Origin of the sequence: Neobacillus rhizophilus (assembly GCF_018343535.1) — a bacterium.
GTDB classification, from domain to species: domain Bacteria; phylum Bacillota; class Bacilli; order Bacillales; family Cytobacillaceae; genus Neobacillus; species Neobacillus rhizophilus.
On record NZ_JAGYPF010000005.1, the window covers coordinates 747,960 to 863,302 of the forward strand.

Here is a 115,343-nt window from a genome sequence, read left to right on the forward strand (position 1 = left end):
AAAAAATTAACCGAATTATATCAATATGCCACAAACTTAGGTCTAGAGGTTTTGGTGGAGGTTCACAATCAGGCGGAATTGGAAACGGCCCTAAAGACCGGGGCAAAGCTGATTGGCGTGAATAACCGTGACTTAAAAACCTTTCAAGTTTCACTTGAAGTTACTGAAAAATTAGCAGCGGCGGTGAAACAATCAGGTGCTTTCTTAATAAGTGAAAGTGGGCTTCATAGCCAGGAAGATGTTAACCGGGTTAGAAATGCTGGAGCAAATGGCATCCTTGTCGGGGAAGCCTTTATGAAAAGTGCAAACCTAAAGAAAACCTTTTCGGATTTCCAATTGCCGCTAATAGAAGGTGCACGGCCATGAAAGTAAAAATCTGCGGGATTATGGATGTGAACACTGGACTTGCGGCAGTGGAGTATGGTGCTGATGCACTTGGTTTCGTGTTTGCAAAAAGCAAGCGGAGAATAACCGCTGAGAAGGCACAAGAAATCATTTCCGTTTTACCTAAGGAAGTATTTAAGGTAGGTGTTTTTGTCAATGAATCACAAGCTGAAATTGAACGGATTGCAGCAATTGCGGGCCTGACTCATATTCAACTGCACGGAGAGGAATCGGAAAACTTTAGTGAGTCCCTTTCGCTCCCGGTGATCAAGGCTGCCAGTTTTGAAGGAAATGAGAAATTAGCGGAACTTAGGGATTTTCCTGCGGAGTATATTCTTCTTGATGGCCCCAAAGGGAAATACCACGGGGGAAACGGGACAGCATTCACATGGAGTGAGGTGAATGCCGGACTCCTTGAGGGGAAAAAGGTCATCCTGGCCGGAGGGCTGCACCAAGAAAATGTAGAAGCAGCCATAAACACCATTCAACCATATATGGTCGATGTGAGTTCCGGGGTAGAAACCGATGGGGTAAAAGATCTGACGAAAATAAAAGCATTTTTAGAAAAAGCAAAAAGCGAACGCTAGGAGGATATTAGATGAGTACTTATACATTACCGAATGAAAAAGGACATTTTGGCATATATGGCGGGAAATTTGTTCCTGAAACACTAATGAAGGCTGTAACAGAACTGAATGAAGCCTACAACGAGGCAAAAAATGACCCGGAATTTCAAGCTGAGATTGATAGATTACTAAAGGAATATGTTGGCAGGGAAACCCCGCTTTATTTTGCGGAAAACCTGACAAAGCATGCCGGGGGGGCCAATATTTATTTAAAAAGAGAAGATTTAAACCATACTGGTGCCCATAAAATCAATAACGCGATCGGTCAGGCGCTGCTAGCTGTCCGTATGGGAAAAAGAAAAATTGTAGCGGAAACTGGCGCCGGCCAGCATGGAGTTGCCACAGCTACCGTTTGTGCACTGTTAAACCTTGATTGCATCATTTTTATGGGGGAGGAAGACATCAGGCGGCAGGCCTTGAACGTGTATCGGATGGAGCTTTTAGGGGCGAAGGTTGTCAGTGTAACATCAGGCAGCGCGACCTTAAAGGATGCCGTAAATGAGGCCCTCAGGTATTGGGTCGCCAATGTCGATGATACCCACTATTTATTGGGGTCCGTGTCCGGTCCACACCCATTTCCGGTCATTGTCAGGGATTTTCAAAGTGTCATCGGCATGGAAACAAAACAACAATTCTTAGCTAGGAACGGGAGCCTTCCTCATGCGGTCGTAGCCTGTATTGGGGGCGGAAGTAATGCGATGGGAATGTTCTATCCTTTTATCGATGATGAAGAGGTAAAACTCTTTGGTGTGGAAGCCGCCGGTCATGGCGTTGATACACCATTTCATGCTGCGTCGCTGACAAAAGGGAGACCGGGAGTCTTGCATGGAGCCTTAATGTACGTTTTGCAAAACGAAGATGGCCAAATTCAAGAAGCACATTCCATTTCTGCCGGGCTCGATTATCCGGGCGTGGGGCCGGAGCACAGCTATCTAAAGGACAGCGGGCGGGCTAGCTATCACTCGATAACTGATAAAGAAGCCCTTGATGCCTTTCAGCTATTATCGAAGCTTGAAGGAATTATACCGGCACTTGAAAGCTCCCATGCGGTTGCGTTCGCTGTAAAATTGGCTGGTCAGCTTGGAGCCGGCCAAAATATTGTAGTCTGCTTATCAGGGCGTGGAGATAAAGATGTGGATGCAGTCAAATCAAGACTTAAAGGGGGCAGCGGAAAATGAATCGAATTGAACAAGCTTTTCAACAATTGAATAAGGAAAACAAAAAAGCTTTTGTGCCTTATATAATGGCCGGAGATGGCGGCTTGGAGAACCTGCCTGAAAGGCTGGCACTGTTAGAAAAATTCGGGGCAACGGCGATTGAAGTGGGTGTTCCTTTCTCTGACCCGGTTGCTGATGGTCCTACTATTCAGCGCGCTGGTATAAGAGCATTACAAAATGGAACATCATTAAAAGGGATAATCAAGGAAATCACAAAAGCACGTGAATCGGTCACTATTCCTATTATTCTCATGACCTATTTAAATCCTGTTTATTCATACGGAATTGAGACATTTGTCCGTGATGTTCAAACGGCAGGTGTCGCAGGCTGCATTATTCCGGACCTGCCTGTGGATGAAGAGGCAATCATTGCCCCGCTGCTAGAACAAGCGGAAGTGGAATTGATTCGACTCGTAACACTGACTACACCAATCGAACGAATCAGAGAGATTTCTAATAAAGGTAAGGGATTCTTATATACCGTTACTGTCAAAGGGATTACAGGAACAAGAAACGAATTTGGTAATGAACTGCATTCATTTTTACAAGCTGTTAAGGAAGTTAGTCCAATTCCTGTATTAGCGGGCTTTGGCATCTCAAGTCAAGAGCAGATAAAGGAAATAACGAAGTATTGCGATGGAGTAGTAGTTGGCAGTAAAATTGTCGAGTACTTTGCCAATAACCAGCTAGAAGAAATGGAAGAATTCATGACAATTTATAAACAAACATTCGCATAAATTGAAGGAGGCGTCTAGTGATGATGCCTCCTTTTTTTTCGCTAATAGGAAAGGCATAATTTCAACTACGCCTCTGTCTTCGTCCTACCGGACTCGCCAATCGGCGAGTTTTCATTTAAGTAAAAATGTGTCAATTGTTACATCCGTTTTTTTTTATATTGATTATAATTTGCTCAAATGGGTATAAGAAATTAATATTCTTGAGGATGAGAAAAGTATGAGAGTGTCTGAAACAACCAAACAATTATATTCTTTAAGCGTTTCTTTGGAATGTTTTGAAGGGATTTCTCATCATGTCAGCATAAACTTTCTTAAAGAAAGGTTTGTTTATACCGAATGGAGAAATCAACCAGAGCAGCATCCGTTTTCACCCCTTCCCGTGTTTAAGCCAGGGAGCCTAGAGCAATTTAAAAGAAAAATTTACTCAATGAGAATTTGGGAATGGGAACCAACCTATCTAAAGGAAAATGGAATTGTACTTGACGGTAACTTTTGGACAGTAACCCTGAAAACACAGGAAAAAACCTACGAATTTGGCGGAATGGAGAGCTTCCCGGCTAATTGGGGAAGGTTTCTAAAGGCATTGGAGATGTTGGTTGGAGTACCGTTTGGTAAATTAGTATAATGTAAAATGTTGGATGGAAATCTTAATTTCTTGATAGGCTTGCTTAACTCCTATATAATTTGTATATAATTACTTTAATGAACTTGACTTCAAAAAACTTCCCGGATTGAGGAAGTTTTGTTTGTTTTTCATCAAAATATAGCAAAACAGTAGCTAGGAGTTTAATGTAAACATGAAGGAAATTACAGTAGAAGATTTATTGAATTTATCTAATCCAATCATTATTGACGTACGTTCACCAATTGAATTTAACGATGGCGCTATTGCAGGAGCCATTAATGTGCCTTTGTTTTCGAATGAGGAGCGGCAGGAAATAGGAACGATCTATAAGCACGAGGGCCAGGCAGCCGCAAAATGGCGAGCAATGGAATTGGTTTCGCCAAAGCTCCCCAGGATGTTGAGTGAAATTAAATCCTATTCCGAAAAAGGAGAACTTGTTGTTTACTGTTGGCGCGGCGGTATGCGCAGTAAAGCCGTCGCAACCTTTTTGGAATTTGCCGGAATATATGCATGGAGATTAATTGGCGGTTATAAAGCCCATCGTCATTATATCCTTGAGAAAATTCCAGCAATGGTTCCGAATCAGGCTGTTGTCATTCACGGAATGACCGGGGTTGGTAAAACAGAGGTTTTAAAGCAATTGAAAAAACAAGGTTATCCTATTTTGGATTTGGAAGAAATGGCTGCCCATCGGGGTTCTATATTTGGAACAATTGGTCTTGGAGAAGGCAATAATCAAAAAACATTCGATTCCCTATTATTTGCTGGGCTTCGGGAAATTCAGGGCGCGGATTATTTCCTGGTTGAAGCCGAAAGTAAGCGAATTGGTAAGGCCGTACAGCCTGAAGAATTGATGGATATTAAATTTAAAGGACTAAACATTTATATCCATTCCCCTCTTGAGCAGCGGGTAAAGCACTTGGTATCTGAATATGTTTTACCATACAAGCAAGAGTCCTGGTTTCATGAAAAAATCTCTTTAGGAATTGAAAAAGTCATCAGGCGTGTTAAAGATCAGGAAATTAAAAACATGCTTTGCAAATTCTTAAAAGACCGGAATTATCACGATATGATTACCATTTTGCTCGAGCATTATTATGATCCCCGCTACACTCATGCCAGACAGGACTATATAGGGGATTTTTATGATATTTTTGCAGAAGATCCTTCGGATGCTGCTGAAAAAATTGCCATAAAGCTGGAAGAGCTTTCTTTTTTTCCTGTTATTTCAGTTAATTCATAAGTATTTTGCCTTAACTTAGCACACGTTTTCGAACGTGTGCTTTTTTCTTTAATTACGAAATTTTTTGTTCGTGAATGACACACACTAAAATGTAAACATTACATAAAGATATAGTGATTTTGGTTCATGCTGTATATTGTGAAAGTGAAATTTACATATGTTTTAAGGGGGATTGATGGATGAAGGGGCCAAATGAAAATAGAAAGGCTATTTTGGATGAATTCCTTGGTCCAAATTTAGGTTATGTCATTGACCAATTTGAAAGGTATAAAGAGGACCCAACTGCAATTGAACCGGAAATGAGAATGTTTTTTGAAGAAATGAATGATGAGGAATTTTCCTCCTTCGTATCTATTAAGCCTAATATTCAAGAGGGTGAACCGTTACAAACCGAAAAAATATTTGCTTCCATAAAACTTGCTGAAAATATTCGAACATTTGGCCATTTAGCTGCCAATATTTATCCATTGGGAAATTATACACCTGATATTTCTCATCTCGACCTCAATAGCTATGGCCTGACAGAAGATGATTTAAGGAGTCTTCCCGGGCAGATTATTTCTGAAAATGGACCGGTATCGGGCCAAACTGCATTTCATGCATATATGAAACTAAAAGAAGTGTATACAAAATCGATTGCATATGAATTTGATCATGTCCATGATGTCGCGGAAAGAAACTGGCTAATTGAAAGGATTGAAAATGGAAGGCTCCAGTCCCCGCTTCCAAAAGAGAAACGAATAGAAATATTAAAAAGGCTTACAGAAGTAGAAGAATTTGAAAAATTCCTTCATAAAACATTTGTAGGGCAGAAGCGATTTTCCATTGAAGGGCTGGACGTTATGGTTCCCATAATTGATGAAATAATTGCCGAGACCGTTCGGGATGGAGCGGAATTTATCAATATTGGAATGGCTCACCGCGGCAGATTAAATGTACTTGCCCATGTTCTAGGCAAACCATATGAGATGATTTTCGCCGAATTTCAGCATGCGCCAAATAAGGAGCTTGTTCCTTCTGAAGGGTCCGTTGGGATTAACTTCGGCTGGACCGGTGACGTTAAATACCACCTCGGGTTAAATCGGCAGCTTGCAGGTGAAAATGCAGTAAGGGCAAAAATTACATTGGCTAATAATCCTAGTCACTTGGAATATGTTGGTGCAGTGGTAGAAGGGTTCACGAGAGCAGCACAGGATGATAGAAGCGCATCGGGATATCCAACTGAAGATTATAAGACTGCCTTGGCCATTCTTATTCATGGCGATGCTGCTTTTCCTGGTGAAGGGATTGTGGCTGAAACCTTAAACTTAAGCAGTTTAAGAGGTTATCGTACCGGCGGAACGATTCATATTATCTCCAACAATATGATTGGATTCACAACTGAATCCCATGATTCACGTTCAACTAGGTATGCAAGTGATTTGGCAAAGGGATTTGAAATTCCAATCATCCATGTTAACGCCGATGACCCGGATGCCTGCATCGCCGCCGCTGTTTTAGCTGCCGAATACAGATCGGTGTTTAAAAAGGATTTCTTGATTGATTTAATTGGTTATCGTCGTTTTGGTCATAACGAGATGGATGAGCCGATGACAACCAGCCCGCAAATGTATACCATTGTTCAAAAGCATCCTACTGTGAAGGAACTTTACGGGAAGAAACTTGGCAATGAAGGGCTTGTAACGGATGAGGTTATCGCAAAAATTCAAAAGGATGTTCAAGAACGGCTTGTTAAAGCAAATGATAAGGTGTCTAGAATTAAGCATGATGAAGAAATAACGATACCGGAACCGCCATTATTCAATATACAGAGAGCAACATATGAAACAAAAGTGCCGCTTGAAACTTTGAAAAAAATGAACGAAGAGCTGCTGCAGTGGCCGCAGGAATTTAAAGTGTTTAATAAACTTGAAAAGATATTAAAAAGAAGAATAGAAGCATTTGATGAAACAGGGAAAGTCGATTGGGCTTTAGCAGAGTCACTTGCTTTTGCCTCTATTTTGGCAGATGGGGTCCCTATCCGCATATCAGGACAAGACACTGAACGCGGAACTTTTGCTCAAAGAAATCTAGTCCTGCACGATTATCAATCAGGTAAGATGTTTCTTCCTCTTCATCAATTATCAATGGCAAAAGCTTCCTTCGCCGTATATAACAGTCCCTTAACTGAAGCAGCGGTGGTTGGCTTTGAGTACGGCTATAACGTCTTTTCACCGGAGACTTTAGTGATCTGGGAGGCCCAATATGGGGATTTTGCAAATGCGGCCCAGGTTATGTTTGATCAGTTTATCGCGGCAGGGAGGGCAAAATGGGGACAGAAATCTGGATTGGTTCTCCTTCTTCCACATGGATATGAAGGACAAGGACCGGAGCATTCTAGTGCGAGGCTGGAGCGATATTTACAGTCTGCTTCCGAAAAAAACTGGGCAGTTGTCAATCTTACCACAGCAGCACAGTATTTCCATCTTTTACGCCGTCAGGCTGCTATGCTCGGTAAGGAGGAAGTAAGGCCCCTTGTGGTCATGTCTCCAAAAAGCTTATTAAGGAATCCGGTTGTATCGTCGTCCGGCTATGAATTAAGTGAAGGGGAATTTAGACCGGTCATCGAGCACTTTACACACTCCAGAGATCATCAAAAGGTCGAGCGGATTGTTATGTGTTCGGGAAAAATAGCCATTGACATCGCCGAGCAAACCAAGGATCCAAGCGGATTTGACTGGCTTCAGGTGATTAGGCTGGAGGAAATCTATCCGTTTCCGACAAAAGACTTGAAAAATATTTTTGCAAAATATCCGAATATAAATGAAGTGCTTTGGGTTCAGGAAGAGCCTAAAAATATGGGTGCCTGGACGTTCGTAGAACCACGGATTAATGAACTAATACCTGCTGGAATCAGGGTTGAATTTATTGGCCGCAGGCGCCGGTCAAGCCCTGCTGAAGGCGAACCAAACGTTCATAAATTAATCCAATCGAAAATTCTTACTGCTGCACTTTCAAGGGCTGAAGAAGGAGGATCTAGCCATGGCTGAAATTAAAGTCCCAGAGTTAGCCGAATCAATCACAGAAGGAACAATTGCTAAGTGGCTAAAAAACACAGGGGAACATGTTGAGAAGGGTGAATATTTAGTTGAATTGGAAACGGATAAGGTCAATATCGAAATCATATCCGATTTTTCCGGTACCCTGACAGATCAGAAATTTTCTGAAGGAGACACCGTACGTGTCGGAGAAACAATCGCTGTGGTTGAGGAGGGCGTGGGGCAAGCCGCTCCTGCTGCTGTCTCAGAACCGGCTCCACAGCTTCAAACTGTAGTCCCAACAGAGGTTCCACCTGCACCGCCGAATAATACAGGTCCGGTTGAGAGGTCTGGTATACAGCAGGATAGAAAAGAGGAATCAGGAAAGCGCCCAATCGCTTCGCCTGCTGCCCGCAAACTAGCTAGGGAGAAAGGTATCAATTTACAAGAAATCCCGTCATCTGACCCATTAGGAAGATTAAGAAAACAAGATGTCTCATTATTTCAGTCTGGGATGAACCCTGCTGGACCGTCAGCTCCTAAAAGGGAAACATCAGTGGAACCAATGAAAGTTGAAAATCCGGCAAAACCAGTTATCAATGAGAGAATGTCCAGACGTCGCCAGACCATTGCTAAGCGGTTGCTCGAGGTAAAGCAGTCAACCGCCATGTTAACAACTTTTAATGAAATTGACATGACAGCGGTAATGGACCTGCGAAAACGCCGAAAGGATAAATTTTTCGAAGAGCATGATGTTCGGCTGGGCTTTATGTCCTTCTTCACAAAAGCTGTAGTTGCTGCATTGAAAAAATACCCTTATTTAAATGCAGAAATTCAAGGCGATCAAATTTTAGTTAAAAAGTTTTATGATATTGGCATTGCTGTAGCTGCAGAAGAAGGTCTAGTAGTACCGGTTGTTAGAGATGCCGACCGAAAATCATTCGCTGAAATTGAAAGTGATATTATGCAGCTTGCTGAAAAAGCAAGAGCAAATAAATTATCATTAAAGGATTTACAAGGAGGCACCTTTACGATCACGAACGGTGGGGTTTTCGGGTCATTACTTTCAACGCCAATTTTAAACGGGCCGCAGGTAGGGATTCTTGGCATGCACACAATCCAGCTTCGCCCTGTGGCGGTTGACAAGGACAAAATGGAGAATCGCCCGATGATGTATGTTGCCCTTTCTTATGATCACCGAATTGTCGATGGCAAAGAGGCTGTAAGCTTTTTAAGTACAATTAAGAAACTCCTTGAGGACCCGGAAACGTTACTGCTTGAAGGGTAATATGTAAAATTAATTAGAAAAACCGCTGATAATCGGATCAGCGGTTTTTAATGTCTAGCGATTTTTAAATGGTCTTAATCCACGTCGTTCAATTTCATCTTTAAGAATTTTTATCCATTCCTTTTCCTTACCAGACTTCAATGCATCCCGATACGAAAGAATTAGCTGTTCATTACTCATAATCTTCAATTAAGAATGCCCTCCTTGGAAAATGGATTTGAATATTCAGTTTTTACTATTGTAATGGTTTACAATTGATTTGAGAACCCTAACTGATAAAAATTTCACAAATTTGTCATTCTTAATTACGGGCTATGTTTACTATAATTGGAAATACTATATTTGAAAAATATTGAATATTCACAAAAATATGTTAACATACATTTTGTAAGCGTTTTATTTTATTGAATAGTTAAGTGTTTTTAGGGGGTTGTAAGGATGTCGGAATTATTAACTGTAACAGTTGGAGAACTGTTAGAAGAAAAAGCAAAATTACACCCAGAGCATGAAGCAGTCGTGTATTCAGACCGGAATCTGAGATGGACCTACAGCAGGTTCAACCAAGTTTGCCGGACCGCTGCAAAAGGCTTAATGAAGCTTGGAATCGAAAAGGGAGAGCATCTTGCAGCATGGTCGACAAACACTCCTGAGTGGCTGATTACCCAATTTGCTACCGGAAAGATGGGGGCAGTACTGGTTACGGTAAACACAAACTATCGAACAGCAGAATTGGAATATCTTTTAAAACAATCAGACTCTACTACGATTATTTTAATGGATAAAATGAAGGATTCTTCTTATGTCGATATGCTTTACGAAATTGCACCTGAATTAAAAACTTCAGAACCGGGCAGGTTGAAAAGCAGCAAGCTGCCATTTCTTAAGAATGTCATCATATTGGGGGAGAAGAGATACCCGGGTACCTTTTCATGGGAAGATATTATTCGCTTAGGTGAATTGGTTTCAGATCAAGAACTGGATGACAGGATGAACTCACTTGAACCGGATGATGTGATTAACATGCAATATACTTCAGGAACCACAGGTTTCCCCAAGGGGGTTATGCTGACCCATAATAATATTGTTAATAACGCCTTAAATATTGCAAATTGCATGAAGCTGACCGTTCAAGACCGCCTTTGTATACCAGTTCCATTTTTTCACTGCTTCGGATGTGTTCTTGGCACGATGGCTTGCATGACTATAGGAGCTACCATGGTTCCGGTACAGGAATTCAGCACGAAAAAGGTACTTCAGACGGTTCAAGATGAAAAATGCACGGGTCTTCACGGTGTTCCGACCATGTTTATCGCGGAACTGAATGATCCTGAGTTTGAAAAGTATAACCTGTCGTCCTTAAGAACCGGGATCATGGCTGGATCGAATTGTCCGATTGAAGTCATGAAAGCCGTTATCGAAAGGATGGGGGCCACGGAAATTACGATTGCCTATGGACAAACAGAGTCCTCACCGGTGATTACCCAGACGCGGACAGATGACCCCATTGAATTACGGGTAGAAACAGTCGGAAAAGCTCTGCCAAATGTTGAGGTGAAAATCGTTGAACCGGGAACGAGTAGGGAAGTGCCGCGTGGAGTTCAGGGTGAGCTTTGCACCAGAGGCTACCATGTCATGAAAGGCTACTACAAAAATATCGAGGCAACGACACAAGCGATTGATCAAGAGGGCTGGCTGCATACAGGAGACTTGGCGGTCATGGATGAAAACGGCTACTGCAAAATCACTGGACGTTTGAAGGATATGATTATAAGAGGCGGAGAAAATATTTATCCGCGTGAAATTGAAGAATTTTTATATACAAATCCCAAAATTTTAGATGTCCAGGTGGTAGGAATCCCTGATGAAGTGTATGGGGAAGAGGTAATGGCCTGGATCATTTTAAAAGAAGGGGAAGCGGCAAATGCTGAGGAGGTCAGGGAATTCTGCAAAGGGAAAATCTCGAAACATAAAATCCCGCGGTATATAGAATTTACTGACTCCTATCCAATGACAGCGTCGGGGAAAATACAAAAATACCGGTTAAGGGAGAAGGCCAAAGAAGTAGTGAAAAGATAATATTTTCAATGTTGTTGCACGATACCGGCCCTTTTGATTATACTTAAACTTGGACAATCGAGAAAAAAGGACGGTGAAAGCATGATTCATCTGAAATGGCGTGAACGCGAAACGATTAAAAAAGTTAAATGTGTGCATACAAACGCTGAAAAATATATGGTAAAAAACATGTTGACTGTTGGAAAAGTGTACGATGTAAAAAATGAAACGGAAGAATTCTATTACATTATTGACAACTCCGGCAAAATTGGCGGATTTTATAAGGATTATTTTCAAGATGCATAGAAAATGCCTGGCACTTTAAGCCAGGCATTTTTCTATTTTGCATCCGGGAATACTCGTCGGATGGTATCTGTAAATTCGTCAAAAAAACCGGAAACTGGCCGGCCTTTCCGGACGTCTCTTTCAAAACGATTCATTCGTTCATAAAAATCTGGATTAACGGAAACATAGACGTTATCAATATCTGGATCCACTAATTTAACTGTTCTAGAAATCGTATCTTTGATATTGGCTGTAAGTCCATTTCGTGCCGTACGTTTCAGTTTTGCGGCAACATAGGCATTATGATTCGCGACGATAATATTGGCGTGATTTACCTCAGGCAGGTCCGATACCTTGCGGGCTGCTTCCTCGGCAACACGCATCTTGGAACCCGTAGTACTTCGCACATTTGTCCCACGGATATCTTGTTTGTTTATATTTCTATCCAATTCTTGATTGCTGACATCAACACCTGAAATGGCCGGCCCGCCGTGATTTGGAATATTATATTTTTCATTACCAGGGTTTACCTCATTACGAACAGCCGTATCGTCATTCACATCATTTCGCGCACAGCCAATTAAGCACAGAGTAAACATGATGGAAGCAGTAAAGAAAAGTCTTAATTTCATTTTTTGCACTCCTTTATTTAAGGTTACAGAATTAGGTTTCCAAACATAAAAATAAACTATCCAGTGAAAAAGAAAAGAAGCATCACTGACGATGCTTCTCTTGCTGTCGAAAAACTATCGATAGCCTTTTATTTTATTCGCCTTCATTAATGATTTATCGAGTTAATTTATTTTAATGTAATTAATAAAAAGGCTTTTCAACAAGTCTGTTGATTGGCGCTCCAGGCACTTCGCTTTCCGCGGGCGTGACGGGGAGCCTCCTCGTCGCTTCGCTCCTGCGGGGTCTCCTGCCCCGTACTCCCGCAGGAGTCTTCGTGCCTTCCGCGCCAAACAACAGGTGTATTCAATAAAGTCCTTCAACTCCAATAAAATAAGTGGTCAATTTAATGTTTAAGTCAAAAGAGTATAGCTAAAGTGAATATGAATTTGTTTCTATTGATGAATTGGTTCCAGATGACCACCTTCTTCGCGTATTAACAAATACTGTGATTTATCGTTTCTTCCTGAAAAAGTTCGTCCATTTTATAGTCAGAAAAAATGCTTTATTAATTTAGAAAGGAAAAAATTGACGAAGCTTAGCAGACTCAAAAGAGCTACATGGGATTTGTAACTGTCGGTTACGGGGATTGAATAATGGAAGAGAACAGGCTCTCCTTACTAAAGTCTGTCAAAATATAGAAAGTACTGCAACTCACTTATCAAGGCTGGAAAATGTGTGTTGCAATACTTTCTGTTGATTTGCCTCCCTGTTGATTGGAGCGGAGGGCATTCGACTCCTGCGGGATATTGAGGACACTGGAGACCCCGCAGGCGCCCTAAGCGCCGAGGAGGCTCCAGGTCCTCCCCGCGGAAAGCGAATGCCTGGAGCGGAAATCAACAGGCCCAATAGCATGGACAATCAATAAAAAAAACGGTAATTTAGGTTTAGACAAAATAAAAAATTGCCGAGAAAAATACCATTTCTCGACAATCTGAGAAGCATCGGTGACGATGCTTCTTTTAATGACTAGGTTATTTTGCCTGTGCTTCTGCAGGTTTTTTTGCATACAGCTTTTGACTAATTAAAGTTTGAACAGTCAGGAACGTTCCCCCCACAACCCAGTAAAGCGGCAGAGCGGCCGGTGCACTGAAAGAAAACATGACGATCATAAGTGGGGACATTAACCCCATAAATTTCATTTGTTGACGCTGCTGTTCTGGCATGGTTGACTGAGAAACTCTAAATTGGAAATAATAAATAATCCCTGCAATGATAGTGATTACGATATCAGGATGCCCCAAACTAAACCATAAAAATTTATGGGAAGCAATTTCTTGGGAGCCGCGAATTGCATAGTAAAAGCCTGTTAAAATCGGCATCTGAATAAGAATTGGAAGGCAGCCCATATTTAATGGGTTAACACCATGCTTTTGATATAGTCCCATCATTTCAGCTTGCAGTTCTTGTTTTTTCTTTGGGTCCTTTTCGGCCTTCATCTTCTTTTGAATTGCATCCATCTCAGGCTTTAAGGCATCCATTTTTTCTTTCATATGCATTTGATTTTTATATTGTCTAAGCATTAACGGCATTAACACAAGCCTGATGATTAAAGTTACGAAAATAATCGCCAGTCCATAGTTTCCGCTAAAAACTTCTGCGAAGAAGTGAATAATTTTTGCAAATGGTTCAACAAAGTAGGTATGGAAGAAACCATCATTTTTCCCGCTTGGCTGGGAAGAGCATGCAGATAATAGTAATACAGAAAAAGATAGAATAATTAATAGTAACGATGATTTAAGTTTTTTCATATTTCCTCCTAAAGGTATGATTTAGTAAAGATTAGCGAATAAGAAGGAAATTGGCTTTTCAGAATCATCGTCCCGGAAACACGCTTTTCTTCGCATAAATTTAACGATTCTTATTAAAATAAAACTAATCGTTAAACTACTTTTTTTCTTATAAAAAAACAGCGGGTGAATAATTTTGGAGCCGTATGGGTTCGAAAGCGAACCAACTGATGAGGATTCTACACCCCAAGCCCACAAATTTTTAAAAACCAGTCCTAGATAAATACTCATATAAAGGGCTGTTAAAGTATTAATATCTGAATGATCGATTAATAATTGAAACAAACATTTCACCTCGCATCAGGTAACCAATGATATGAGTATATAAGAGAATAGCCAAATAATCAATTATTGTTGTGATGTTAATGTTTGGGTCTAAATGTTCATGAAAAGTAAAGAACACTTACTCCCGGAAGGAATTAGTGTTCTTTAGGTTTTTGCCAATGTGCAGTTAACATTGAATGGGCAAAATTAACTTTCTCTTCGCTTGGCGGTTCCACATCCTTTAAAGGGTATTCATGGCCAAGTGCTTCCCATTTATAAACGCCCAGTTTATGGTAAGGGAGAATTTCAATTTTTCGAACGTTTTCAAGTGTACCAATGAATTCACCAAGATTCTTCAAGTCTTCCTGTGCATCAGTTACAGATGGAACTAAAACGTGACGAACCCAAATCGGGACATTTCGGTCTGATAAAAACTTGGCAAACTCGAGAATATGGTCATTTGCCATACCGGTCAACTGGATATGCTTTTTCCTGTTTATATGTTTCAAATCAAGCAATATTAAATCGGTGTAAAGTAACAGTTCTTCAAGCTGTTCGATGAACAGCTTGGAATGGGAAAAGCAGCCCCCGGAGGAATCGATGGTTGTATGGATTCCTTTCTTTTTACACTCCTTAAATAATTCAATGAGAAAGGGAACCTGCAGGAGGGGTTCACCGCCGCTAACGGTAATGCCGCCTCCTGAGGCTTGGATAAATGGTAGATACGATTCCAAGTCATCCATGATTTCGGAAACTGTAATATCCTTTCCAGTGCCGATTTCCCAAGTATCGGCATTATGACAAAATTGGCAGCGCAGCAGACAGCCTTGTGTAAAAATTACATAGCGGATTCCTGGCCCATCTACGGTTCCTAATGTTTCAATAGAATGAATGTTTCCGTTCATGGTGATTCTCCTCTCATTAAAAGCGCAACTAAGCCTCATGAACCGCCCTTAGGGGCTCCCCAATCGGCTAGTTTTCTTTATTTCTTACAACGATTCATGGAAGGTGCGATTGATTACATCAAGCTGCTGTTCTTTTGTTAGCTTAATAAAGTTAACAGCATATCCGGATACGCGGATTGTTAATTGCGGATAAAGCTCCGGATGTTCCATGGCATCTAAAAGTGTTTCCCTGTTAAAAACGTTTATATTTAAATGATGTCCTGCTTTAATGGCATAACCATCTAAAATGGACACTAGGTTGCAAATTTGACTTTCTTCCTCCTTACCTAATGCTTTTGGAACGATAGAGAAAGTATTGGAAATACCATCCATTGCATAGCTGTATGGAAGCTTGGCAACAGAGGAAAGTGATGCTAATGTCCCTTTTGTATCCCGTCCGTGCATTGGGTTTGCTCCTGGTGCAAACGGTTCGCCAGCACGGCGGCCATCTGGTGTATTCCCTGTTTTCTTACCGTAAACCACGTTAGAAGTGATGGTTAATATTGATAAAGTATGAACAGAGTTGCGATAGGTTTGATGCTTACGCAGCTTTTTCATAAAGCTTTCTACAATTCCAACGGCAATGCTATCTACACGGTCATCATTGTTTCCGTATTTAGGGAAATCGCCGCTTATTTCAAAATCAACAGCAAGGCCGTTTTCATCGCGAATCACTTTCACCTGGCCGTATTTTATCGCGCTGAGCGAGTCGGTAACTACACTTAAACCAGCGATACCAGTTGCCATCGTCCGAATAATCTGCGTATCATGCAAAGCCATCTCAATTCTCTCATAGCTATATTTGTCATGCATGTAGTGAATGACATTCAAAGTATTAATGTATAGGCCGGCGAGCCATTCCATCATTTGATCGAACTTTTGCATGACCTCATCGAAATCCAAAATATCAGAAGAGATTGGCCGATACACTGGTCCTACCTGTTTTTTTAATTTTTCATCGACGCCGCCGTTGATCGCATATAGCAGTGCTTTTGCCAAGTTGGCACGGGCACCGAAGAACTGCATTTGCTTGCCGATTTCCATGGCGGATACACAGCAGGCAATCCCGTAATCATCACCATATTCAAGGCGCATGATATCATCATTTTCATATTGAATAGAGCTAGTTTTTATGGACATTTTTGCACAATACTTCTTGAAATTTTCAGGAAGCAGTACGGACCATAGTACAGTTAAGTTTGGCTCTGGAGCAGGACCAAGATTATCAAGGGTGTGCAGGAACCGGAAAGAGTTTTTTGTAACAAGCGGGCGGCCGTCGATAGCCATACCGCCAATAGACTCTGTTACCCAGGTAGGGTCACCGCTGAATAATTCATTGTAATCCGGTGTACGCGCAAATTTGACGAGACGGAGCTTCATCACGAAATGGTCAACTAGTTCTTGAGCTTCTTCTTCTGATAAGGTACCGTTTTGTAAGTCTCTTTCGATATAAATATCAAGGAAGGTGGAGACGCGGCCAAGGCTCATCGCTGCGCCGTTTTGTTCTTTAATGGCTGCTAAATAGGCAAAGTATAACCATTGGAAGGCCTCGGCGGCATTTTTTGCTGGTCCGGAAATATCGAACCCATAGCTTGCTGCCAGTTCTTTAAGTTCCTTCAAGGCCCGGTATTGCTCAGAAAGCTCTTCGCGCAGCCGGATATTATCTTCAGTCATTACTTTGCTAGTGTTATTGAAATCTTTTTGTTTTTCTTTCAATAACAAATCTACACCATATAAAGCAACACGGCGGTAATCCCCGATAATTCGGCCTCGCCCGTACGCATCTGGCAGACCGGTAATAATCCCTGCTTTTCTGGCTAAAATCATTTCACTCGTATAAGCATCGAAAACACCTTGGTTATGTGTCTTTCGGAATTCGGTAAATATTCTTTCAATCTCTGGATTTAATTTGTAGCCATATGCTTCACAAGCCTGTTTAGCCATACGAATTCCGCCGAAAGGCTGAAGAGAACGGTTAAATGGCTTATCTGTCTGCACGCCGACTACTTTTTCAAGATCTTCATCCAAGTAGCCTGGGCCATGGGAAGTGATGGTTGATACGGTTTCGGTATCCATTTCTAGGACTCCGCCATTTTCTCTTTCCTGTTTCGTCAATTCCATTACTTGCTGCCATAAGATATTTGTCGAATCTGTAGCACTGGCTAAAAAGCGGTCATCACCTTCATATGGAGTGTAGTTCTTTAGTATAAAGTCACGTACGTTAACTTCTTTTGTCCAAGTCCCTTTTGTAAAAGCCTTCCATGTTTCCATGTTTTTTCACCTCTAAATGAAATAAAAGTTTATATAACAGATTGGTTGTGATTTCTACACTTAAAGTATAACAGGTTAACAATCTGTAATAAGGGATAATTGTTAAGATATTGTGAAATGAAGAATTTGGTGGAGTTTTTCAAGTGGAATTTGAACGAATTATGAACAAGTTAACAAACTGTTTCATTTTTCTTATATAACAAACAACGTCTGTTATATAAGAAGGGATCAACAATAACAGCATCTATATAGTGATTACTAGTGAAACAGCATAAAAAAACAGGAGAAAAACGCTCCTGTTTTAATCGACGACAATATCAGCAATCATCGGACCATTATGGGCACGATTGGAATGAACTTCACAGATTAATCGGTATGTGCCTTCTTTCTTGAATTGCAGCGGCACGACAGTTTCTTCACCTTTCTTTACCGTACCCTTGATATCTGTTCCTTCGATATAGAATGGATGCTCTTCCCCGTTAATGCCGGTAATAAATAATTTCACCTTTTCGTCTTTTTCTATAATGATTTGACTAGGATCCCAACGATAGGCCTCAATATCTTTCCCGTTTTTCATTTTGGATTTGTATTCAACAGTGACCATATGGATTTCTCGTATTTTTCCATCTGTTTGCTGGTTAAAGACCGCGGCATCACCAGCTTTTAATAGAAACCAGGATGATATTGCAGCAAGCATAATACCTATAGCTAAAACGAAAAGCAGTGTATCCTTTTTCAATACTAAAAATTTCACAAGCATACCCCCCTCTAATATTTGCCCTAGTCTATTCATATGCCGGATAGGTAGGAAAACTTGTCTACTTTTTTTCATTTGATTTTCGAATTGCCTCCGGCCGATGGTTGAACGTTCGATAAAATGTCTACACTTGTAATAAGTCACCTCAAGAAAGTAAGAAATTGCTTTGTATTTCTTTCATAAACGTTTATAGTAAAGTCAGGGATGATACGAATACTAGGTGATTATTTTGAAGGGTTATCAGAAGGATAAAATTTTTAAGATTGTAAAATTTTTATTCCCATTGCTTTTATTAATTTTTGCGATTTTTGAAATAAAAAAGTTTGTGGGAAATTTAGATGTTCATATGCTAGAAAACGAATTAAATCAACTCAATTTTTTGACGCTGCTCCTTATCATTGGCGTTACCTTTTCGGCTGTTTTACCGATGCTTTTGTATGATGTGATTTTAGTTCGGATTTTAGGGGCAAAGGTCCCTAAAAAAGAATTGTTAGAGCAATCGTTTATTGCCAATTCCTTTTCTAATTTAATCGGATTCGGCGGGTTAATCGGGGCAGCGTTAAGAACGTACTTTTTTCACAAACTTGAACAGGATAAGCGGCGATTACTCAGTGTGATTGCAACGGTTTCCCTATTTTATTTGGCAGGCATCTCATTGTTATCGTGGGCAGCGGCACTATGGTTCCGGAAGTTCCCTTTATTTGTCGATACCAAATGGCTTTATTTTGCAGTGTTGGGTGTCGCCCTTTATCTTCCAGTCTTTTTAATCATACATAGAATGAATGCTAAAAAAGGCAAGCAATCTTTGATTAAGGTAAAAGAGGGAACCAAGCTCATTGGGGTTTCCTTTGTTGAATGGATAGCTGTCTTTTTTGCTATTTATCTATTGACCAGAATTCTGGGTATCCCAATCCGAATCGAAGATCTCTTTCCTGTCTATATTGCTGCTGTTTGCGCCGGAATCATCAGTATGATACCGGGCGGTCTTGGCTCATTCGATTTAGTTTTTATTTGGGGGATGCAGGAATTTCATATGGCCGAGGAAAAAGTCCTCGTTCTGCTTCTGTTGTATCGGGTAGGCTATTACTTGCTGCCGTTTATCGTAAGTCTCATTTTTTTTGTGAAGCTTTATTGGGAAAGATGGAACCAGTCATGGAATAATTTGCCTAACGCGATATTAGAGGTATTTAGCCACGTCATTTTGACTATGCTAGTGTTTTTATCAGGGCTTATCCTGCTTTTATCTGCAAGTGTGCCGGGGATTATGTCAAGGCTTAAAATTGCCCAGGAACTGTTATCGTTTCCGATTATTAATGTTTCCCATCAACTCTCTGTTGCTGCCGGATTTTTGCTGTTAGGATTATCGAGAGGCATTGAATATAGAGTGAAACGGACATATGAATTAACAATGGCAGCCTTAATTCTTGCAGCACTGTTTTCCATTTTTAAAGGGATTGATTATGAAGAAGCCATCTTCTTAATTATTGTCGCCATCCTACTTAGAGTTTCTAAAGGGCAGTTCTATCGGGAAAGCTATGTATTAACCTGGGGAAGAACAATCTTTGATATTGCTTTAATTGTAATAATTACATCGATGTATATCATCATTGGCTATTTAAATTTACCGGATGCCAAATTGGCGCTGCCTGCAAAATTATTGCCATATGTGATTATCGATTATCACGATTTATTTATGAGTGCGGGAATTGGTTTGTTTATTGCTGTTTCAATCCTTGCCATTGGCTATCTCAACAGCTTATCGAAAAAATGGAAATTTGAATCATCGTTGACACAGGAACAGGAAATCCTTCAGCATTTACATAAATATCAGGGGAAAGTCTTGTCCCATCTCATTTTCTTGCACGATAAATATATTTTCTGGAACAAAAAAAGAAATGTTATGATTTCATTTCAAAAATATGCGGATAAACTGGTGATCCTCGGTGATCCAATTGGAGAACTAAATGATCTATCCTCCGCCATTGAAGAATTTCAGGAAATTGCCGACCTGCATGGATTTTCGCTTGTATTCTATCAGGTTAGTGAAGAAATGCTTCCATACCTTTATAATCATGGATTTGCCTTTTTTAAATTGGGGGAAGAGGCCTTTGTGAAATTGCGGGAATTTTCATTGGCTGGAAGTAAAATGAAAGGATTACGGGCCATTAAAAACAAATTTACCAGTGAAAATTTTCGTTATGAATTGGTAAATCCGCCTCATTCTAGTGAGCTTTTAAAGGAAATGCGGGAAGTTTCAAATGATTGGCTCCAGGGAAGCAAGGAAAAGGGATATTCGCTGGGATTCTTTGATGAAGCTTACCTTAATAAGGCCCCTATTGCACTTGTAAAGGATAGTAATAGTAGAATTATTGGCTTCATGAGCATGATGTATGTTTATGATGATAACCAGACTATTTCGGTGGATTTAATGAGATTCCGTCCGGATGTAGAATCAGGTAGCGTGGATTTTCTGTTTCTCTCCTTAATGGATTGGGCGAAGGAACAGGGGTACCGGCGTTTTAATATGGGTATGGCCCCATTGGCAAATGTTGGTCTTTCCAAGTTTTCTTTTTTAAGTGAGAAAATTGCGGCGCAAATTTTCCTGCACGGTCATTTTTTCTATCATTTTCAAGGCTTAAGAAAATTCAAAGAAAAATATACAAATATTTGGGAACCAAAATATTTAGCCTATCGGAAAAAATCTTCTCTACCGTTTATTATGGCACAAATTACCCTGTTGATTTCGAAAAGAAGGGCATAGATAATGAAAGGTGGCTGGCACATATGGGTCAGCCGCTTTTTTTTATATAAATTTCCAAAAAGGACTCTTCATATCTATAAATATTTGGTAAAATCAATTAGGTAATTAGTCATGGATAGGGTGTTGTCATTGAGTAAATGGATTTTAATTTTCATAACAGTCTTGTTCTTATTTTCAAACCAAATTCCCGCCTTTGCAGAAGGGACTGGGGACCTGCTATTAAAAAGTGAATCAGCGGTGCTTTTGGATACTGAAACGAATGCGGTTCTCTACGGGAAAAATGCGGACGAAAAAATGTATCCTGCCAGCGTTACGAAAATCGCTACAGCAATTTATGCTATTGAAAAAGGGAATTTAGATAGTATTGCGACAGTCAGTGCCAATGCTGTTAGACAAGATGGTACAAGGGTCTATTTAGTGGAAGGTGAACAAGTGCCGCTAAAAAAACTAATCCAAGGGATGCTGATCAATTCAGGGAATGACGCCGCAGTGGCGACTGCGGAACATATTGACGGCAGTGTTGACCTTTTTGCGGAACATATAAATGAATATTTAAAAACAGTTATTGGGGTTAAAAATACTCACTTTACAAACCCAAGCGGCCTTCACGATGACAATCATTATACAACCGCAATGGATTTGGCATTGATTACGAACTATGCCATGAAGAGTCCCCAATTTGCCGAGATTTTTGGAACAAAAAGATTACATTGGGAGGGCCAGTCCTGGAATACTGACCTTATCACTCATCATCTTATGTTAAAAGGCGAACTGCCATACTCGGGAATAACCGGGGGGAAAACAGGATATACCACGGTATCGAAACAAACTTTGGCCACCACTGCTGATAATGGAAATTTAAAATTAACGGCGATTGTCCTAAAATCAGACCAAAAAAGAGACAAATATGATGATACAGCCATACTGTTTGATTATGGATTTAATGAATATGTTCATTCTACCTTAAAACATGGGGAAGTTTATAAGAGCGGCGAAAAGGAATTTCTTTTGGATAATGATCTCCTTGTAACGGAGGATAAAAACGGAATTGTAAAAAAGGTCAACAGTACCGGCCAGTTATCTATTGAAAATCCAAATGGGCAGGTTCTTCAGGTGGCTCAGTTAAAACAAAAGGAAGAACCAAAACCTGTGGAAACTTCTTTAAAATCAAGTAAATCCACTAATAAGCAGGAATATGCAGCACCATACTTTTGGATTATCATAGCTGCGGCTGCTGCAGTTTTGATAGGTGCAGGGAAAAAAATAACAGGTAAAATGTAGACGAATATAGAAAGCCATGAAATGCTAAAGTTTCATGGCTTTCTTTGTGTTAAATTGGTTGTCAATAGCATTAAAAAGGAGATGAAGATCATTGAAATGACTAACAGCCAAGCTAATTTCATATTGCCTGTTTCCATTGCAACATATACAGCAGTGGGTGCCGTCTGGGTTTTCCCAGGGATATTGCCGGCAAACATGAGCGTGGCACCAAATTCGCCTAATGCTCTAGCAAAGCTAAGTATGAATCCGGAAACAATCGATCTTACTGATAGTGGAAGAGTTACTTGTAAAAAAACATTAAAATCACTTGCCCCGTCCATTTTCGCAGCCTCTTCGATATCCTTGTCCACGGCTTGAAATCCAGTTTTTACAGATTGGTACATTAACGGAAATGCAACAATAGTGGAGGCAATAATTGCTGCAAGCGGTGTAAAGATGATCGAGCGGTCGAAAAGGGTTTCGATAAAAGCCCCTGCCGGACTATTTTTTCCGAAAAAGAAAATTAATAAAAAGCCAATAACGGTAGGTGGCAAAACAATAGGCAACAGCATCAGGGTCTCTACGATCATTTTTCCTTTAAACTGTTTATCAGCAAATAACCTGCCAAATAAAATACCAAAGATTAGTGCCAATAGTGCAGAAATTATGGCCACTTTCAGTGACAATAAAATCGGGGGCCAAAATTCATTAAGCATAGTAGATAAAATACTTCCTCTCGAACGGCTGATTATTCCCTCATTATAGCGAAAGCTACCAAGTCATAAAAGATATAAAACAAAAAAACTGCCAAATTGCAGTTTTTATAGATCATCTTTGTCTTTGGCCAATAGCTGCTGGGCGCCCTGAATCAAAGGAGCTCGGAGAATCAATTTGGTCTCGGTCATCGACAAAGCTCCTATTTCCAAAGAAATCACTCTTATCACCAAAATTTTGGCCGTAGCCTTGATTTTTTTGTCGGAATTATGCCACTCAGCCAGCAGGTTTTGGCCAATATTTACGGGGAAGCATTTTCAAAGGAATTAATTTTAATCATAAATATATTTATATTAATATATGGAACGGGAGTGGACATGTCATCTCCTCCTTATAATTGCTTTTAAATATATGCAATTCCTTAATGTTTATGAGGAAATTAAGGATTAAAATAACTTTCAGTTAAGTATGATGAAGTAAGGCTTTGTTTTTTGCTTCCCTAATCAGGGGAGAGGGGGTGCGGATTGATGGATATGGAAAAATTGAAACAATGGCTGGAGATGGCAAAAAATATGCAGGGCGGGGATTTCTGGAACAATATCTTTGACCAAGAGTTTGCCCAACAATTTATGAATGATACGCCTTTTAAGTCACCACCTTATGCCCATTCAAACCGGCAGCAGCCCGGCACCGATATGAAAAGCGAGAGAACGTTCCCTGCAATAGATTTAATGGAAGGGGAAGAGGAGGTAATGGTAGTGATTGAGCTCCCCGGTGTTTTAAAAGAAAACATAGAATTAGGTCTTAATGGCAATATACTCACCGTCAAAGGAAGAGCGCTGCCCATTCATCCACATTTGAAATATACTTATTCGGAAAGGTTTAACGGTGAATTCAATCGGCAGATTACCTTACCTGATACCGTAAATCCGCAGGATATCAGTGCTAAATTCTGGAATGGCTTATTAATAGTCAGTTATCAACGATTCGTACAAAAGGGCGAAATTATCCCAATTGAATAACAGGTTTTTATGAAAATAGGACTTGATATGCAGTGTTTTCCATATAAATGAAGTAAGGTTAAAAATAAGGGAGCGTTTTAGGCCAATGTCAATAAAAAATTTATTCCTTATTTTCCGCAAAAATGATTATGATAAAGAACTCCGAATAAAAATAACTTCCTTAGAGAGAAATATAGAAGAATTGGAACAAACGCTGCGGGATTTAAAGGCACAAAACAAGCCTGATGAAACCGTGAAAACAAAGGATCCCCCTATAATAATTGAAAAAATAAATATTGAAAAAATTATTTTGGATAAATATGAATTGAATAATAACTTTGGACAGCTAGGCATTAAAGAATTGAAAGGAAAATTAAATATAGGTGCCACATACGGCAGTGAATTTACACCAAATCTCAACGAAGGTGAAGACGAAAAAGGAACCGAAGCTAAAGAGGAAAGAATCAAGAAGCAAGAAAAACCGAATGGGCCCAAAGTAAATATTAAACCAAAAGATCACTAAAAAAAAGACTAAAGAGGAGACCTTTAGTCTTTGTGTTAACATTATTGAAGTCTGCTTTCTACCGCTTGGCATACTTCATCAGCAGACATACCGTTTGCATCAATAACCGGTGCTTTCGTAACGGTATCAGCCATTCCCATAACGTTCGAATCAAGGCCGGTAACGACACAGCAATCACAATTTTGGGCGTCAGACTCCTGTTTGAGTTCGATAACATCATATCCTTTTGCACGTAGAGCATCTTGAACATTTGTAAGAGATTGTTCTACTCCAACCCTTGCCATACAAACACCTCCTCCTGTCATTTATGTTGCCTAAGTTTGACAGAAATATTCCGAATAGCAGGGGATAAACTTTCAAAAGCTAAAATGGGAGGTGTACTATGGGCAAACGCAGTAAAAAGAAAGCCGACCCTTCAACCATAGGGTTGGCTTCACCAGAAGTAGAAGGACAGGGAACGACCACAACAGAAACTGGCTCCAGAATGCAGCCATCTTCAAGGAAAAAGCAGAAGCAAATGTAATAATGAAAATAAGAGGCTGCCATTTGGCAGCCTCTTATTTGTCCTTTTCCAATTATTTATACATCTCTGCTACTTGTTTTTGTATATCAGTATTCTCTAGGTATTCATCATAAGTCATTTGCTTATCGACCAACCCAGCAGGTGTTAGTTCAAGAATGCGGTTCGCAATCGTTTGGATAAACTGATGGTCATGGGAAGCAAACAGCATAGATCCCTTAAAATTAATTAATCCATTGTTTAGAGCGGTAATGGACTCCAAATCCAAGTGGTTGGTTGGCTCATCCAAGAGCAGGACATTTGCGCCGCTAAGCATCATTTTGGACAGCATACAGCGGACTTTTTCTCCTCCTGAAAGGACGCTTGATTTCTTTAAAACTTCTTCGCCGGAAAACAGCATTCTTCCTAAAAATCCACGTAGGAAGCTTTCGCTGTCGTCTTTTGGTGAAAACTGACGGAGCCAATCAACAAGATTTAAGTCGCTATTCTCAAAGTATTCCGAGTTATCCTTCGGGAAGTAAGCTTGAGATGTAGTGATTCCCCATTTAAAGGTACCGCTGTCAGCTTCCATTTCACCCATTAATATTTTAAAAAGTGTTGTTTTGGCTGTTTCATTTGTCCCGACGAGGGCAATTTTGTCTCCCTTGTTCATGATAAAGCTAATGTTATCAAGTACCTTCACGCCATCGATTGTTTTCGTCAGCCCTTCTACTCTTAACAAATCATTACCAATCTCCCTGTCTGGGGTAAAGCCGACATATGGGTATCGTCTTGAAGATGGTCTAATATCATCAAGGGTAATTTTGTCCAATAGCTTTTTCCGTGATGTTGCCTGCTTGGATTTTGAAGCATTCGCACTAAAACGGGCAATAAAGCTTTGTAACTCTTTAATTTTTTCCTCTTTCTTTTTATTGGCGTCCTGCGCCATTTTTGAAGCTAATTGACTGGATTCATACCAAAAGTCGTAGTTGCCGACATAGATTTGGATTTTGCCAAAGTCTAAATCCGCAATATGGGTACAAACCTTATTTAAGAAGTGACGGTCATGGGATACAACAATCACTGTATTTTCAAAATTGATCAGGAATTCTTCAAGCCATTGGATGGCCTTAATATCCAGATGGTTGGTTGGTTCGTCTAAAAGTAATACATCAGGCTGGCCGAAAAGAGCTTGTGCTAGAAGGACTTTTACCTTTTCAGCACCTGTTAATTCTGCCAGCTTTTTATAATGAAGCTCTTCGCCAATTCCCAGACCTTTTAACAGGATGGCCGCTTCGGATTCCGCTTCCCAGCCGTTTAATTCGGCAAATTCACCCTCGAGTTCAGCAGCTTTCATGCCGTCCTCATCAGTGAAGTTTTCCTTCATATAAATGGCGTCTTTTTCCTGCATTACCTGATAAAGTCTGGTGTGACCCATGATAACCGTTTTTAAAACTTCATGTTCCTCATATTCAAAGTGGTTCTGCTTTAAAACAGCCATCCGCTCGTTCGGTCCTAGTTGGACTGTACCCGTCTGCGCTTCAATTTCTCCTGCGAGTATTTTTATAAAGGTAGATTTTCCGGCACCGTTCGCTCCGATGAGACCGTAGCAATTGCCGGGAGTAAACTTAATATTCACATCTTCAAAAAGCTTTCGATCTCCGTATCTTAAACTTACATTACTTACAGTAATCATTCTTGCATCCTCCAAAAAAACATATTGCTTTGTATTATACCATTAATAAGGGAAAAGGGCGAATTTTACACAAATCTTTGGCGGGAAATGCATCATTTTTTGGAGTATTGCGGGGCAGTAAAGTGATAAAAAGAAAAATTTTCTAAAAAACTTTTTTTGTTTTCACACTTTATTCATATTTTTGTTGTAAAATTAATGTAAGAAGTAGTTAAAAGAAGGTGAATTGTGTGGCCAAAAAACAACTCGCAGAACTCGTAAACAAGCTTAAAAAAGCTGGTATCAAAGTGAGTTTAACAAAACCAAAGTCCAATTATCATTTATCTTTGCAGCAATTAAAAAAATATCCTTCATCTGTTGTTAAATAATATAATGTAGTGAAAAGCGATTAATCCTAGGGACTAACCGCTTTTTTTATACTAATTAATTTTGTCCATTATTTTATTTTTAACTTCTTCGCGATTAAACCCATCACCCATCGGAAATTTGGCAACAAATTTATTGTTTTCGTCAATTAAGTAAGTGAATGTGGTGTGAACAAATTGTCCGTTTCCAGGGTCTTTATATTGGAATTGCAAGGCTTCACCAATCTCCCTAATCTTTTTCTGCTCATTTTTAATATTTTGTTTATCTCCTGTTAGGAATACCCAGTCTTTGCTATTTTCAATTCCAAACCCCTTCATATAATTGGACAATACTTCTGGAGTATCACGATAGGGGTCAATCGTAATCGTAATGAATTCGATATCTTCGCCGAATACCCCGCTTTTTTCTAAATCCTTTTTCAAAGCGGCCATCTTTTGTGTCGTGGTCGGGCAGACGTCAGGACAGTGTGTGTAAATGAATTCAATGAGCTTTAATTTTGTTGGATCCTTGCCAAATATATATTGATCACCATTTTGATTGATTAATGTAACATTGCCTGGAATTTTAGTGTTTGCATCCCTAATAAGAAAATATGAAATGCCGGCAGCAATACCGATAAATATGGCTAAACTGCAAATAAGGTAGATTTTTTTCATTACGATTCCCTCCTAACAATAAGATAAAGAAGTTTTAACAAAAATGATATGGATATTTTGTGAACAAAAAATGGGCAGTGATAATATTGACAATTCATTCCAAATGTAATAATCTGAAGATAAATTTAAGTTTTCTTATTAAAAGGAGTATGTTTTATGTTAGGTGTCGTTCTTAACTAATCCAACTAATTGGATATTTTCATTCCGGCCGCCTTTTTGTTTTTTTGATAACAAAAAAGGTTTATTTGAGTATGAGCAAGGAATGAGGTTAAGAACAATGGGCAGTCATAAGCATACATTTTATAACCAATGTAGCTGTGTACACTCGTGTAGACAGTTTTTATTTTGGTTTATTTTGTTGTATTTTTCATTTGCCGCAATGACATTGTTCATTGCGGCTATTTTTATTTTGGGAGGAATCTAAGTTGAATCAGCATACCTTTAATGTATTGGAATTTAAACAAATAAAAGAAACTATTGCAGGCTTTGCCATGACAAAGGAAGGAAAAGCAAAAATTGAGGGCCTGACACCATCTTCTAATAAAAAGCAAATTGAAGCTTGGCTTGATGAGGTTACGGAAGCCGTCAAGATTTTGGAAAAAAGTGCCAGTGTTCCTGTCCATGGACTTGATGGGATGGAACAGATGCTTTCCAACTTAAATAAAGGAGTGGTCTTCCGTCCGGATCAGTTAATGAAGCTGTACGATTTCTTGGTTAGCTGCGGGAAGATGAGAAGATATATGAAGGATAAGGAATATTTTGCGCCAAGAGTTGCGTCCTATGTCGATGTAATTGAAGAACTGCCGGAGCTTGCCAATGAAATTAATCGCTGTATCCGTAATAGCAGAGTGGACGATTATGCCAGCAAGGAGTTATTAAAAATTAGGAAGCAAATGGCCATTCAGGAGGAGCGCCTGAAGGAAAAAACCATGCAGCTGGTAAGGTCAAATAAATATAAGCTATATTTACAAGAACAGGTTGTCAGTCAGCGAAATGGAAGATTTGTAATACCGATAAAAAAGGAGTATCGGACCAAAATTAAAGGGACAGTCTTGGATACATCGGCATCAGGAGCAACATTGTTTATTGAACCTGAGGATATTGCTATATTTCAAGATCAACTTACCTGGCTTATGGCCGATGAAGAGACCGAGGTACAAAAAGTTCTCAGCTGTCTAACTGGAATGGTGGAGCTATATGAAACGCAAATTCGTCTGGCAGTAGAAACAATGGTTCACTATGATTTTTTGTTTGCAAAAGCAAAGTATTCCCGTTCCATCAATGGCTCCAAGGTGAGAATGAATGACACTGGTAATATTGAGCTAATTGAGGCAAAGCATCCGTTGTTAGGTGAAAAAGCTGTACCATTGACTTTTAGTATGGGTGATAATAAACGAGCCTTAATTATTACTGGGCCGAATACGGGCGGGAAAACGGTTACCATCAAAACGGTTGGGCTGCTCACACTAATGGCTCAATGCGGACTTCATATACCTGCAGATGAAAAGAGTAATATTAGTATTTTCCAAGCTATTTTAGTTGATATTGGGGACGGTCAGAGTATTGCCGAAAATTTAAGTACGTTCAGTTCCAGAATCGTTAATATCATTGCAATTTTAAAGAATGCAAACAATCGCACATTAACTTTAATAGATGAACTTGGTTCCGGCACTGATCCGGGTGAGGGAATGGGTCTGGCAACAGCCATTCTTGAAACTCTTTACGAAAAGGGGGCCGTGATTTTGGCCACAACCCATTATAGTGAAATAAAAGATCTTGCCGAACAGCATCCGGGATTTATGAATGGGTCAATGGAGTTTGATCTTAAGAGCTTAAGTCCAACCTATCGTTTAATGATAGGGAAAGGGGGCGAAAGCCAGGCCTTTGAGATTGCTTTGCAGTTGGGAATCCACCCGAAAATTATTGAAAAAGCGCATAGCGTAACGTATAAAGAAGAAAAAACCTATGTTTCTCCTGTTTCGGACTATTGGAAACTTAAGGATATGGAAAAGCAGGTTATCATCAACAAATACCAAGACAAAAAGCCGGCTGTAAAACCTGTCCAACAAGTGCCTTTATATCAGCAGGGGGACAATGTAAAAATCACACCGGGAAATGAATTTGGGATTGTTTATAAAGGACCAGATCAGCAAGGAAATTATATTGTCCAGATAAAAGGTGAAAAAGTATCGGTTAACCATAAGAGGATGAAGCTATATATTGCCGCAAATGAATTGTATCCTGATGATTATGATTTCGATATTATCTTTCAGACGAAAGAAAATCGCAAAAAAAGCAAGATTTTATCAAAAAGACATGATGACCAGATTACAATTGACCATGTAGAATAAACGTTTATTTTTTCAGAATTACCGTATCTCAATTTAATATCTATGCTAAGGGGCCTGTTGATTTCCGCTCCGGGCACTCGCTTTCCGCGGGGAGGTCCTGAAGCCTCCTCGGCGCTTTAGCGCCTGTGGGGTCTCCAGTGACCTCTATATCCCACAGGAGTCGAGTGCCCTCCGCTCCAATCAACAGTCCTGTTTAATTGCCTTTACCAATCACACTTTTTAATAATCCAATACAAAGAATCGTTAATAAAATAATTATAAAAGGCTATCGAAATTGGATAGCCTTTTATAATTATTTTTTATTCTGTAAATATTGTTTAGCCAGTAGCTGCTTTACTTCGTTATAGCTTAGACCTGACTGCTTGTTTAGACGTTTTACTTCTTCAATATCTGTTCCAACAATAGAATAACGCTTCTGATTTGAGTTCATCTTAATTCCTCCAATTGAAAAAGAAAAATGAAGAAATGAAAAGGCTAATTTTGGACATACTAAAGGAAAAGGAGGCGGTTCCGATTTTTTTTGGTAAACGTGCAAAAGAAGAAGAAATGGAAACAATTCTTATTGATACTGAAATTTATTCATGCATGGATAATTCATGTATAGGCTGGATGAGAAAGGATTTTGTATCTGACGATTTACTGTGCCCAATGTGTGGTAATGAAATGATACAGGAAATTCGTGAGCTTCCGAAAATATAATAAGTTTCGTGACAAAGACTGTCTTGCTGATGACAGTCTTTATCTATACTCAAATCTTCTACAAATTTTCGTTTTGCTGGCCGATTTCACCGGCGGCAATAATTGAATTGGCTTCTTTAAGAAATTCATGCTCATCGACCGAATCACCGGGAACATTTTTTAAATTTGGATAGATGGCCCCATTATTAATGGTAATGGATTTTTCTTTTGGAGCGGTTGTCAAATAATCTTCCTTCTTTGCCATTTCATCATCTCCTTACGTACAGGTTTTGCATTCCAATGGGCTTCTATGCTTCCCTATTTTTGACCAAAACGGAAAAAACTCTCCGGTCCGTCCGGAGAGTTTTTGTTATTCTGCTTTCTTTGATAGGCAGCGGTCACATTCCATTAGGTAAGATTCAGCTTGCTCTTCCATATGCTGACCGCATTCAGGACATTCTTTTTTTGGAAGGTTACGGAAAAATTCAACTGGGCTCATTAACATTATTAAACATCTCCTTTATAGTACAGTTGTTTATTATTGTGTTTGTTGTAGTACAGGGCAGTCAAAAATAAAAGCTTACCCTCTTTTTATTCTGCTTTTTTAGATAAACAGCGATCACATTCCATTAGGTAAGATTCAGCTTGCTCCTCCATATGCTGACCACACTCAGGGCATTTCTTTTTAGGCAGATTACGAAAAAATTCAACCGGACTCATTAACATTTAAAACTCCCCCCTTTATTAATACAGTTTATTTTAATCCCTCTTGTTATAGTACAGTATAAACAAAAAATTTAAAAATGTGTAGCCTTTTTTCTAAAAAAGTTAAATTTTTTTAAAAATAAGTCTTTTATCCCGGACAAGTAGGTTTATTAATGTTTATTTATGAAGGATTTAATTTGGGGAAAATTAAACAAAAATTTATCTTTCCTAACATTTTGCTTTCCATTACAATCATAGTAGAAATAGGTTAAATGGGGGAATGCACGTTAATGAATGCATTTTTAGGAGATTTTCATCCTTATCTTTTTATAATTGCTGTTGGACTAACCTTTATGGCTTCTTATACGGCCTTAGACATGTTTTCCTTAATTAGGACCTCAGATCAAAATAAAAGGCTGCTTTTTATAGGCGGCACACTTTCAATGGGAATTGGCGTATGGGTAACTAATTTTATTGGATTATTAACGACAAATAGTACCCTGTTTGCAAATTACCATATCCCATTAACGATTCTTTCCATATTTATAGGAGTAGCATTCACTGGAATGGCGTTTTTTCCGCTGTTTGGAAAAGAAATTAAGATGTCACATCTGTTTGCTGGCAGTTCATTACTAACAATAGCCGTTTTTTCCATCCATATTATAGGCATTTATTCTATGAGTGTGACAATTAAATACCATTTCCTTTTATTTGTTTTTTCTGGACTGTTAATGTTCGCAGCATTCTTCTTTTCTTTTTGGATTTTGTTTTCTGTAAGGAATTTTCCGACTGAAAATCAAGTATGGCTGAAGCCAGTAAGTTCGATTATCTTAACTGCAGCGATAGCTGAGGGACATATTTTATTAAAGAAATCGACATTATTAATCACAGATAACAATACGGTTAATAGTTCTGCTCCAGATAGTCTGTTTTTTACTTATTTGGTGCTGTTTGTTTCTGTCCTTATAATGGCGGGACTGATTGTTTCAAGTACCTTAATTAGCAAACAGCTAGCCGCATCCGATTACAACTTAAAGGAATCAATTAAAGAAGTAAAAGATATTACCTTTGCTTTAGATCAATCATCCATTGTAGCGATAACCAATTCTAAAGGTATTATTACATTTGTTAATGATAAATTCAGTGAAATATCGAAATACTGCCGGGATGAATTAATTGGACAGGATCACCGCATTTTAAATTCCGGATACCATTCAAAAGACTTTTTTAAAGATTTATGGAAAACAATTGGCCAAGGTAATGTTTGGCACGGAGAGATTTGCAACCGTGCCAAGAATGGAGGCCTATATTGGGTGGATACAACAATTGTTCCCTTTTTAAATAGTAAAGGGAAGCCGTATCAATATGTGGCGATTCGGACGGATATTTCAGACCGAAAACGTGCTGTTGAACATTTAAAAGAAACGATGAAGGAAAATACTGATATTAAATTTGCTTTGGACCAGTCTTCGATTGTTGCCTTTACGGATTCAAGGGGGAAAATTACCAGCGTAAACGACAAGTTTTGTGAGATATCCAAATATAGCCGGGAAGAGATCATTGGAAAGGACCATAATATATTGAATTCCGGTTACCATTCCAGGGACTTTTTCAAAAACCTATGGAAAACGATTGGGGAAGGAAAGGTTTGGAAAGGGGAAATCCGTAATAAAGCGAAGGATGGAACTTTTTATTGGGTCGATACCACGATCGTTCCATTTCTCAATGAACATGGAAAGCCATATCAGTATTTGGCGATCCGCAATGATATAACAGAACGGAAGAAGACAGAAGAAGTTCTCCACCGGCAAGATAAGCTTGCCGCGGTTGGGCAATTAGCTGCCGGCGTTGCCCATGAAATCCGCAACCCGCTGACATCTATGAAGGGTTACACGGAATTTTTGCAGTTAGATGAGCAAGATCCTGAACGCCTTGAATTTTTAAATATTATTTTAGATGAAATTGAGCGCGTCAATACCATTGTCGAGGACTTCATGGTCTTGGCTAAACCAAAGGCAGTGGAATTAGAAGAAAAGAATGTTGTACCTGTTATCCAGAATGTGGTTTCACTGCTTGAGTTTGAGGCACGTAAGAAAAACGTCCGTCTGATGTTTAACTGCAATCAGGAAATAATCCAGATAGAATGTGATGAAAACCGTTTGAAGCAGGTCTTTTTAAACTTTATAAAAAACGGTATAGAGGCCATGCCGAATGGTGGGGATCTGCATGTTAACACGATGATTCATGAGAATAATGTGCAAATATCCATTCAAGATACCGGTGTTGGCATACCAAAAGAAAAGCTGAAAAAGCTCGGAGAACCTTTTTTCACTACCAAGAAAAATGGTAATGGACTAGGGTTAATGGTCAGCTTTAAAATTATCGAAAGCCATAACGGGAAAGTATTTGTAGAAAGTGAACCAAACAAGGGAACAACCTTCAATATTCTATTGCCGGCAAAAACAGCCTAAATCGGAAGAGCCAATCTTCCGTTTTTCTTTTTTGAAAAATAGACAAAATTTTTCGCGAAAAAGGAAACCATAAATGTAATAAATAGATTAATATGATTATATAGATAGTTTAGTTATCACAGGGAGGGAGCATTTTGGGTGAAGCAAATTTAGTGAAGACAATTTGCGGCTATTGCGGTACAGGCTGCGGATTAGTCCTAGAGGTTCAGGATAATAAAATCGTCAAAATCCGCGGTGACAAGGAAGCACCTGTAAACAAAGGACAAACCTGTGTCAAAGGTGCATTTGCCTATGAGTATGTTCATGCCAAAAAACGGCTGACAGCACCTTTAATAAGAAGGGCCGGGGAACTGGTGGAAACCACTTGGGAAGAAGCTTATCAATTTATTGCAAGCAAACTTTTTGACGTAAAAAGCAAGTGGGGGTCAAATGCAATCAGCATGTTCGCTTGTGCGAGAAGCACAAACGAATCAAATTATATAACGCAAAAATTTATGAGGACGGTCATCGGCAGTAACAATATTGACGGCTGCAACCGAACGTGACATGCCCCAAGCGTTGCCGGTCTGGCAACTATTTTTGGAAGCGGTTTCCCAACGAATACTTTGGAGGATTTTGACAAAGCGGAAGTATTACTGCTAATGGGCTCTAACACGACAGAGGCACACCCAATTATCGCTAATCGCATGAAAAAAGCAGCAAAAGCCGGCCTCAAAATCATTGTTGTCGACCCAAGAAAAATAGAAATGACAAAAGTGGCCCACCGCCACCTGCAAATCAATGTAGGCACTGATATTGCCCTAATAAATGCCATAATTCGGGTAATTCTAAAGGAAGGTCTTTATAATCAAAAATTTATTGAGCAATTTACAATAGATTTTGATAAGTTGACAAATCAGGTTGAGCTATATACACCGGAATATGCGGCCAAGATCACAGGTCTTGCCCCGGAAGAGATCGTGGCCACTGCCAGGGAGTATGCAAATGCGAGCGCTTCGATGATTGCTTATACATTGGGAATTACCGAACATCACTGTGGTGTGAACAATGTTTTCGACATTGCTAATCTTGCCCTTTTAACCGGAAACATTGGAAAGCCGGGCTCCGGAATTATGCCGCTAAGGGGACAAAATAATGTTCAAGGTGCCGGTGATATGGGCTGTCTTCCAAATCAATTGGCAGGAGCAATGAGCTTAACTAATGATGAATACAGAGCACGTTATGAAAAGGAATGGAATATTACCCTAAATCCCCAGGCGGGCGATACCCAAACCAGGACCTTTGATCGGCTTGAGATGGGAGAGCTAAAAGGACTTTATGTGATTGGGGAAAATCCACTTCTCGCCGATGTTGATATGAACCATACAAAAACATTGTTCAAAAAGCTGGATTTATTAATCGTTCAGGACATTTTTCTGACTGAAACCGCGAAAATGGCTGATGTTGTGCTTCCTGCCCGTTCCTGGGGTGAAGTAGAAGGGACTTACACAAACACGGACCGGCGGATCCAACGAGTACGTAAGGCTGTCGAGCCAGGTCCGAATACAAAGGAAGATTGGGTCATTCTTTGCGAGCTGGCGACATTGATGGGTTATCCAATGCATTATAACAACAGCGAAGAAATTTGGGATGAAGTTAGAAAAATCGCATGGGAAATGTACGGGGGCATTTCGTATGAGCGGCTGGAGAAGGAATACAGCATTCATTACCCTTGTCCAGATGAAAACCACCCAGGCACATTTATTATGCATGAAAGGTTCCATCAAAACGAAGCGGCTTCTAAAAAAGCTCCTTTTGTGCCTGTTGATTATACACCGCCTATGGAGCCACCGGATGAAGAGTATCCTTTTACGTTGACCACAGGCAGACGTTATGAGTCGTACAACACGCATACACAGACTCGGCATTATGCTGCGGGTGTGAAGATTAGACAAACAGAGGAGACTGTTGACATCCATCCCGAAGATGCCAAAGCACTTGGAATAGTGGATGGGGAAATAGTCCAAGTCCGCTCTCGTAGAGGAGAGCTGCAGGTAAAAGTAAAAATCACGGAACAGGTTGTTCCTGGTCTTGTCTTTATGAGCTTTCACTGGAGCGAAACACCGACCAATGTATTGACTTTAAATGAATATGACCCAATTTCAGGGACGGCTGAATATAAAGCATGTGCAGTAGCAATTGAACGAATAAACTAATATACAATAAGGAATAGTGGAAATGGGCAATCCACTATTCTTTTTAATTCCTGTTTCTCCAAATCGTGGACGGGTTGGAATTTTTTAATGTATCAGAAATGCTATTGTAATATAATTGCCATTCTTGTCAATGAATTAACATCTCCCTGTTCTTTTTCTGTTGAAAAACCATGTTAAGATTACCTTAGACATGCTTCGATGGGAACATAGGAGGTAGTTAAATGATTTTTAAAATAAAAACATTCATTGCAGCTATTGGATTATCAGCGGGTTTTGGGGTGCACGCACATGCTGCAGCGCTAGCAGTGCCTCAAGTGGACTCTTTAAATGAACAGCCGGTAATGAATATTACAAATGTGCAAACTTTTGATGATTGGATGAAAATATCAACTCTAAATGATATTCCAATGTTACAAAGTGAAAAACAGCTGATTATTAACAAAAAAGATACTTTCTGGGACAGTGCTAATCACATTCAGGAATCAGTCGTTAAAGCAAATGAAACCATCATTAGTCCGGAAACACAGATTGTTGCTCCTAAAGTTGTGGAGAAAAATGAGCAGAAACCAGAAACTGCTGCACCAATTCAAGACAAGACAGAAATAGCCGTTAGCGAGCAGGATAACAGCAAACCACAGGAACAGCCTGTTGCCCTAAATAAGCCGTCTGCTGAAACTCCTGACAATAACAATCAAAATAATAATACTATCGAAGCTACTACAAATGATAATAATAACAACAATACCATCGATGCAAAGCCGGTTGAAAATCAAAATCAACTAAAGGAGATCACTGTAGATGCTACTGCTTATACAGCTTCATGTGAAGGCTGCTCCGGCATTACCAAAACGGGTATAGATATAAAGGCTAACCCAAATGCAAAAGTGATCGCAGTAGATCCAGCAGTCATACCACTTGGAAGCAAGGTATATGTTGAGGGATACGGTGAAGCAATTGCAGGTGATATTGGCGGGGGAATTAATGGACATGAAATTGATGTGTTTATCCCTTCAGAACAAGATGCACTTAAATGGGGACGTAAAACAATTACAGTCAAAATATTAAACTAAAACAAGCCGGATTATTATCCGGCCTTCAAATTGCCGAGAAAGGGTATTCTTCTCGGCAATTTTTTTTTAGTAAATTTATTGTCTCTGCTAATGGGCCTGTTGATTTCCGCTCCGGGCACTCGCTTTCCTCGGGGAGGTCCAGGAGCGCCAATCAACAGACTTGTTAAAAAGCCTTATATTAATAATATTACAACAAATAATGCAGTGAATCGTTAAATAAAATGAGTAAAATAAAAGGCAGTCGAAAGTTTCTCGACAGCCTGAGAAGCCGGATGATTATCCGGCTTGTTTTGCTAGTTCTTGGGTTTTTGCAACAGTAGCTTTTCTTTGATAGAAGTACCAGTTTAAAACGAATGAAATAGCATAAAATCCAATAAAGAAATAAAACGCTGTTACTGGTGTTCCAGTGGCTTTAACAGACCAGCCGAACAGTTTTGGAATTAAGAATGATCCGTAAGCGGCAAATGCTGCTGAAAAGCCTATAACTGGTGCAGCTTCCTTTGGTATGAAAATATTTGGAATCATTTGGAAGGTAGAGCCAGAACCAATCCCTGATGCAAGGAACAAAATTAAGAAAGAAATTAAAAATCCTGCAAATTGTTTAGCATTAAGGAAATAGATTACTCCAATGGCACCAATTGTCATAACAACAAATACATAGGCTGTAACCATTGCTCCACCCAGCTTATCTGCAATCCAACCGCCTACAGGTCTAGCCGCAGCTGCCACTAGCGCGCCAAGGAAGGCAAGTGAAATGTATTCTGGGAACTGAGACTTTAATAAAAGCGGGAATGCTGCTGAATACCCAATAAAAGAGCCAAATGTACCGATGTAAAGAATGGTCATAATCCAGGTATGTTTACGTTTTACAATAACAAATTGGTCTGCAACTGATTGCTTTGCACCTGGTACGTTATCCATTTTAAATGCTGCAAGTAATGTAACGAGCACAATTGGAATGACCCATATAAAAGCTGCATTTTGTAACCAAACTTCTTGACCGTTAGATAAAACTTGTTTATCACCAATTAAGGCAAATGTTCCAGAAGTAATGACTAATGGTGTGATAAATTGAACAACTGAAACTCCCATGTTTCCTAAACCACCGTTAATTCCCAGGGCAGTTCCTTTTTCACTCTTTGGAAAGAAAAAGCTGATATTCGCACTTGAAGATGAGAAGTTACCGCCGCCTAATCCGCACAGTGCAGCAAGAATCAGCATGATAGAGTATGGTGTATCCGGGTTTTGTACTGCAAAGCCGATTCCAATAGCTGGTATCGCTAATATCGCAGTTGAAATGACGGTCCAGTTTTTGCCCCCTATCGTTCCGACTGCAAATGTATAAACAAAGCGAAGTGTTGCTCCGACAAGACCCGGGATGGCGGCTAAAGTAAAGAGCTGTTCCTCCGTAAAGTTAAATCCAATATCATTTAAGCGAATGGCAACCACTGACCAGATTTGCCAAACGATGAAGGCAAGCATTAATGATGGGACGGAGATCCATAGATTTCTTTTTGCGTGTTTTTTCCCTTCCGCTTTCCAGAACTTTTCGTCTTCAGGGTTCCAATACGTTATTTGAGCCATTTTGATTTCCTCCAATTTGGATTTCTATTTTTAGTTTGTTAGTTTTGTTGTTTACGTTGTTAATATAAACCATAGGATAGCATGAATTTTGTGACGAACGTCACAAAAGTAGTGAAGGAACTGTGAACACACATTAGTTGACAAAAAGTTGTAATAAATTGATCCTGTTAGCAAAAAAAAGAGACCTTCTTAACGAAGATCCCTGTAGCTTTTTAACTTTACGCACTTTCCTCTTTAAACATCCCTAGGTAATTTTTGGTTTCACCTAAATCATCTTTAATCGCTGTTATAGTCAGCCATTCCTTATAAATCTCATTATTTTTACGCTTATTCCAAACGTACCCTTCCCAGTATCCTGTCGATGAAAGGCTCGCCCACATTAGTTTATAAAATTCGTTGTTATGCTCCCCGGATTGCAAGACGCTTGGGGTCTTTCCAACTACTTCCTCCTGTTTGAAGCCGGTAATTTTCGTGAAAGCCGGATTCACTCTTTGAATGATTCCATTTGGATCAGTGACACAAATTCCATCGACGGCATGGTTCACAATTTGTGCGGAAATCTCAAGTTTTTCATGGTAGTAAAGCCATACGACGATGACCAAACTGGCCAATGAAAATTCAGAAAGGGCCATGAATCCAATGGCATAATGACCTGTAAGATTAAAGAGAATGGTTAGAATAATTGGAGGGAAAAAGCCTCCAAGTCCTCCCATCGCTGAAACAATGCCATTAACGATTCCTGCCTGCTTTGAAAAATAGAGAGGAACCAGTTTGAAAATAGCCCCATTTCCGATTCCAGCAAAGAAAGCAACCAATAAACAGCCAAAAGAATAAATGGGCAGGGAGGGTGTAAAAGACAGTAAAAAGCCGGCAAATGTAAGGCTGAAGAAAACTGTTGCGAGAATCATAAAAGGATTTACTTTATCCCCTAACCATCCGCCGACCGGACGGAATAGAGTAGCCAAAGCAATAAATCCTGCAGTACGCAGACCTGCGTCCACCTTCGATAGCTCAAAGTGATTCACTAAAAAGGACGGCAGATAAATCGTAAAGGCTACAAAAGCCCCAAAGGTTATAAAATAAAACAAGCTTAAAAACCAAAGCTTCGGATTTCGATAAACTTTATTAATTTGTTCAGATAATGGAAGGTTAACCTTTTGTTCCTCACGGTCACCAAAAAGAAAATTTAATAAGGCAAAAATGATCACAATGATCAGATATATTTGTATCGTTGTTCTCCAGCCAAACTCAGTGGCCAGTGCTGGTGCGAGGAAGGATGTAACAGCTGTGCCGATATTACCTGCACCGTATATACCATTAATAAAACCATGCTTTGTTTTGGCATAATATTTTGGGAGAGAAGTTACCCCTACGGAAAATATCGCCCCGCCAATCCCAAGCAAAAATCCGCCTGCAATTAACATAAACATTGAGTTGGCATAACTGATGATGGCAATCGGTACCATGAGAAGTACAAAACTGATTGAAAATAATTTTCTTGCTCCAAAGCGATTAGTCCAATAGCCGATTGGAACTCTAAGGAGTGACCCAAGTATAACAGGAACCGCTGTGGCCCAGGCAATTTGCGTTGAAGAAAGTGTAATATCTACCTTAATAAAAGGCATTAATGAAGAAATGAGCACCCATACCATAAACCCACCGATTAGGCTTCCTGTTTGCAAAAATAGCTGCTTTGTTCCTTGATTCATTCATATTCCTCCTCTGCCTTACAATAAATTAAAAATAAATCTTCCTAATTTATTTCATGCACCACCAACGAATTATTTCCTCCGAAGCATTATAATACATAAAACTGTCACATTCTGTGAGGAATGACACATAAAAGTAGGAAAATTGTTTAATAAAGTTCAAAATTCAGCAGTAACAGCCAAGTGTTATAGGGTGAGAGGAAGGATAGGATGTCAATAGAATTCATATTTCATGGACGGAATGGAAAATATATGACAAGAGTTTCGACTTTTTAGGCATTTTAAAGTTAAAAGGTGAGGAAGGAATGTATGAAGCGAAAAAAAAGATTTTATCTTGACCCGCCACAAATACTTGTGCTTGGATTTGCTCTCATTATTTTAATTGGCGCAATCCTGTTGACCCTCCCGGTTTCTACAGTGGACGGAAAAGGTCTGCATTTTTTAAATGCCTTGTTTACGGCAACTTCAGCCACATGCGTGACAGGCCTGGTGGTGGTAGATACGGGAACCACGTTTACTTTGTTCGGCCAATTGGTTATTTTATCTTTAATTCAAGTAGGCGGCCTTGGCTTTATGACATTCGCAACCCTGTTTGCCCTCCTCCTCGGTAAAAGAATATCATTAAAAGAGCGAATCCTCCTTCAGGAATCCTTAAATAATATTTCCATGGAGGGGATTGTCCGCCTCGCAAAACGGATTTTAATTTTTACATTCGTCATTGAATTAACCGGTGCGGTACTATTAACCATTCGTTTTTCATTTGATTTTCCCATTGGAAAAGCCATTTACTATGGAGTATTTCATTCTATTTCAAATTTTAATAATGCCGGTTTTGATTTGATGGGTGAATTTCATAGCTTAACAAGTTATGTAGACGACCCAATTGTCACATTAACAGTTTGTGCATTAATAGTATTAGGCGGAATTGGCTTCATCGTTATGAATGAGCTTTACGAATATCGATTCTCTAAGAAGTTGTCCCTGCATACAAAAATTGTTCTTGTTACCACGATTTTTTTTGTCGCACTTGGAACAGTCGGAATTTTCTTCCTTGAACTTACAAATGATAAAACGATTAAGCCATTGACACTGTCTGGAAAAATCCTTGGTTCCCTGTTTCAATCGGTAACAGCAAGAACGGCCGGGGCCAATACCTTAAGCATCGGCGACCTAAGACATGCATCGTTATTTTTGATAATTGTGCTTATGTTTATTGGTGCATCCCCAGGTTCTACTGGTGGTGGGATTAAAACAACCACTTTTACCACTTTGATGGGAGCGGTTTGGTCACAAATCCGCGGGAAAGAGGATGTGATTTTCTACCGGCAGCGGATTGGTTATGAAACGATTTATAAGGCCCTTACGGTAACACTTAGTGGACTGTTTCTCGTCATGGTGGTTACACTTGTCCTCACTATAACCGAAACTGGGAAGGACTTTTTAATGATAATGTTTGAAGCGACTTCCGCTTTTGCAACAGTCGGCCTCTCAATGGGACTGACACCGGAACTATCTTCTATTGGCAAAGGAATCATTATATTTACGATGTTTGCTGGCCGGGTTGGGCCGTTAACAATCGCTTATGCAGTCACTATACGCAGAAACCCGGATGCTTTCCGATATCCTAAAGGCAAAATCATGATTGGCTAAACTGACAGCGAGGAGGATACTTCGAAAAATGGCAGATCAATTTGCAGTTATTGGATTAGGCAGATTTGGACTAAGCATCGCCAAAAAGTTATATGAATCTGGAAGGGATGTGCTCGGTGTTGATGTAAACGAGGAAAGGGCAGATGAGGCACAGAACTATGTAACCCATTCCGTTATCGCTGATTCGACCGATCCGGAGGCGTTAAAATCAATTGGAATTCGCAATTTTGATACCGTTATAGTCGCAATCGGCAATGATATTCAGGCCAGCATCTTAAGTGTCTTGCTTTTAAAGGAATTAGGAGTAAATAAAGTCATTGCCAAAGCCTTAAATAAACTCCATGGGGAAGTTTTAAAAAAGGTAGGGGCCGATTGGGTTGTCTTTCCGGAGCGGGATATGGGAATAAGAGTGGCCCATCAACTGATATCCCCAAAGGTGCTGAACTTTATTGAATTGTCCAAGGATTATAGTGTTGAAGAAGTAAAAATACCTGAAAAAATGACGGATAAAACCTTAAGAGAACTCGATTTGCGCGCCAAGTACAATCTTAGTGTCATCGCAATTCGCCACCATGACGATATTTTTATTTCCCCTTCACCTGATAAAATCATCGACCATGGTGATGTTCTAGTCGTCATCGGAGAAAACCGAGACCTTGAGCGATTTGCAAATCTCGAATAACCTAAGTCCCTCCATTTGAATGGGGGGATTTTATTTGCGAAAATATAATTATGTTGAGAGGAGAGGTCGAGATGAAATTTACTGAATTAGAAACCACCAAAGAACGGCTGGAATTAATGAAAACATTAGCAAATCGTTTCCAATCGAGAGCCCATAAGGTAGATGTGGAGGGTGGGTTTCCGTTTGATAATATTCAGGACCTGAAAGACACGGGCTATACCACATTAACAGTACCTAAAAAGTACGGCGGCAAGGGAATCTCTCTTTCCGAAATGATTAAACTTCAAGAACTGATTGCTGAAGGGGATGGTTCAACTGCCCTAGCGATTGGCTGGCATATGGGCATTATTTATAATTTGAGCGAAAAAAATTCATGGAAAGAACCTATTTTCAAATTTTTATGTGAACAGGTAATGGCAGGATCGTTAATTAACAGTGCAGCCACTGAACCAAAAACAGGCAGCCCGACGCGCGGCGGCAGGCCGGAAACAACGGCTGAACAAAAGAGCGGCAGGTGGCTTCTCAATGGCAGGAAAACCTTTACTACCATGTCTCCGGTTCTTGATTATTTTATCGTCAGTGCAAGTCTAAAGGGTACTGAGGAAATTGCAAATTTTCTTATTCCTCGATCTGCTGAAGGACTAAAAATCGAAGAAACCTGGGACGTAATAGCCATGAGGGGTACGGGAAGCCATGATTTGGTATTGGAGGATGTCATTATACCTGGCGAGTATATAGTCGAGCCAATTAAACCGGGTAAAAAGAGGGCGATGGGTTGGCTGCTTCATATTCCTGCCTGCTATTTAGGAATTGCAAAAGCGGCAAAAAGATATGCCATAAATTTTGCCGAGGAATATTCGCCAAATAGCATCCAAGGTACAATCATTGATTTGCCAAATGTTCAGCAAAAAATTGGGGAAATAGAATTGAAAATCATGCAGGCCGAATTTTTCTTGTATGGTGCCGCCAAACAATGGGATGAATCAACTGAGGAAGAAAGAGAAAAGCTCGCTCCTGTATTGGGGGCCGCCAAATTAACGGTGACAAATTCCGCTATTTCCATCGTGGACCTTGCAATGAGAATAGTAGGGGCAAAAAGTCTTTCATCCCAAAACCCCCTGCAGCGTTATTACCGTGACGTGAGGGCAGGGCTCCATAATCCGCCAATGGATGACATGACTATCCAGCTGCTGGCAAAGCATAGTATTACCAATAACTAACCTGCAGTAACCAACCGACCAATTAAAGTACAATCAAAAAAAGTGTAAGGCAGGAACTAGGGTTCCTGCCTCACACCATGTCCTCATTTTCCTTTTCGAGATCAGCCGGCTGCGGCTGTGCTTGTTGAGTAATTGTTCCTAGCACTTCCCTATCATATTTACCTAAGTCTTTTCCCGCACCCGGCGCAATATTAGACATAGGCAGCTGTTCCAATTCTTTCCCTCGAGGCATTTATATTCATTCCTTTATTTATAAAGTAAGAAAATTTTACTCTTCGATAAGCTCGCTGATTTCCACCGTCGATCTTTCTTCAAGCGGCCCGCGCAAATGGACAGTCGCGGTTTCCCCATCCTCATTTAACTGGTCAATCCATACAGATGCACCATTGTATTTAACCACAATATCAGCTGATGAAGATAGGATTTGTTTTACCCTATTGACATTCATTACGTTCACTCCTCTATTAATAATCATTTTAGTCTGTGATGAAAGAAGTGAATTTATGCAATGATGTAAATGTAACCGCTTTCTTCTATTATATATAGAAAAAACTCCTATAAAAGATAAGACTAATATCCGATTGCACATGAAGAACCGAATGTATATGCTAGGTAGAAACACAAATCTACAGGAAAACCGGAAAAAAAATAAGGCAGTCACAAAAAATAAATTAATAAGAAAATGCTGAAACTAAATTTAATTTCATTCGTCTTATATTATTGAGTTTGAAAATAGTCATGTCCAACTCTCTAATGGCATAAGAATAAAGGGACATTCAGCATCCCGTTAATGTTTTTCTTTTTATAGAAAATATGATATAGTAATTGAGGTTCGTTTACCGAAGTTAAATTTGGTAAGTGAGAGGAGAAGTTTTAAAAATGATTAAGGAAAGACTTTTAAAAAAAGTAAACAAAAGTCATATTACATTTTACGTCATTGCCGTTGTTTTATTTTGGCTAAAAACCTATGCGGCATATCAAATTGAATTTAATTTAGGAATTGATAACAGCCTACAAGAATTTTTATTATTTATCAATCCATTGAGTTCGGCGTTATTCTTTTTTGGTATTGCCTTGCTCTTTAAAAAGCGTACTAAGCTTGTTATGATTATCACAAATTTTATATTGTCCTTTTTACTTTATGCAAACATTGCTTATTATCGCTTTTTTAATGATTTTATAACCGTACCTGTTTTAATGCAGACAAAGACAAATGCCGGACAATTGGGCGACAGCGCTCTATCACTCATGTCCCCGCTTGATGTTTTTTATTTTACAGACTTCTTTATTTTAATTGCCCTTGCTTTAACCGTGTTCAAACAAGTGACGGTTACAAACAGGAAGTCATTTAAAATCGTTCTTTTGTTTTCGATTACGACATTTTTGTTTAACTTGGGACTTGCGGAAAAGGATCGTCCACAGCTATTGACCCGATCTTTTGACCGAAATTATTTAGTGAAATATCTTGGTGCATATAACTTCACGATTTATGATGTCATTCAAAATATTAAATCATCGAGCCAAAGAGCACTGGCAAATTCAACTGATGTTACTGCGGTAGAAAACTATGTTAAAGCGAATCATGCAGCACCTAATCCTGATTTCTTTGGCAAGGCCAAAGGAATGAATGTGATTACTATTTCAATGGAATCATTTCAAACCTTTATGATTGATTACAAGATGCCGGATGGCCAGGAAGTCACACCGTTTCTAAATTCATTGACACATGATCAGAATACATTTTATTTTGAAAACTTTTTCCATCAAACTGGGCAGGGAAAAACCTCGGATGCCGAGTTTTTAATGGAAAACTCATTATACCCGATGGCTCAAGGTGCTGTGTTTGTCAACAAAGCCCAAAACACTTATCAGGCTATGCCAGCCATTTTAAAAGGGAACGGCTATAATTCCGCCGTCTTCCATGGCAACTATAAAACATTCTGGAATCGGAATGTGATGTATAAGGCCTTAGGGTATGATCAGTTTTTTGATGCGGAATATTACAACATGACTGATGAAAACACGAAGAACTATGGCTTAAAGGATAAACCGTTCTTTGCTGAGTCCATGCCAATGCTCAAGAGCTTAAAGCAGCCATTCTATACAAAATTTATTACCTTATCTAATCACTTTCCTTTTGAAATGGATCCAGAGGACACAGATTTCCCTGCTGGAAATACCGAGGATACTGTGGTTAATCAATATTTCCAATCCGCACATTATATGGACCAGGCATTGGAACAGTTCTTTAATGATTTAAAGGCTTCAGGTTTATATGATAATACAATGGTTGTTATGTACGGTGACCATTATGGCATTTCCGAAAACCACAACGATGCCATGGCACAAGTGCTAGGAGTGGATGAAATTACTCCTGCTATTAATGCTAAATTACAGCGGGTACCTTTATTTATTCATGTACCAGGAGTACAAGGCGGGATTCAAAAGCAATTTGGCGGCGAAGTAGATGTTCGTCCGACCGTTCTTCACTTACTTGGTATTGATACGAAGGACTACCTGGAGTTTGGCTCAGATTTACTGTCGCCAAATCATCGTAATTGGGCTTTATTCAGGAATGGGGATTTTGTATCCTCAGATGTTATTCAAGTAAAAGACAAATGCTATTCAACTGAAACAGGTGAGCTTTTAGAGAATTCAGAGGCCTGCAAGGATATTGCAGACAAGGTAAGCTCAGAACTGCAAATGTCTGATGAGGTTGTCTACAAAGACCTGCTTCGTTTTTATCAGCCGGAAGGATATACGTCAATCAATCCTAACGACTATGAATACTTGGGACCTAAGACAGGCAAGACGTCCAAAACAACTGAAAGCAACTAACAAAGAGGGAAGATGAAAATCTTCCCTCTTTTAGATTGTCGTGTTTCTCGACAATTTTTTGTTTTACCTAATATATATAATTTTTATTGATTGTTTCCCTCTACCAGGCCTGTTGATTTCCGCTCCGGGCACTCGCTTTCCGCGGGGAGGTCCTGAAGCCTCCTCGGCGCCAAGGCGCCTGTGGGGTCTCCAGTGACCTCTATATCCCGCAGGAGTCGAGTGCCCTCCGCTCCAATCAACAGGGAGGCAATTCAAACTAAAGTATTGCAACACACATTTTCCAACCTAGATAAGTGTATTGCAATCTTTTTTTCGTATTTTGAAAATCTGCAATATGGAGAGCATGCGCTCTTACATTAATTCATATTCACCTTGGTTTTACTCTTTAGCTTAAAAATTGATTTCATCACTTTTTTTATTATTTATTGTAATATTTAGATTTCTTTGAATACACCTGTTGATTGGCGCGGAAGGCACGAAGACTCCTGCGGGAGTACGGGGCAGGGGAGACCCCGCAGGAGCGATAGCTCCGAGGAGACTCCCCTGCACGCCCGCGGAAAGCGAAGTGCCGGGAGTGCCAATCAACAGACCTGTTGAAGTTTTCGACAGCCTGACAGAGGGAAGATGCCGGATCTTCCCTCTTTTTTTTATTTGAAATAAAAATGTTGAAAAATCCTAATAATAGTGTAAAATTTCACTAAAGGGATATAATTGTATTTAATGGGAAAATGTTCATTGTGGAGAAGGTGATGAAATGGAACCTAGCAAAAGAGAAGAGAGGCGAAAAATTTTTCGCCAGGAGCTTTTCACCCTTAAAGAAGAAGGATACCTTTCTGAGGCAATCGTCGAAACGGTTGCAAAAGCACACCATCAATACCATTTGGATTTATTAAAACATGAGAGAATACCTATTCAAACGAAAAACACGGAGCCTGTCAAAAAAATTGCACCAAAACCCCAAAAGACTAAAAAGGTACTAACAGCGGAAGAGATTCGTGAAAGGAATATCACTTGGTCATTAAACATTGGAGTTATCTTTTTGTTGATTGGCGGATTATTCGTGGCCACAAGCAATTGGGAATCCATGACAAGTGTGATGAAAAGCGGTTCCATTGCAGTGGTTGCATTAATGTTTTTTGGAATCGCCATGCTTGCGAAGAAAGTACTGAAAATTGAAAAAACAGCGTTTGCCTTTATTGTTCTTGGGAGTTTATTTCTGCCTATTTTTATCTTATCGTTAGGCTGGTTTGGACTATTAGGCGGGTATTTATCCATCAATGGGGAAGGCAGATATTTGCTTGGTATGCTGGGGAATATTGTTCCGGTCATTGTTTATCTCCATTTTGCCAAAAACTTGGAATCTAGGCTGTTCGTCTGGTTTTCCTATGTATCGGTTTCTGCGGGTGCTGCTTTTTTGCTGGCTGGCCTAAAACTAAATGTCGACTTCTTTTATTTTGGGATGATGCTGTTTAATGTGGTTCTTATTTTTATTTATCACCAGCTTAAGGGCAAAGAAACTTATAAATTGTTTACCATAGAATTTGTGCCCTATATACAGGTCAATCTCGTCCTTTGCACCTTATTCATGCTGTTTTTATATGACAATGAAGTTCTTTATAGTTTTAACCTTCTTTTGACCGCTGTGGTTTATTTATCGATGATGTATGTAAGTGGAAGAAAGGAATATCACTTCATATTTAGTGTGATGATTGTTTATGGAGCTTATCAGTTGATTGAAAACAGCTTCCTGGATTACTTTGGAGAGATTGTCTATGCCTTAATCGGTTTTGCCTTTGTGTTTATTCCGAAAGCGCTAGATAATAAGTTTTCACTTGATCGGGTATTTCAATATACAAGTGCCATTATCTCTGGTTTAGCTTTTATTTATATTAGCTTGGAGGGCATTTTACTCCGCTCCGGAAGCCCCTCCCTAGTACTCATGCTTGCCTATTTTATCATAGCAGCAAACTTTATCTATTTAGCTTATAGCAGTGGAAAAAAACTGTTTCCATATTTAAGTTCTGCTTTCATGGCATCAGGACTTTATGAGGCAATCCCTTTAGTCTTATGGAAAATAGAAGGTATTGATATTTCACTCTCGATATTTTGCAGTGGATTCCTCTTGTTCACTTTAATAGGAGTAGTAAGAGTTAAATGGCTATCTATTATTCATACAAGTTCCAAGGATGTTGGCTTAGCAGTAATGGCAGCAGCTATTATGAGTGCTATCCTGTTTAACCAATGGTGGGAGCTTGGAGTTATGCTGCTTCTAACGGTTATGGTCACTTATTTGATTTTGAAGAAGGAAGCAGGCGTTAATTTTAAGGAAATGGCTCATTGGACTCTGCCAGTTTCACTTGGTTTTTCAGTGGTTAGCTTTGGACAGGAATTAAATATACGAAATGAATACTATTCCGTTGAGTTTGGAAATGCAGTCAATTTTGCGGCAGGGGCCATTCTGGTGGTACTATCAGCAGTACTTTGGAAAAAGTGGAGTGAGAAAAAGTTAAGCAAAACTTCCCTTTATTCATCGGCCAGCCTTTATGCGATTGCCATTGCCCATGCTTTATTTGGGCCAGTTAACCAGTTATGGGTACAGCCAATAATTATTGCAATAGGCGTTGCGCTTTACTTTTACCTATATAAAAAGATTGGAACGGAGTGGGCACCGTTTCTTGTAAGCATCAACACAATGCTAGTTTATTTTTCGGTCATTCATTCCGTTTCTCTGAAGGTTGAATTTGGCCAACTCACGAGTTCCTTAATGGCTACAACAAGTGCAGTTTTCTTGCTGGGGATCGCTTACTTAACCAGAAAAATAGATTCCGTCTTGTCAGCTGCCTTTGTTTGGACGGGGCATATCTTGTATCCAATTGCGCTGGCGGCTACGTTGGTTCTTTATCACACGGAGGCGCTTTATAGCTTTGCCATATCATTGATTGTATACGGTCTGAGTGCAAATTTGGCCAAAATAGAATGGAATATCAAAATATTCCTTTACGGTGCTTTTACTTCGTTATTTTTACTAATTTCAACTGGTATGGATAAATGGCTGGATTCTGTTGTGGGATTGTATGAATTCCCAATTACAGCGGCTTTCATTCTATTATTCTCCATGCTGGTGAAGGATGAATATAAAAAGAGAACGGCCTACTACTTGATTCCATTCGCTTTTTTCGGAATTGGCTGTCTCCTTTGGACGTATCCGTTTAACTGGCAGCCTTATATCGTGATAGTTGCTTACACTTTGGTCACATTACTTTATTTGCATAAAACAAAATGGGATGTACTTGGTATCATTCCGTTGTTTTTCTTGTTTGCGGCAACGGCACAATTTTCTTATTTAGGTGACCTAACCCCTGTACAAAATTTGCTCCTATCAGGCGGGTTGGGGATCTTGATGTCGGCAATCGGCCATAAGGTATACGAACAGCTGATCATCAAGGGAACAAATCTTATTACTATCAGAATAGACGGGTATACCATTATTTCCTTTTTGTATTTTTGGCTGATGTACTTCTTTATGGATGAATCACTATGGAGTCACGCTCTCCCAGGCATATTGATTGCCGGTAACTTTTTCTTGCAAAGAAAAAGAGTACCAGCAAATTTCTCAGTTTTAATCGGGATAATCGGCCTCGCTTATTTATTGCAGCCATACTATGCCATTATTGGGCTCCTCGATATTCCTCTTTTATGGGAGAGGGAAGTCCAGGTGCTGCCTATCATTGTCTTGGTGATATTCATTCGCCGTCTATTAAAAGGAAGGTACTCACAAATAACTAAATCGATTGAATGGGCCGTCCTTATCATTGTTTCACTATTATTAATACAGGATGGGCTGGCAAGCAATACTATTTATGATGCTATCATTCTTGGTTCACTTTCCTTACTGTCCATGCTTGCGGGAATGTATTTGCAAATAAAAGCGTACTTTTTTACAGGTGCAGGTGTTTTACTTCTGAATGTATTTTTGCAAACAAAACCTTATTGGGGGAATATGCCATGGTGGGCTTATTTGTTAATCGCTGGACTTATTCTGATTATGGTAGCCAGCTTTAACGAATGGCATAAACAAAAACTCCTGAAAGGGGAAACGACCTTTATTACTGTTATAAAGGAAAAGACAATTGATCGAATTAAGAGATGGGATTAACCATCTGAAATTTTGTCTATTTTACTTGAAAAATACCATAAATTCTGTTACTATAGTGTTAACTTAATATTTGTCAATTAGGAGGAGTCTGTCACTTAGGGATGCGTATGCCCTTTGTTGACAGGCTTTTTTTGTCTCCATTTGTAAAGAGTCTGTTTGTAAAATTCAGACTCTTTTTTTATTTTTTAGAAGGAAAGGTGATTTTGATGGAGTTATTATTTCAATTGGCGGTTATTTTAATTGCCTCCAAAATAGCGGGGGATATCAGTGCCAGACTGGGACAGCCTTCTGTGTTGGGAAAACTGGTTATCGGTATTATTCTAGGGCCGGCTGTTTTGGGACTAGTCGAAGAAACAACGACATTGGAACAGCTCAGCCAAATAGGAGTCATTTTGTTAATGTTCATTGCCGGCATGGAAACTGATTTGGATGAATTTAAGCGTTCAGGAAAAGCTGCCACATTTGTGGGGTTAAGCGGAATAATTGTTCCTTTGGCGGTCGGTTTTTTGGCCGGAATTCTCATGAATATGACCACGATTGAAGCCTTATTTTTAGGGCTGCTTCTTTCCGCTACAAGTGTCAGTATTTCTGTACAAGCGCTTAAAGAGTTAAATAAAATGCAGTCAAAAGAGGGAGCAGCAATTCTTGGGGCAGCCGTCATCGATGATGTCGTGGTTATTATTGCCCTGGCGTTTTTAATGAGCATGGCTGGCGGCGATGTGAATTTAAGCATGGTCATTATTAAAAAGGTGCTCTTTTTCGGTGGCGCCATTTTAGCGGCTTGGAAGCTTGTTCCGTGGATTTTAAAAAAGTTTGCCCCATTAAAGGTTACCGAGTCAGTCATTTCAGCGGCATTAATCATTTGTTTTCTTTATGCCTATTTAGCTGAGGTAACTGGTGTGGCCGCCATTATTGGAGCGTATATTGCGGGTGTGGCGATCAGTTTAACAGACTTCAAAAAGGAAGTCTTTGAGAAAGTGGAAACGATCGGCTATTCTTTTTTTGTTCCAGTGTTCTTTACATCGATAGGTGTAAAGGCTAGCTTCGAAGGCCTTGCGCAAAATATTGGGCTAATTATTGTCCTTAGCATAATTGCCATTTTAACAAAACTTATTGGTGCAGCCGCGGGTGCTAAAATGGCCCGTTTCTCATGGAACAGTTCACTTGGAATTGGTGCAGCCATGGTTTCTCGTGGTGAAGTTGCTTTGATTCTTGCCACAATCGGTATTGAGGCTAAATTAATCAACCAACAGCTGTTTTCCATCCTAGTTATCGTTGTTCTTGTGACTACAATTGTAACCCCTCCAATGATGAAGTTTTTCTTTCAGCGGGGCGTCAAGCAAAATGCAATGAAGAGTACGGCATAAAGTAAGAGGCTGCCCTCCTGGGGCAGCCTCTTACCGTATCAGCTGACAGATTTTAATGGACTTGACAGTGTATTGTCAGGTGTCTTTTTGCCAACATTCCGCAATCCCATTATAAATCTTGTTGTAAATATTAAGGCTGCACCAATTATGAAAACACCACATAATGCCCCAACCCGGTCGGAACCGGTCCATTCTGGTAAATGTTCGGCCCATCTTCTTGGCGCGCTGATTTTTCCGGCATAAAGGAATGAACCAACCAATCCGGTAAAGAAAATAAAATAAGTGGAAATAGCTAATTTATCAAAACCTGTTTGTTTCTGAGTACCTTCTGATTTATTGAAGTAATGCATGAAACCGAAAATCATCGCGATTACGCCCATTCCCATATAGGTATGGAAATGGCCGGGAACCCATTTCGTATTGTGCATGACATGGTTAACGACAATGGTCGCATCAATAATAGCCGGTACAGCGCCTGCCACCCAGCCGAACATCGCTAGGAACATCATGCTTGAGGCAAAATCCCATTTCACGCTAGAGCGGAAAATAATCATTAAGGCGCCATAGGCTGTTACAACCATGACAGGAAGGCCGTTTGCATAGGAAAATACTTGTCCGATAATCAGCATCCATCGAGGTACGGCAAAGTCCATTAACAGATGGTGAGTATAAATCATAAGTGTGAATAAGGTAGAGAAGTTCCAAGCAATCAAAAAGGCTTTATTTGATTTCCATGGACGTCCTGTATATTCCTGCAGGATTTCATAAACCGCAATAACAGTCATATAAATTGTACAGTTGGCGAAAATATGCCCAAACGCATAGGTCAAATGCTTCGCAAGCATAGGATCAAAGGTGAAATCTGGATTGATAATGTTTATGATTGATTCCATTAGTGCAGTAGCACCAGCAAGAATTCCAACAGAATTAGCGATAATTACCATTGTCGTTGCCACAACTGCCGCAGGCGGTCCATATCCCTGTTTCCCTCTAAAAATATAATCCCAGCCCAGCGATTTTCCTAAGCCGCCGTATTCCTTGATAAGTCTTGCTGCCAAATAGAAATACATAACAAGGTAGCCGACACCAAGGATTAAAAGACCGAATAAGAATAGTAACGCTCCTGTCATCCCTTTAAATTTGGCTGAGAAGGAAGGAAGCGGATACAGGAATGTCCAGCCATCTGAAAAATTGAAGCCAAATATGGCTGTAAGGATTAAGACTACGTTGTTTCCTCGACTCCCCATAAACGAAAGAAAAAGCAAGTGCAATGAGGAAAACAAAGAACAGTGTAGCGTACCATGCAATAGATTGGTACATGAAATCCCCTCCCAATATTGTTTCAAAAAACAAGTCGTCCCCCAACAACTTGTTATTCCTTTTACATTTTAATGTCCTTCTTGTGACAAAAAAGTGAAAAAAATCATACATTCCAGTAAAACTGAAAATTTTCCTATTTAAATAACTTTTTAAAAAAAATAGGAAAGTACCCCCAACATTTACATAATGTCTTCGAATATTTTAGTAAGTTACTATACTCGGGAGGTTAGATGATGGGAACCTTATTGATTGACATTGACAAATTACTAGAAGCTACTTCAGATCTAACATCTGAGAAAAATATTGGAAAACTGAAACCGGTAGAAATTGACAAGCTGCTTGACCGTACAAAAGATTGGTAAAAAATAGACCCTATTTCCTCCGAATACTTTTTATAGATATTGCCTTCCATTATTGGAAGGCTTTTTTTTATTTGAAAAATGTAATAAAAACAGTGGAACTCTTTTGATTTGCCGCTTTAAAGCAAAAAATAAATTTTGAATTTTCTATTGCTTTTGTACTAAAAAAATACTAGAATAATTTTTAATATAATTAATTTTTAGAAAAATAAATTAGGGGGATTACTCAATGAAGAAAAAAGTAAAAGGCCTTTCCATTGCCCTAGCCGGAATGCTGCTTCTTGCCGGCTGTGGAAGCAAGGAAACTTCCAGTGGCTCAGAAAAAGGCGGGGCGGATAAAGAATTTAAAGTTGGAATCAGCCAGTTTGCACCGCACCCTTCATTGGATGCAGCAACTGAAGGCTTTAAGAAGGCATTAGCTGACAAAGGTATCAAAGTGAAGTTTGACGAACAAAATGCTCAAGCAGATATGAATAATACCCAAACAATTGCTAAGAATTTTGTAGGTGACAAGGTTGATTTAATCTTTGCAAATGCTACTCCAAGTGCTACAGCAGCCTTGAATGCAACAAAAGATATTCCAATTATTTTTACATCTGTAACTGATCCAGTTGGCGCAGGTCTAGTAAAGGCTTTTGACCAGCCTGGAAAAAATATTACAGGAACAACTGATAATCATCCAGAAGCAACCAAGAAAACAATAAATTTCATTACGGATGAAGTGAAAGCCAAAAATGTTGGCGTCATTTATAACTCCGGTGAGCAAAATTCCGAAGTCCAAGTGAAAGAGGTTAAGAAATTAGTAGAAGAGAAGGGTGCTAAGCTTGTAGAGGTTTCTGTTGCTAATACTTCAGAGGTTAAGCAGGCTGCTGAATCCTTGGTAGGCCGAGTGGATGCCATTTACGTACCGACCGACAATACGGTTGTTACGGCTCTTGATTCAGTTATCAGCGTAGCTAACAGCAAAAAGATTCCTCTGTTTGTCGGTGAACTTGATTCTATGAAAAAAGGTGCCGTTGCAGCAACCGGCTTCAATTATTATGACATTGGCTATCAATCTGGTGTAATGGCTGCTGACATTTTATCCGGAAAGAAAAAAACTTCCGAAATTCCCGTTGAGTTGCCGAAGACCTTAAAATTGGTCATTAATAAAAAAGCTGCCGAAGCTCAAGGACTCGATGTGAAAGAAGAATGGAGCAAGCTTGGCGAGTTTTATGACGGGAAATAAGAGCGACGAATAGTTATCAGGAGTCAATCTTTCTTTAGGATTGACTCCTTATGTGCTTGAAACAAATTAATGTAGGCCAAATTGTTTTTGGCTAGATGTCAAAAAAGGAAAGGATGAACACAATGTTTACAGCCATATTTGGATCATTCGAGGCAGGTATCATCTATGCGATTATGGCGCTGGGCGTCTATCTATCCTTTCGTATTCTAGATTTCCCAGATTTAACGGTAGATGGAAGTTTTGTTACAGGAGGCGCTATTGCTGCGGTCATGATTGCAGGGGGAGCAAATCCCTTTTTAGCAACAATAATGGCTTTATTTGCCGGTTTTCTTGCTGGATGTATGACCGGGATCCTGCATACTTTTGGAAAAATTAACAATCTGCTTGCCGGTATTTTAATGATGATTGCCCTCTACTCCATTAACTTAAGAATCATGGGGCGTTCCAACATTCCATTATTAAATACGGATACAGCCTTCACGAAAATTGGCGATATTTTCGAAAAATCAGGAATTGATTCTTTCCTTAACGGACTGCTAACTGCGGCAGGCTTAGGTGACAGTCTTCCTGAAACATGGGGCATTCTTATTTTCATGCTTGTCGTTACCTTTATGATTAAATTCCTGACTGATTGGTTTTTACAAACGGAACTTGGGCTTGCTGTCAGAGCGACCGGAAATAATCAGCGCATGATCCGCAGTTTTTCAGCCAATACAAATCTTTTGACTGTTCTTGGTTTGGGACTCTCCAATGCTTTAGTAGCTTTTTCCGGAGCACTGATTGCCCAGCAAGGCGGTTTTGCAGATGTCGGAATGGGTATCGGGATGATTATTATCGGGCTTGCATCTGTTATTATTGGTGAAGCATTGTTCGGTACTAAAACAATTGCCAGAACCACTCTTGCTGTTATTGGAGGCTCCATTATCTACCGGATTGTAGTTTCAATGGCACTAAGAATTGAATTTCTCGATCCAGGAGATATGAAGCTGATAACCGCCATAATTGTCATTCTTGCTTTGACAACACCTAAGATTATTGAGCGTTCAAAAGAGAAAAAGCGGAAAGCTCGCAGAAAAGCAGAAAAACTGGGCGTAATGCAAGCATCTGTAGAGCGGAAGGGTGAAAATCATGCTGCAGTTAAATCAGATTCATAAAATTTTCAACGAAGGTTCGCCAGATGAAAAGATTGCCATTGATCATATTAATTTAACGATGAAAAAGGGAGATTTCGTAACAGTAATCGGAAGTAACGGAGCGGGTAAGTCAACGCTAATGAATATCATTTCCGGCGGTATACTGCCGGATATTGGGGAAGTTTTTATCGACGATAAAAATGTGACCACAATGTCCGAGTATAAACGAGCCAAAATGATTGGCCGAGTCTTCCAGGATCCGATGGCCGGTACCGCACCGAGCATGACAATTGAAGAGAATCTGGCAATGGCATATTCCCGGAATAAAACAAGAACCCTTAGGAGGGGTGTTACAAAAAAACGCCGCGATTATTTCAGGGAGGTTTTAGAGTCGCTTCATCTTGGACTGGAAAATCGTCTCAGTGCAAAGGTCGGGCTCCTGTCAGGTGGAGAACGTCAAGCCTTATCATTATTAATGGCAACGTTCACGGAGCCATCCATTCTCCTTTTGGATGAACATACCGCTGCTCTTGATCCATCTCGTGCAGAGTTAATTACGAATTTGACAAAGGAAATCGTCGATAAGTATAAGCTTACTACCTTAATGGTTACCCATAATATGCAGCAGGCTATTGACCTTGGGAACCGCTTGATTATGATGGATAAAGGTCAAATAATTTTAGAAGTAAACGAGGAACAGAAGAAAGGTCTAACTATCGAAGGATTACTCGAGGAATTCAAACGAATCCGCGGCGTCCAAATGGCCAGCGACCGGGCCGTCCTCTCGTAAAAAAATTTTTGGCTGGAAAGACGGACAATATTTTATTGAAATACATTTCCAACACTTTAATAATCGAAACATACCGCTGTCTGGTATGTTTCTTTTTTATTTTAAAAAAATTAGTGTTTAATGCCTCAAAGCGTTATTGCTTTGCACTCTATTCTTGAGGGAATAGGCTGCCTCTTTTTACAATGTATTTATATTATAAATAAAGATAAGGGGGGTAAAACATGAAAGAAAGGATATCGAGAGCAGAGCAGTTGGTCGAGGATTTTTTCCCCGTAAGGGACGTGGATTATATAGAAATTTATACCGGGAATGCCAAGCAGGCATGCCATTATTTTTGTACTGCCTTTGGGTTTAGGCCAATTGCCTATTCGGGGCTTGAAACCGGGAATCGTGAAAACGTTTCCTATGTATTGAAACAGGGGAATATCCGCCTTGTTCTTACCGGATCCTACACAGAAAATACGCGGACAGCCCAATTTGTTAAAAAACATGGTGACGGCGTAAAGGATGTGGCCCTGCTGGTTGACGATGTTACAAAGGCCTTTGAGGAGGCAGTAAACAGAGGAGCTATTGCAATTGCAGCTCCATTTGAAATGAAAGATGAAAATGGTGTCGTGAAAAAAGCCGTTCTCGGTACTTACGGCGATACCATTCATACGCTTATAGAACGGAAAAATTATCAAGGTGCCTTTTTGCCGGGGTATAAGCCTTATTCTATCAATCAGTCGGTAGAGGAAACAGGCTTAATTGGGTTTGACCATGTTGTTGGCAATGTTGAAAGTATGGAGGAATGGGTAGAGTACTATTCCAAGGTGATGGGCTTTAAGGAAATGAAGCATTTTAGTGATAAGGATATCACAACCGAATATTCGGCACTCATGTCAAAGGTGATGCATAACGGCGGCAGAATCAAATTCCCGATTAATGAACCTGCAGAGGGTAAGCGCAAGTCGCAAATTCAGGAATACCTAGAATTCTATAATGGCCCGGGGGTTCAGCATCTGGCCATTTTAACTGAGGATATCGTTTCAACGGTAACTGCGTTAAGGAAAAATGGTGTTGAATTCCTATCTACACCAGGAGCCTATTATGATTCATTAGCAGAGCGGATTGGAAAGATTGATGAAGAGATTGGAAAACTGCGTGAATTGAATATTTTAGTAGACCGTGATGATGAGGGATATTTGCTGCAAATCTTCACAAAGCCGATTGTCGACCGACCGACCCTGTTTATTGAAATCATCCAGCGAAAAGGGGCAAGGGGCTTTGGAGAAGGAAACTTTAAGGCCCTATTTGAGTCCATTGAACGTGAGCAGGAGAAAAGAGGAAATCTATAAAAATAGAAAATTAGCTGTTTTTAAAGGGCGTGATGAACGGATGTACTACCGTCAAATGGGAAAGCTGCCCCGCAAGCGGCATACAATGTTTAAAAAAGAGGATGGGAGCCTTTATAGAGAGCAAGTTATGGGTACCAGGGGGTTTTCCGGCACACAATCAATTCTTTACCATCATTACATGCCGACAGAAGTTGTAAAAGCAAAATTAAAGGGTTGTTATCTGCCTGAATATGAAGAACAGCAAATGCTTAAACATCGGCATTTTTTTACAAATAAAATTAACAAGCGTGGGGATTTCTTAAAGGCAAGAGAGTACCTTTTGGGTAATCAAGATCTGTTAATCGGGACGGCGACTGTCACAGAAGGGATAAACAGCTTTTATCGAAATAGTGACGGAGATGAGATGCTGTTTATTCATACCGGCACAGGAAAGCTTGAGACGATGTTTGGGACGCTATCGTACGGACCAGGTGATTACCTACTCATTCCGATTGGAACAATACACAGATTAATTCCTAAAGGTGCTGAACCGACAAAGATGCTGTTTGTTGAGGCATTCAGTCAAATCACGACACCTCGGCGTTATCGGAACGAATACGGGCAGCTGCTGGAGCATAGTCCGTTTTGCGAACGGGACATTCGCGGGCCGGAAAGGTTAGAAACCTATAATCAATCTGGGGAATTCGAGGTGTTAACGAAGTCACGCGGGGCTATCCATTCGCACATTATTGGCCATCATCCGCTTGATGTGGCGGGCTGGGACGGTTATTTGTACCCGTGGGCCTTTAATATAGGAAACTTTGAACCAATTACAGGAAGGATTCATCAGCCGCCGCCGGTTCATCAAACATTTGAAGGAAACAATTTTGTTGTTTGTTCATTTGTTCCACGTCTTTACGATTATCATCCTGAGGCCATCCCGGCACCATATTACCATAGCAATGTAAACAGTGACGAGCTTCTCTATTATGTAAAGGGCAATTTTATGAGCCGTAAGGGTATCCAGGAAGGATCTATTACCCTGCACCCGAGCGGAATTCCGCATGGACCTCACCCGGGGAAAACGGAGGCGAGCATTGGGAAGAAAGAGACACTTGAATTGGCTGTTATGATTGATACCTTTCACCCATTGAAGGCTGTAAAAAATGCTCATGAATATGAGGACCCTGCCTATATGTATTCTTGGTACGAAAGGAAAGAATAGAATGGCTGAAGCAATCCAACATTAAGGTTGGGTTGTTTTTTCTTTTAAGGAGGATTATTTTAATAAAAATGGTATGCTTTAGATAGAGGTTTTTGTGAGAGGTGAAATGAATGAAATTGGAAGCTATATTAGCAAAATTAAAGGAGCATACTCCAGAAATACTAGGGAGCAAGAAATTTTCAAAATATGCGGTTATGGTGCCGCTTGTATTAAAAGGTGATGAAGTTCATGTCTTATTTGAGGTTCGGTCTCTTCAGTTAAAAAGACAGCCGGGTGAAATCTGTTTTCCTGGCGGCAAGATTGATTCCCATGACGAGGACGCTGAAGCTGCTGCTATCCGTGAAACAAATGAGGAACTCCGGATTGACAGAGAAGAGATATCAAAAGTCTATCCGCTTGATTACATGGTTTCGCCCTTTGGCATGATTATATATCCTTATGCAGGATTTATAAAGAATTTGGAAAAGGTAAACCCAAATCCATCTGAAGTTGGAGAAGTTTTTACCGTGCCATTGTCATTCTTTTTCGAAAAAGAGCCGGAAATTTATCATATTGAATTTAAAATGGAGCCGGAGAAGAATTTTCCGTTTGATTTGATTGTGGGCGGTGAGAATTATAATTGGCGGGCACGAGGGATGGAAGAATATTTCTATCTTTATGAAGATAAAGTCATTTGGGGATTAACAGCCAGAATTCTTGCCCATTTTATTGAGCTAATCCGCGGAGAATAAGCTTTCGTTCAGGCAGTGTGTTTATCTTAAAATACACTGTTTTTTTCCGTTTTCTCTAAATGTCCACCTGGAATGAACATTTGTACACGTATAACGGAAAAAACACTTGAATAATTTCAAAATTGTACTAAAATTAAGTTTATATTTTTAAAAATTAGGAGATGTCAGAATGAAGGTCGTTAAGTTTGGGGGCTCCTCTTTAGCTTCAGGAAAACAACTTGAAAAGGTATTCCAAATTGTCATGTCAGATCCTGAACGCAAAGTGGTTGTTGTATCAGCACCGGGTAAGCGGAACCCGGAAGATATAAAAGTAACTGATTTATTAATAACATGTGCCGAAAAATCGCTGGCAAACAGTAATCCTGTAGAAGAAATTAACACCGTTCTAGCAAGATATCGGGATATTGCAGAGGAGCTTTCGCTTCCGGGAGAAATCATTGCAGATATCGAGGATGATTTATTTGCAAGATTGAACGGTGACAAGGATAAGCCTGATCGTTACATAGACCGGTTAAAAGCCGCTGGTGAAGATAATAATGCCAAATTGGTGGCAGCATTTTTCCGCAAGCGGGAAGTGGAAGCCTATTATGTCGATCCGAAAGAGGCTGGGCTGGTTGTAAGCCCAGAACCGGGAAATGCACAGGCACTGCCTGAAGCATATAAACGCTTATTTGCACTCCGTAATCAGCCAGGCATTTTAATTTTTCCAGGATTCTTTGGCTACAGCGAAGAAGGTGAAGTCTTTACGTTTTCACGAAGCGGCTCCGATATTACTGGCTCCATTCTCGCAAATGCTTTAAAGGCTGATTTGTATGAGAACTTTACGGATGTGGATGCCGTTTATTCCGTTAATCCTTATATTGTTGAAAAACCAAAGGAAATAAAGGAATTAACGTACCGAGAAATGCGGGAGCTTTCCTATGCAGGTTTTAGTGTATTACATGATGAGGCGCTTGTACCGGCCTTCCGTGCGGGAATTCCAGTTCATGTCAAGAACACTAATAATCCAAGTGCCCCGGGTACGAGGATTGTGTCTGAGCGGGAAAACACCAACGGGCCTGCCATCGGGATTGCCAGTGATAAAGGCTTTTGCAGCATTTATGTGAGCAAATACTTAATGAACCGTGAAGTGGGCTTCGGACGTAAACTTCTCGGGATTTTAGAAGACTTCGGATTATCATATGAGCATACCCCGTCGGGAATTGATGATATTTCCGTGATTTTACGAGAAAATCAGTTTGACGGGGAAATGGAAAAGGAAATTCTGAAGCGTATTAAAACAGAACTACACGCTGATGAAGTAAAGCTTGTCCATGGACTTTCTCTGATCATGGTAGTTGGAGAGGGAATGCGCCGAAATGTAGGCACTATGGCCAGAGCCTCGAAGGCCTTGGCCGAAGCGAAGGTTAATATCGAAATGATTAACCAGGGTTCCTCCGAGGTTAGCATGATGTTTGGTGTGAAATCAGTTGACGAAAAAAGAGCGGTAAAGGCGATTTATGAGGAGTTTTTTACAGCGGTGACTGTTTAAGATAAAAGCAGCCTTAGTGATTAGGGCTGCTTTTATCTTCTCTTGTTCAGTTTTATTTTTGTCCTTATCCCGGACCATATCGCAATCACTAAACCGCCAAGGGTGTCAGCAATCAGGTCGGTCATCGTATCTTTATTCCCGCCGCCTTGTAAAGTCATCCCAAAAAACTGGTCACAGCTAAATTCATAAACCTCCCATAGCACACCGCCGAGAACGGCAAATGATAACGTAAATAAAAACACAAACCAGGGAGATATGTCTCCTCCGGCAGACCGGTGAATTAGCCGTTCATACAAGGCGATGGCGGCAAAAGCTAAAATTGCCCCGCTGACGACATGCATAAAGGTGTCCCACCACCCGAGCCCATACCAGCCGCGGATAGAACCCAAATATTGTGAGCCCACTAAAAAAATTAAATAGGAAATGACGATGGGCAGATTAAATTGGAGTTTTGTAAATAACGCCAAGAGAAGCGGGATTGCACCGCAGACGATGCCGCCTATGGCTACGGTTGATTTAAAGGATTGCCCCTGATTATGATAATAGACAGCTAAAATTGCCATGAAAATTACGTATAACCCGCTTAATAAAAGGACAAGTTTTCGATTCATATATGCCACCCTAACCTACACAGTCTGTTTTCTAATTTTTGCATAAACAGCCACGAGAATACCCCCTGCAAGACCAAATAGCAAATCAAGCATCGTATCTTTATTCCCGCCTCTTTGCATGGTGTGCGTAAAGGTGATATCCCCTAAAAACTCGTAAATCTCCCATAGTGCACTGGCCAAAACGGATAATGAGAGGACGAAAAGGAAAAGAATCCAAGAGGAGACTTCATTTCGTGCCTTCGTTGTAATCATATTCTTAAATAAGGCAATTCCCACAATCCCTACGTACACCCCTTTATAAAAATGAAGAGTGGAATCCCACCATTTGTAATGTAAATAAAAACTGGAGATTGACCCTAAAAATAACGTGCAAAATAAAAAGAAATAATACCCTATGATAATGGGAAGGTTGAAGGGATTCTTTTTAAAACGCAATAAAAAAAGTGGAAGGGCGCTGACTAATATTCCACCGAGAGCTACCTGCCATCTGGTTGAGTCCCCCTTCATGATGTATATAATAAATAGGATAGTCATAAATAAAATAAAAATCACACTTAAAACAACAAGAACCTTTCGCCACATAATTGCACCTCATTACAAGAGTCCTGCCTGATATTATGCCCATTATGTTCCGATTTTACCCGAGCATGTATCCGGCACTCGCCAACTGCTAATTAAAAATGTATAGTAATACTGGAATAGATATTGAATAACTTTGTGGAGGCTTCTTATGCAAAGGGCACAAATACCGACATATGAACGAATCGCCATCGATTTGGCCAATCGAATTTACGATGGGGAATTTAAAGTTGGGGATAAGATTCATGGAAGATCGACATTGGCTAGTGATTACAAGGTATCTCCGGAAACAGTCAGGAGGGCCATCAAGATTTTGGAGGATGTGGAAATTGTCCAGTCCACAAAGGGAAGCGGCATTGTCATCTCATCCCGTGAAAATGCTTTTAAATATATTTCACGTTTTTCTAATCTGGCTAGCATTAAGGAATTAGAAAAACAAATGAATACACTTATGTTGGAACGAAATAAGCTGGATGACCAGTTGTTTGATACGCTCCGAAAAATATTGGATTATTCAGGGAAGCTTCGTCACACGAATCCGCTTGCCCCGATTGAAGTCGAAATTCTTCCAAACTGCAGCCATATTGGCAAGACTATTTCGGATTTGAAATTTTGGCAAAACACGGGCGGCACGGTAATTGGGATTAAAAGACAGGGAGGCCTCGTGATCTCTCCAGGACCGTACGCGCTCATTCTAGAAGGGGATGTATTGCTCGTGATTGGCAGCGAGGAAACCTATGACAGGGTGGTTCATTTTATACAGGAATAAGAACAGGAGGCGACGTGTTGTCAGCCTCCTGTTGTTTTATTTATCTAATAAACCCTCTTTTTCCAAAAATTCCTTTGCTACTTTTGCTGGGGATTGTTTCAAACTATCTACCTTATAGTTTAGTTCCCTCATTTTCTCCTCAGTCAGCTTTCCGGCTAAGCTGTTAAGGACATTTTTCAATTCCGGGTGTTCTTTTAATGTTTCCTCCTTAATGATTGGAACAGCATAATAAGGAGGGAAAAAGTTCTTATCATCCTTTAACACTTTTAGCTTGAATGCTTCAATTAAGCCATCGGTTGAAAAAGCGTCAATGACGTCGCTCTTATGATTATCAAGCGCTGTATAACGCAAGCCCCCGTCAACGGCTTTAACGTCCTTAAATTGCATATTATACGTTTTGGAGAGACCGATTAATCCGTCTTCACGATTAGGGAATTCAATGGTCGGACCCATGATTAACTCGTTGCTGACCTTGGCCAAATCAGATATGGTTTTTAGTCCGTATTGATTAGCGGTATCCTGTCGGATGGCCAATGCATAGGTGTTATTAAAACCAAGCGGCTTTAACAATCTAATTCCATACTTTTTGTTAAATTCTGTTTGAACATAATCATAAACCTGCTCAGGATTATTCTGTGGCGGCTGTTTTAAAATATTGACAAGTCCTGTTCCGGTGTATTCTACATAAACATCAATATCACCGCTATTAAGGGCGCTGAAGGTAACCTGAGAACCGCCAAGATTTAGCTTTCTTTCAACTTCTAAATCGGTTTTATTTTCGATTAAATCTGCAAGCATATTACCAAGAATTAGCTGTTCACTGAAATTCTTTGAACCAATGACAATTTTATCGCCAGCCTGGGCCTTTGAATAAACTGTAAAAACACCAGCAATAACCAAAAGCAAACTCGCAAAGGCAAGAATAATTTTTTTTGTTGTTTTTCCTGTTTTTGATGCAGAAGATTGTTTTGTCTTATAAGAAAGAGATGTCTCTAATTTACCGACAATAAAATCGATCAATAGTGCCAGAATACAGGCCGGAATCGCACCTGTCAAAATCATGGCATTGTCGACAGTTTGCACACCAGAGAAGACAAGATAACCAAGTCCGCCGGCTCCGACGAATGCGGCAATCGTCATTAACCCAACAGCCGTAACGGCTGAAATTCTGATACCCGCCATAATCATCGGGAAGGCGAGCGGCAGCTGCACTTTTCTCATTGTTTGACCCTTGGTCAGACCGATGCCTTTGGCGGCTTCCAGAATGTCTCGATCAATATTGGTTAATCCCGTATAGGTGTTTTTGACAATTGGCAGCAACGAGTAAAGTACCACCATTACTATGGCAGGAGTACTGCCGATGCCAATGAACGGGATTAGAAATCCTAGCAAGGCCAGACTCGGCACGGCTTGAATGACGTTTGTTGTGCCAATGACCGATTTTGATAGCTTAGGCTCTCGTGAAATCAATATTCCGAGCGGAATTCCAATTAAGGTTGCAATCAAAACAGAAATGATACTTAGATATATATGCTGTCCTAATAGTTCAAGGATTTGGTTATAGTTGTTACTTGCATAGTTCCATAATTCACTCATTAAAAGGCCACCTCCATATCGATTAATTGGCTGCTTAGTGCAGATAAAATACTGCTTCTCGTAATAAGACCTGTTAACTGTCCAGTACTGTTAATAACAGGAACGTAACCAATCTTATGTTCATTCATGGTTGCGAGAACGGAAATCAAATTGGCATCCTGTGATACTGACAGGACATTCTTCTCCATTACCCATTCAATTTCGGAGTTGCGGTTTAGCAATTGAATTCCTTTCAAGGTCACCAATCCGATAAGACGATTATTCTTTTCAGTAACCAATAAACTGTCTACTTTGTTTTCCTTCATGATTTCAATTGCCTGCAGGACGTTCCGTTTGGCGGTAATTTTAACCGGATTTGGAATCATGATATCCTCGGCCATTAACAATTCAGGATTATTCCATACCCTGCGCTTGCCGATAAAATCGGAAACAAAATCATTAGCAGGATTTTTTAAGATGTTTTCTGGCGTGTCATACTGAAGAATATCGCCATCTTTTAAAATACAAATCTTGTCAGCTATTTTAATAGCCTCATCCATATCATGAGTGACAAAGATGATTGTTTTGTTTAATTCCTTTTGCATTTGGAACAGTTCATCCTGAAGCGATGATCGTGTGACGGGGTCGAGTGCACTGAATGGTTCATCCATTAAGATAATGTCGGAGTTTGTGGAGAAGGCTCTTGCTACGCCAATTCGCTGCTGCTGGCCGCCACTTAATTCCTTTGGATAACGGTGCAGATATTCTTTGGGATTTAACCCTACTATGTCAAGTAACTCGTTCGTTTTCTTCTCAATAGCTGCAGGATCTTCGCCCTTAAGTTTAGGAATCAACTCCAAGTTTTCCTTAATCGTCATATGTGGGAACAAACCTGTGTTTTGAATGACATAGCCAATATTTCGGCGAAGCTCAATCGGATTCACGGTAGAAATATCAGATCCATTTACCAAAATCTTCCCTGAGGTTGGCTGTATCAGCTTATTAATCATTTTTAGCAAGGTTGTCTTCCCGCAGCCACTTGGACCGATAAAAACAACAAGCTGTCCCGCCTCAACTTTTAATGAAAAAGAATTTATAACTGTTTTGGATCGATATTTTTTAATAATATTCTTAAACTCTATCAATCTCATTCCCTCCTTTTTGGGATGCAACAACTTAATGGTAACACATAAGTTGTTGGTTGTCGAATCCTTTCGAAAATTGCTCAAAAAATATGCAACTTCAAAATGGCGTGGTTATTGTTATTCTTTTTTAACTAATAGTGATAAAATAAAGAAAATAATGAAAATTTCTAAAACAGAGGAGAATGTCAATTGAGCTTTGTTCGTGAAAAATTCAGTGCGAAGTTTTTTCTTTTCCTCGTGATTAGCGTTCTGTTAATTCATATTCCGTTTATGGGGAATTATTTTCGGGTGATAAATACATTAATTCATGAGTCCGGACATGCATTCGTGGCTTTACTTGGCGGTAATGTGGAAAGAATTTCGTTATTTATGAATTCTGAAGGTGCCACGTATAGTAACCAGTCAACTTGGATTGGCAGTTTTTTTACCGGTTTGGCGGGTTATACATTTGCATCATTTTCAGCCTTCCTTTTCTTTTTATTACTTGGAAGGAAAAAGCAGATACTATTGATCGATATCATATTGGGGTTCATTTTTATTAATCTCTTTTTCTGGGTACGTAACCCATATGGAATCTTTTGGCTCAGTTCATTTGCAGCGGGGTTCCTGTTCCTGCTCATTAAAGGGAGCCAAGGATTTAGAGATCATTTATTGATGCTAATCGCCTCCATTTTACTGGTGGATTCGGTTCAAAGTGCATATGAAATATTTTATATAAGTTTACAAAGCCCGCAATCTGCGGGAGATGCGGCGAATTTGGCGAATTTGACCATTATTTTTCCCGCCCCATTTTGGGGAGCACTCTTTTTCTTTCAGGCACTCTGGTTTTGTTATTACGGCTTAAAAAGAGGATATTACAAAACTTAAGCTTATACTGGGGAATGGAGCTGGCTCTAATCGGGTCAGCTTTTCTAATGAATAAGAAGATAAAATCAAAACCAAAATATACGTTATGGAAAAAATATGGGATGGTGTATGGAATGGTCAAACTTTTTACTGATGTTGATTTAGATGGCCTTGGCAGCGGGGTGTTGGCAAAGCTCGCTTTTGGAGAACAGGCGAAAGTATCTTATTGCTCTTATCGTAATTTAAATCAGCGGGTCGAAGCTTTTATAACTAACCAAGAAAATAATAATGAAGAAACGTTCATTACCGATTTAGCTGTAAATGAAGAAACTGAGAAAAAATTAGCCGAAAGATTTCAGGCTGGAAAACATATTCAGGTGATTGATCATCATGTGACGGCGTTGCATTTTAATAACTATAAATGGGGGAGTGTCAAAACAGAATATGAATCCGGAAAAAAAACCTGTGCCACATCGCTGTTTTACGACTTTCTAATTGAGAAGGGAAAACTGGATAAAAGCAAAGCGCTCAATGAATTTGTAGACTTGATCAGGCAGTACGATACATGGGAATGGGATGAAAATAATAATATCAAGGCGAAACGCTTAAATGATTTGTTCCATATTATGAACCGGGAACAGTTTGAAGAGGAAATGATAAAAAGGTTAACGGAGAACAGGGAAGCATTTGATTTTACCGAAACAGAAAACATAATTTTGGATATCGAGGAACAAAAAATTAACCGATATATCCATTCCAAAAGCAGGCAAATGGTCCAAACCTTTGTGGAAGATTATTGTGTAGGTATTGTCCCTGCGGAACAAAACATGTCAGAGCTAGGGAATGCATTAAATACGCAAAATCCTCATTTGGATATGATCGTCCTTCTTAATTTGGGTGGAAAAAAGATGGGCTTTAGGACCATTCATGATGAAGTGAATGTCGCAGAGTTTGCAAAAAGGTATGGGGGAGGGGGACATCCAAAAGCTTCAGGGGCAGATTTGACCAGAGAGGCCTTTGAAACATTTGTTATAAATGTATTTGATAACTTACCGCTTAAACCCGATGCTGACCGCAATGAATTTAATCTGAAGGAGTCGGAAACAGGAAGCAGCTACCAGAATCATAAAGGGGAGATTTCTTATATATTCCCTTCTGGAGACGGGGAGTTTTATATCTTTCATAACGGTGAAAAGGTCCCGCCGATGTTCTCGACCTTTATGGAAGCTGAGCGGTTTGTTAAAAGAAGCTATTCCTCATGGCTGCGGTATGACCGGGAGTACCTTGTAGAACTTTCCGAATATTTACAGATATCAGAGAATGAATTAAAGGAAAACTATGCAGAAATTATCAGTAATCGATTGGTGGATATAGTTGGAGGAAAATGAGAGCTGGATGTCTAGCTCTTTTTTTGCGAGGAGTAAATTATAGGAAAATCTGCGCAGGAATATTTTATCATTATTTTGAAATTGTAATTTTGCTGAAAATGAAAAGTAAATTTATAAACATGTTCCTGTAATAAAAAAATGGTAAAGTTTATAAAAGGTATTTTTTAATACACCAAATGGATATTTTATTTTTTAAGCAAAAGTTAATTTTACAATATTAATATACCTTTTGATTGAATCCATATGATGAGGTGATATTATGGCTAAATCAAAAAGGAGTAAATATTTTGATAATGCAAAGTTTATCTTAATGTTCTTGGTCGTTTTTGGGCATTTAATCAGCCCGTTAAAGGATCAAGATGGGTTTCTCTTCACGTTGTATACAGTTATTTACTTATTTCATATGCCAGCGTTCATTTTAATCTCAGGTTATTTTTCTAAGGGATTCCAAAAGCCAGGCTACTTTAAAAAACTGGCCATAAAGCTATTAATCCCATATCTCCTTTTTCAGACCATCTATTCTGTGTACTATTATATGAATGGCAAAGAAACTGCATTTCATGTTGATTTTTTCCACCCTCACTGGTCGCTTTGGTTTTTATTAAGTTTATTATTTTGGAACATTTTGCTGATTCCTTTTTCAAGAATGAAATGGCTGGGGTTGGCCCTTGCTATTGTTCTCGGAGTGGCCATTGGCTATTTTAATGAAGCAGGCAGCTATTTGAGCTTGTCGAGAACATTTGTCTTTTTTCCATATTTCTTGCTCGGCTTTCTGTTAAACGAGGGGCATTTGAAAAGGATTCTGAGAGGGAAGTATTCACTGCCGACGGCAATGGTCGTCCTGCTGGCTGCTGTCATTTCCTTTGGCCATTCCTTTCCTCAAGATGCAGTTTCTTGGCTTTTGGGTGACAGTTCCTATGCAGCAATGGGGATAGAACACATTTCAGCCGGAGTATATCGGTCTTTGCAATATCTCTTAACACTTCTAATGGTGTTTAGCTTTTTAACATTTATTCCATCGGCACAGTTCAAATTTACCGAAATTGGAGAAAGAACGCTTTATATTTATTTGTTCCACGGTTTTCTCATTAAACCGGTACAATCCGTTTTTCCGGACCAAGGGTTTAGTTCCATCTCGGGAGTCTATTTATTTCTCATTGGTTTTTCATTTATTGTCTGCTTGCTATTGGGAAGCTTTTTGGTTAAAAAATATACAAAACCGCTTGTTGAACCTAAGCTGCCGCTTACAAATGCTGGCGGCAAATAGGCGTAAAAGCTAAAAAGGCTATTCTTTATGAATGGCCTTTTTGTATTGCGACTTTCAAGTTGAAATATGGTAATATAGTGCTAAGATCTTCCAAAAATATTTTGGAGGGTTCATTTTTTATGTGGGAGGAATATAACATGAAAAACGCAACAAAATTTTGCAGGAAGTTTAATCCGAGCATGGGGGCTATCTACTATGAACCATAGTGGTCAGGCCAACAAACAGTACTTCCTAAGTCAGTTAGTGTATATTGAGGAAAATATCAAGGATTTAACTAATCTTTACATTTCCTCGACGCCTATTCAGGAAAGACTGAAACATTTTTTCAGCCTTTATGTTTTGGAGTTGGAGGAGTTATTAAAACAAAACCAAAAAAATAGCTTTATAGCATCAATTCCAAAGGTTTATATTGGGACAAAGGTTACCGTTATGTATCTCGATGATCAGGAAACAGAGGATTATGTCATTTGCTTTCCAGAGGAGTCTGACCCAGATAAAGGCTTTATATCCTTTTTATCCCCAGTCGGCAGACAGCTTCTTTTAAAAAATATCGGGGAAGAATTATCCTTGAAAATTCCGACAGGAGAACTTGGTGTCAGCATTAAGGAAATCTCGTACTTTGGGGGTCTGCTGGAATTCGATACACAGCAAACAAAAGAGGCTTAAACATGCATGCTTTTGAAAACGTTTTATAAGAGAACGACCGAACGTGTGAGGACCGCGTTCGGTCAGTTTAATTGATAATCAAAAGCCAAATAGAGAACTAACAAAATTCTTCTTTTTTCTTTTTACCTTACTGTTTTCTAAAACTAACGGTTTTTCGGAAGGTGCAGGTCCTTTTAATTTGGTTATCTCGGTTTGAAGCTGTGAAACCTGTTGCCCCAAGCTACTCACAAGATTTTGCAGTTCTTCAATCTCCCTGCGATGCTGGAGGAGTTGATAGGAGGCAACAGCATCCGCCTTCGAATGTAAGCCAAGCTCTAAATCCTTTACCTTGGCATAAAGCTTAACCAATGCATCACCGTTTGCGACCGCCTTCACTGTCCCTTTGCGTGGGCTTTTCTTTTCCTTTTCTTGGCTGATATCTTGCAATAAGGTTCCGTTCTGGAGCTGTTCGTGGATATTTTTAAACAGTTCAATATCCTCATCTTTAAAATGATAGTGGCCACGCTCATTTCGTTCCATAGGCAGTTCAAGCTGCTTTACCCAGCGCTGAATCGTGCTAATTGAAACACCCAATAATTTTGCAGCCTCTGCTGTATTCATGACAATCCCTCCATTTTTAAAAATGACCGAAAACCTTGATATCCAACGAAAAGAATCAGCGTAAATGAAGATTCCCGCACCTTAAATTTAACTCCAAAATTTCCACCACTTTTTTTCCTTTGCCGCGGCAACCTCTCGATAGTTTGCCAGCATTTGTTGAAACGCGGCTTCCCTTTGCCGGATATCATGACGGTATTGCTCACGGTCATCCATCAGGAATTCACGTTCCTTTGCGATTTCATCAGCCAAATTGGAAATTTCGTTATTAGTTTGGTCGATATAATTTGAAAGCTTATCTGAGGTTTCGACAACCTGTTTTGTGAGGGAATAAACTTCATCAGCAGTTTCGATGGTGACATTCTTGATGTTGGAAGATAAATATCTTAACTTATCTGCGGTTTCCTCCGAAGCTTTCGAAATGGTCTCCGACAGTTCCCGAATATGCTCTTTTGTGTTTTCTGAAGATTTATAAATGGAATCCTGCACGGATTTAACGGTTATAAGCGTTCCGTTTGAAATCTCCTTTTTTACCTCAGTTAATACTTCTTTTCGTACAACACTTCTAATTTCCTCTTTAACCTCATTTAAGAAGTTTTTCTTATAGGCATCCATCACCTCAAAAAATAAATCAGCATTCGATAAGCTGTTTTCGTTATCAGGGATAGAAGGCTGTTTGGTTATATGGGTAATCATTTCGAATGTGACTGGTTCCGGGGGAGAAATAAACTCAATATCAGCGTCAGCGGCTGTTTCTTCGAGCTCTGTATCATGATTGGCGATGGATTGTTTTAACAGTGCATCCCGAACTGCTTCTTTACCCATCTTTTTAGCAAATAGTTCCTTTACTTCGGTTAATTGGTTAATCTCAACATCTGTATAAATTCTTGCCCCTTGTTTTGATCTGGAAATATGGAGTATTCCTGTTAATTCCTTCTCCCATTGCCGGATGATGCCAGGTGCAGTATTTATTTTTTTGGAAACTTCTTTAAGTGTATAAGACTTCATGAGAATCATTCCTTTCTATTTATCTCGGAAAGAATTTTATGAGTTCGATACTAAGATATTCACCATCCGATATGGTTTTTTCCTGCCGCTTGACAAAAGCTATCAAAACAAGACGAAAATCTTGAAATAGTAACATTTTATTGCAAATTGAGCGGTTTGATAAGGGAAGAATGAAGGTAGAAATGTTAGGAATAATAAGGAAAAAACGTATTTTGAAGAGGGATTGTATGAAAAACATTCTATTAGTAGTGTCCTGTCTTTTGCTGTTAGTTTTTCCTGACCGGGCCATGGCGGCAAAAAAAGTGCCAATCTTAATTTATCATTCGATTGAAGAGTATAGCGGTCATGGGCAAAAGGAGCTCTATGTAAGACCAGAGAATTTTGAAAAACAAATGACATATTTGAGGGATCATGGTTTTACATTGCTGACCTTTGAAAGATGGGCTGATAAGGAGAAGGTTGACAAGCCAATCTTTCTTACCTTTGATGATGGCTATAAAAATAATCTTAATGTTTTTTACATCTTTCAAAGGCTGAAATCAGAAAATTTTAATCCAACAGGAACATTCTTTATTATTGCTGATTTTATTGAGCGGCCCAATCGATTATCCCCATCGGATTTAAAGATGCTAGCCAATTCAGGGCTCATTTCTATTCAATCACATACAGCAACACATCCTGAATTATCTAAAATAGCTAATTACGAGTATGAATTAAACCACTCAAAGAAAAAAATCGAAAAAATTACGGGTAAATCGGTTATTGCTCTCTCATATCCATTTGGAGATTTCGATGAAAAAGTAGTGGAGGAAACAAAGAAATATTATACCTATGGAATAACCACTACTCCTGGGCCTTATATAAAAACTGGAATAAAAAATGAACTATATCTACTGCCAAGGACGTATATAAAATATTCAACCACGCTAGAAGAGTTTGCGAAAATCGTGGAGGCTAAATAAACGGTTACGTGATTTCCTAGTAATCGTTTTTTTTTGCTAATAGGAAAGCATAAATTTTCACTTTCCTAACGCATAAATTCAACTACGCCTCTGTCTTCGTCCTATCGGACTCGCCAATCGGCGAGTTTTCATTCATGCTTGAAAAGGGTTTGTAATTTTTCCGAAACTTCCATGTAAACTAACATCGCTATAATAAGTTAAATAAGGGAATAGAGAAGGTGTGTTTATGGAAGAGACAATGGTCAAGTCCTATCTGCAGAAATCATTGGAAGAGTGGAAGCAAGATATTTTAGTGGTGCTAGAAGAAATTGAAAAGGAATATGAGGAAGTATCTCAAGAATTAAAAGTCTATACCTATAAATACGGGATCACCAAACAAGTGATTCAATCCACAGTCAATGAGGAGTTAATTGATAAAATCCGTGAAATGTATCATAAGCCGTTTGAAGAAAGCTATAATCAACTAAAAGAATACATACGTGACCTTGAGGAGAAAAAACGTGTCTTTCAAATGTTTACCCAAAAAATTGACGAAGTCAATCGGAAGGAATCCACAAAGGTCACTACTTATTAACAATAAACAAAAGCAGCAAATACAGGCTTTTCAGATTGTCGAGAAAGGGTATTTTTCTCGACAATTTTTTATGTTCTAACACCGATATTTTTGATTGTCCCTGCTAATGGGCCTGTTGATTTCCGCTCCGGGCACTCGCTTTCCGCGGGGAGGTCCTGGAGCCTCCTCGGCGCTGAAAGCACCTGTGGGGTCTCCAGTGACCTCTATTTCCCGCAGGAGTCGAGTGCCCTCCGCTCCAATCAACAGGGAGGCAAATTAACCTAAAGTATTGCAACAAACTATTTCTAACTTTGAAAATTGTACTTCAATCTTTAATAAATTTTGGCAAGTTGAAGAAAGGAGTCTGTTCATATGCAATAACATTGGCTAGACTCATTTGGTTTTAATAATTTATTCACCTCTTATTTTTATTTGCATTGTGAGTTGAAGGTCTGTATTGAATACACCTGTTGATTGGCGCGGAAGGCACGAAGACTCCTGCGGGAGTACGGGACAGGGGAGACCCCGCAGGAGCTTTAGCGACGAGGAGGCTTCCCGGCACGCCCGCGGAAAGCGAAGTGCCTGGAGCGCCAATCAACAGACTTGTTGAAAGGTCAATATATTTTAATATTTAAATAATTAACGAAGTTGTGAAAAATCGTGAATAAGATAAAAATTTATCGATAGTTATTCGACAGCCTGAGCAGCCAAAATAGGCTGCTTTTATTTATATAGAACGAAACCGAGACCCATGAAAAAGCTTCTCGCATATACTGGTTATCAAGACTTTGTGTTGAGGTGGAATTGACATGATTACCGGCAAAATTGGCAGCAAAACCTTTCGCATTCCTGATAACCTCGAAACCTATTTTCAAAGCTTCCGTGACCACGTTATTGGAATTAATCATGAATTTGACTCTCCCTATGGTAAAAAGAAGATTATTTATGGTGACTGGACAGCAAGCGGACGTCTTTACCGGAAAATTGAGGAGAAAATTACAGAAGTTTTTGGTCCTTTTATGGCGAATACCCATACAGAATCAAACATAACTAGTTTAATGATGACGGGAATGTATAAACAAGCAAAAAAAATCATCAAGGAGCATGTCCGTGCTGATAAATATGATGTGGTTCACTTAGACGGTTTTGGGATGACCTCTGTGATCAATAAATTTCAAAGAATTCTGGGGCTGCGAATACATGAGCAGTGGAAAAAACGGCTAAACTTACCTGAAAAAGAGAGGCCGATTATTTTTCTAACCCATATGGAGCATCATTCGAATCAAACATCCTGGCTTGAAACGACGGCGGATGTTGTCATGATACAGCCTGACAGAAATGGAAATGTTGATATTTCCCATTTAGAGCAGCTTTTAAAGAGATATGAAGATCGTCCATTAAAAATTGGTTCGTTTTCAGCCTGCTCCAATGTAACAGGGATTCAAACGCCGTTTCATCAATTAGCCAAAATCATGCACGAACATGGCGGACTATGTTTTGTTGACTTTGCGGCATCTGCCCCTTATGTCTCTATTAACATGCATCCAACTGATCCAATGGAAAAATTAGATGCTGTTTTTTTCTCGCCACATAAGTTTTTAGGAGGGCCGGGAACAAGCGGTGTGATAATATTTGATTCCAGGTTATATAAGAACAAGATTCCCGACCATCCAGGCGGAGGGACAGTTACTTGGACTAACCCATGGGGAGGACATCACTATTATGATGACATTGAAATCAAGGAGGATGGAGGTACGCCCGGAATTCTTCAGGGTATTCGAACGGCTTTATGCATAAATCTAAAAGAACAGATGGGGATTGAAAACATTTTAAAGAGAGAGAAAGAAATGCTGCAGCTGCTGCTGCCACGGTTAGAGGAAATCCCTGGGCTCCATATTTTAGAAGGTCATGTGAAAGACCGGTTAGGAATCGTTTCCTTTTACGTCGAAAATGTTCATTATAATTTAATTGTCCGCCTTCTAAATGACCGTTTTGGGGTTCAGGTTCGCGGCGGCTGTTCATGTGCAGGAACATATGGGCATTACTTGTTTAATATTGACAAAAATTCCTCTCAGCAAATAACCGACAAAATAGACCAAGGGGATTTATCAACAAAGCCTGGCTGGGTGCGGTTTTCATTGCATCCGATTATGTCTAATGAAGAAATCCTAACGTTTGTTGCGGCAATGCAGGAGATTGTTGCCAATATAGAAATGTGGAAACAAGATTATTTATATGATGCTGCTAGTAATGATTATTTTTATATAGATTTTATTCGCGAAGATTTGTCGCCGCTTTTTGATATGGAATGATAATTAATAGGTGAAAAAGCTCTCCAAATACCAGGAGAGCTTTTTTGTTGTGGCTAAATTATTCAGCTTTTGCTGCTTGAATTTGCAGATTGATCTTTACTTTATCGCCAACAAGGACCCCGCCAGTTTCAAGTGCCGCATTCCAAACCAAACCATAATCAGAGCGGTTTAGAGTGCCTGCAGCACTGAAACCAACTTTTTCATTTCCCCAAGGATCTTTGCCTTGACCTTCAAAGGAAACAGCGAAAGTTTCTTGTTTTGTCACTCCACGTAGCGTTAAATCGCCGGTTACATTGTACTCGCCATCATCAGTCTTTTCAATATTTGTTGCTTTGAAAGTCATAGCAGGATAATTGGCAGCATCAAAGAAATCCGCAGACACTAAGTGGCCATCACGATCTTGGTTGCGCGTATCCACACTTGAAGTTTCAACCGAGAACTCGATGTTTGCGGTTGTTAAATCTGCAGGATCTGCTTCAATATTGGCGCTGAAGCTGTTGAATGTTCCTTTTACGTTTGCAATCATCATGTGACGAACAGAAAAGTCTACACTGCTGTGTGCAGGGTCTAATGCCCATTTTGTTTTAGTCATGTTAAAATCTCTCCCTTTTTAGTTTGAAATAATTTATCTTGATTTTGAAATAACTTAATTCAAGATAAATTATATGATTAGGTCATGCTGATTGTCAATTGTTTTTTTATAAATTATTTATTGGATTTTTCAAATACTACAAAGGGATTTAAATGGAGATTGATATTGAGGAAAAGAGCGTCATAAAATGAAAAAAACGCCAAAGCGGCGTTTTTACTTTTAAAAAAATACACTTGAAAATAGACAAAAAAACATGTTAAAATGAACTTTGGCAAGAAAACCAAATTATGATTAGGATTATAAATATCCTATAATAACATTACCACATTCGTTCGCTGTTGTCAACTAATGCAGCCAAAATTTATTTGGGGAGTGGTTGTTGAATGAAGGATTTACAAGATAATGACTGGGAATTGGAGCAGGAAAGAGTTAATTCGGTAGTGCATGAAGTGGATAAAAAGATAGCCAAATTACAAAAAAATACCGGCAGAGTTAGCTCTGATGTTCTGGAAATCCGCAAGACTTTTTGGGAGGATGTTACAGTCAATCTGGATGAACCGGATGACGTCATTGAAACAGCGGCTAGTATTAAACAGCAGGCAGAACTTCTCTCAGAGCGGGAACGGACACACAGTCAGCTAGACAGAACCCTCAAAACCTTGGATAAATTAAAATTTTCTCCTTACTTTGGTCGTATTGATTTTTGGGAGGCTGGTGAAAAGTCGACCGATCAAGTATATCTGGGGATTGCTTCATTAATGGATGAACAGGATGAAAACTTCTTAATTTATGACTGGCGTGCGCCGATTTCCAGTCTTTATTATGATTATTCACCCGGGCCGGCACATTATCAAACCCCGGAAGGGACCATCCACGGTGAAATGGAGTTGAAAAGGCAATTTATCATCCGGTTTTCGGAAATTAAAGGAATGTTCGATACCGGTGTCACCATCGGTGATGAAATGCTGCGGGAGGTTCTGGGGAACAATGCCAGTACCCAAATGAAAAGCATTGTCGCAACGATTCAGCGCGAGCAAAATGCGATTATCCGTAATGAACGAAGTAAATTGCTGATTGTCCAAGGTGTGGCCGGGAGCGGCAAGACCTCAGCGGCGATGCAGCGGGTGGCTTATCTTTTGTATCGATATCGAGGTACATTGAAATCGGAAAATATTTTGTTGTTTTCTCCAAATCCTTTATTCAACAGCTATGTCGCAACAGTATTGCCTGAGCTGGGAGAAGAGAACATGCAGCAATCGACCTTCCAGGAATACTTAAATCAAAGATTGGGCCGGGAATTTGACGTTGAGGATCCTTTTACCCAGATTGAATACCTGCTAAGTTTAGTGGACAATGACCATTGTCAATCAAGGTTGAATGGTATTCGCTTCAAGGCTAGTTTGGAGTTTAAGCGATTAATAGAAGAATATGCAGCGAGGTTATCAAATCAAGGTTTAATCTTTAAGGATATAAGCTTTAGAGGAAATGTTTTAATCTCGAAAAAAGAAATTCACGATTATTTTTATACTTTAAATACCAATTTTTCAATTCCAAACAGGATGCTGCTTCTCAAGGAGTGGCTTAAGAAAGAATTAAAGAAATGGGTCAAACGGGAACAGTCCCGAAGCTGGGTTGAGGAAGAGATTCAATATTTGGAGAAAGAGGATTATTTAGAGGTTTATAAAAAACTCCAGGAAAAGAAACGGTTTACGGAGCATTCATTTGATGATTTCGACCAGGAACAAAAGTTGTTGGCAGAAATGGTTGTGAAAGAAAAATTTAAGCCAATATTTGCGGCAGTTAAAAACCTAAAATTTATCAATCTGCCGTTAATTTATCTTGGGTTATTTAACAAGGAAAATAATCCTTCCGAACTGCCGCTAATGTGGGATACCATATGCTCTCAAACAAAGGCACAAATAAGCAGTATGGTGATTCCTTACGAAGATGCCACGCCATATGTGTACTTGCAGGATTTAATTGAGGGGAGAAAGTCAAATTCCTCCATTCGTCATATATTTATTGACGAGGCCCAGGATTACACTCCTTTTCAGTTCGCCTTTATAAAAATGTTGTTTCCTTACAGTAAGGTGACCTTACTTGGAGACTTTAACCAAGCTATTTTCTCAGGGGCGACGGGAATGCAATCAGTTTTCACTGATTTTCAGGCAGAAGAGGGAGAGGTTGAAAAATTTGTTTTAACGAAAACATATCGTTCGACTAAGGAGATTGTTGAATTCACAAGGGAGTTTATTGAGAATGGCGACAAAATTGAGCCTTTTAACCGGAGCGGTATCAAGCCTTCGCTGAATGTAGTTGAAAGTAATTTGCTCAATAAACAGGTTTTGGAGAAAATTAAAGAACTTCAAACAAGCCATCGAACGATTGCGGTTATTTGCAGAACTGGCGAGGAAAGCAAACGGGTATATGAAGTTTTAAAAGAAGATGTTCCTCTTCATTTTATTGAAAAAGGAACAACTTCCTATGAAAGCGGGGTGTCGGTGATTCCCTCATATCTTTCAAAAGGAATTGAATTTGATGCAGTCATCCTTTATGATAGTTCACAATATCAAAAAGAAAGCGACCGAAAGTTATTTTATACAGTCTGTACCCGAGCGATGCACGAATTGCATTTATTTGCAACAGATGGAATAAGTCCCCTTATGGTTGATGTGCCAAAAAACACATATGAAATAATCGGATAGAAAATAAAAAGGCAGCAAATTTGCTGCCTTTTCAAACTTTATTTCTTCCATTGCTTTTGAACCTGTTCAAAAGCAAGGCGGAGTATTTCTTCATCAGATGTATTTTGGTCGGCAATGACATTTGTCCAATAGTTTCTTCCTTCGAAAGTAATATTTACCTCAATTTGTACCATATAAAATCACCTTTCTTTACAAAATTAATTGAGTAGAAAATCCTATTTTTCACAACGGTTTAAGCTTATTCGGAGAACTGATTTTTATGACATAATTTTAAAGTGTGAATAACTGATTTTTTGATAAAATATCCTAAGTATCAATAAAAAAGGAGAAAAACGATGTCGATACATTTTGAAGAGATTAGGAAAGAAACACTCTATATTGCGCTTGAGATTGTTAATTCGAATCCCGAATACAATGTTTTGGAAAATGATTTGGCGGCAAGGGAGCTTGCCGATTTGGAAAAGGAATTTTTAAACCCTAAAACGATCAGTGCTTTTATCAAACTTGATGATACTTATATTGGTGTTATGGATTACGTGCTGGAAAATCCCAACGATCATTTTCCTTGGCTTGGACTGCTGATGATTCATGCTGATTATCAAGGATATGGTTTTGGTGCACAAGCTTATGCACAATTTGAAAATGAGATGGACAAGCGGGGTTTGGACAGAGTCCGAATTGGTCTTATAAAAGAAAATACTAAAGCAAGACATTTTTGGGAATTATTAGGGTTTAGATATTATAACACAGCTGACTGGGAAAAAGGAAGAGTTATTTTTTGTTATGAAAAATTTATCGGATAAAAAAGCCTCCGGTTTGGAAGCTTTTTAAACTTCAACGCTCAGGAACTCCTCGGCGAACTGCTGGACAAGATTTTTGTCTAGATTATTTTTCTTTAATGTGGATTCTGCTAGAACTAAATGGGCTTGTATGGAAACATTTCTTTTTAAATCGCGGATTGATACATCCCCATTTAATAATTGAATAGCTTTCTCACGGATGTCTTGATTCTTCGATGAATTGTAAAGAAGATAGGCAATACAAGTGATTTTGTCCATAACCAACACTCCTAACCAATCAAGAATCGAACATTTGTTTACTAATTCGACTTCGATTTTTATTTTCCTGCTATTTTTTCAGAAAATTATTAAAAATTACGTCATGGATTAGACTAACCTAACAAAAACGAAGGCTAAATTATCGATTTTGTTGAATATTGCTTATTTGTGAGGATTTTAATATAATATGGAAGGGATAAACACTAACGGTAACAACAGGGGAAATTACCTTTCGTCCCAACTTGGGATGGGAGGTTTTTTATTTAAATGGTCACTCCTGCCTCTGGTTGTTCAATAACTTATACATATAAATTAGGAGGAAATTCAAGTGAAACAGGTCTTAATTAAAGATTTGTACAGAAATACTGAAAGCTTCATTGACAAAAAAGTTGAATTATCCGGCTGGATCCGGACAATTCGTGATTCAAAAACGTTTGGATTTATTGAATTAAATGATGGGAGCTTTTTTAAGAGTGTTCAGATTGTTTTCGATGACAAGCTAGAGAACTATAAAGATATTGCCAAGCTGCCAATTAGCTCATCAATTAAAATAGAGGGAGAATTTATCCATACCCCTCAGGCGAAGCAGCCGTTTGAAATCAAAGCAACAACTATTGTGATTGAAGGGACTTCAAACGTAGATTATCCGCTGCAGAAGAAAAGACACACATTTGAATATTTAAGAACGATTGCTCATTTAAGACCGAGAACCAACACTTTCTCTGCTGTTTTTCGTGTGAGATCAATTGCAGCGTATGCCATGCATAAATTTTTTAACGAAAAAGGCTTTGTTTATGTTCACTCGCCGATTATAACAGGGAGTGACACAGAAGGTGCAGGTGAAATGTTTAGAGTAACCTCGCTGGATTTAAATAACCTGCCGAAAAATGAAGAGGGCAAAACAGACGATACCAAGGATTTCTTTGGAAAAGAAACGAATTTAACCGTAAGCGGCCAGCTTTCTGCCGAATCCTTTGCCCTTGCATTCCGTAATGTCTATACGTTTGGTCCAACATTTAGAGCTGAAAACTCTAACACGGCAAGACATGCTGCGGAATTCTGGATGATTGAACCGGAAGTGGCGTTTGCAGAGCTTCCTGATATTATGGACCTAGCTGAAGAAATGGTGAAATATGTAATCGGATATGTGTTAGAACATGCTCCGGAGGAAATGGCCTTCTTTAACAGCTTTGTGGAGAAGGGATTATTGGATCGCTTAAACAATGCATATACAGCCGACTTTGGCCGAGTCACTTACACAGAGGCTATTGAACTTTTGAAAAAATCAGGTGAGAATTTTGCTTATCCAGTTGAATGGGGCCTTGACCTGCAAACGGAGCATGAGCGCTTTTTATGCGAAAAGGTATACCAAAAGCCGGTGTTTGTCACAGACTATCCAAAAGAAATCAAAGCCTTCTATATGCGCTTAAATGAAGACGACAAAACGGTGGCAGCGACCGACCTTCTTGTACCGGGAATCGGGGAATTGATTGGCGGCAGCCAGCGTGAAGAACGTGAAGAGGTTCTTGCTGCAAAAATCAAAGAACTTGGCATGAACGAAGAAGACTATTGGTGGTACTTGGAATTAAGAAAATACGGCGCCACCAAGCATTCTGGCTATGGCCTTGGCTTCGAACGCCTGATCATGTACCTAACCGGAATGACCAATATCAGAGACGTGATTCCATTCCCAAGAACACCAGGAAATGCAGATTTTTAAACTAATTGACAAAATAAGAAGACCAACCGAGTGGTTGGTCTTCTTATTTTGTCTGTTTCTAAAGTTCTTCTAATTCTTCCTCAAAATAAAATAAACTCGGCTGTTCTTTGACGATATAGGAATATCGCTTCATATTTTTTATATATTGCCACTTTAAAATCGTAACTGTCTCTCCGGTTGTTTTAATGCTCACCATTTGTCCATTTTGGTATCGATTATTGGTGCTTTTCAAATTAAACACTCCTTCTGTTATCTAATTGAGTATACCACATATTTACAAAACTGTTTGGTTGTTCAGGGGCATTTTTTTGTTTTTTTTGTTGCTTTAATTTAACGTTTTTAATATTGGTTTTAACTAATTTAATTTTTTAAATAAATTAAATTAAAAATATTAATTTATCCTTTAAATTATTATGAAAGTGATGTATGATATGGTTAATAAAGGAAGGGAGAATAAAATGGCTTACCCGTTAATTACTAATTGCCCCGTTTGCAGCAAACAATTAAACATTACTAAACTGCAGTGTAAACATTGCCACACGACGGTGGAAAATGAATTCGAATTATCAAAGCTTGCCTCACTTGGACAGGAACAGCTTCATTTTATTGAAATTTTCCTGAAGTGCCGCGGAAGTATTAAAGAAGTCGAAAAAGAACTTGGGATTTCTTATCCGACCGTTAGAGGGAAATTAGACGACATCATTTCGGCCTTGGGCTACTCAGCAAACCGGAAGCCGGAGGTTGATAAGAAGAAGGTTGTATCCATGCTGGAAAAAGGGGAAATCACTGCCGAAGAGGCTATTGCCTTATTAAAAGAGGGGGATATGTAAATGAAAGATGAAATCTCTAGAGTGTTAACGTTGGTCGAGGAAGGTAAGCTTGATAAAGAAAAAGCGACTGAACTGATTAACATCCTTCAAGGGAAGGAACTAACTGTTGAATTAAAGAAAGAAACCTCATCATATGGCAGCAAAATGCTAAAAATCCGAGTTAATTCCCATGAAGGTGACAATGTTAATGTCAATCTTCCCATTAATCTTGTGAAAGCAGTGTTGAAGGTGGGCACCAGCATTGCCGAAAGAATTCCGCAAGCGGAAAAGTATGTGAAAGATATCAATGTAGATTTGTTGATAGAAGCGATTGAAAACGAACTAGACGGCCAAATTGTTGATGTTACTTCCGCAAATGGCGATAAAGTATTTGTGGTGATTGAATAAGCATGTTAAAGGTGGGTTTAAAAGTAAAAGGAAAAAGCTTTACGGTACCTGTTCCTTATGTTGTATTAAAACTATTTGGTTCGGTTATCACATCTAGAAGATTTATTGATTTTATAAACAAATCGATTAAAAAAGGCGGGGAAAAATTCGTCTTTCCAAAGATAGAAAAAAGGGACTTGAAGCCTTTATTGGATGGTCTGACCAAGTATAAAGGCCTGTTGTTAGTGGATACGAAATTAAAAGATGGGACAGAGGTTACTATTAGATTATAAAAAAATGGCTCCTTGGGAGCCATTTTTAATTTTAATTGTTTAAATCACACTTCTCCAAAGGAATAACCTTTGTTTTCTTTGTGAATTTATAGCCTAACCAAAGGATAAGGAATAATGGCAGACCGATATAGGATACTAAAACACCGTTCCAATCAATATGATCGCCCATAAATGCTGAATAGTTTTGCCCAATTACGACAATGGCGCAAACAATAAATGCAAAGATTGGGCCAAATGGGAACAGCTTTGATTTATATGGCAATAAATTTAGATCTTTGCCTTGAGCTACATAAGCTCTGCGGAAACGGTAATGACAAATCGCAATTCCTAGCCATGCGATAAAGCCGGACATACCGGAAGCATTTAAAAGCCATACATAAACTGTACCATCGCCAAAGAGGGATGCCAGAAAAGCAAGTGTTCCGACTAATGCTGTTACAATTAAAGCATTAACTGGCACACCATTTTTGTTCAATTTACCAAGAAATTTTGGTGCTTTTCCTTCACGTGCCAAATCCCAAAGCATCCGAGTCGATGCATACATTCCTGAATTACCTGCTGATAAAACAGCTGTTAAAATGACTGCGTTCATGACAGAAGCAGCAAATGCGATTCCTGCTTTTTGGAAAACAAGCGTAAATGGACTTACGGCAACATCTCCATTAGCAAGGTTTTCATTTGTGTAAGGAATAATAAGACCAATAACAAGAATAGCTAACACATAGAATAAAAGAATTCGCCAAAAAACTTGCTTTACTGCACGCGGAATTGATTTTTCTGGGTTATCTGTTTCACCCGCTGCAACACCTAAAAGTTCAGTTCCTTGGAAGGAAAATCCAGCTGCCATAAAGATTCCAAGCATAGCCATGAATCCGCCATGGAATGGTGCATCTCCAACTGTAAAGTTTTTAAAGCCAATTGCTTCATTTCCCATAATTCCAAAAATCATTAACGTACCAGCAATGATAAAGATCACAACAGTTACAACTTTAATTAATGAGAACCAATATTCCGCCTCGCCAAATCCCTTAACGGAAAGATAATTTAACAAGAACATGATAACTAAAAAGATGCTGCTCCATAATAGTGAAGGAGAATCTGGGAACCAGAATTTCATAATCATTGTTACTGCAGAAAGTTCTGCTGCAATCGTAATAGCCCAGTTGTACCAATAGTTCCAGCCTAGGGCAAAGCCAAGGGATGGATCCACGAATTTCGTAGCATAGGTACTAAAGCTTCCTGCTACCGGCATGTAGGCACCCATTTCAGCTAAGCTTTGCATTAAGAAATAAACCATAATGCCAATAACAAGATATGAAAGAATCGCTCCGCCAGGTCCCGCACTATGGATCGCTCCGCCGCTGGCAAGAAATAATCCGGTCCCGATGGTTCCACCAAGAGAAATCATCGTAAGATGGCGGGACTTTAAGCTCCGTCTTAATTCATTTTTATCATTTTTCGGACCCGTGGGCCTAGTGTATATTTCGTCTTTACTTACCTGCGATGTTTGCATGTTTATGACTCCTTTTAAATTTTTTTATAGGAAGGAGTTTGGAATAAAAAATGCCCTCGAAGCAGATTCGACGGCATTTGTATATACCCCGCATCATACCTTCCGAAAGATAGCTCAACACGTAAAGCTGGTAAGGCTAAACGTGACAGTTCTGTTCCTGTTCGGAGACAGCCCCAGCATGTTTCTCCAGAGAGAAAAACACACTTCGGCAGCTTTTCCTTTCAAACGGAGTCAAAAACATCTCTGCGTCTCGTCCATTTTACTGATAAAAACCGCGACCTCTACCTCATCGGTTTTGATGAGGATTTAATATTAAAAATGATATATTACTAGAGTATATACGTTTTAATAAATTTGTCAATATTATATTTTGGAAACGAGGGTTTAAGGGGTTTTTGTAAGGTGAATATTAATGTAATATGCTTTTATAATTATTCAACTTAATCTTTGGGCTCTATTTCCAGATAATTAATTGTTTTTTAAATATATTAATTAGTTTACATCCTAGCTATGAATCGTTATCATTTTTTTAAATAAATAGCGGAAAGACAGGAGAAATATTCATGCAGATGGTTGGAATTATTATCGGTTCTTTTATAATTGTAACTGCATTCAATCTTTTCCTTATCCCTCACGAGGTTTTAAGTAGCGGGATGAGCGGAATTTCGATGATAGTAGGAATGATTACCCCCATAAACACAGGAGTGGCTAATCTTTTGTTGAACCTTCCCCTTTTAATCATTGGCTATAAAATGCTAGGAAAAAGATTTATCTTTAATTCAATCTTTTCAGTGTTCGTTATTTCTTTAGGACTTTATTTAGTACCAGTGTTTCCAGTTGCGAAAGATACCATCCTTTCATCAATATTTGGCGGAGCTTTGACCGGTCTGGGGGTTGGAATCGTATTTCGAAGCTCAGGTTCAACGGGCGGATTTGATATCATCGGAATGATTGTTTCCCGGAAGAAAGACTTTCCAATCGGGGTGCTCCTCTCCGGAATGAACGCGGTTGTTATTGTAATTAGCGGATTTTTATTCAATTGGGATTCGGCCCTCAATACGTTGGTTTCGATTTTTGTTACAGGAAAAGTGGTTGACGCTATTTACACGGACCATGTCAAATTAACTTTAATGATAATAACAGAAAAGGGCGAAGAAATGAGAAATCATTTGGTGGCCAACTTATACCGTGGACTCACCATTATGGATGGGGTTGGAGGATATACAAATGGCAGCAGAAAGATTTTAATCTCGGTCATTTCAAGATATGAGTTAAACGAGGTTAAATCTCTTATTTCTGAAGTCGATCCGACAGCTTTTGTGAATATTACAGAAACGATAGAAGTAATGGGGTTGTTTCATCGGCCTAGCCCGCAATAATGGTTTTAAAAATAGAGGCCGTCTCAGTACCATGGGAGTTTAGTTCCGTTTATGAGACGGCCTCTATTTTGTATTTTTAATTGTTTATATATTTTTCAAAAACAAAGCCAAAATCTTTGACACAATATTGTTTTTTACTTTCCTCGAGCCACTGGAATGCTGCCTGATTCAACATTTTAAATTGAACAACCAAATTGTTGTCAGGAGTGGAGACGCGACCTAATGTTGTGGAAGCGACATCGAGACTTTGCTTGGCAAACTGAAGTGAAATTTCATTTTCATGGGTAATCTCGGAAATTTTTATAAGTGCCTTGTATAAATCTTTGACTTCCTCGATATGCTTTTTATGAATGTCAATGGAGAAAGGCTGAGAGCCGATTTTGAATTTGATTTCTACGTCTAGGTCGACTGTACCGGCCGTTTCCAACATAACATCTGATATTTTTTTTGTGGCATAGCTGTACCGATAAAGCATCCGCTTTTTGCTTGTAGCACTAGTACCATCAAGATGGATGAGAGCATTGTTTGTAAAGCAATACTCATCAGATTTTGATTTAATTAAGAAATAAATCTTCTCATTATCCTCATGCATTACGTAATCATCGGCATCCACCTTATCATAATCGGAAGGCTTAATCACCGACCCTACATCACTTAATCCCAACAAATCTGAAGCCACTTTTCCAAACATTGTGTCAACCTCTCTCTACTAATAATATTTGCCATTCTTATGTACGAATAGGAGGTGCAGAGGTTTCGTTATTTGAATGACAATTTAAAATTTATTTCCAAAATTTTTAGAGTATGTATTTTATTTTAAGGGAAAATCAGTATTAACAAACTATTCAGAAATCTGTTATACTTTAGAGTATTGAAATATTCAAAGCTGACAAGAGTTAAAGGGGAAAACAATGCGTCCTATCATTTTAGGCATCTTTGCCGCTTTCTTTTTTGCATTTACATTTATTTTTAACAGGGCAATGGACCTTGCTGGCGGCAGCTGGGTTTGGAGTGCATCACTAAGATATTTCTTTATGATTCCATTTTTATTGCTTATTGTAATGGGGAGGAAAAATCTTAAGCCACTCTTGAAAGAGCTGAAAACGGCACCAGGAAAATGGACTTTATGGAGTTGTATTGGCTTCGGTTTGTTTTATGCGCCGCTTTGTTTTTCTGCTTCCTATGCCCCCGGTTGGCTAATTGCTGCAACCTGGCAAATAACCATTATTTCAGGTTCCCTTTTAGCTCCCCTCTTTTATGAAAAGGTCATGACCATTAACGGCCCAATTATAGTGAGAGGGAAAATTCCCTTTAAAGGGCTGGCAATGTCATTAATCATTCTGATGGGAATCGTTTTAATGCAGCTTGAGCAGGCGGGTACCCTTTCGGTTACGGCAATCGTATTAGGAGTAATGCCTGTTATAATTGCTTCTTTTGCTTACCCGCTTGGAAATCGTAAAATGATGGATATTTGCGGTGGAAGACTTGATGTTTTTCAGCGTGTTCTCGGAATGACTCTGGCAAGCATGCCCTTTTGGCTGATTTTGTCCATATATGGCCTAGTTACAGAGGGACCTCCAAGTATAGGGCAAACATTTCAATCCGGGTTAGTGGCTATTTCCTCCGGGGTAATAGCTACCATCCTGTTTTTTCAGGCGACTGATTTGGTAAGAGGAAATATGCAAAAGCTAGCCGCTGTAGAAGCAACACAGGCGATGGAGGTTTTATTCGCTTTAATTGGGGAAGTATGGCTCCTAAATACTTCTTTGCCAAATGCCGTTTCTTGGCTGGGAATGCTGCTTGTAATGGGTGGTATGGTTCTTCATAGCTATATAACTCATAAAAAGGCACCGCTCAGTGCCAGCAAGGAAAGTGCTTAATATTTAAAAAGAGGCTTTAGAGACAGCCTCTTTTTTGTTATCCATTTAAATATGGCTCGAGTTTGTCTATTAATCCTTGCATTATAGCTGCATTTTCCTTATACATTTCTTTAGACTTTTCGCAATCAGTTGATAGTGAAAAAATTTCCAAATCCGCCTGGGCCTTTTTTAGACTGGCCATTAATAGAGGACGCTGAGTTGGGGCGGGTACTTGAATTTTATCGTCATAAATATCAACCGTTATCTCACCAAAAGAATCCACTTGACCAAAAAAAACATTGTCAAGAGTAACACTAAGTTTTTCCAATTCTGTGTACAACCAGGCTCTGTTTTTACCGGATGCACGGAGACCCTCTTCAATAATATTGCCATCCATAATAACTGTATTTGGCTCCTTTTCATTTGCCATTTTCATTTGCAAATCTTTAGGAGTTATTGGCCGGTTCTCTTTTTTTAATAAGGCGGTTACTTTTCCACGCGGTTCTAATATGGCGAATTCCACATCGGCCACTTTAAATATATTTTTTTCTCGCAGCAGGGTAGACAATTCGTCGATTGTAAATCGTTCCTTTTTTAAATTTTCCTCTAAAATTTTTCCGTCTTTAATAAGAACAGTCCCTTTTCCTTCGACTACATCACGGAAGTACTTGCTCTTTAAGGATAGATAGTCAACTAAAATCGTGACAATACCGAATAAAACAACGGCCGCAGCCCCGTGCAGGTAGTTTTTTTCTAATCCTGTGATTGCTTCACCTGCGATACTTCCGATGGTAATTCCGGAAACATATTCAAAAAAGGTGAGCTGTGAAATTTGTTTCTTTCCCACCAATTTTGTGGTTAGGAATAAGAGACCAATAAAAAGAAAAGAGCGGAGGATAATTTCTACAAATCCGTTCACTTCAGTTCACCCCAAATCATTAGCCCCTATATTGCGGTTCTAGTCTTTCGAGCTCTAAAACACGATATTGAAGATCTTTTTTTATTTTTCCAATCGTTAGCATTGAGTCATGAAATGCTTCTTTCGCGCTTTGATCCAAAGAATTTAACGCCAATGATGATAGCTGCGATTCAATCCCTTTTAGGGAGGCAAGACATTGTTTAACATTTGATGCAACTGTCATATTTTGCTCCTCCTTACTAAAACAGAAAATGGGTTGGCGAAATCGCCAACCTATCTTTTACTGATTGTATTGCGGTTCTTCGTTTATAATTTCCTGGATGCGCGGTTCAACACTGTCAATGATCGTCTGCGTTTGCTGGGCCGCCTGCTGATAAATTTGCTTGGCGCTTTGGTTTTCAGTCTGCAAAGCAAACGATTCAAAACTAGCCTGAGCCGATTTTAAACCTGCCAAAGTCTGTTTAACTTGTGTACCTACAGTCATTCCATTTCCCTTCCTTCTTTAAAAAATATTCCTTACTTTGATAGTGTGCGTACGATAATTTGACTTATGTATTACCATTTTAGTGAAAATTTTGGAAGTGTAATTTATAAATTCCCATTTTCGAGCATATAGATGGAATGAAAAAAGGACTATTTTGGGGGTGGAGGGATTGTCGAAAATAGGGAAGGATGATTTTACGGCAGGGTTTGTCCCGCATCATAACCACGGTTCGGTTGATTATACTGGAATGAGTGCCGGGCATGTACACCAGTGCCTAGATGTAACCTCGCCGCCGATTCCTACTCAGGATGGAGGGCATGTTCATTATACGGAGGGATATGTTTTATTTGAAGATGGGCATACCCATCATTACCGTGCCTATTCAGGTCCAGCGATACCGGTTGGAAACGGAATGCATGTTCATTATTACGATTTCCATACGAGTGAAGATGTTGGCCATAGCCATCATGTCAAAGGTGTCGACCACCCAGCACCGGGAACAAAATAAATCTAAAAGAGGCTGTCCTTCACAAAAAGGGCCGCTCTTTTTTTGGTTTTTCTTATTCAAAGGTTGTGAATTTTTGTAAAATTAAGGTAAAATTGGTTAGAGGGGGGGTTAAATGTGTTATTGAAAAGAAATAGTTCAACAGATGAAAACTCAGTTAAATTAGCAGCTTATACAATTATTTTGTACATAAGCAGTTTGTTTGTACCATTTGTTGTTGTGGCGTCCTATCAGAGCCTTGTATATTATTCCCGTTCGCAATGGCTTTTTGTAACACCTTTTTCGGCTTATATCACCTTTATGGCTGGAATGCTTTATGGAGCATTGGTATTAACCGTTTACCTCATTTTTAGACAACGGTGGGAAGGGCCAAAATTTAAATGGACGACAGTATTACTTCTTATAATTTCGATTCCTGCATTTATCTTAAGTTTAACTGCGTATTACTACATAGATGAAAAAGGAATCCACAATAATTCTTTAACGACTTTAACGGAAAAAGAGTATAGGTGGGAGGATATTGCAAAAGTAAAGATTGTCTATAGAAACCACCAAGGGACGACTCAATATTACCAATATCAATTCGAAAAAAAAGATGGCAGCGTGATTACAATTCCTTATGATGTTAAATTTAGGGAAAACATAAGAAGAATAGAAGAAAAAATTAATAAATACAACATCATTGTTACGGATAATTTTAAGAATCCGATTGTCGATTAGAAAAATTAAAGGTCTGGCTCACTTTCGTAGGGGCAGACCTTTTTTGATAATTTTTTCCAAATGTTCACAGAACTGCCACAAGTAGTGCGTTTATGGTTATTTTTTGGTGCTATAATAAAAGTGTAAAGGAAATACACAAACCTAACAACTTAGGAGGCTCAACCATACGTGTTCGTTCCGTTTGTGAACGAAGTAGTAAGGTAAAACTATTCCAGCAAAAACGGAATAAAGAGTCATCGGTCCAATACCGAAAATGATGTTTGTTTTAAAAGGAATTTGAATTCCATCTAACATGTGAATTAATTCCTTCAACGGAACAAACACAAAATCGGCTGATTTTTCATAGTTTCCAATTAGATATAAAAAAGCTAATTGGAAATGAAAATTGAAAAAGTAATTGGCTGATTTCATGGTTGGGTCTCCTAAGTTGTTAATAAAAAAGGAGCTGCTTTAAAAAATAAAGCAGCTCCTTTTTTTATTGCGTGCCCAGCAAGCCGTTAATTGCTAATTGGTGAAAGTCCAATCTGAGTAAGTACCAAGACGCTCAGTAGCTGACAGGCAACTGGTGAAGAAACTCTAAGGTTGAAGCCCTGTGACAAAGTAACTCTCTAGCAGAGTGCGAGCAAACTAACAGGTTGTAACATTAAGTGAATCCTGCCGTCTCGTCAAAGGAACCCACCGTCGGTGGCTAAAGAGAAGTCGAGCCTTGAGTATATGGGCGAAGACCATGGAAGGTGTGAAGAACTTGGGAAAGCAGCACCAAGGAATCTCTCGGGGTAAGGGGAGCGACATGTTAGGAAAGTAATTAACGGAACTGGGGATACCCTCCTCGTCACTTTCATACGAAAGTAAAGCAGAAACCTATAAGTGTAAACGAAGTGGTGAATGGATGAGAGGGAGTCGGAGGGGGTCATAGTACCAATGATGACAATGACAACATAACATTGTCTAGGGAAGGACGGCAAAAGCCAATACCCTACTTCGTTCATATGTTGGAAGGAGGTAAGAGTCAGTGAATGCCAAGAAAATGGCTAACTACACCAATAAAGTAAAAGCTCAAGAACTCTGGAAGACGTTATATCTTTGTGCCAAGGAAAACACTAGCCGTAGATTTCATGCTTTATATGACAAAATTTATCGTCCTGATATCCTATGGGAAGCCTGGCAACGTGTGAAACGAAAGAAAGGCAGTGGGGGCGTAGATGGACAATCGATTGTAAATATCGTCGAGGAATACGGAGAGAAGAAGTTCTTGAACGAACTCTACCTAGAGTTGAAAGAGAACAGATATCATCCCAATCCAGTCCTAAGAACCTACATACCAAAGGATGACGGGAAGAAACGTCCATTAGGAATCCCAACCATTAAAGATAGAGTTGCACAAATGGCTACTAAGATGGTTATTGAACCTATTTTTGAGGCTGACTTTCATGATTGCTCATTTGGTTTTCGTCCTAAACGTAATGCTCATCAAGCCATGGCAAAGATACGAAAAGCGAGTAAGAAATGTTTTTGGGTAGTAGACGTCGATATCCAAGGATATTTTGATAACATCAACCAAGATAAATTGATGAAATTGGTCGAACAACGTATCAGTGACCGCAGAGTTCTAAAGCTAATTCGTAAGTGGCTGAAGGCGGGCATCATGGAAGAAGGTAAGATTAGAAATCCGATTTCTGGAACACCGCAAGGTGGTGTTATCTCCCCGCTGTTAGCGAATATCTATTTAAACACAATGGATAAAATTTGGGAGAAGCGATTTAATCATTTAGGTGAACTGGTCAGGTATGCGGATGACTTCGTCATCATGTGCAACACTAAACAACATGCACTTAAAAGCATTAAAGTTATTCAAGCAATAATGGGAAAACTGGACCTTTCAATTAATCGAGATAAATCAAGATTGGTTCATCTTTGGGATGATATAGAGGGTTTTGACTTCTTAGGATTTCATAATAGGAAGTTTCCAATCCGTCGGAAAGGCGGTTACACATTATTTGTGATGTCACACATCCCGAAAAAGAACGCAATGAAGAAAATGCGTGCAAAAATTAAGGCATACACTGAGCCAAGGGCAAAATTGTACATGGATATTCATGACTTGGTGATCGGATTAAACAAGAAACTACAAGGTTTCAAAAATTACTATCTCATATCACTTAATGCAAAGAAATGGCTTAATCGGATTGATTGGTATGTGTTAGAACGCCTAACATTATTCTATAACAAGAAAAGAAATAGTCGTATGAAACATGGGAATTTAATAGACGTACGAAAAGAAATTGGTCATTTATTAGTGAAATTGGCTAGTTAGTCTCCGTAAAGCCAAAGAAAGAAGAACGTCGGAAAGCCGTATGAGGGAAAACTTCACGTACGGTTTGATGAGGAGGAACTGAAAGTAAAAGAGATAGCCGAAAGGCTATCCCTCTGAAATCAGTTTCTTACTCTACTGTGAATAAAGATGCAAAGTATTATACATAGGCGCAATTATTCGGTATTCTATTTATAGGAATTAAAATGAAAGGGGCAGGATAATGACAGGAATTCAAGATCTTAATTTAAAGGAGCAGCAGGAAACACTTGCAGCAGAACTAGAAAAAATCCACCACCGAAAATTGACAAAAAAGAAAATTCTCCAACGCATTTTATTAATCACCCTAGGTGCCACCTTAATGGGGGTCGGACTAGAAATCTTTCTCGTTCCAAATAATGTTATTGATGGCGGAATTACCGGAATTTCCATTATGCTATCCTATCTAACAGGATGGAATTTAGGAATATTCCTTTTTATTCTAAATATCCCTTTTTTCTTTATCGGCTACAAACAAATCGGAAAAACATTTGCTCTCTCTACACTATATGGTATTATCATTCTTTCCATCGCTACTACATTATTCCACCCAGTTCCAGCCTTTACACAAGATATCCTCCTTGCGACTATATTTGGGGGAGTTGTCCTCGGAATAGGGGTCGGTATAGTTATTCGTTATGGAGGATCTTTAGATGGTACAGAAATATTAGCCATTCTTTTTAATAATAAACTCCCGTTTTCGGTCGGTGAGATTATTATGTTCTTTAACCTCTTTATTCTAGGAAGTGCAGGCTTTGTTTTTACATGGGATCGCGCTATGTATTCTTTAATAGCCTATTTTGTTGCCTACAAAACGATTGATATTACGATTACCGGCCTTGATGAATCGAAATCAGTTTGGATTATCAGTGACAATGCCAGACAAATAGGCGATGCCATTCTGCATCGACTTGGACGTGGTGTCACATATCTAAATGGAGAAGGGGCTTTTTCCGGAGATGACAAAAAAGTGATTTTTTGCGTCATCAATCGTCTTGAGGAAGCGAAATTGAAAGAAATTGTCACCGATTACGATGATCATGCCTTTTTAGCTGTCGCAGATATTGCTGAAGTAAGGGGCGGAAGATTCAAAAAAAGAGATATCCATTAATAAGAAAAATGATGGAAATTCTAATTTATTGCCGAAAGGGTAATTTGTCGTTTCTGGTCTAAATATCAAGAAGGTGACGCAAGTAACTTGCGAATTCTGAAAATTAATTGTCGATTTATGATGAAAATGAATCTAAAGTAACTGCATGTTTTGTCGCACCATGCGCTTGCCTAGGAAATAAAGAGTGCAAAAAAAGCAGTATTTCCAAAAAAGATGGCAGAGTACTCTGCCATCTAGATTGTCGAGAAGGGGTAAAATTCTCGGCGATTTTTAATTTTATCCAACCTAAATTACAAATTTTTATTGATAATCCCTGCTAAAGGGCCTGTTGATTTCCGCTCCGGGCACTCGCTTTCCGCGGGGAGGTCCTGAAGCCTCCTCGGCGCTAAAAGCGCCTGCGGGGTCTCCAGTGACCTCTATATCCCGCAGGAGTCGAGTGCCCTCCGCTCCAATCAACAGGGAGGCAAATCAATCAAAGTATTGCAACACACATTTTCTATCCTTGATAAGAGTGTTGCAATCTTTTTCACATTTTGGTAGGCTGCAGTAAGAAGAGCCTGGCCTTTTACATTATTCAATAAAACCCCTGTAACTGCATGTAAGTAGTCCTAAGGTCAAGATACAGAACATTTCCTGCTTATTTTCACGAGACATAAATCCATATTTAGGGTCTGTTGTATTTACCCGAATTTCTTTTGTTTCTTTCTCTTCCACTTTTTCCTTTACCGGCTTTTTCCAGACTTTATTCTATCCTCTTTTATAGCTTTAGTTATTTCCTCAAAATATTAGCGAGTCCCTACTTCCACATTGTAAACTTATGTATATTGGCGTTTGCCTTTAAATGAGTTGAATCTGTAAATAAAACACGTCCCCCAACCATTTGGTGATTCATTGCTAAGAGAACAATTTCATCAAAAACACCCTGAAAAATATTAGTACCTTTAAAGCAGTGTTGACGATTCCGACTAATCGTAGCATGATGTGGATTTGTCAATCAAGCGAAGAAGGTGGCCATCTTGAACCAATTCATCAATAGAAACAAATTCATATTCACTTTGGCTATACTCTTTTGGCTTAAATATTAGTCTCACCACTTATTTTGTTGAAGTTGAAGGACTTACTTTATTGAATACACCTGTTGATTGGCGCGGAAGGCACAAAGACTCCTGCGGGAGTACGGGGCAGGGGAGGGGAGACCCCACAGGCGCTTAAGCGCCGAGGAGGCTCCCCGTACCGCCCGCGGAAAGCGAAGTGCCTGGAGCGCCAATCAACAGACTTGTTGAAAAGCCTTTATTATTATTATAAAAAATTAACACTCTGAATCATCAGAGAAAGTGAATAAAATAAAAGGCTATCGATAGTTTCTCGACAGCCTGGATGGCAGAATACTTGCTTATAGCAATAGTTCATAAACTTCATTCAGTTGGTAAGCTCTCTTCTCGTCTTGTTCCTCACGGGCATATTTAATTTCATCAGGCAGGATTTTATTTAAAAAGTCCATTTCTTTACTGCTCAAATCCCGGACAAAATCCCCTTCAGAATGATAATGCCCTTTTACGAGTTTTTGATATACTTGTTTGCCATCTGTATGGTTATCAGTATAATTAGATAAAATTTCGCGAAGATATCCCAAGGTTTTATCCATGATTTCACCCATCCTTTCACGCCCTTATTTTTCATCGAAAGGCTAAAAATATTCACTGTAACGGGGTCTGGATATTATTTTTGGTGAAATCAAGAAAAAAAAGCAAGTACATGTCGTACTTGCATTAAAAGAATAATGGAAAACCAAAGCCGAACCCAACAAATGGGAAGAAGATAGGCGGTCTAAAAAACGGACCTCCGAAGAAAGGGAAGCCATAGCCGTTACCTGAGCCTGAAGAGTTAGATAATTCCTCAATCTCAAGGCCGTCTTTTCTCACCTTTTTCACTTTCCCAATTGACCATTCGCCCTCTTTATTTTTAAAGCGAATCATTTGACCCTCCAACCGACGCGCTTGTTCATAATTCAATTCCACTCTATAGTTCCTCCAATCAACAGTACTTGCTATAAAGTATGAGGGTAGTCCTATTTCTGTAAGGGCAGACATCCAAACCTCGTCCCATTTTTTAATAAAAAGAAAACAACCCTTCATTCAATTTTGAATTTCAGGGTTGTTTTCTTTATTACTTTGTACAAGTAATAATTCGGTGGCTCAAGATATCATGGTACTTAACAAGAATGTTTCCATGCTGATTTAGAATACCAAAAAGCTCGGGCTCGAAATTTGCGGAGAAATTAAATTCCTGTCCTGTATTTCCATTAACGAAATCAAGGGGATGCATACTTAGCTTAGTATCGTGAAAGCCGGTTTCTTTTAAAATTTTTCTCCAATCCTCCTCTAAAAGCAAGGAATCGACTGCGTAAAACTCTTTAATTTCCGTTTCTTCCTGGGAAGTAAGCTTTTTATTTATGGTCATCTCATTAGCTAGAAAACGTCCACCTTTTTTTAATACCCTAAAGAGTTCCTTTAAGGCCTTTGGTTTATTAACAAAGGCTAAAACAGACTCCGAAAGGACAAAATCAAAGGTTTCGTCTTTAAATGGAATTTGTTCTATAGAGCCTTGAACTAATTGAATGGGAAGCTGTCTGTCTTGGAAACGGTTCTGAGCTTTTTCAATCATAATAGGGTTAAGTTCCAATCCAAACACGTTTGCCTTGTATTGCTCATACAAATAGGCAGATGTCTGTCCAGTTCCGCAGCCTGCATCTAAAATATAAGAATTCTGTGTAATTTTTTCTTGCAAAAGCATATTTTTTGTTAAGCTAAATCCTCCGGGATGGGCACCACCAATGCCAAACTTGGCAAGGAAATCAATGTACGTCAGGCCTCCCATAGACACACCACCCTATTTCTTTTTTGCATCTTATGAAAAAGGGCTATAATAGGTTCTCTTTTCACGGGATATTTATAAAATATAAACATGGGCCAGGGTAAGAATGGAGTGGAGGATATGGGGATACGCAGCACATTATTGTGGGTTTGGAAATTATTTGATCCGCTATTTTATCTTTTCTCCCGATTACATTATATAGGGGATGTGAATAATAAACCTTCTGTATTCAGGGTTAGGTTAACTAAATATAAGGGGAAAAAATATATTCTCTCTGACGGGACAAAAATTGATAAAAATGATCTGCTGTTAAAAATTCATTTACATAATGTCCGTATAATGGCGGAGATAGGCAAGATTAATAACGATTTAAGAAGAGCTAAGCTTACGTATAGGCTCGTGTTACATTCCATGCCAGCACTAGCAAGTTATCTCAAGGAACATCCCGATGAGAAAAAAATAAAAGGAATAATTGGCATTACATCTCTTAATCGCGGTGTTAAAGCTCTAGGATTTGAATGTTTTAAACCGAAAAGCCGCATTTACCGTTTTTTTAAAAAGCTTGGACAGCTGCCCATTTTTTTTCTCTCCAATTCCTCTTTAAGAAATTTTCAAAAGTATCATCTAACGTATTTATTTTTGTCCAAGGAAACGCTTTATTCGAGATATGGGCAGGGTTCTTCCGAGAAATAACAAATTATCTATGGATTCCTTCTCATACTCCTATAAAAACTGCACAAATTAAGCAAATGGAAGGGTGCAAGACATTCTTCACATTTAGTGTTAAGGGGTGCAAAGCATGAAAAATCTAAGCAGAATGCCGTTTTTAAAAAAGTTCAGGCCCAAAAGAAGGAATAATGGAGCCATGTGGGCATCTCTTATAGGAATCGGTGCAGTCGTTTATGGGATAACGAGAGGAAAACGAAACGATTTCGGCCTTCCTATTAAAGATGCTGTTAAAAGCATGGCACCAAATATGAATTTCGCAGGGATGAATAATGCAGTAAAAAATATGGCACCGAACATTAACCTCGAAGGTATGAATAATGCAGTAAAAAATTTGGTGCCAAATATGAACCTCGATAGGATGGATAATGCAGCTTTAACTGAGTTCTCTGAAGAGTTATTAAAGAGTGCCTTAAATAATGAACGGCACTAATATGCAAACGAAGAGGCTGTCTTAAAATGTCAGCCTCTTTTTAATAGCGGGGATTTGGAATTTTTCTTGGTATGTAATTACTTGTTTCGGAAGTGAAAACCTTTATAATCAGCAAACCGCCGAGTGTTCTTGCTCGGATTAAAACTGGCTGGCTGTATTTATTTTTAAAAACAAAATCAGGTCCATACCAACTGACCGTAGCATCTCTGCCGGGTGGAATATATGGAACAGTACGGCTGTGGGAAAATCGCTCAACAATCTCAAGTCCAGCGTTATCGACGGCATTAAAAAGGGTCGAGGATACTTGGCAAATTCCGCCTCCTATATCTTCTGAATATTCGCCTCTTACAATTACCTTTGCTGTTAAGTAGCCCTTGGCTTTTGTCCGTTTTCCGACCACCTTGTTAAACGAAAACGTCTCACCTGGAAAGACAACATAATTATTAATAGCTTGGGCAGCTAATTTAATATTTGTGGATCGGTTTTTATTAGACGAATTAAATGAAGTCACATAACGGCCAATTCTTACTGTACTGATCTCATTTAGAAGTTCACTGTCTACCTTTGGATATACGGTGAACATCGGAATTTCTATGCTGTTCGGGTTATTGTTATAAAAATAAGAATAAAACCGCTCCGTAAAGGCTTGGCGATGGATTTGAAAGCCTACCTTTTCTGGTATGATATTTCCATTATGGTCAAAGCTTGCATTTTCAGGCTGGTCGGAAACTTTTTTATCCAGTTGGTCTAAAAATTGGTCATATTTTTTAGTATTAATGATTGGTAAATCTGTATAGGGTGAGAAAAAGTCCACTCGGCTAATCTTTGTTATGGAGCTGCCGTCCTTTGTAATTGTCAAATAATCAGGCTGAGAGACCGGTTGAACAGCCAGCCAAAAGCCGAGAACCCACGATAATCCCATATTACAAAACCTCCTCATTATAATATGGGTTGAAATTTTATCTTTCATGTAGCTAAAAAAGAATTCTTTAAAGGCATTTAATAAAAATGAGGAATAAGGGTTTACAAAATTAATAAAATATAATATATTATCATTATTGATAATGATAATAAAATTTAGGAGTAATTATTTATGAAGGATTCCAAAGTTGATGTTATATTACACCCGGTCAGAATGAGAATCATTCAACAATTAATTAACCAAGAACTGACGGCGCAGCAATTAAAAGAATTGCTACCAGACATTCCGCAAGCATCTCTTTATCGAAATATCAAAAAATTGGCGGATGCCGAAGTGATTCAAGTTGTTGCAGAAGTGCCGATCCGCGGGACGGTTGAGAAGGTTTATACCATTCATCAAACAGGAATGGCAGTTAGTCCAGAAGAAATGAATAACATGTCTAAAGACGAACATATGGGCTTCTTTATCAAATTTTTGGCCAATTTGATGGGGGAATTTGAGCGCTATTTAAACCAGGAAAACATTGATTTAATTGCTGATGGAGTAAGCTTTCGGCAGGGGACTTTTTATTTAAATGACGAAGAATTCAGGGAATTTATCAAGCAACTTACAGTTGTATACGCGAACATATCCCAAAATAAGCCTGAGAAAGGAAGAAGAAGTAGGAATATAGCGAATATTTTCATACCTGGGGAGAAATGGAGTAATGGGGACTAGTTCACTAGTCTCTTTTTTTTAGAAAAAATGAAAAAATTGTAGAAATATGCTATATTAGCATTAGATAACAAAAGAATAGGAGAATGCTAGCAAACTGCTAACATCAGAAACGGGAGTGTCTGTTTTGGAGCAAAATGACAGAATTCAATTAAATGTAAGAATTTCGAAGGACACCGCGGCGAAACTTGATGAGATTGTCGAGTATTACCAGCAAGGATTAAAGCTTGGTAGAATCTATAAGGGTGATGTTCTGACCGATATTATTGAAAAATCGTATGAAGTGATGAACAAACAGAAAAAAATGCAAAAAAGATTTTAATAAGGAGGGGGCTGTCAAATGGGACAGCCTCTTTCCAGCTAATAAGAAAGTATAAACTTTCTGTCGAAAGCTTTATACTTTCTTAACGCATAAGTGCAACTACGCCTCTGTCTTCGCCCTTAGGGGCTCGCCAATCGGCGAGTTTTCTTTATTTTCAGTGCGAAAATTGTAAAAATTTATTAGAATATTTAGAAAAGAATTTGAATTATTACTTCACCAATAGTATAATTATAGTTATTACATACCAACCGGTTAGTATAAGAATCGCAAACAATTTTTATGCGGGCATCTAAGATGATAATGTAAGCGTGTTCAAACTAACTATATCTAAATTTGAGAAAAGTGAGGTTTGATAGTTTATGAGATTTTCAGGTAAAACAGCCATTGTAACCGGCGGAGGAAGCGGGATTGGGCGCGCAGCGGCCATCCGATTTGCACAGGAAGGGGCAGCGGTAGCAGTAGCGGACGTTGATTCCCTTGGTGGTGAGGAAACGGTCAGTATTATAGAAAACGCAGGAGGAAAAGCGATCTTTGTAAAAACAGACGTTGCAGACTCCAACCAAATAAAAGAATTGATCAGTACAACAACGAACACCTTCGGCTCTTTAAATATCATGTTCAACAACGCTGGAATTGGCAATTCCGAGGTGAGAAGCACGGATTTATCAGAAGATGAATGGGACAAAGTCGTTGATATTAATTTAAAAGGGGTTTTCCTTGGCATTAAGTACGCGGTTCCTGAGCTAATAAAAGCAGGCGGAGGGGCAATTGTTAACACGGCAAGCCTATTGGGATTAAAAGGGCAAAAGTACATGTCGGCCTATAATGCATCTAAAGGCGGAGTGGTGATTTTGACGAAAAACGCCGCACTTGAATATGGAAAAAAGAATATCCGTGTAAATGCGATTGCACCTGGTGTCATTGATACGAAAATCATTGAAAACTGGAGACAAAGCGAGTGGAAATGGCCGATCATCTCAAAGGCAAATGCCCTTGGCCGGATTGGCAGTCCTGAAGAGGTAGCAAATGCAGTTTTATTTTTGGCATCAGATGAAGCCTCTTTTATAACAGGTGCAACACTTTCAGTTGATGGCGGGGGTCTGACGTTCTAATTGGAAACGAGGAATTTCTGCAGCTAGACAAGAACGAAAAAGAACTGTGATCTATAAATATCATTCGGAGGTATATCGATGAGTTATCAGAAAGCATGGCTAGCAAATTATCCTGAATCTATTGCAAAGACGATTGAAATTCCTAATAAACCGTTAGGTCAGATTTTAAAAGAAACTACGGAAAAGTTTCCGGAAAATAATGCTCTATCATTCTATGGAAGAAAAATAAGCTATAAAGAGCTATCATCCCTTGCGTTTGCGTTTACTTCGGCCATCCAGCAAAACCAAGTCCAAAAAGGCGATCGGGTTGCCATCATGCTGCCAAACTGTCCGCAATATGTGATTGCCTATTATGGCATCCTAAACGCCGGCGGCATTGTCACACAAGTCAACCCGATGTCTGTTGAAAGAGAACTCATTCATATATTAAACGATTCCGGTGCGGAAACGATGGTCGTTCTTGACTCCCTCTACCCACGGGTGAAAAGTGTGCAGGCACAAACTCCATTGAAAAATATTATTGTTATCAGCCTGCAGCCTGCAGGACAGGATTTTGCTCCGGACCGCAGCTTTGAAAGCTTCCTAAAGGAGGGCAATGGAAATGTGGTTCCGGTGGAATTTGAACCTGAACACGATGTTGCTGTTCTTCAGTATACTGGCGGAACAACAGGCCGTTCCAAAGGTGCAATGCTAACACACCGCAATATTTTGGCTAACGTCATTCAATGTCAGGAATTTTTCAAACATGAAATGGAATTTGGCAAAGAGAAGTGCTTAACGGTAATCCCTCTTTTTCATGTGTTTGGGATGACTTCATGTATGAATCTTTCTATCTATACAGGCGCTGAGTCCATTATGCTTCCGCGTTTTGACCTTGAAGAGGTGTTGAATACAATCAAAACAGAACAACCAACGACCTTCCCTGGAGTTCCAACCATGTACGTTGCTCTAACTAACCATCCGAAGGCAGAAGAGTACGGCTTAAATTGTATTCGGACATGTAATAGCGGAAGCGCGCCAATGCCTGTTGAATTGCTTCGTGAGTTTGAAGGTAAAACAGGAGCGCAAATTTTGGAAGGCTACGGATTATCGGAAGCATCACCGACAACACACTGCAACCCGCCATTTGCTGCGAGAAAAACGGGCAGCGTTGGTATTGGAGTACCTTCAACAGAATATAAAATTGTCGACCTATCAACAGGAACGGAAGAAGTTCCGACTGGCGAACTAGGAGAAGTGATTATTAAAGGGCCACAGGTTATGAAAGGGTACTGGAACATGCCGGAGGAAACGGCAAATACCTTAAAGGATGGATGGCTGTATACAGGCGATATTGCCAAAGTGGATGAAGATGGCTATTTATATATTGTCGATCGAAAAAAAGACATGATCATCGCAGGAGGATTCAATATTTATCCTCGTGATATTGAAGAGGTTCTGTATGAGCATCCTTCTGTCCAAGAGGCTGTTGTCATCGGGGTGCCAGACCCTTACAGAGGAGAAACAGTAAAGGCGTATGTCGTCTTAAAAGCTGGAAAAACGGCAACAGAGGATGAGATTATTCAATATTGCAGAGAAAATCTTGCAGCCTATAAGGCGCCGCGCAATGTGGAATTCCGTGAACAGCTGCCCAAAACTGGAGTCGGGAAAATCCTCCGCCGCAGATTGAGAGAAGAAGCTTTAAAACAGTAGGTCACACTTATAAAAATTTTTAAAAAGTTCACGCAATCAATATTATAGAAGAGATAAAGTTTATGGTATAATCTCGAATAGATATTTACATGATTGTGAGGATATTAAGGTGAAGGAAAAAATAACGGAAAAAAGCATCCGCTTATTTGAAGAAAAAGGATTTAGTGAAACGTCCATTCAAGACATCGTCGATACACTTGGGGTGACAAAAGGGACCTTTTACTATTATTTTTCTAGTAAAGAAGAACTGCTTATGGATATCCATCTTGGATATATTAGCGAAATATTAAGCCGTCAAGAGCAAATCTTAGGGGATGAGTCAAAAAGCTTTAAGCAAAAATTATTTGACATTATCTTAATGTTAATTTCCGATATTAAGATTCGCGGCCGTGCAGCAAAAATCTTTTTTAGAGAAATGAAAAATTTAAGTCCGGAACATGCTGCATTAATTGTGCCGAAGCGGGATCAATTCCGTTTAAATACCGAAGAGCTGATTCAAGCCGGAATGAAAAATGGCGAATTTCGGCCTGATTTAAATGCATCCATTGTTTCTTTTGCGATTCTTGGGATCGTCAACTGGAGTTATCAATGGTTTAACCCAAAGGGAGCTTATACGGACCAAGAGGTAAGCGAGATATTTGTCGATATGATTTTAAAGGGAATTCAATTACGCGGATAGAAATAAAAAGAGGGATATTAATGCCGATTATATTCCTCTTTTTAAGGCAAGAACATACCAACCGGTTAGTATTGGTGGAAAACTCCAAAATTAATAGGTATATATCAAAAGAATGGTGCATTTCATTTATTTGGAAAGCTTGTTTTTCAAAACGAATGTGGAGACGGAGGTATAAAAGAAGAATATGCACGAAATACAGATAACTGTTCGTTTCGGCGAAACAGATGCATTAGGCCATATCAATAATACAAGTTATTTCATTTACCTTGAAGAAGCAAGGATTCGCTTTTTTGAAGCAATTGGGTACCAAGTTGATGCACGGGATTGGAATTTTATCCTTGCTTCTACGAAATGTGATTTTATAAGCCAAGGGTATTTCAATCAACAATTAATAATTAAAACGAGCGTCTCCAAAATTGGTTCAAAAAGCTTTCACCTGGACCATGAAATCATTTGTTCGCAAACAAAGAAACTGATTGCCCAAGGGAATGCGGTGATGGTCTGCTTTGATTTTGAAAAACAACAAAGTGAGCCACTGCCGGAAGTTTTATTAGATAAACTGAAAAGTCATCTGGTGTATTCATAGGGTTAAACGCAATAATAAAAGTCTGAATTTTTTGAATTGAAAGGAGGATGAAAACATGCCTTATCAAATGAATAAGGATACGATTCCTGTTCGTATAGGAGAGGAGTTAAATCTAGCTATTTTAGAATCGTTTTTGCGTGAGAATATTAAGTCGTTGCCGAGTGCCCCGCTAGAAATTTTACAGTTTTCTGCAGGTGCCTCGAATTTAACCTATCAAATAAGGATGGGAGATTGGGAGGCAGTGTTAAGACGTCCTCCTCTTGGTCAGGTGGCACCAAAAGCACATGATATGGAACGGGAATTTAAGATTCTGACAGAATTAAATCCCATCTTCCCAGCCGCACCTAAGCCATTTCTGTTCTCCGATAATCATGAGATTGTCGGCAGCTCATTTTTTATCATGGAGCGAAAGCATGGTTATGTCTTGGACACTTCATTTCCTGCTGGAGTAAATGTAACACCTGAGCTTTGTCAACAGATTTCTGAACTAATGGTTGAAAACCTGGCGAAACTGCATGCTCTTCCTTACAAGGAAACAGGACTTATGCAAATAAGCAAGCCTGAGGGCTTTATGGAGCGGCAGGTTCACGGCTGGATTGGCCGTTATGAACGGGCCAAAACGGATGAAGTTGCCGAGGTGGAATCCCTTAAGAAGTGGCTTGTGAGCAATATTCCTAAACATTCAGAGGCTGCCGTGATTCATTATGATTACAAGCTGAATAATGCGATGTTAAATGATGATTTTACCGAGATGGTCGGTTTGTTTGATTGGGAAATGACTACCGTAGGTGACCCCCTTGCTGATTTGGGGGCTGCGATGAGTTACTGGAGTCTCCCTGAGGACACGCAAAACATGAAAAAAGGGATGGGCAGAGATCCGGTTACCGCTGTCCACGAAGGTTTTTTCACAAGGAAGGAATTTATTGAGTGTTATGCCAGAAAAAGCGGCAGGGATGTCTCTAACTTGCATTTCTATTTGACGTTTGCTTATTTCAAACTCGCTGTCATCTGCCAGCAAATCTATTATCGTTATAAGAAAGGTCAAACGAGCGATACAAGATTTGCAACCCTAAACAATTATGTTAAGGGATTAATCCAGCATGCGACATTTACAGCCAATGAAAAGCTTTAGCAGGGGGATGGAATGAAATGGCCAAAATTCACCTTCTTGTGAAGAAGGAAGATATTAGTGAGGAGAAAATTTTAGAAGGAAATAAAGTGGCAGTTGTTTTAGACATTCTTTTAGCCACGACAACCATTGTATCAGCTTTAAAGGATGGAGCAAAGGAAGTTATACCGGTTCTAAACAGCTCAGAAGCTAGTGATTTAGCTGAAAATTTCATGCCCGGTACCTGTCTTCTTGCTGGTGAACTGGACGCGAAACCAATTGACGGCTTTTTATATCCTAGTCCAACCTTAATCAGGGAGAATGTCAGAGGCAAGACGCTCATTTTATCTACCACAAATGGTACAGTTGCTTTAAGAAAGGCTGCTTCCGCCAAGATGGTTTATGTAGCATCGATTTTAAATAATCCTGCGGTTGCCGAATCGTTGGCAAATGTTGGGGAAGAGCAGACCATTCTTATCATATGTTCCGGAAATTCCGGAGAGCTCAGCTTAGAAGACTTTTATGGTTCAGGGCATCTAATTGATTGTTTGGCAAGAGCAGGCCAACATGAGCTAACTGATGCAGCAAAGGCTGCCATGTATTTTTACCGCGGCCAGGAACATGCTGGATATGAAATATTCGTAAACTCCTATGTTGGCAAACTACTAGAAAAATATGATCAACATCCAGATTTGAAACTCGCGGTTTCTAAAGGGATTACATCGATAGTACCAATTTTGAAAAATGGAAAAGTAATAATCGAGACAGCTTGCACTGTCTAAAACTTAAGGAGATCAGGGGGGATAATGGATGAGGTTTTTAGATACCGTTGCGTTAGTGACCGGGGCCGGTAGCGGAATAGGAAAAGCCGCTGCCATTAAGCTTGCAAGTGAAGGGGCAAAGGTCATTTTGGTGGGCAGGACAAAAAGAAAATTGGAAGAAACGGCTGAAGAAATAAATCGCCAAAGTAAAATTCCAAGGGCTGAAATTTTTCCGGCAGATTGTACGGATGCCGAAGATGTCGAGGAGCTGGCAGAATATGTCCAGCAGCATTATGGTGATCTCCACATTCTTGTTAATAATGCAGGAGGGTCACGACACAACAGAATATTAGACATGTCAGAAGCAGATTGGGACTATGTTCAAAATGTGAATTTAAAGAGCGTATTCCTTGTCTCTAAAGCTATGGGGAAAATCATGATTGAGGGCGCACAGCGTTCCGAGCACAATCGTGCGATTGTCAATATTGCCTCTTTATCGGGACACCAGGCTGGGGCGGAAATTCCTCACTATAGTGCAGCTAAAGCGGCAGTGATTAATTTTACAAGATCATTGGCGTTGGATTTTTCTAAATACGGAATCCGCGTGAACTCCGTTTCGCCAGGGTTTGTCGAGACCCCGTTGACCGAACGTGGCTTGCAAAACGAACGTTTTGTCCGTGCCATTGAAAAAAATACGGCAATGGCGAGAGTGGGAACTCCTGAGGAAATTGCAAGTGTCATAACGTTTGCAGCATCCAGCGATGCCTCCTATATGACCGGTTCTGATTTACTAGTGGATGGCGGCTGGCTGATTAAATAATTTTATAAACCTTAAAATTTTTAAATGGAAAGGGAGATTATAATGGCGCAAGAACATTTATTAGTAGAAAAATTAGGACCTGTTTTATCACTGACCTTGAACCGCCCGGAAAGCCTCAATGCCTTTAGCCCGGAAATGATTTTAGGATTGAAGGAAGCTCTCAGAAACGCGCAAAATGATGACGATATCCAAGCAATTGTCCTATCTGGATCCGGCCGTTCCTTCTGTGCCGGCGGTGACGTGAAAGGGATGGGACAGGGAAGGTCAGGCGTTCAAGTTTATGAACATATTGGCAAACTGAATGAACTTATTTTATTAATGAAGGATGTTGAAAAGCCGATAATTGCCGCGGTTCACGGCTTTGCAGCGGGTGCAGGCTTTAATTTGGCTCTGGCCTGTGATCTAATAGTCGCAGCCGAGGACAGTAAATATGCCCTCAGCTTTTCCCAGGTCGGGCTGATTTCTGATGGAGGCGGTTCTTATTTCCTTCCTAGATTGGTTGGTCCGCATTTAGCAAAGCAATTCTTCTTTACAGCAGAGCCAATTCCGGCCGAACGGCTTTATCAATTAGGCGTCATCAATTATCTTGTTCCTGCTGAGAAGCTTCAAGAAGAAACAACTAAATTAGCTTTAAAATTAGCGAATGGTCCAGGATTGTCATATGGAAAACAGAAGAAACTGGTTGATAAAGCGTTTAATTCATCGCTGGAAGAGATTCTTGAGCTAGAGCGTTTAACCCAAATGATTATGGTTGAATCAGAGGACCATAAAGAAGGAACTACAGCATTTAAAGAAAAGAGAAAACCGGTATTTAAAGGGAAATAAGAGTTTATTAAGGAGGCCCTCTGAGTCACTCAAGGCCTCTTTTTCTATGAAAATATTAACAGAATATGAACAATGTATTAATTAAAAGGGAAGAATAACACTGAAGGTTTGCTATGTTTGCAAATTTGTTTACACTAATAGTATCAAGTTTCTAACTCTGGGAGTTGAGCATTAGTGAAAATATTAGTGATCGAGGATAATAAAAGTGTTTGTTCAATGATTGAAATGTTTTTTGCAAAAGAGGGAATTGAAGGAGTATTTGTCAATGATGGATTAGAGGGATACAACCAATTCAAGAATGGCACATGGGATGCTTTGATTGTTGATTGGATGCTGCCCGGCATGGATGGGGTCACCATATGCCGAAAGATCAGAGAAGAAAAAAATACTGTCCCCATCATTATGCTAACAGCAAAGGACAGCGAGTCAGACCAGGTTCTTGGCCTTGAAATGGGAGCGGATGACTATGTAACTAAGCCGTTCAGCCCGCTGACCCTGATGGCCCGGATTAAGGCAGTAACCCGGCGTGTTCAGGTTCAGGCACCAAAAGATAACGAAGGGGTATTGGAAACAGACCATTTTAAAATCAACAAAACAACTAGAGAAGTAATGGTTGACGGGACTCCGATAACCAATTTGACCCCCAAGGAGTTTGATTTGCTTTTCTATATGGCGGAGCATCCTCGCCAGGTTTTTTCACGGGAGCAGCTGCTTGAAAGGGTCTGGGGGTATCAGTTTTATGGAGATGAACGAACCGTTGATGTGCATATCAAAAGGTTGCGGAAAAAGGTGGAAACTTCGGAGCAGCCATTCTTCCATACTGTTTGGGGAGTAGGGTATAAGTTCGATGACGCGCTTAAAACAGACTAAGTTCCGTTACTTTTATCAACAGTTTAGCAGCCATATCAGCATTATTATTGTAGCGTTTTTACTATTAAGTTTATTATTTGCCCATTATCTTGAAAACCTTGTTTATAGGAACAAGGCGGATGAACTAATTTCCTATGGCAAAGCTATTTTGTCGGATATTAAAGAAAATCCGTATGCAACCGAAATTGTGCTTAATAAATATAGTTCTGTTTTACCCGCCCGGAAAATAAGTTTTAGTTTATTTGATCGGGATGGCAAATTGTATTTAGTTTCTAATCGAGGGCCAGAAATTAAATACCTGCCCCGGGAGGATTGGGAAAGCCTAAAAAAGGGTAAGACGATTATTGTTCAAAGCGATTATAAAAGATTTGACCAGGATGGCGTAACATTTGTCGTTTTACCCTATTTGGAAAACGGGAAATTCTACGGGGGAATCCTGCTCACTTCACCAATTAGCGGTTCCCTCGAAATGATTCAGGAAATTAATAAAATTTTATTGTATACTATTTTGATTGCCTTTGGCGTATCCTTTCTTCAAAGCTGGTACTTATCAAGAATTCATGTAAAAAGGATTCGAAGGCTCCGGGAGGCAACTTCCCAAGTGTCTAAAGGTGACTACAATGTCCATGTTCAATCCTCGAATTATGATGAAATCGGGGAATTAGCAAATGATTTTAATCACATGGTTGATAAAATCAATACCTCTATGGCCGAGATTGAAAGCTTGGAAAACCGCCGGCGTCAATTTATGGCGGATGTTTCTCATGAGATGAGGACACCGCTGACGACCATCAGCGGTGTGATTGAAGGGCTAAAAAACAATATGATTTCTGAAGAGGATAAAGAGAGAGGCATAAACCTAGTCAGTCAAGAGGCAAAAAGGCTGATCCGTCTCGTCAATGAAAATCTCGATTTTGAAAAAATCCGTTCCAACCAGATACAGTTAATGAAGGAAGAAATTGAGCTTTTGGAAGTTCTTGAGATAATACAGGAGCAATTAAGTCTTCAGGCGGAAGAAAAAAACAATCAAATCATTGTCGAGTCGGCACCGGAAGTTTACGTAAAAGCCGATTACGACCGGCTTATTCAAATCTTAATTAATATAACAAAAAATAGTATTCAATTTACAAGAGAGGGAACCATCTGGCTTCGCGGAAGGGAAGAGCCTGACAGCGTTGTTATAGAGGTGCAGGATACCGGAATTGGGATTGATCCTGCTGAAGTGGAAAAAATCTGGCGCCGCTTCTACAAAGCTGATATTTCCAGAACCAGCAACCCTTATGGGGAATTTGGGCTTGGCCTTTCCATTGTAAAACAGTTGGTCCTTCTCCATAATGGTGAAATAAACGTTGCAAGTGAAAAAGGGAAAGGGACAAAATTTATTATTCGTTTTCCAAAATAAACGTCGCGGGAAAATTGCTCCCGCGGCTTTTTTCATAATAATTTCTAAAAGCCGTTAAAGTTTGTTAATAATTTCTTAAAATTTGTCAGGTATAGTAAAGACAAGATAAGAAGTTAACATACTTAAAGGAGAAGATTAAGATGGAATTCAGAGATCCGAATGAAATCAATCAAACTCAAAACGATTCGAATGAAGTGACAAGAATCCAGCCTGAAACGGAGCAAATGAGGACCGCTCCTCCTGTTAAAAGTAAACCAAAAAAAGGTTTTGTAAAAGGATTTGTTTCGACAGTAGCGGCAGGAGTGGTCGGATCTGCATTGACATTAGCAGTCCTGCCGCATACTGATTACTTCCAGAACTATTATCCTGCAGCGGCAAATCAGGACACTAGCAGTTCACAGGCAGCCAAAAGTACGACTTCAACGGTTAGACCGGTGTCAACAAAGTCCACTTCAGATTCTGCTTCTATTGCTGATACAGTGGAGCAGGTCTCAAAGGCGATTGTCGGAATTGTCAATTACCAGCAGCAAAATGATCCGTTTTTCCGTAGTTCAAATTCATCCCAAAGTGTAGAATCTGGATCGGGCTCAGGGGTTCTTTTTCAAAAAAAAGGTGATTTTGCCTACATTGTTACCAATAACCATGTAGTAGAGGGTGCTTCGAAGCTGGAGGTTTCTTTATACAATGGTGAAAAAACGACAGCAGAAGTTGTCGGCACAGATGCCTTGACTGACCTTGCAGTTTTAAAAATAGACGCTAAAAATGTTACGACTACAGTTCAATTTGGCGATTCATCAACCCTCCGTCCCGGCGACCAGGTTTATGCAATCGGAAATCCATTGGGGCTAGAGCTTTCCAGGACTGTAACCCAGGGAATTGTCAGTGCCACGAATAGAAGTATTCCAGTTTCGACATCAGCGGGTGACTGGGAAACCAATGTCATCCAGACAGATGCAGCGATTAATCCTGGGAACAGCGGAGGTGCGCTAATCAATTCTCAGGGGTTGGTCGTTGGCATTAATAGCATGAAAATTTCCGAAAATGGTGTGGAAGGTCTGGGATTTGCCATCCCAAGCAATGATGTTATTCCAATCGTTAATCAACTTATTCAAAATGGAAAAATCGTACGTCCCTATTTAGGGGTTGGACTGGCAGACTTAGATCAAGTTTCGCAAATGTATTGGCAAAGTCTTCCTGAGAATATCACCAAAGGGGTTTTGGTCATGAATATTGATCCAAATTCAGCCGCAGGCAAGGCAGGTTTCCAGCCAAAGGATGTGATTGTTTCCATGAACGGTACAGCAATTGCTAATTCATCTGATTTAAGAAAATATCTTTACTCTAAGGTTAAAGTTGGCGATGAGATTAAATTTGAAATATATCGTGATGGAAAACAGAAAACGTTAACTGCCAAGTTGACGAATAATAATAGCGAATAGATTTAGAAAAAATAAAACCAATAACTTCAAATATGAGGTGATATGGTGAACCGAATTGGAAAATATGCAACAGGCGATTTTGTGGATGATATTGAGCTGCTGAATTTGGTTTTTGAACTCCCTGAGAAGGATAAAATGCTGATGTGGTCTGAAGGCTATATTGACCTTGTGATTGAAAAATTACCTGTATATGCCCGCGACATTTTGGAGAAAAGGATTGAAAAGTGGGAGGATACAAAAGCTTATTTTGAAATTCAGCTTAATGAAATTAAACAAGACCAAGAGTTTTTAGCAAAATTAAAGGGCGAACGGAAGGAGTTCGCTCTTTTTGTCATGAAACGGTATCCAGAGTTTCAATCACTGCTGTTTTTGATATATGATGGAAACCTTAAAGAAAGGGATTTAAGGAAGTTTGTTTATCGGCGAAGATTTAATTCTGGTAAAAAGTATCTCCATTAAAAAGCTTTCTATTGTTGCAGCTGTCAACATAACATGTATGATCAGCCGTTTGTTTAAAGATATAATGCAGGCCCATTGTTTTTATCAGCCATCCGCGGAAGAATGTGAAAGTGTATATTCAACGTTTTAAATGTAAGAGCCATTATGAACGTCGGCTCTTGTTTTTTTACATACGGAATCCCTATGAATGAAGTCCGTTTTTATAACATATAAGTGGTAATAAAGAACTTGGACAAGGGATGACGAGATGCTGAAAAAATGGGCCATAATTGGCTTTGGAACGTCGATGATTGGAATTGGCATTAACGGGTTTATCCTCCCCTTTCATTTAATCAATGGCGGATTTTTTGGAGTTAGTCTGTTGGCCAATTATCTTTGGGACCTAAACCCGGGAATCATATTTATTCTTTTGAATATCCCGGTTTACTTGTTTGCGATTAAGTATGAACCAAACTTTTTTATTGATGGATTAATTGGTGCTATTGTTTCAGGGGTAATGATTCAATTTTGGCTGCCGCTCGGCGGCGTATTTCATATGCCTATCTTAAGCAGTATCATTCTTGGGGCCATCATAATCGGGATCGGTGTAGGCGTAATGCTAAGAAATCATATAAGTCCCGGCGGAATCGACCTGCTTGCTCTGATTATTTCCAAATGGTCAAAGGTGAATGTGGGGTTGATTGCCTTAACCATCGATGGAATGATTATTATTTCAGGCCTGCTGTTATTAAAGGATCCAAAATTCTTGTATTCTTTGGTCATAGTCACGATTATCGGGTTGTTGATTAGCATTATTACCTCGATTCGCAAGATTGATATATCCAAAATTAAATAATTTGTATAAGATGAAGTTTGTCTGAAAGGAAACTGAAAAGGCTATGATAAAATAATAATTTGGTTTTTAAGAAAGGGCTATGATTATGAAACCAGTCAAAGATCGAATAAAGGAAAATTTAGCTGTTTTATTCGTCGGTTTTAATCCCGGGGTCCGCTCAAGTGAAACGGGCCATCATTTTGCAGGGCCCAGCAACCGTTTTTGGAAAATCCTTCATGAAGCAGGCTTGACACAAAGAAAATTGGACCCATCGGAAGGTGATTTATTGCTTGAATTAGGAATGGGTATTACAAATATAGTGGCAAGGCCGACAAAAGCTGCCGCTGAAATTACGAAGGAAGAATTCAAAGAAGGCAGGGAAATTTTAAAACAAAAGATTGAAAGACTGAAGCCTCAAATTGTTTGTTATGTTGGAAAAGGCGTATATCTGGAATACAGCGGCCTGAAAACAGCACCATGGGGGATACAGGAGGAGGCCATTGTGCCGGGGACGGTAGACTTTGTTGCCCCGAACACAAGCGGATTGGTCAGAATGAAGCTCGATGAGATGGTGGAGATTTATCGGGAGCTTGTCAGGCTAGTCGTAAAATAAAACGACGGCTCTATGAGTCCGTCGATTCTAATCATTGGTATTTTTTTTGATAGTGCCTTAGGGCGATAAGCGGAAAGATGTACCGGTAGCTGTGGTAATGGATATAGAAGGCTCCGCCCATTCCCTGTCCTTTTGGATATTCTGTTGTCCAGTCGTCTTTATCTAACGATTCTAATAGATAAGCCATCCCTTTTTGGATGACGGCAGTTGGTTTAGGGGCAAGCGTAATTAAGGCATCAAGTGCCCATGCGGTATGTGTAAGGGTACTGGATTTGAGTGGAATGTAAGTCTTTTGGTAATCGCTGTGACAGGACTCTCCCCACCCGCCATCCGGATTCTGAATGGTTTTTAACCAGTCCGCTGCTTTTTGAATACGTTGGTCCCTTTCTGGTACGTCAACTGCCAGTAATCCGGTGATAGCTGCCCAGGTTCCGTACGTATAGCAAATTCCCCAGCGGCCATACCAGGAGCCGTCTCGCCTTTGGTCTTTCCAAAGCCAGTTGATGCCTTTTTTTATGACAGTGTGGTTTTTAGGCAGATTTGTATAATTACCAAAGAACTCTAATGTTCTTCCAGTTAGATCGGCACATGTCGGGTCCTTTAACAAAAACTCGCCTTTTTCTAACGGCAATAATTTTAACAAATTTGAATCGGTTTTTCTCTCAAAGGCTGGCCAGCCGCCGTCGTCATTTTGCATCGACAAGGTCCAGCTGATTCCCCTCTCCCAAGTTGCTTTTTCAGAGGAGGCAATTCTTGAAAGTGATCTAAGGGAGGCAGTAGTGTCATCCACATCCGGCAGGATTGTATTTATATTTGAAAAGCCCCATCCTCCAGGCAAGCTGTTGGGATTATGAATCACCCAATCGCCAAATTTATGCTGCTGCCTGCTTAACAGGTAACGGTTTGCTTCTGCAACCATGGAGTCTTCCGATGATATTCCTGCAGACTGCAAGGCAAAGCCGATTAAGGATGTATTCCAAACAGTGGCGGTGGTATATTGCATATGTGGGAACCCGTTTATTTCACATTTCATGGACTTTAGTCCCTCGATTGCTTTTGTAATAATTGGGTCCGTTTTTTTGTAGCCCAGCGAGAGAAGGGCGAAAATCATTAAAAATGTACTGCTGTAGTAACTTAAAAATGTTCCGTCCGGTTCAATCCTGTCCAGCATGTATTTTTTTGCTCGTTCAAGTGCTAATTTTTTGAGCTCTTCGGGGATACCAATTAAATTCTCCACTCCCTCTTCGATCAAGGATAACAACGAGCGCCATTCATCCGAGCGAATCCATTGTTCGTCTCCCTCCCGGTGGATGTGCAGGTCGGATAAGTCGGGGGCATTTTTAGCTTTTATCGATAACTTCTTGGAGGCAAGAATCATTATCGGTGTCAAATTAGCACGCCCAAACACAGAAAAGGAATAGAAATTTATCGGGAAGTTAGTCGGCAAAAGAATAACTTCAATCGGCAGTGGTGAAAACGAAGGCCACCTGTATTGGCCAGTTAGAGCTAGCATAATTTTGGTATAAGTACTAACTT

At 39.5% G+C, this 115,343-nt stretch carries 113 protein-coding genes, 3 pseudogenes and 1 riboswitch (2 of these 117 cut by a window edge); of the genes and pseudogenes, 74 read left to right on the forward strand and 42 right to left on the reverse strand.

Going from position 1 to position 115,343, the window contains the following annotated elements; all coding sequences use genetic code 11:
- The 8 genes from trpC to odhB form a co-directional block, all read left to right on the forward strand.
- On the forward strand, positions 1–366 hold the 3' end of the coding sequence (gene trpC / locus KHA99_RS26765) for an indole-3-glycerol phosphate synthase TrpC (RefSeq protein WP_213120523.1). 426 nt of this gene lie to the left of the window's left edge; 366 of the gene's 792 nt are visible here — the last part of the coding sequence; its start codon lies off the left edge, out of view; the stop codon is at positions 364–366.
- The gene (locus KHA99_RS26770) at positions 363–971 is read left to right on the forward strand and encodes a phosphoribosylanthranilate isomerase (RefSeq protein ID WP_213120524.1); all 609 of its coding nucleotides are present in this window, start codon (positions 363–365) and stop codon (positions 969–971) included. The genes trpC and KHA99_RS26770 overlap by 4 nt, the downstream gene beginning before the upstream one ends.
- Before the next feature lie 11 nt (positions 972–982).
- A complete protein-coding gene (gene trpB, locus KHA99_RS26775) occupies positions 983–2,188 on the forward strand; it encodes a tryptophan synthase subunit beta (protein ID WP_213120525.1) in 1,206 nt (401 codons plus the stop codon).
- Positions 2,185–2,964, forward strand: a complete 780-nt coding sequence (trpA, locus tag KHA99_RS26780; RefSeq protein ID WP_213120526.1) for a tryptophan synthase subunit alpha — start codon at positions 2,185–2,187, stop codon at positions 2,962–2,964. The genes trpB and trpA overlap by 4 nt, the downstream gene beginning before the upstream one ends.
- Positions 2,965–3,181: 217 nt before the next feature.
- Positions 3,182–3,589: a hypothetical protein gene (locus tag KHA99_RS26785; RefSeq protein WP_213120527.1), complete on the forward strand. Its 408-nt coding sequence runs from the start codon at positions 3,182–3,184 to the stop codon at positions 3,587–3,589.
- 172 nt (positions 3,590–3,761) lie between these two features.
- Complete coding sequence (gene mnmH / locus KHA99_RS26790; RefSeq protein WP_213120528.1) at positions 3,762–4,832, forward strand: tRNA 2-selenouridine(34) synthase MnmH; 1,071 nt, start codon at positions 3,762–3,764, stop codon at positions 4,830–4,832.
- A 179-nt stretch (positions 4,833–5,011) separates the two neighbouring features.
- Entirely contained in the window at positions 5,012–7,861 is a 2,850-nt protein-coding gene (locus tag KHA99_RS26795) for a 2-oxoglutarate dehydrogenase E1 component (protein ID WP_213120529.1), read from the forward strand.
- Entirely contained in the window at positions 7,854–9,137 is a 1,284-nt protein-coding gene (gene odhB / locus KHA99_RS26800; protein ID WP_213120530.1) for a 2-oxoglutarate dehydrogenase complex dihydrolipoyllysine-residue succinyltransferase, read from the forward strand. The genes KHA99_RS26795 and odhB overlap by 8 nt, the downstream gene beginning before the upstream one ends.
- Before the next feature lie 54 nt (positions 9,138–9,191).
- On the opposite strand, the gene sda is transcribed toward odhB, so the two are convergent.
- Positions 9,192–9,317, reverse strand: coding sequence for a sporulation histidine kinase inhibitor Sda (gene sda / locus KHA99_RS26805; protein ID WP_372447641.1), 126 nt, complete (start codon positions 9,315–9,317; stop codon positions 9,192–9,194).
- A gap of 258 nt (positions 9,318–9,575) precedes the next feature.
- Between sda and KHA99_RS26810 the strand changes: the two genes are divergently transcribed.
- Complete coding sequence (locus KHA99_RS26810) at positions 9,576–11,213, forward strand: AMP-binding protein (protein ID WP_213120532.1); 1,638 nt, start codon at positions 9,576–9,578, stop codon at positions 11,211–11,213.
- 81 nt (positions 11,214–11,294) lie between these two features.
- Complete coding sequence (locus tag KHA99_RS26815) at positions 11,295–11,498, forward strand: DUF6501 family protein (protein ID WP_213120533.1); 204 nt, start codon at positions 11,295–11,297, stop codon at positions 11,496–11,498.
- A gap of 32 nt (positions 11,499–11,530) precedes the next feature.
- Here the strand turns inward: KHA99_RS26815 and KHA99_RS26820 are convergent, their stop codons facing one another.
- The 5 genes from KHA99_RS26820 to KHA99_RS26840 form a co-directional block, all read right to left on the reverse strand.
- A complete protein-coding gene (locus KHA99_RS26820) occupies positions 11,531–12,109 on the reverse strand; it encodes a YhcN/YlaJ family sporulation lipoprotein (protein WP_213120534.1) in 579 nt (192 codons plus the stop codon).
- Between the two features lie 1,011 nt (positions 12,110–13,120).
- Positions 13,121–13,897, reverse strand: coding sequence for a membrane protein insertase YidC (gene yidC / locus KHA99_RS26825; RefSeq protein ID WP_213120535.1), 777 nt, complete (start codon positions 13,895–13,897; stop codon positions 13,121–13,123).
- A gap of 458 nt (positions 13,898–14,355) precedes the next feature.
- On the reverse strand, positions 14,356–15,105 hold the full coding sequence (pflA, locus tag KHA99_RS26830) for a pyruvate formate-lyase-activating protein (RefSeq protein ID WP_213120536.1): 750 nt from the start codon (positions 15,103–15,105) through the stop codon (positions 14,356–14,358).
- 84 nt (positions 15,106–15,189) lie between these two features.
- On the reverse strand, positions 15,190–17,415 hold the full coding sequence (gene pflB / locus KHA99_RS26835) for a formate C-acetyltransferase (protein WP_213120537.1): 2,226 nt from the start codon (positions 17,413–17,415) through the stop codon (positions 15,190–15,192).
- 301 nt (positions 17,416–17,716) lie between these two features.
- Positions 17,717–18,169: a cupredoxin domain-containing protein gene (locus KHA99_RS26840; RefSeq protein ID WP_213120538.1), complete on the reverse strand. Its 453-nt coding sequence runs from the start codon at positions 18,167–18,169 to the stop codon at positions 17,717–17,719.
- A gap of 223 nt (positions 18,170–18,392) precedes the next feature.
- Here KHA99_RS26840 and mprF point away from each other — a divergent pair, with 223 nt between their 5' ends.
- Positions 18,393–20,933 (forward strand): bifunctional lysylphosphatidylglycerol flippase/synthetase MprF, encoded by a 2,541-nt coding sequence (gene mprF / locus KHA99_RS26845; RefSeq protein WP_372447636.1) that lies wholly within the window; start codon positions 18,393–18,395, stop codon positions 20,931–20,933.
- A 129-nt stretch (positions 20,934–21,062) separates the two neighbouring features.
- Positions 21,063–22,214, forward strand: a complete 1,152-nt coding sequence (locus KHA99_RS26850) for a D-alanyl-D-alanine carboxypeptidase family protein (RefSeq protein ID WP_249366905.1) — start codon at positions 21,063–21,065, stop codon at positions 22,212–22,214.
- 32 nt (positions 22,215–22,246) lie between these two features.
- Here the strand turns inward: KHA99_RS26850 and modB are convergent, their stop codons facing one another.
- Both modB and KHA99_RS26860 read right to left on the reverse strand, forming a co-directional pair.
- Positions 22,247–22,909, reverse strand: a complete 663-nt coding sequence (modB, locus tag KHA99_RS26855; protein WP_213120541.1) for a molybdate ABC transporter permease subunit — start codon at positions 22,907–22,909, stop codon at positions 22,247–22,249.
- Between the two features lie 112 nt (positions 22,910–23,021).
- Positions 23,022–23,286 (reverse strand): annotated as a pseudogene (locus KHA99_RS26860) (hypothetical protein).
- 148 nt (positions 23,287–23,434) lie between these two features.
- On the opposite strand from KHA99_RS26860, the gene KHA99_RS26865 reads away from it, so the two are divergent.
- Positions 23,435–23,929 (forward strand): Hsp20/alpha crystallin family protein, encoded by a 495-nt coding sequence (locus KHA99_RS26865; RefSeq protein WP_213120542.1) that lies wholly within the window; start codon positions 23,435–23,437, stop codon positions 23,927–23,929.
- A gap of 85 nt (positions 23,930–24,014) precedes the next feature.
- Positions 24,015–24,431 carry a hypothetical protein gene (locus tag KHA99_RS26870; RefSeq protein WP_213120543.1) on the forward strand — a complete coding sequence of 139 codons (417 nt, stop codon included), beginning with the start codon at positions 24,015–24,017 and terminating at the stop codon, positions 24,429–24,431.
- A gap of 41 nt (positions 24,432–24,472) precedes the next feature.
- Here the strand turns inward: KHA99_RS26870 and KHA99_RS26875 are convergent, their stop codons facing one another.
- A complete protein-coding gene (locus KHA99_RS26875) occupies positions 24,473–24,715 on the reverse strand; it encodes a YkuS family protein (RefSeq protein ID WP_213120544.1) in 243 nt (80 codons plus the stop codon).
- Positions 24,716–24,813: 98 nt separating this feature from the next.
- Between KHA99_RS26875 and KHA99_RS26880 the strand changes: the two genes are divergently transcribed.
- Positions 24,814–24,954: a YuzL family protein gene (locus KHA99_RS26880; RefSeq protein WP_213120545.1), complete on the forward strand. Its 141-nt coding sequence runs from the start codon at positions 24,814–24,816 to the stop codon at positions 24,952–24,954.
- A 52-nt stretch (positions 24,955–25,006) separates the two neighbouring features.
- Here the strand turns inward: KHA99_RS26880 and KHA99_RS26885 are convergent, their stop codons facing one another.
- Positions 25,007–26,626, reverse strand: coding sequence for an ABC-F family ATP-binding cassette domain-containing protein (locus KHA99_RS26885; protein ID WP_213120546.1), 1,620 nt, complete (start codon positions 26,624–26,626; stop codon positions 25,007–25,009).
- A 227-nt stretch (positions 26,627–26,853) separates the two neighbouring features.
- On the opposite strand from KHA99_RS26885, the gene KHA99_RS26890 reads away from it, so the two are divergent.
- Positions 26,854–26,991, forward strand: coding sequence for a hypothetical protein (locus tag KHA99_RS26890; protein ID WP_213120547.1), 138 nt, complete (start codon positions 26,854–26,856; stop codon positions 26,989–26,991).
- A 51-nt stretch (positions 26,992–27,042) separates the two neighbouring features.
- Here KHA99_RS26890 and KHA99_RS26895 read toward each other — a convergent pair whose 3' ends face one another.
- Complete coding sequence (locus KHA99_RS26895) at positions 27,043–27,645, reverse strand: SCO family protein (protein WP_213120548.1); 603 nt, start codon at positions 27,643–27,645, stop codon at positions 27,043–27,045.
- A gap of 425 nt (positions 27,646–28,070) precedes the next feature.
- Between KHA99_RS26895 and KHA99_RS26900 the strand changes: the two genes are divergently transcribed.
- Positions 28,071–29,996: an endonuclease MutS2 gene (locus KHA99_RS26900; RefSeq protein ID WP_213120549.1), complete on the forward strand. Its 1,926-nt coding sequence runs from the start codon at positions 28,071–28,073 to the stop codon at positions 29,994–29,996.
- A gap of 292 nt (positions 29,997–30,288) precedes the next feature.
- On the opposite strand, the gene KHA99_RS26905 is transcribed toward KHA99_RS26900, so the two are convergent.
- Complete coding sequence (locus tag KHA99_RS26905) at positions 30,289–30,426, reverse strand: hypothetical protein (RefSeq protein ID WP_213120550.1); 138 nt, start codon at positions 30,424–30,426, stop codon at positions 30,289–30,291.
- 35 nt (positions 30,427–30,461) lie between these two features.
- On the opposite strand from KHA99_RS26905, the gene KHA99_RS26910 reads away from it, so the two are divergent.
- Positions 30,462–30,695 (forward strand): cold-inducible protein YdjO-related protein, encoded by a 234-nt coding sequence (locus KHA99_RS26910; RefSeq protein ID WP_249366907.1) that lies wholly within the window; start codon positions 30,462–30,464, stop codon positions 30,693–30,695.
- A 58-nt stretch (positions 30,696–30,753) separates the two neighbouring features.
- Here the strand turns inward: KHA99_RS26910 and KHA99_RS26915 are convergent, their stop codons facing one another.
- The 3 genes from KHA99_RS26915 to yhfH (KHA99_RS26925) form a co-directional block, all read right to left on the reverse strand.
- Positions 30,754–30,939, reverse strand: coding sequence for a hypothetical protein (locus tag KHA99_RS26915; protein ID WP_213120551.1), 186 nt, complete (start codon positions 30,937–30,939; stop codon positions 30,754–30,756).
- Between the two features lie 105 nt (positions 30,940–31,044).
- Positions 31,045–31,179, reverse strand: a complete 135-nt coding sequence (gene yhfH / locus KHA99_RS26920) for a protein YhfH (protein WP_213120552.1) — start codon at positions 31,177–31,179, stop codon at positions 31,045–31,047.
- Positions 31,180–31,265: 86 nt separating this feature from the next.
- Positions 31,266–31,400, reverse strand: coding sequence for a protein YhfH (yhfH, locus tag KHA99_RS26925; protein WP_213120553.1), 135 nt, complete (start codon positions 31,398–31,400; stop codon positions 31,266–31,268).
- Positions 31,401–31,669: 269 nt separating this feature from the next.
- On the opposite strand from yhfH (KHA99_RS26925), the gene KHA99_RS26930 reads away from it, so the two are divergent.
- From KHA99_RS26930 to KHA99_RS31450, 4 genes and pseudogenes are all read left to right on the forward strand, one after another.
- On the forward strand, positions 31,670–33,850 hold the full coding sequence (locus tag KHA99_RS26930) for a PAS domain-containing protein (RefSeq protein ID WP_213120554.1): 2,181 nt from the start codon (positions 31,670–31,672) through the stop codon (positions 33,848–33,850).
- Positions 33,851–34,002: 152 nt separating this feature from the next.
- Positions 34,003–34,143, forward strand: a pseudogene (locus KHA99_RS31635) (hypothetical protein); the annotation flags it as partial.
- Positions 34,144–34,167: 24 nt separating this feature from the next.
- A complete protein-coding gene (fdhF, locus tag KHA99_RS31640; protein ID WP_372447642.1) occupies positions 34,168–36,045 on the forward strand; it encodes a formate dehydrogenase subunit alpha in 1,878 nt (625 codons plus the stop codon).
- Between the two features lie 221 nt (positions 36,046–36,266).
- Complete coding sequence (locus KHA99_RS31450; protein ID WP_213120557.1) at positions 36,267–37,115, forward strand: 3D domain-containing protein; 849 nt, start codon at positions 36,267–36,269, stop codon at positions 37,113–37,115.
- Between the two features lie 276 nt (positions 37,116–37,391).
- On the opposite strand, the gene KHA99_RS26950 is transcribed toward KHA99_RS31450, so the two are convergent.
- Together KHA99_RS26950 and KHA99_RS26955 are read right to left on the reverse strand one after the other, a co-directional pair.
- A complete protein-coding gene (locus tag KHA99_RS26950; protein ID WP_213120558.1) occupies positions 37,392–38,699 on the reverse strand; it encodes an MFS transporter in 1,308 nt (435 codons plus the stop codon).
- A gap of 218 nt (positions 38,700–38,917) precedes the next feature.
- Positions 38,918–40,408 (reverse strand): nitrate/nitrite transporter, encoded by a 1,491-nt coding sequence (locus tag KHA99_RS26955; protein WP_213120559.1) that lies wholly within the window; start codon positions 40,406–40,408, stop codon positions 38,918–38,920.
- A gap of 309 nt (positions 40,409–40,717) precedes the next feature.
- Here KHA99_RS26955 and KHA99_RS26960 point away from each other — a divergent pair, with 309 nt between their 5' ends.
- The 3 genes from KHA99_RS26960 (at position 40,718) to KHA99_RS26970 (ending at position 43,960) form a co-directional block, all read left to right on the forward strand.
- Positions 40,718–42,058 (forward strand): TrkH family potassium uptake protein, encoded by a 1,341-nt coding sequence (locus KHA99_RS26960; RefSeq protein WP_213120560.1) that lies wholly within the window; start codon positions 40,718–40,720, stop codon positions 42,056–42,058.
- A 28-nt stretch (positions 42,059–42,086) separates the two neighbouring features.
- Entirely contained in the window at positions 42,087–42,740 is a 654-nt protein-coding gene (locus KHA99_RS26965; protein ID WP_213120561.1) for a potassium channel family protein, read from the forward strand.
- A gap of 71 nt (positions 42,741–42,811) precedes the next feature.
- Positions 42,812–43,960, forward strand: coding sequence for an acyl-CoA dehydrogenase family protein (locus KHA99_RS26970; RefSeq protein ID WP_213120562.1), 1,149 nt, complete (start codon positions 42,812–42,814; stop codon positions 43,958–43,960).
- Positions 43,961–44,030: 70 nt separating this feature from the next.
- Here the strand turns inward: KHA99_RS26970 and KHA99_RS26975 are convergent, their stop codons facing one another.
- Both KHA99_RS26975 and KHA99_RS26980 read right to left on the reverse strand, forming a co-directional pair.
- Positions 44,031–44,192 carry a hypothetical protein gene (locus KHA99_RS26975; RefSeq protein WP_213120563.1) on the reverse strand — a complete coding sequence of 54 codons (162 nt, stop codon included), beginning with the start codon at positions 44,190–44,192 and terminating at the stop codon, positions 44,031–44,033.
- Positions 44,193–44,228: 36 nt separating this feature from the next.
- Complete coding sequence (locus KHA99_RS26980) at positions 44,229–44,408, reverse strand: H-type small acid-soluble spore protein (protein ID WP_213120564.1); 180 nt, start codon at positions 44,406–44,408, stop codon at positions 44,229–44,231.
- Between the two features lie 431 nt (positions 44,409–44,839).
- Between KHA99_RS26980 and ltaS the strand changes: the two genes are divergently transcribed.
- The 3 genes from ltaS (at position 44,840) to KHA99_RS26995 (ending at position 52,321) form a co-directional block, all read left to right on the forward strand.
- On the forward strand, positions 44,840–46,798 hold the full coding sequence (ltaS, locus tag KHA99_RS26985; protein WP_213120565.1) for a lipoteichoic acid synthase: 1,959 nt from the start codon (positions 44,840–44,842) through the stop codon (positions 46,796–46,798).
- Between the two features lie 754 nt (positions 46,799–47,552).
- A complete protein-coding gene (locus KHA99_RS26990; protein WP_213120566.1) occupies positions 47,553–50,954 on the forward strand; it encodes a hypothetical protein in 3,402 nt (1,133 codons plus the stop codon).
- A gap of 206 nt (positions 50,955–51,160) precedes the next feature.
- Positions 51,161–52,321 carry a cation:proton antiporter gene (locus KHA99_RS26995; protein WP_213120567.1) on the forward strand — a complete coding sequence of 387 codons (1,161 nt, stop codon included), beginning with the start codon at positions 51,161–51,163 and terminating at the stop codon, positions 52,319–52,321.
- Positions 52,322–52,359: 38 nt separating this feature from the next.
- On the opposite strand, the gene KHA99_RS27000 is transcribed toward KHA99_RS26995, so the two are convergent.
- Complete coding sequence (locus tag KHA99_RS27000; RefSeq protein ID WP_249366909.1) at positions 52,360–53,667, reverse strand: cbb3-type cytochrome c oxidase subunit I; 1,308 nt, start codon at positions 53,665–53,667, stop codon at positions 52,360–52,362.
- Between the two features lie 207 nt (positions 53,668–53,874).
- On the opposite strand from KHA99_RS27000, the gene KHA99_RS31285 reads away from it, so the two are divergent.
- The 8 genes from KHA99_RS31285 to KHA99_RS27035 all read left to right on the forward strand — a co-directional run bounded on the left by KHA99_RS31285 (position 53,875) and on the right by KHA99_RS27035 (position 61,954).
- The gene (locus KHA99_RS31285; RefSeq protein ID WP_261363830.1) at positions 53,875–54,003 is read left to right on the forward strand and encodes a hypothetical protein; all 129 of its coding nucleotides are present in this window, start codon (positions 53,875–53,877) and stop codon (positions 54,001–54,003) included.
- A gap of 226 nt (positions 54,004–54,229) precedes the next feature.
- Positions 54,230–55,228: an ABC transporter substrate-binding protein gene (locus KHA99_RS27005; protein WP_213120568.1), complete on the forward strand. Its 999-nt coding sequence runs from the start codon at positions 54,230–54,232 to the stop codon at positions 55,226–55,228.
- 122 nt (positions 55,229–55,350) lie between these two features.
- Positions 55,351–56,382 carry an ABC transporter permease gene (locus tag KHA99_RS27010; RefSeq protein WP_213120569.1) on the forward strand — a complete coding sequence of 344 codons (1,032 nt, stop codon included), beginning with the start codon at positions 55,351–55,353 and terminating at the stop codon, positions 56,380–56,382.
- Positions 56,357–57,151 carry an ABC transporter ATP-binding protein gene (locus KHA99_RS27015; RefSeq protein WP_213120570.1) on the forward strand — a complete coding sequence of 265 codons (795 nt, stop codon included), beginning with the start codon at positions 56,357–56,359 and terminating at the stop codon, positions 57,149–57,151. The genes KHA99_RS27010 and KHA99_RS27015 overlap by 26 nt, the downstream gene beginning before the upstream one ends.
- Positions 57,152–57,372: 221 nt before the next feature.
- Positions 57,373–58,488, forward strand: a complete 1,116-nt coding sequence (gene hppD / locus KHA99_RS27020; RefSeq protein ID WP_213120571.1) for a 4-hydroxyphenylpyruvate dioxygenase — start codon at positions 57,373–57,375, stop codon at positions 58,486–58,488.
- 40 nt (positions 58,489–58,528) lie between these two features.
- Positions 58,529–59,692 carry a homogentisate 1,2-dioxygenase gene (locus KHA99_RS27025; protein WP_213120675.1) on the forward strand — a complete coding sequence of 388 codons (1,164 nt, stop codon included), beginning with the start codon at positions 58,529–58,531 and terminating at the stop codon, positions 59,690–59,692.
- Between the two features lie 110 nt (positions 59,693–59,802).
- Positions 59,803–60,423: an NUDIX hydrolase gene (locus tag KHA99_RS27030; protein WP_213120572.1), complete on the forward strand. Its 621-nt coding sequence runs from the start codon at positions 59,803–59,805 to the stop codon at positions 60,421–60,423.
- A gap of 169 nt (positions 60,424–60,592) precedes the next feature.
- Positions 60,593–61,954 (forward strand): aspartate kinase, encoded by a 1,362-nt coding sequence (locus KHA99_RS27035; RefSeq protein ID WP_213120573.1) that lies wholly within the window; start codon positions 60,593–60,595, stop codon positions 61,952–61,954.
- A gap of 32 nt (positions 61,955–61,986) precedes the next feature.
- Here the strand turns inward: KHA99_RS27035 and KHA99_RS27040 are convergent, their stop codons facing one another.
- Together KHA99_RS27040 and KHA99_RS27045 are read right to left on the reverse strand one after the other, a co-directional pair.
- Positions 61,987–62,565 (reverse strand): DUF2238 domain-containing protein, encoded by a 579-nt coding sequence (locus tag KHA99_RS27040; protein WP_213120574.1) that lies wholly within the window; start codon positions 62,563–62,565, stop codon positions 61,987–61,989.
- A 15-nt stretch (positions 62,566–62,580) separates the two neighbouring features.
- Positions 62,581–63,147, reverse strand: coding sequence for a DUF2238 domain-containing protein (locus KHA99_RS27045; RefSeq protein WP_213120575.1), 567 nt, complete (start codon positions 63,145–63,147; stop codon positions 62,581–62,583).
- A 148-nt stretch (positions 63,148–63,295) separates the two neighbouring features.
- On the opposite strand from KHA99_RS27045, the gene KHA99_RS27050 reads away from it, so the two are divergent.
- Positions 63,296–63,913 (forward strand): GntR family transcriptional regulator, encoded by a 618-nt coding sequence (locus KHA99_RS27050; RefSeq protein ID WP_213120576.1) that lies wholly within the window; start codon positions 63,296–63,298, stop codon positions 63,911–63,913.
- A 36-nt stretch (positions 63,914–63,949) separates the two neighbouring features.
- Here the strand turns inward: KHA99_RS27050 and KHA99_RS27055 are convergent, their stop codons facing one another.
- Both KHA99_RS27055 and KHA99_RS27060 read right to left on the reverse strand, forming a co-directional pair.
- The gene (locus tag KHA99_RS27055) at positions 63,950–65,509 is read right to left on the reverse strand and encodes an ABC transporter permease/substrate-binding protein (protein WP_213120577.1); all 1,560 of its coding nucleotides are present in this window, start codon (positions 65,507–65,509) and stop codon (positions 63,950–63,952) included.
- Positions 65,509–66,633, reverse strand: coding sequence for an ABC transporter ATP-binding protein (locus tag KHA99_RS27060; RefSeq protein WP_213120578.1), 1,125 nt, complete (start codon positions 66,631–66,633; stop codon positions 65,509–65,511). Before KHA99_RS27060 ends, KHA99_RS27055 begins: the two co-directional genes overlap by 1 nt.
- A gap of 189 nt (positions 66,634–66,822) precedes the next feature.
- On the opposite strand from KHA99_RS27060, the gene KHA99_RS27065 reads away from it, so the two are divergent.
- The 4 genes from KHA99_RS27065 to KHA99_RS27080 all read left to right on the forward strand — a co-directional run bounded on the left by KHA99_RS27065 (position 66,823) and on the right by KHA99_RS27080 (position 70,800).
- Positions 66,823–67,500, forward strand: a complete 678-nt coding sequence (locus tag KHA99_RS27065; RefSeq protein ID WP_213120579.1) for a M50 family metallopeptidase — start codon at positions 66,823–66,825, stop codon at positions 67,498–67,500.
- Between the two features lie 113 nt (positions 67,501–67,613).
- Positions 67,614–68,867, forward strand: a complete 1,254-nt coding sequence (locus tag KHA99_RS27070; RefSeq protein WP_213120676.1) for a DHH family phosphoesterase — start codon at positions 67,614–67,616, stop codon at positions 68,865–68,867.
- Between the two features lie 259 nt (positions 68,868–69,126).
- Positions 69,127–70,134 carry an acyltransferase family protein gene (locus KHA99_RS27075; protein ID WP_213120580.1) on the forward strand — a complete coding sequence of 336 codons (1,008 nt, stop codon included), beginning with the start codon at positions 69,127–69,129 and terminating at the stop codon, positions 70,132–70,134.
- A gap of 195 nt (positions 70,135–70,329) precedes the next feature.
- A complete protein-coding gene (locus KHA99_RS27080) occupies positions 70,330–70,800 on the forward strand; it encodes a GreA/GreB family elongation factor (RefSeq protein ID WP_213120581.1) in 471 nt (156 codons plus the stop codon).
- Positions 70,801–70,878: 78 nt separating this feature from the next.
- On the opposite strand, the gene KHA99_RS27085 is transcribed toward KHA99_RS27080, so the two are convergent.
- Together KHA99_RS27085 and KHA99_RS27090 are read right to left on the reverse strand one after the other, a co-directional pair.
- Positions 70,879–71,400: a MerR family transcriptional regulator gene (locus KHA99_RS27085; RefSeq protein WP_213120582.1), complete on the reverse strand. Its 522-nt coding sequence runs from the start codon at positions 71,398–71,400 to the stop codon at positions 70,879–70,881.
- 87 nt (positions 71,401–71,487) lie between these two features.
- On the reverse strand, positions 71,488–72,405 hold the full coding sequence (locus KHA99_RS27090; RefSeq protein WP_213120583.1) for a MerR family transcriptional regulator: 918 nt from the start codon (positions 72,403–72,405) through the stop codon (positions 71,488–71,490).
- A gap of 227 nt (positions 72,406–72,632) precedes the next feature.
- On the opposite strand from KHA99_RS27090, the gene KHA99_RS27095 reads away from it, so the two are divergent.
- From KHA99_RS27095 to KHA99_RS27105, 3 genes are all read left to right on the forward strand, one after another.
- The gene (locus KHA99_RS27095) at positions 72,633–73,367 is read left to right on the forward strand and encodes a polysaccharide deacetylase family protein (protein WP_213120584.1); all 735 of its coding nucleotides are present in this window, start codon (positions 72,633–72,635) and stop codon (positions 73,365–73,367) included.
- 226 nt (positions 73,368–73,593) lie between these two features.
- Entirely contained in the window at positions 73,594–73,941 is a 348-nt protein-coding gene (locus KHA99_RS27100) for a hypothetical protein (protein ID WP_213120585.1), read from the forward strand.
- A gap of 788 nt (positions 73,942–74,729) precedes the next feature.
- Complete coding sequence (locus tag KHA99_RS27105; protein ID WP_213120586.1) at positions 74,730–76,232, forward strand: aminotransferase class V-fold PLP-dependent enzyme; 1,503 nt, start codon at positions 74,730–74,732, stop codon at positions 76,230–76,232.
- Positions 76,233–76,290: 58 nt separating this feature from the next.
- On the opposite strand, the gene KHA99_RS27110 is transcribed toward KHA99_RS27105, so the two are convergent.
- Positions 76,291–76,824 (reverse strand): YceI family protein, encoded by a 534-nt coding sequence (locus KHA99_RS27110; protein WP_213120587.1) that lies wholly within the window; start codon positions 76,822–76,824, stop codon positions 76,291–76,293.
- A 383-nt stretch (positions 76,825–77,207) separates the two neighbouring features.
- On the opposite strand from KHA99_RS27110, the gene helD reads away from it, so the two are divergent.
- The gene (helD, locus tag KHA99_RS27115; protein WP_213120588.1) at positions 77,208–79,529 is read left to right on the forward strand and encodes an RNA polymerase recycling motor HelD; all 2,322 of its coding nucleotides are present in this window, start codon (positions 77,208–77,210) and stop codon (positions 79,527–79,529) included.
- Between the two features lie 38 nt (positions 79,530–79,567).
- On the opposite strand, the gene KHA99_RS27120 is transcribed toward helD, so the two are convergent.
- Positions 79,568–79,702 carry a BA3454 family stress response protein gene (locus KHA99_RS27120; protein WP_213120589.1) on the reverse strand — a complete coding sequence of 45 codons (135 nt, stop codon included), beginning with the start codon at positions 79,700–79,702 and terminating at the stop codon, positions 79,568–79,570.
- Positions 79,703–79,864: 162 nt separating this feature from the next.
- Between KHA99_RS27120 and KHA99_RS27125 the strand changes: the two genes are divergently transcribed.
- Positions 79,865–80,332, forward strand: coding sequence for a GNAT family N-acetyltransferase (locus tag KHA99_RS27125; protein WP_213120590.1), 468 nt, complete (start codon positions 79,865–79,867; stop codon positions 80,330–80,332).
- A gap of 24 nt (positions 80,333–80,356) precedes the next feature.
- Here the strand turns inward: KHA99_RS27125 and KHA99_RS27130 are convergent, their stop codons facing one another.
- On the reverse strand, positions 80,357–80,587 hold the full coding sequence (locus KHA99_RS27130) for a hypothetical protein (protein ID WP_213120591.1): 231 nt from the start codon (positions 80,585–80,587) through the stop codon (positions 80,357–80,359).
- A 328-nt stretch (positions 80,588–80,915) separates the two neighbouring features.
- Here KHA99_RS27130 and asnS point away from each other — a divergent pair, with 328 nt between their 5' ends.
- The gene (gene asnS / locus KHA99_RS27135; protein ID WP_213120592.1) at positions 80,916–82,307 is read left to right on the forward strand and encodes an asparagine--tRNA ligase; all 1,392 of its coding nucleotides are present in this window, start codon (positions 80,916–80,918) and stop codon (positions 82,305–82,307) included.
- Between the two features lie 58 nt (positions 82,308–82,365).
- Here the strand turns inward: asnS and KHA99_RS27140 are convergent, their stop codons facing one another.
- Positions 82,366–82,539, reverse strand: coding sequence for a hypothetical protein (locus tag KHA99_RS27140; RefSeq protein WP_213120679.1), 174 nt, complete (start codon positions 82,537–82,539; stop codon positions 82,366–82,368).
- Between the two features lie 226 nt (positions 82,540–82,765).
- Here KHA99_RS27140 and KHA99_RS27145 point away from each other — a divergent pair, with 226 nt between their 5' ends.
- Genes KHA99_RS27145 through KHA99_RS27155 form a run of 3 tightly spaced genes read left to right on the forward strand, consistent with a single transcriptional unit; the run spans position 82,766 to position 83,796 of the window.
- Complete coding sequence (locus KHA99_RS27145) at positions 82,766–83,137, forward strand: DUF2089 domain-containing protein (protein WP_213120593.1); 372 nt, start codon at positions 82,766–82,768, stop codon at positions 83,135–83,137.
- Positions 83,138–83,524: an SHOCT-like domain-containing protein gene (locus tag KHA99_RS27150; RefSeq protein WP_213120594.1), complete on the forward strand. Its 387-nt coding sequence runs from the start codon at positions 83,138–83,140 to the stop codon at positions 83,522–83,524.
- 2 nt (positions 83,525–83,526) lie between these two features.
- Positions 83,527–83,796, forward strand: a complete 270-nt coding sequence (locus KHA99_RS27155; protein WP_213120595.1) for a hypothetical protein — start codon at positions 83,527–83,529, stop codon at positions 83,794–83,796.
- Positions 83,797–83,827: 31 nt separating this feature from the next.
- On the opposite strand, the gene KHA99_RS27160 is transcribed toward KHA99_RS27155, so the two are convergent.
- Positions 83,828–85,309 (reverse strand): amino acid permease, encoded by a 1,482-nt coding sequence (locus KHA99_RS27160; protein ID WP_213120596.1) that lies wholly within the window; start codon positions 85,307–85,309, stop codon positions 83,828–83,830.
- A gap of 102 nt (positions 85,310–85,411) precedes the next feature.
- A riboswitch (Lysine riboswitch) is annotated at positions 85,412–85,601 on the reverse strand.
- A 271-nt stretch (positions 85,602–85,872) separates the two neighbouring features.
- Here KHA99_RS27160 and KHA99_RS27165 point away from each other — a divergent pair.
- Positions 85,873–86,688 carry a YitT family protein gene (locus KHA99_RS27165; RefSeq protein WP_213120597.1) on the forward strand — a complete coding sequence of 272 codons (816 nt, stop codon included), beginning with the start codon at positions 85,873–85,875 and terminating at the stop codon, positions 86,686–86,688.
- 76 nt (positions 86,689–86,764) lie between these two features.
- On the opposite strand, the gene KHA99_RS27170 is transcribed toward KHA99_RS27165, so the two are convergent.
- Positions 86,765–87,379 (reverse strand): PH domain-containing protein, encoded by a 615-nt coding sequence (locus KHA99_RS27170; RefSeq protein ID WP_213120598.1) that lies wholly within the window; start codon positions 87,377–87,379, stop codon positions 86,765–86,767.
- Positions 87,380–87,599: 220 nt separating this feature from the next.
- Here KHA99_RS27170 and KHA99_RS27175 point away from each other — a divergent pair, with 220 nt between their 5' ends.
- Complete coding sequence (locus KHA99_RS27175; RefSeq protein WP_213120599.1) at positions 87,600–88,568, forward strand: DMT family transporter; 969 nt, start codon at positions 87,600–87,602, stop codon at positions 88,566–88,568.
- Positions 88,569–88,605: 37 nt separating this feature from the next.
- On the opposite strand, the gene KHA99_RS27180 is transcribed toward KHA99_RS27175, so the two are convergent.
- Genes KHA99_RS27180 through KHA99_RS27190 form a run of 3 tightly spaced genes read right to left on the reverse strand, consistent with a single transcriptional unit; the run spans position 88,606 to position 89,950 of the window.
- Positions 88,606–89,466, reverse strand: a complete 861-nt coding sequence (locus KHA99_RS27180; protein ID WP_213120600.1) for a DUF421 domain-containing protein — start codon at positions 89,464–89,466, stop codon at positions 88,606–88,608.
- Positions 89,467–89,485: 19 nt separating this feature from the next.
- Positions 89,486–89,689: a DUF1657 domain-containing protein gene (locus tag KHA99_RS27185; RefSeq protein WP_213120601.1), complete on the reverse strand. Its 204-nt coding sequence runs from the start codon at positions 89,687–89,689 to the stop codon at positions 89,486–89,488.
- A 57-nt stretch (positions 89,690–89,746) separates the two neighbouring features.
- Positions 89,747–89,950, reverse strand: coding sequence for a DUF1657 domain-containing protein (locus KHA99_RS27190; RefSeq protein WP_213120602.1), 204 nt, complete (start codon positions 89,948–89,950; stop codon positions 89,747–89,749).
- 169 nt (positions 89,951–90,119) lie between these two features.
- Here KHA99_RS27190 and KHA99_RS27195 point away from each other — a divergent pair, with 169 nt between their 5' ends.
- Both KHA99_RS27195 and KHA99_RS27200 read left to right on the forward strand, forming a co-directional pair.
- Positions 90,120–90,458, forward strand: a complete 339-nt coding sequence (locus KHA99_RS27195) for a YmaF family protein (protein WP_213120603.1) — start codon at positions 90,120–90,122, stop codon at positions 90,456–90,458.
- Positions 90,459–90,572: 114 nt separating this feature from the next.
- Complete coding sequence (locus KHA99_RS27200) at positions 90,573–91,175, forward strand: hypothetical protein (RefSeq protein WP_213120604.1); 603 nt, start codon at positions 90,573–90,575, stop codon at positions 91,173–91,175.
- A gap of 141 nt (positions 91,176–91,316) precedes the next feature.
- On the opposite strand, the gene KHA99_RS27205 is transcribed toward KHA99_RS27200, so the two are convergent.
- On the reverse strand, positions 91,317–91,586 hold the full coding sequence (locus KHA99_RS27205) for a hypothetical protein (RefSeq protein WP_213120605.1): 270 nt from the start codon (positions 91,584–91,586) through the stop codon (positions 91,317–91,319).
- Between the two features lie 601 nt (positions 91,587–92,187).
- On the opposite strand from KHA99_RS27205, the gene ltrA reads away from it, so the two are divergent.
- Both ltrA and KHA99_RS27215 read left to right on the forward strand, forming a co-directional pair.
- Positions 92,188–93,489 carry a group II intron reverse transcriptase/maturase gene (gene ltrA / locus KHA99_RS27210; RefSeq protein ID WP_213116059.1) on the forward strand — a complete coding sequence of 434 codons (1,302 nt, stop codon included), beginning with the start codon at positions 92,188–92,190 and terminating at the stop codon, positions 93,487–93,489.
- Positions 93,490–93,709: 220 nt separating this feature from the next.
- On the forward strand, positions 93,710–94,636 hold the full coding sequence (locus tag KHA99_RS27215; RefSeq protein WP_213120606.1) for a YitT family protein: 927 nt from the start codon (positions 93,710–93,712) through the stop codon (positions 94,634–94,636).
- A 615-nt stretch (positions 94,637–95,251) separates the two neighbouring features.
- Here KHA99_RS27215 and KHA99_RS31075 read toward each other — a convergent pair.
- From KHA99_RS31075 to KHA99_RS27230, 4 genes and pseudogenes are all read right to left on the reverse strand, one after another.
- Positions 95,252–95,621: pseudogene (locus KHA99_RS31075) on the reverse strand (IS5/IS1182 family transposase); the annotation flags it as partial.
- A gap of 408 nt (positions 95,622–96,029) precedes the next feature.
- Complete coding sequence (locus tag KHA99_RS27220) at positions 96,030–96,281, reverse strand: sigma-G-dependent sporulation-specific acid-soluble spore protein CsgA (RefSeq protein WP_213120607.1); 252 nt, start codon at positions 96,279–96,281, stop codon at positions 96,030–96,032.
- 124 nt (positions 96,282–96,405) lie between these two features.
- Complete coding sequence (locus tag KHA99_RS27225) at positions 96,406–96,654, reverse strand: hypothetical protein (protein WP_213120608.1); 249 nt, start codon at positions 96,652–96,654, stop codon at positions 96,406–96,408.
- Between the two features lie 148 nt (positions 96,655–96,802).
- Positions 96,803–97,513 (reverse strand): class I SAM-dependent methyltransferase, encoded by a 711-nt coding sequence (locus KHA99_RS27230; protein ID WP_213120609.1) that lies wholly within the window; start codon positions 97,511–97,513, stop codon positions 96,803–96,805.
- A gap of 117 nt (positions 97,514–97,630) precedes the next feature.
- On the opposite strand from KHA99_RS27230, the gene KHA99_RS27235 reads away from it, so the two are divergent.
- Together KHA99_RS27235 and KHA99_RS27240 are read left to right on the forward strand one after the other, a co-directional pair.
- On the forward strand, positions 97,631–98,203 hold the full coding sequence (locus KHA99_RS27235) for a YkoP family protein (protein WP_213120610.1): 573 nt from the start codon (positions 97,631–97,633) through the stop codon (positions 98,201–98,203).
- Positions 98,204–98,309: 106 nt separating this feature from the next.
- Positions 98,310–98,669 (forward strand): hypothetical protein, encoded by a 360-nt coding sequence (locus KHA99_RS27240; RefSeq protein ID WP_213120611.1) that lies wholly within the window; start codon positions 98,310–98,312, stop codon positions 98,667–98,669.
- Between the two features lie 40 nt (positions 98,670–98,709).
- On the opposite strand, the gene KHA99_RS27245 is transcribed toward KHA99_RS27240, so the two are convergent.
- Positions 98,710–99,591: a VanW family protein gene (locus KHA99_RS27245; RefSeq protein WP_213120612.1), complete on the reverse strand. Its 882-nt coding sequence runs from the start codon at positions 99,589–99,591 to the stop codon at positions 98,710–98,712.
- Between the two features lie 171 nt (positions 99,592–99,762).
- Here KHA99_RS27245 and KHA99_RS27250 point away from each other — a divergent pair, with 171 nt between their 5' ends.
- The 16 genes from KHA99_RS27250 (at position 99,763) to mug (ending at position 113,807) form a co-directional block, all read left to right on the forward strand.
- Positions 99,763–100,308: a helix-turn-helix domain-containing protein gene (locus tag KHA99_RS27250; protein WP_213120613.1), complete on the forward strand. Its 546-nt coding sequence runs from the start codon at positions 99,763–99,765 to the stop codon at positions 100,306–100,308.
- Between the two features lie 124 nt (positions 100,309–100,432).
- Complete coding sequence (locus KHA99_RS27255; RefSeq protein ID WP_213120614.1) at positions 100,433–100,627, forward strand: hypothetical protein; 195 nt, start codon at positions 100,433–100,435, stop codon at positions 100,625–100,627.
- A gap of 359 nt (positions 100,628–100,986) precedes the next feature.
- A complete protein-coding gene (locus tag KHA99_RS27260) occupies positions 100,987–101,739 on the forward strand; it encodes an SDR family NAD(P)-dependent oxidoreductase (protein WP_213120615.1) in 753 nt (250 codons plus the stop codon).
- A 78-nt stretch (positions 101,740–101,817) separates the two neighbouring features.
- Positions 101,818–103,431, forward strand: a complete 1,614-nt coding sequence (locus KHA99_RS27265) for a long-chain-fatty-acid--CoA ligase (protein WP_213120616.1) — start codon at positions 101,818–101,820, stop codon at positions 103,429–103,431.
- Positions 103,432–103,540: 109 nt separating this feature from the next.
- Positions 103,541–104,110 (forward strand): TetR/AcrR family transcriptional regulator, encoded by a 570-nt coding sequence (locus tag KHA99_RS27270; RefSeq protein WP_213120617.1) that lies wholly within the window; start codon positions 103,541–103,543, stop codon positions 104,108–104,110.
- Between the two features lie 184 nt (positions 104,111–104,294).
- The gene (locus KHA99_RS27275) at positions 104,295–104,696 is read left to right on the forward strand and encodes an acyl-CoA thioesterase (RefSeq protein ID WP_213120618.1); all 402 of its coding nucleotides are present in this window, start codon (positions 104,295–104,297) and stop codon (positions 104,694–104,696) included.
- 55 nt (positions 104,697–104,751) lie between these two features.
- Entirely contained in the window at positions 104,752–105,828 is a 1,077-nt protein-coding gene (locus KHA99_RS27280) for a phosphotransferase family protein (protein ID WP_213120619.1), read from the forward strand.
- A 17-nt stretch (positions 105,829–105,845) separates the two neighbouring features.
- Complete coding sequence (locus tag KHA99_RS27285; RefSeq protein ID WP_213120620.1) at positions 105,846–106,586, forward strand: 2-phosphosulfolactate phosphatase; 741 nt, start codon at positions 105,846–105,848, stop codon at positions 106,584–106,586.
- A gap of 28 nt (positions 106,587–106,614) precedes the next feature.
- Positions 106,615–107,385 (forward strand): SDR family NAD(P)-dependent oxidoreductase, encoded by a 771-nt coding sequence (locus tag KHA99_RS27290; RefSeq protein ID WP_213120621.1) that lies wholly within the window; start codon positions 106,615–106,617, stop codon positions 107,383–107,385.
- Positions 107,386–107,427: 42 nt separating this feature from the next.
- Positions 107,428–108,210 (forward strand): enoyl-CoA hydratase/isomerase family protein, encoded by a 783-nt coding sequence (locus KHA99_RS27295; RefSeq protein ID WP_213120622.1) that lies wholly within the window; start codon positions 107,428–107,430, stop codon positions 108,208–108,210.
- A 174-nt stretch (positions 108,211–108,384) separates the two neighbouring features.
- Positions 108,385–109,080, forward strand: a complete 696-nt coding sequence (locus KHA99_RS27300) for a response regulator transcription factor (protein ID WP_213120623.1) — start codon at positions 108,385–108,387, stop codon at positions 109,078–109,080.
- The gene (locus KHA99_RS27305) at positions 109,058–110,482 is read left to right on the forward strand and encodes an ATP-binding protein (protein WP_213120624.1); all 1,425 of its coding nucleotides are present in this window, start codon (positions 109,058–109,060) and stop codon (positions 110,480–110,482) included. The genes KHA99_RS27300 and KHA99_RS27305 overlap by 23 nt, the downstream gene beginning before the upstream one ends.
- Positions 110,483–110,622: 140 nt before the next feature.
- Positions 110,623–111,921, forward strand: coding sequence for a S1C family serine protease (locus KHA99_RS27310; protein ID WP_213120625.1), 1,299 nt, complete (start codon positions 110,623–110,625; stop codon positions 111,919–111,921).
- 42 nt (positions 111,922–111,963) lie between these two features.
- Positions 111,964–112,380 (forward strand): hypothetical protein, encoded by a 417-nt coding sequence (locus tag KHA99_RS27315; RefSeq protein ID WP_249366911.1) that lies wholly within the window; start codon positions 111,964–111,966, stop codon positions 112,378–112,380.
- 247 nt (positions 112,381–112,627) lie between these two features.
- On the forward strand, positions 112,628–113,215 hold the full coding sequence (locus tag KHA99_RS27320; protein ID WP_213120627.1) for a YitT family protein: 588 nt from the start codon (positions 112,628–112,630) through the stop codon (positions 113,213–113,215).
- Between the two features lie 85 nt (positions 113,216–113,300).
- Positions 113,301–113,807: a G/U mismatch-specific DNA glycosylase gene (gene mug, locus KHA99_RS27325; RefSeq protein WP_213120628.1), complete on the forward strand. Its 507-nt coding sequence runs from the start codon at positions 113,301–113,303 to the stop codon at positions 113,805–113,807.
- Between the two features lie 31 nt (positions 113,808–113,838).
- Here the strand turns inward: mug and KHA99_RS27330 are convergent, their stop codons facing one another.
- A protein-coding gene (locus KHA99_RS27330) for a terpene cyclase/mutase family protein (protein WP_249366913.1) crosses the window boundary here: on the reverse strand, positions 113,839–115,343 show its 3' portion. It continues 343 nt past the right edge of the window; the window shows 1,505 of its 1,848 coding nt (coding positions 344–1,848); the start codon falls outside the window, past its right edge; its stop codon occupies positions 113,839–113,841.

Bases quoted from the DNA above. Each gene is read 5' to 3' on its own strand.
- KHA99_RS26995 (WP_213120567.1), top strand. From the start codon at position 51,161: ATGGAGTTATTATTTCAATTGGCGGTTATTTTAATTGCCTCCAAAATA.
- KHA99_RS27125 (WP_213120590.1), top strand. From the start codon at position 79,865: ATGTCGATACATTTTGAAGAGATTAGGAAAGAAACACTCTATATTGCG.
- KHA99_RS27230 (WP_213120609.1), bottom strand. From the start codon at position 97,513: ATGGGAGGCCTGACGTACATTGATTTCCTTGCCAAGTTTGGCATTGGT.
- KHA99_RS26820 (WP_213120534.1), bottom strand. From the start codon at position 12,109: ATGAAATTAAGACTTTTCTTTACTGCTTCCATCATGTTTACTCTGTGC.
- KHA99_RS26875 (WP_213120544.1), bottom strand. From the start codon at position 24,715: ATGGCAAGGGTTGGAGTAGAACAATCTCTTACAAATGTTCAAGATGCT.
- KHA99_RS27250 (WP_213120613.1), top strand. From the start codon at position 99,763: ATGAAGGATTCCAAAGTTGATGTTATATTACACCCGGTCAGAATGAGA.
- KHA99_RS26865 (WP_213120542.1), top strand. From the start codon at position 23,435: ATGGATATGGAAAAATTGAAACAATGGCTGGAGATGGCAAAAAATATG.
- KHA99_RS26870 (WP_213120543.1), top strand. From the start codon at position 24,015: ATGTCAATAAAAAATTTATTCCTTATTTTCCGCAAAAATGATTATGAT.
- KHA99_RS27045 (WP_213120575.1), bottom strand. From the start codon at position 63,147: ATGTGGCGAAAGGTTCTTGTTGTTTTAAGTGTGATTTTTATTTTATTT.
- KHA99_RS27280 (WP_213120619.1), top strand. From the start codon at position 104,752: ATGCCTTATCAAATGAATAAGGATACGATTCCTGTTCGTATAGGAGAG.
- KHA99_RS27320 (WP_213120627.1), top strand. From the start codon at position 112,628: ATGCTGAAAAAATGGGCCATAATTGGCTTTGGAACGTCGATGATTGGA.
- KHA99_RS27260 (WP_213120615.1), top strand. From the start codon at position 100,987: ATGAGATTTTCAGGTAAAACAGCCATTGTAACCGGCGGAGGAAGCGGG.
- mnmH (WP_213120528.1), top strand. From the start codon at position 3,762: ATGAAGGAAATTACAGTAGAAGATTTATTGAATTTATCTAATCCAATC.
- KHA99_RS27075 (WP_213120580.1), top strand. From the start codon at position 69,127: ATGGCTAAATCAAAAAGGAGTAAATATTTTGATAATGCAAAGTTTATC.
- KHA99_RS27215 (WP_213120606.1), top strand. From the start codon at position 93,710: ATGACAGGAATTCAAGATCTTAATTTAAAGGAGCAGCAGGAAACACTT.
- KHA99_RS27070 (WP_213120676.1), top strand. From the start codon at position 67,614: ATGGTCAAACTTTTTACTGATGTTGATTTAGATGGCCTTGGCAGCGGG.
- KHA99_RS26785 (WP_213120527.1), top strand. From the start codon at position 3,182: ATGAGAGTGTCTGAAACAACCAAACAATTATATTCTTTAAGCGTTTCT.
- KHA99_RS27010 (WP_213120569.1), top strand. From the start codon at position 55,351: ATGTTTACAGCCATATTTGGATCATTCGAGGCAGGTATCATCTATGCG.
- KHA99_RS27015 (WP_213120570.1), top strand. From the start codon at position 56,357: ATGCTGCAGTTAAATCAGATTCATAAAATTTTCAACGAAGGTTCGCCA.
- hppD (WP_213120571.1), top strand. From the start codon at position 57,373: ATGAAAGAAAGGATATCGAGAGCAGAGCAGTTGGTCGAGGATTTTTTC.
- ltaS (WP_213120565.1), top strand. From the start codon at position 44,840: ATGATTAAGGAAAGACTTTTAAAAAAAGTAAACAAAAGTCATATTACA.
- KHA99_RS26895 (WP_213120548.1), bottom strand. From the start codon at position 27,645: ATGAAAAAAATCTACCTTATTTGCAGTTTAGCCATATTTATCGGTATT.
- KHA99_RS26910 (WP_249366907.1), top strand. From the start codon at position 30,462: ATGAAAAGGCTAATTTTGGACATACTAAAGGAAAAGGAGGCGGTTCCG.
- KHA99_RS27120 (WP_213120589.1), bottom strand. From the start codon at position 79,702: ATGGTACAAATTGAGGTAAATATTACTTTCGAAGGAAGAAACTATTGG.
- KHA99_RS27295 (WP_213120622.1), top strand. From the start codon at position 107,428: ATGGCGCAAGAACATTTATTAGTAGAAAAATTAGGACCTGTTTTATCA.
- KHA99_RS26810 (WP_213120532.1), top strand. From the start codon at position 9,576: ATGTCGGAATTATTAACTGTAACAGTTGGAGAACTGTTAGAAGAAAAA.
- KHA99_RS27160 (WP_213120596.1), bottom strand. From the start codon at position 85,309: ATGCAAACATCGCAGGTAAGTAAAGACGAAATATACACTAGGCCCACG.
- KHA99_RS27265 (WP_213120616.1), top strand. From the start codon at position 101,818: ATGAGTTATCAGAAAGCATGGCTAGCAAATTATCCTGAATCTATTGCA.
- KHA99_RS27165 (WP_213120597.1), top strand. From the start codon at position 85,873: ATGCAGATGGTTGGAATTATTATCGGTTCTTTTATAATTGTAACTGCA.
- KHA99_RS27030 (WP_213120572.1), top strand. From the start codon at position 59,803: ATGAAATTGGAAGCTATATTAGCAAAATTAAAGGAGCATACTCCAGAA.
- KHA99_RS26990 (WP_213120566.1), top strand. From the start codon at position 47,553: ATGGAACCTAGCAAAAGAGAAGAGAGGCGAAAAATTTTTCGCCAGGAG.
- KHA99_RS27290 (WP_213120621.1), top strand. From the start codon at position 106,615: ATGAGGTTTTTAGATACCGTTGCGTTAGTGACCGGGGCCGGTAGCGGA.
- KHA99_RS27175 (WP_213120599.1), top strand. From the start codon at position 87,600: ATGCGTCCTATCATTTTAGGCATCTTTGCCGCTTTCTTTTTTGCATTT.
- pflA (WP_213120536.1), bottom strand. From the start codon at position 15,105: ATGAACGGAAACATTCATTCTATTGAAACATTAGGAACCGTAGATGGG.
- KHA99_RS26885 (WP_213120546.1), bottom strand. From the start codon at position 26,626: ATGATTACTGTAAGTAATGTAAGTTTAAGATACGGAGATCGAAAGCTT.
- trpA (WP_213120526.1), top strand. From the start codon at position 2,185: ATGAATCGAATTGAACAAGCTTTTCAACAATTGAATAAGGAAAACAAA.
- helD (WP_213120588.1), top strand. From the start codon at position 77,208: ATGAAGGATTTACAAGATAATGACTGGGAATTGGAGCAGGAAAGAGTT.
- yhfH (WP_213120553.1), bottom strand. From the start codon at position 31,400: ATGTTAATGAGTCCGGTTGAATTTTTTCGTAATCTGCCTAAAAAGAAA.
- sda (WP_372447641.1), bottom strand. From the start codon at position 9,317: ATGAGTAATGAACAGCTAATTCTTTCGTATCGGGATGCATTGAAGTCT.
- KHA99_RS27110 (WP_213120587.1), bottom strand. From the start codon at position 76,824: ATGACTAAAACAAAATGGGCATTAGACCCTGCACACAGCAGTGTAGAC.
- KHA99_RS27035 (WP_213120573.1), top strand. From the start codon at position 60,593: ATGAAGGTCGTTAAGTTTGGGGGCTCCTCTTTAGCTTCAGGAAAACAA.
- KHA99_RS27130 (WP_213120591.1), bottom strand. From the start codon at position 80,587: ATGGACAAAATCACTTGTATTGCCTATCTTCTTTACAATTCATCGAAG.
- KHA99_RS27185 (WP_213120601.1), bottom strand. From the start codon at position 89,689: ATGACAGTTGCATCAAATGTTAAACAATGTCTTGCCTCCCTAAAAGGG.
- KHA99_RS27315 (WP_249366911.1), top strand. From the start codon at position 111,964: ATGGTGAACCGAATTGGAAAATATGCAACAGGCGATTTTGTGGATGAT.
- KHA99_RS27245 (WP_213120612.1), bottom strand. From the start codon at position 99,591: ATGGGATTATCGTGGGTTCTCGGCTTTTGGCTGGCTGTTCAACCGGTC.
- KHA99_RS27220 (WP_213120607.1), bottom strand. From the start codon at position 96,281: ATGGATAAAACCTTGGGATATCTTCGCGAAATTTTATCTAATTATACT.
- KHA99_RS27305 (WP_213120624.1), top strand. From the start codon at position 109,058: ATGACGCGCTTAAAACAGACTAAGTTCCGTTACTTTTATCAACAGTTT.
- KHA99_RS27205 (WP_213120605.1), bottom strand. From the start codon at position 91,586: ATGAAATCAGCCAATTACTTTTTCAATTTTCATTTCCAATTAGCTTTT.
- KHA99_RS27105 (WP_213120586.1), top strand. From the start codon at position 74,730: ATGATTACCGGCAAAATTGGCAGCAAAACCTTTCGCATTCCTGATAAC.
- KHA99_RS31450 (WP_213120557.1), top strand. From the start codon at position 36,267: ATGATTTTTAAAATAAAAACATTCATTGCAGCTATTGGATTATCAGCG.
- KHA99_RS27190 (WP_213120602.1), bottom strand. From the start codon at position 89,950: ATGACTGTAGGTACACAAGTTAAACAGACTTTGGCAGGTTTAAAATCG.
- KHA99_RS27085 (WP_213120582.1), bottom strand. From the start codon at position 71,400: ATGAATACAGCAGAGGCTGCAAAATTATTGGGTGTTTCAATTAGCACG.
- KHA99_RS26950 (WP_213120558.1), bottom strand. From the start codon at position 38,699: ATGGCTCAAATAACGTATTGGAACCCTGAAGACGAAAAGTTCTGGAAA.
- KHA99_RS26930 (WP_213120554.1), top strand. From the start codon at position 31,670: ATGAATGCATTTTTAGGAGATTTTCATCCTTATCTTTTTATAATTGCT.
- KHA99_RS26970 (WP_213120562.1), top strand. From the start codon at position 42,812: ATGAAATTTACTGAATTAGAAACCACCAAAGAACGGCTGGAATTAATG.
- KHA99_RS26770 (WP_213120524.1), top strand. From the start codon at position 363: ATGAAAGTAAAAATCTGCGGGATTATGGATGTGAACACTGGACTTGCG.
- KHA99_RS27240 (WP_213120611.1), top strand. From the start codon at position 98,310: ATGAAAAATCTAAGCAGAATGCCGTTTTTAAAAAAGTTCAGGCCCAAA.
- KHA99_RS26815 (WP_213120533.1), top strand. From the start codon at position 11,295: ATGATTCATCTGAAATGGCGTGAACGCGAAACGATTAAAAAAGTTAAA.
- KHA99_RS27235 (WP_213120610.1), top strand. From the start codon at position 97,631: ATGGGGATACGCAGCACATTATTGTGGGTTTGGAAATTATTTGATCCG.
- modB (WP_213120541.1), bottom strand. From the start codon at position 22,909: ATGCTTAATGAATTTTGGCCCCCGATTTTATTGTCACTGAAAGTGGCC.
- KHA99_RS27050 (WP_213120576.1), top strand. From the start codon at position 63,296: ATGCAAAGGGCACAAATACCGACATATGAACGAATCGCCATCGATTTG.
- mug (WP_213120628.1), top strand. From the start codon at position 113,301: ATGAAACCAGTCAAAGATCGAATAAAGGAAAATTTAGCTGTTTTATTC.
- KHA99_RS26905 (WP_213120550.1), bottom strand. From the start codon at position 30,426: ATGAACTCAAATCAGAAGCGTTATTCTATTGTTGGAACAGATATTGAA.
- KHA99_RS27005 (WP_213120568.1), top strand. From the start codon at position 54,230: ATGAAGAAAAAAGTAAAAGGCCTTTCCATTGCCCTAGCCGGAATGCTG.
- odhB (WP_213120530.1), top strand. From the start codon at position 7,854: ATGGCTGAAATTAAAGTCCCAGAGTTAGCCGAATCAATCACAGAAGGA.
- KHA99_RS27040 (WP_213120574.1), bottom strand. From the start codon at position 62,565: ATGAATCGAAAACTTGTCCTTTTATTAAGCGGGTTATACGTAATTTTC.
- KHA99_RS27285 (WP_213120620.1), top strand. From the start codon at position 105,846: ATGGCCAAAATTCACCTTCTTGTGAAGAAGGAAGATATTAGTGAGGAG.
- yidC (WP_213120535.1), bottom strand. From the start codon at position 13,897: ATGAAAAAACTTAAATCATCGTTACTATTAATTATTCTATCTTTTTCT.
- KHA99_RS27275 (WP_213120618.1), top strand. From the start codon at position 104,295: ATGCACGAAATACAGATAACTGTTCGTTTCGGCGAAACAGATGCATTA.
- KHA99_RS27145 (WP_213120593.1), top strand. From the start codon at position 82,766: ATGGCTTACCCGTTAATTACTAATTGCCCCGTTTGCAGCAAACAATTA.
- KHA99_RS26980 (WP_213120564.1), bottom strand. From the start codon at position 44,408: ATGAATGTCAATAGGGTAAAACAAATCCTATCTTCATCAGCTGATATT.
- KHA99_RS27095 (WP_213120584.1), top strand. From the start codon at position 72,633: ATGAAAAACATTCTATTAGTAGTGTCCTGTCTTTTGCTGTTAGTTTTT.
- KHA99_RS27080 (WP_213120581.1), top strand. From the start codon at position 70,330: ATGAACCATAGTGGTCAGGCCAACAAACAGTACTTCCTAAGTCAGTTA.
- KHA99_RS26975 (WP_213120563.1), bottom strand. From the start codon at position 44,192: ATGCCTCGAGGGAAAGAATTGGAACAGCTGCCTATGTCTAATATTGCG.
- KHA99_RS27170 (WP_213120598.1), bottom strand. From the start codon at position 87,379: ATGTTTGGAAAAGTGGCTTCAGATTTGTTGGGATTAAGTGATGTAGGG.
- KHA99_RS27090 (WP_213120583.1), bottom strand. From the start codon at position 72,405: ATGAAGTCTTATACACTTAAAGAAGTTTCCAAAAAAATAAATACTGCA.
- KHA99_RS31285 (WP_261363830.1), top strand. From the start codon at position 53,875: ATGGGAACCTTATTGATTGACATTGACAAATTACTAGAAGCTACTTCA.
- KHA99_RS26880 (WP_213120545.1), top strand. From the start codon at position 24,814: ATGGGCAAACGCAGTAAAAAGAAAGCCGACCCTTCAACCATAGGGTTG.
- KHA99_RS26915 (WP_213120551.1), bottom strand. From the start codon at position 30,939: ATGGCAAAGAAGGAAGATTATTTGACAACCGCTCCAAAAGAAAAATCC.
- KHA99_RS27310 (WP_213120625.1), top strand. From the start codon at position 110,623: ATGGAATTCAGAGATCCGAATGAAATCAATCAAACTCAAAACGATTCG.
- KHA99_RS27025 (WP_213120675.1), top strand. From the start codon at position 58,529: ATGTACTACCGTCAAATGGGAAAGCTGCCCCGCAAGCGGCATACAATG.
- trpB (WP_213120525.1), top strand. From the start codon at position 983: ATGAGTACTTATACATTACCGAATGAAAAAGGACATTTTGGCATATAT.
- KHA99_RS26955 (WP_213120559.1), bottom strand. From the start codon at position 40,408: ATGAATCAAGGAACAAAGCAGCTATTTTTGCAAACAGGAAGCCTAATC.
- pflB (WP_213120537.1), bottom strand. From the start codon at position 17,415: ATGGAAACATGGAAGGCTTTTACAAAAGGGACTTGGACAAAAGAAGTT.
- KHA99_RS26960 (WP_213120560.1), top strand. From the start codon at position 40,718: ATGAAGCGAAAAAAAAGATTTTATCTTGACCCGCCACAAATACTTGTG.
- yhfH (WP_213120552.1), bottom strand. From the start codon at position 31,179: ATGTTAATGAGCCCAGTTGAATTTTTCCGTAACCTTCCAAAAAAAGAA.
- KHA99_RS26965 (WP_213120561.1), top strand. From the start codon at position 42,087: ATGGCAGATCAATTTGCAGTTATTGGATTAGGCAGATTTGGACTAAGC.
- KHA99_RS27100 (WP_213120585.1), top strand. From the start codon at position 73,594: ATGGAAGAGACAATGGTCAAGTCCTATCTGCAGAAATCATTGGAAGAG.
- KHA99_RS27055 (WP_213120577.1), bottom strand. From the start codon at position 65,509: ATGAGTGAATTATGGAACTATGCAAGTAACAACTATAACCAAATCCTT.
- KHA99_RS27155 (WP_213120595.1), top strand. From the start codon at position 83,527: ATGTTAAAGGTGGGTTTAAAAGTAAAAGGAAAAAGCTTTACGGTACCT.
- KHA99_RS27150 (WP_213120594.1), top strand. From the start codon at position 83,138: ATGAAAGATGAAATCTCTAGAGTGTTAACGTTGGTCGAGGAAGGTAAG.
- KHA99_RS26795 (WP_213120529.1), top strand. From the start codon at position 5,012: ATGAAGGGGCCAAATGAAAATAGAAAGGCTATTTTGGATGAATTCCTT.